Here is a 115,343-nt window from a genome sequence, read left to right on the forward strand (position 1 = left end):
ATACAGAAGCAGTGGCTCTTGGGACTCCAAATGAAGAAACAGCGTTTGTCTTGGATACTTTTGGTGTAAAAGCACCGCGTGTGGTGACATCTGCCAAAGCAGAAGGAGTTGAGCAAGTCATTTTAACAGACCATAATGAATTTCAACAATCTATTTCTGACATTGCAGAAGTAGAAGTGTATGGCGTTGTGGATCATCACCGTGTAGCGAATTTTGAAACAGCCAGCCCACTTTATATGCGTTTGGAGCCTGTTGGTTCAGCTTCTTCTATCGTTTATCGTATGTTTAAAGAATCTGGTGTAGCTGTACCAAAAGAACTTGCAGGCTTGATGCTCTCAGGTTTGATTTCAGACACGCTTCTTCTGAAATCACCAACCACTCATCCGAGTGATAAAGTGATTGCACCTGAGTTGGCAGAGCTTGCAGGAGTTGATTTGGAAAAATACGGTTTGGCTATGCTTAAAGCTGGAACGAACTTAGCAAGCAAATCTGCCGAAGAATTGATTGATATTGATGCTAAAACATTTGAATTAAACGGAAATCAAGTTCGTGTGGCACAGGTCAACACAGTTGATATTGCAGAAGTTTTAGAACGCCAAGCAGAACTGGAAGCAGCTATTGAAAAAACAAACGCAGCCAATGGTTATTCTGACTTTGTTTTAATGATTACTGACATTGTTAATTCAAACTCGGAAATCCTGGCAATCGGTCGCAATATGGACAAGGTAGAAGCAGCTTTTAACTTTGTTCTTGAAAACAACCACGCTTTCCTTGCTGGAGCTGTTTCTCGTAAGAAACAAGTCGTTCCGCAATTAACAGAAAGTTTTAATGCTTAAGAATAGAACAAAAAGGGAGTTTCGGCTCCTTTTTTGATACAATAGTTCTATGAAAACTCAAGATTTACAAAACGGGGATTTGCTTTTTGTGTCTAGTCAATCTGATATGGCAGAAGCTATTCAGCAATCAACTGGGCGGTATAACCATGTGGCAATCTTTTTTGACGGCTGGATGTACCATGCGACAAGTGAGCAAGGGGTCATAAAGCAGCCGATAGAGGTATTTTTACAGGACGATGAATGCTATGATGTCTATGTTTTCCCTGATATAGATGTGAAAGCTGTCTGGAAAAGAGCAGAACAACACCTTTACAAGCCTTATAATAATAGCTTTTATCCAAATACGACAGGTTTTTACTGTTCTGAATATATTGCGGAAATCCTCCCCATTTTTGAAACTATTGCTATGCAGTTCGGTGATGAAGATGAGGAAGTTGCTCCTTTTTGGCAGCAGTATTACAAGGAATTGGGGCTAGCTGTTCCTCTTCATCAGCCGGGAACCAATCCTAGCCAATTGGCTCAATCCGAAAAATTAGTTTACAAAGGAAGATTAGATGATTAAAGTAATCAATCCCAGTCGTTTGACACGTCAGCCCTTTTTTCATGAATTGATAAATTACTTAGATCAACATGACGATGTTACTTTGCGAGAGATAAAGCGTGAGTTTGCAAATTTTCCCAATATTGATCGCTCTATAGAGGATTATATCAAGGCAGGCTATGTGCTTCGGAAAAATAAACGCTATCATCAAAGCGTTCCTCTGTTGGAAAATGTGACGGCTTTGTCTTTGGATCAGGAAGTCTTTGTGCGAGATGACAGTCCTCTTTATCAAGAATTGCTGAATATGCGTTTTGAGACGCATTTAACCAATCAAACAAACCAAGCTATTTTAGTAGAAAAAACGGATTTTCTCAGAGAGCAGTTGACGCTTTCCAATTATTTTTACAGGCTGAAACAACAATATCCATTGATCAATCAGCAACAAAAACTCTATGATTTGGTAGGAGATGTAAATCCTGAGTATGCTTTAAAATATATGACGACCTTCCTCTTAAAATATGGTCGAAAAACTGAGCTGATGCAGAAACGGCGTGATATTTTTGTAGATGCTCTAGTGATTTTAGGTTATATTGCGCCTAACGAAGCAGGGAAATATGAATTAAAATTGGATTTTGATAAGGAAACATTGACCTTTCGTGTAAAGGAAACATTAGATAAATTATAGAATAATAAAATTTTAAGATTTTTTTGATAAATTTATAGGTATAAGAGTTAAATTTAGCAAGATTTGGTAATCACTAAATCATTTCGTTTCATGAAAGGAATATATAGTGAATCTTTTAGCAAAAATTCGGCCCTCTCAGCCGTTGAAGTATCTGAAATGGTTTGATATTGTCATCGTGACAGCTTTGCTATTTGGGCGCTTTATCTATCGCTCGACAGAGCTCTATCTTGCCAGCTTGTCTCCGTCCACTACAGCAGCAGTAGCAGATGCAACTAGTAAAACAGCAAATGACGGGGCAGCTTATGTTAGCAACCTAGAATGGCAGCTCCTTATGTTAGCTTTGACGATAGCCTACTTAGTACTTCGCCGTTTTGACTTTAAGCAGTTGCCAATTCGTTTATCGTGGTCTGTACTCTTTTGGGTTCCATTTATCTTTGCGGTTATGGGGATTCTCGCGGATACAGTGACGACCCTTAGCGGAGAATACAATTATTTTGATCCGCAATTGTGGAAATATATTGATTTGACACCTATGGCTATTCTCTATGCTTTGCTCAATGGCTTCTATGAAGAATTTTTCTTCTTAGGTTTATTGACCTCAGTAAAAGATAAATATAAGTGGTGGGTTCTTCTTTATTCGACGATTATTCGCGTTTCTTTCCATACCTATCAAGGAATGCTCTGGGCACTGACAATTGGTGTTGGCTTTGGAATTCTCTATTATTTTCTTTACAAATATAAGGTTAAAAACCTCTTACCATTCTTCCTCGTGCATGCACTTGCAGATATGTTTGGGTCAAGTCTGATGTATGTTTTGATTAGTTGGAGAAAGTAAAGTCATAAAGCAAGATTTTGATTTATGAAGAATTGTGCTCATCTCTCCTTGCTAGTATAAATTTTCTTAAATAATTAAAGGTCGAAAACGTTTGTCTCGACCTTTATTAGTTTCTATAAATATTTTTCAGCGATGGTATAATCACCTAGATAGTCTGCTTTTTCTCCGTTGATAATTTGGTAACAATCTGCGCCTTTACCAGCTAAAATGACAGCATCGCCTTCTCTGCTAGTTAAGCTAAGGGCTGTTTTAATGGCTTCTTTGCGGTCAGCAATCATATCAACATCAAAGGATATGTAAGAAGCAATTTCTTTTGCGATGGCAATTGGATCTTCGTAATTTGGATCATCTGCGGTTAAAATCACCGTTAGTTCAGGATGTTGATTCAGCAAGAGACCAAAGTCCTTGCGGCGACTCTCACCCTTATTTCCAGTTGCACCGAGCACCAAAATAATCTTACCTTTTTGATGTTTTTGAACGACCGATAGGAGATTAGCGAGACTGACACCATTGTGTGCGTAATCCACAAATACTTTGGCACCATTTTGTTGGGTCAGCACCTCCATACGTCCAGGTACACGTGTGCTTGCGATTCCCTTCTTGATGTCCGCAACGGAAGCACCCAAGCGGAGACAAGCAAGTATAGCGGCAAGCGCATTTTCTTGGTTGAAACGACCAATCAGCTGAATGTCAAATTTCTCTGCTAACTTTCCGCTGGTTTCAAAAGAGAAGGCTTGCGAGTGACGAATTTGATTGTCTGAATGCTGTCCGTAGAAATCATGCTCCATGGAAGCAACTTGCTCAGCCAAAACTTCAAAATGGTCCATTTCGCTATTGACCACCACAGCTCGGCTATTTTCCATGAGAAGCCGTTTATGATAAAAATAGTCTTCAAATGTTGGATGTTCAATTGGTCCGATGTGATCAGGACTAATATTGAGGAAAACGCCAACATCAAAGGTCAAACCATAAACCCGCTTTTTCAGATAGGCTTGACTAGAAACTTCCATGATAAGATGAGTTCGTCCATTCTCAACAGCTGTCGCCATCATTTTGAACAAATCCAAGCTTTCCGGTGTTGTCAAAGCAGATTTGAAGAAATGTTCTCCGTCCAGCGTCGTGTTCATGGTAGACAAGAGAGCTGGCTTGTGACTTTGTTGGAGGATATGATAGGCGAAATAAGCAGAAGTAGTTTTTCCTTTGGTTCCTGTAAAAGCGAGTAACTTGAGTTTATCTTGTGGATTGCCATAAAATTCCATGGCAAGAAGGCTCATGGCTTGTTTTACGTCATTGACTATGAGAGCAGGAATTCCCACTTCAAAATCCATTTCACTGATATAAAGCTGTAGACCCGCTGTCACTGCTTTTTCCAAGAATTCTTTTTTAAAATTGTCACCCTTGACAAAGAAAAGAGTGGAAGCATCCACTTCACGGCTGTCGTAGCTGATTTTTTCAAAAACAAGATCACGATAATGATAAAAATATTGTCCCTTGTCGATAATCTCGCGGAAATTGTGATCGTTTTTTAAAATGTTTAATGCGTTTTCAATTGTTATCATACTTCTATTGTAAACTTAATGGCGAGGTTTTACAAGCGGAAAGGAAAAGTTTATAATAAGATGAGACTATTTTTAGAGGTTATGTATGGACCAACAAACAACAAATCAACAAAAACAAATGCTGCTAGGAACAGCTTGGCTGACAGCTAGTAACTTTATCAGCCGCTTTTTAGGGGCAATTTATATCATTCCTTGGTATATCTGGATGGGGAAACACGGTGCAGAAGCCAATGGACTGTTTACTATGGGCTACAATATTTATGCTTGGTTTCTTCTGATTTCTACGGCAGGAGTTCCAGTTGCAGTCGCCAAGCAAGTCGCCAAGTACAATACGATTGATCAAAAAGATCATAGTTTTACTCTCATTCGTGAATTTTTGAAATTCATGCTCTTGTTGGGGGTCATTTTTGCAGTTGTGATGTATCTTTTATCGCCGTTCTTTGCGCGTGTATCAGGAGTTGGGAAAGAGCTGATTCCGGTCATGCAAAGTTTGTCGTGGGCTGTGCTAGTATTTCCAGCCATGAGTGTTATTCGTGGATTTTTCCAAGGTTTTAACAATTTAAAACCGTATGCCATGAGCCAGATTGCTGAACAAGTCATTCGTGTGATTTGGATGTTACTTGCAACATTCTTCATTATGAAATTGGGCACTAAAGATTATGTTGCTGCAGTGACCCAATCTACTTTTGCAGCCTTTGTCGGTATGTTTGCTAGTATGGCGGTTTTGGTTTATTTTCTTTGGAAAACGAATCTCTTGACATCTATCTTACACAAACCGGCTAATAGTGCTGAAATCAACAGCCGTGCTTTGCTGGTGGATACGATTCGTGAAGCCATCCCTTTTATCATCACGGGTTCTGCTATTCAGCTTTTCCAAATCATTGACCAGATGACATTTATCAATACGATGAAATGGTTCACCAATTATAGCAATTCTCAGCTGGTGGTTATGTTCAGTTATTTCTCTGCCAATCCAAATAAGATTACCATGATTTTGATTGCAGTAGCAACTTCGATTGGCGGTGTGGGGATTCCCTTGCTGACAGAAAACTATGTCAAAGGTGATTTAAAGGCGGCTGCGCGCTTAGTTCAAGATAATTTGAGTATGTTACTGCTGTTTCTTTTACCAGCAACGATTGGTTCTGTCTTAGTAGCGCGGCCATTATACACGATTTTCTACGGACGACCAGATAGTTTGGCCTTGGGGCTCTTCATTTTTGCTATGTTACAGACGATTATTCTTGGCGTCTATACTGTCTTATCGCCAATGATTCAAGCGCTGTTCCAAAATCGTAAAGCGATTATCTATTTTGGTTACGGAGTTCTTGTTAAGCTCATTTTGCAAATTCCATTTATTTATCTGTTTAGAGCCTACGGCCCCTTGCTTGCGACTACTATTGGACTTATTGTTCCAATCATTCTGATGTACCAACACATTCGTCAAGTAACTGGGCTCAATCAAACCATTCTTTTCAAACGGAGTTTGTTGATTGGAATTTTAACGGCAGTTATGGCTCTTTTGATTGCCATTGTGGAAGTCGTACTTGGCTTTGTCTTTCATCCAAGTGGACGCATTTCTAGTATGCTTTATTTGGTTATCATCGGTGGCTTGGGCATCGCTATTTATGGAGCAATGGCTTTGCGAGTCCGTTTGTTAGACCGTTTTATTGGTGAGAAAGCTCAAACCTTACGTCAAAAATTTCATATTCATTAAAAAGCCGAAAGGCTTTTTAATATTGTAGAAAATTTATAAGAATTAAGATATAATGAAATTGGTTATTGTGAGAATAAACATCTATGATTTGATAATCTTTCAAGACCTAGATATAGTTATTAACTATATCTAGGTCTTGAAAAGAACAAAACACAGTGCTTTCGTAAGATGATACAATAGAATCACTTAGAAAATATAAGAATTGCTTGATTCCGCTCTTATCTTGTGGAGGTTATTTATTATGGATAAAAAGTTACAATTAGACACTATTTTAGCTCATGCTGGTATTAAAACGGATGAAGCAACAGGTGCCTTGACAACACCTTTGCATTTTTCAACGACCTATCAGCATCCAGAATTTGGAAAATCCACTGGATATGACTATACGCGCACGAAAAACCCAACGCGAAGTAGCTTGGAAAAAACCTTAGCTGCTATTGAAAGTGCGGATTATGCGTTAGCGACCAGTTCAGGAATGAGTGCTATTGTGCTAGCCTTTAGCGTTTTTCCGATTGGGAGTAGAGTTATAGCGGTTCGTGACCTTTATGGCGGTTCTTTTCGCTGGTTTCATCAAGTGGAGCAAGAAGGGCGCTTTCACTTTACATATGCAAATACGGAAGAAGAATTGCTTGCGGCTTTAACGGAGGATATAGATGTAGTGTATCTGGAAACCCCGACCAATCCGTTAATGCTTGAGTTTGATGTTGCATTTATCGCAGAAAAAGCTCATGCAAAAGGTGCAAAGGTTATTGTAGATAATACGTTTTATACTCCAATTTATCAACGTCCTTTGGAAAATGGAGCAGATCTTGTGCTGCATTCGGCGACCAAGTATTTAGGAGGACATAATGACGTTCTGGCTGGTGCTCTTATGACGAGTGACAAAGAGCTTTATGAGAATCTATTCTACAATCTCAATACGACAGGAGCTGTTTTGTCTCCATTTGATAGTTATCTCTTGCTTCGAGGTTTGAAAACCTTGTCTCTGCGTATAGAGCGTTCAACAAAAAACGCACAAGTTGTAGCAGCTTTCTTGAAAGATTCGCCAGCAGTAAGAGAGGTTCTCTATCCGGGAAAAGGCGGCATGATTTCCTTTAAAGTCAAGGATGAAGCAGTTATTCCACATTTGTTAAACACACTAAAAGTCTTTACCTTTGCAGAAAGCTTAGGTGGTGTAGAAAGCTTGATTACCTATCCTGCGACACAAACGCATGCAGATATTCCAGCAGAAGTGCGGAAATCCTACGGTTTAACAGATGACTTGTTGCGTTTATCCATTGGAATCGAAGACAGCCAAGACTTAATCACAGATTTAAAATTTGCTTTGGAGGTATAATATGAGCAAATACAATTTTCAAACAGCACCGAATCGCTTATCTCACCACACTTATAAGTGGAAAGAGACAGAGACTGATCCTCAATTACTGCCGGCATGGATTGCAGATATGGATTTTGAGGTCATGCCGGAAGTAAAACAAGCGATTCATGACTATGCAGAGCAGTTGGTTTATGGCTATACTTATGCGAGTGATGAGTTGCTCCAAGCGGTGCTGGATTGGGAAAAGAGCGAACATCAATATTCGTTTGATAAAGAAGATATCGTTTTTGTAGAAGGTGTTGTGCCAGCTATTTCCATTGCGATTCAAGCCTTTACCAAAGAGGGAGACGCTGTTTTAATCAATTCTCCTGTTTATCCACCTTTTGCTCGTAGCGTTCGCTTAAACAATCGAAAATTGGTATCTAATTCTCTCAAAGAAGAAAATGGTTTGTTTCAAATTGATTTTGAACAATTGGAAAAGGATATTGTCGAAAATAATGTGAAATTGTACCTTCTTTGCAGTCCGCACAATCCCGGAGGACGTATCTGGGAAAGGGAGGTTTTGGAAAAAATTGGTCACCTTTGTCAAAAACACCAGGTTATCTTGGTATCAGATGAGATTCATCAAGATCTGACCTTGTTTGGTCATGAGCATGTTTCCTTTAATACCATTTCACCTGATTTTAAAGAACTTGCCATTATACTGTCCAGTGCTACCAAGACTTTTAATATTGCAGGGACCAAAAATTCCTATGCCATTATTGAAAATCCTTTATTACGTGCACAATTTCAACGACGCCAGTTGGCAAATAATCATCACGAAGTGTCAAGCCTAGGTTATATTGCGACAGAAACGGCCTATCGCTATGGAAAACCTTGGTTAGTAGCATTAAAAGATGTTTTAGAAGAAAATATTCAATTTGCGGTGGATTATTTTGCCAAAGAAGCTCCGCGGTTAAAAGTTATGAAACCACAAGGAACTTATCTAATTTGGCTTGATTTTAGCGATTATGGTTTGACAGATGATGAACTTTTTACTTTGTTGCATGACCAAGCCAAAGTCATTCTCAATCGAGGAAGTGACTATGGAAAAGAGGGGGAGTTGCATGCAAGATTAAATATTGCAACACCAAAACCCTTAGTAGAAGAGATTTGCAAGAGAATCGTGCATTGTTTGCCGCAATAAGAATGAAAAGAAATTTTCAGAAACAGCCATTTTGGGTTGACAATCGTTCTTAAGAGGAGTATAGTTAGTATGAAAAATCGGTAGGTGAGGCTACCATAGGGATACGGATGACTACCGCAAAGTAGTGGAGACACTACGCGTTGGTTAGCAGTTGAGATCGCTAAGGTTTCGACTAATGTCATTTCACTGCCCTACGGAGTTAAAGCTTGAACGGTAACACAAGACACACAGTCCTGCTATGTTTTTCATGGTAGGATTTTATTGTTTTGAACTGATTTTTTAAAGGGAAAACCGCAAGGGAAAGGAGTGAGGAATATGCCAAATGATGATCACCCGAGTCAACAGAAAACCAGTCGATTGCCATATCTGAGCATTCCTCATGCTCCCTTTGGAATCGACTCTAGCAAATGAACGACACCTGAGCAAAAAGCTGTGTGCAGTTATTTTATTGCTTGGTGCGTCTTAGATAGAGGAGAAATCAGTGAAAACAGCAAAAGAAAGATTAACAAATGCTCTTCATATGTCTGTAGGGGATACGATGACCTTTTTCAACACTTCCAGAGCAGGACTGACAGAAGAGCAGGTTGAAGAAAATCGCGACTTATATGGTGAAAATGAATTGACAAAAGGGCAAGAAGATTCAATTTTTAAAAAAATTTATGAATCCATTATCAATCCTTTTACCGTCATTCTCTTACTCATTGCATTGGTATCCTTGGTGACCAATGTTTGGCTGGCAAAGCCTGGGCAAGAAGATCCGACGACATTTATCATCATTGTTGTCCTTGTCTTGTTGTCTGGTAGTATTCGCTTTGTGCAAGAATTGCGGAGCGACAAAGCAGCCAGCAATCTTTCACGTATGATTGTCAATACAGTGACAGTCGTTCGTGAGGGAAAAGAACAGGAAATTCCAATTACAGAATTAGTAGTAGGAGACATTATTCGCTTGAGTGCAGGAGATATGTTGCCAGCAGATGTGCTAATCTTGGATTCGCGCGACTTCTTCGTGCAACAGTCAGGCTTGACAGGCGAAAGTGATGCTGTTGAAAAAATGGCGCTGGATAAATGTGAGACAAAAGAGGCAGATAGCCTGCTTGAATCTGAAGCCCTTGGCTTTATGGGAACCAATGTGATTTCTGGTCGTGCCATTGCCCTTGTTCTGGTCGTTGGAGATGATACCAAGATGGGTGCAATTGAGCAAACGCTCAATACGTATGACGAACCGACCTCTTTTGAGCGAGAAATGAACAGCATTTCATGGTTGCTCATTCGTCTCATGTTGGTACTTGTACCCGTTGTCTTTCTTATCAATGGTCTGACAGACGGAGATTGGCTGGAGGCTGGTGTATTTGCACTTAGTGTCGGTGTTGGTTTGACACCAGAAATGTTACCTATGGTCATCACTGCGAGCTTGGCTAAGGGTTCCATTCTTATGGCAAAAGAAAAAGTTGTTATCAAGAAACTTAATGCTATTCAAGATTTGGGAGCGATTGATATTCTTTGTACGGATAAAACAGGAACGCTGACACAAGATGAGATCGTTTTGGAATATCCGCTTGATATTCATGGGGAGCTTGATTTAGCCGTTCTTCGCAGAGCTTATCTTAATTCGTATTATCAAACAGGGCTAAAAAATCTGATGGATCGTGCTATTATCAATCGGACGGAAAAAGAAGCAGAAAAGCACGAAATCGTTCGTAACTTGGACCAAACTTTTAAGAAGATTGATGAATTGCCTTTTGACTTTGAGCGTCGTCGCATGAGTGTGTTGGTTCGAGATGATGAGAATGTCGTCAGCATGGTGACAAAAGGTGCTCTGGAGGAAATGCTGTCTATTTCAAATTATGTCGAAGACAAAGGGGAAATCCTTCCTTTGACAGAAGAGATTCGCCAAGAAATTTTAGCAGAAGTTGCACAGTTAAATGAACAAGGATTGCGTGTGCTGGGCGTCAGCTATCGCTCAGACTTAGATGCTGACTATGAATACACAGTAGAAGATGAGTCAGACATGATTTTGACAGGGTATCTTGCCTTTCTTGACCCGCCAAAACCTTCTGCAGCGCCTGCTATCAAGGCTTTAGCAGAATATGGTGTTGCCACCAAAATTTTGACAGGTGACAATGAAAAAGTCACAGAAGCGGTCTGTGAGAAAGTTGGGTTAGATGCAGAACATATCCTACTTGGTTCTGTGATTGAAACGATGTCGGATGACGAATTGAGCAAAGTTGTTGAAACCACAACTGTTTTTGCGAAATTATCTCCCGACCAAAAAGCGCGTATCATTTTGCAGCTGAAAGCAAATGGGCACAAGGTTGGTTATATGGGAGACGGCATCAATGATGCACCTTCTATGAAAGTAGCTGATGTAGGGATTTCAGTTGATACAGCTGTTGATATTGCGAAAGAAACAGCTGATGTTATTCTGTTAGATAAAGACTTATTGGTGCTTGAAAAAGGCTTAGTGGAAGGTCGAAAAGTCTATGCCAACATGACCAAGTACATCAAGATGACAGTCAGTTCCAACTTCGGGAATATCTTTTCCTTGTTGATTTCAAGTATTTTCCTACCATTTTTGCCTATGGCACCAATTCATCTGATTGTGTTAAATTTGGTGTATGATATTTCATGTATCGCTTTGCCATTTGACAATGTCGACCGTGAATTTTTGCAAAAACCGCGCATTTGGAGTGCCAAATCCATCACGCGCTTTATGGCTTGGATTGGTCCAATCAGTTCTATTTTTGACTGTATGACCTTCTTGATTTTGTTCTTTATCATTGCACCGATGATGACAGGTTCTGTTTATCATCATGGGATGTCTAGCGAGTTCATCACCATTTTCCAAACAGGCTGGTTTATTGAGTCCATGTGGACGCAAACCATGGTTATCTACATGCTGCGCTCACCTAAACTGCCGTTTATTCAAAGCAGGCCGGCTTTGTCCGTAGTCATGACAACCCTAGCAGCCGTGTTCTTTGTAACCTTATTACCCTACGGTCCTTTTGCTACGCTTTTAAAAGTGGCTCCATTAAACGGTACTTATTTCTTATTCTTAATCCTTGTCATGATTTTGTATATGGTAAGTGTTACGTTTGTGAAGCATCTTTATATTAAGAAATACCATGAATGGTTGTAAGCAATTGACAATCTTTGAAAAGGCTTGTTTGTCACGAGCCTTTTTTATGTTTTTTTGATATAATAAGAAGAATAAATTGAAAGAAGGAAAACCAATCATGGAAAAATTTCAAGTGATCGCACATCCGCTCATTCAGCATAAATTGTCTATCTTACGTCGTACGGATACCTCTACTAAGGCTTTTCGTGAGTTAGTAAATGAAATTGCTATGCTGATGGGCTATGAAGTTTTACGTGACTTACCATTAGAAGATGTGGAAATTGAAACGCCCATTACAAAGACGGTTCAAAAACAATTGGCTGGTAAAAAATTAGCTATTGTCCCAATTTTACGTGCAGGTATCGGTATGGTGGACGGTCTTTTGAGCCTTGTGCCAGCTGCTAAAGTCGGACATATTGGCATGTATCGCGACGAAGAAACCCTAAAACCAGTTGAGTACCTTGTGAAGTTACCAGAAGACATTAGCCAACGTCAAATCTTTGTGGTAGATCCCATGCTGGCGACAGGTGGTTCAGCTATTTTAGCCATTGATTCATTGAAAAAACGCGGAGCACACAATATTAAATTTGTCTGCCTTGTTTCAGCGCCAGAAGGTGTGAAAGCTTTACAAGAAGCTCACCCAGACGTGGAAATCTTTACAGCAGCCCTTGATGATCATTTGAATGAAAACGGCTATATCGTTCCAGGATTGGGAGATGCAGGAGATCGTCTTTTCGGTACAAAATAATGAGTTTTATGTTTGACCTTTTTTGACCAAAAGGCTATAATAGTCTCATATTTGAAAAATCTCACTAAAAATTGTTAGTCAGATTAAAATATCAGATGAAAAGGAGAATACAATGATTCCTGTAGTTATTGAACAAACAAGCCGTGGAGAACGTTCCTACGATATTTACTCACGCTTATTAAAAGATCGCATTATTATGCTGACGGGTCCTGTTGAGGACAATATGGCTAATTCCATTATTGCGCAATTACTTTTTCTTGATGCGCAGGATAATACCAAAGATATTTATCTTTACATCAATACGCCAGGCGGTTCCGTATCAGCTGGTCTAGCGATTGTTGATACCATGAACTTCATCAAATCAGATGTCCAAACAATTGTCATGGGGATGGCTGCTTCCATGGGAACCATTATTGCTTCAAGTGGTGCTAAAGGCAAGCGCTTCATGTTGCCGAATGCAGAATACCTGATTCACCAACCAATGGGCGGAACTGGTAGCGGTACGCAACAAACCGATATGGCGATTGCGGCTGAGCATTTGCTGAAAACTCGGAATAACTTGGAGAAAATCCTTGCGGATAATTCAGGGAAAACCATTAAGCAAGTACATAAAGATGCAGAACGCGATTATTGGATGAGTGCTCAAGAAACCTTGGATTATGGTTTCATTGATGAAATCATGGCAAATAATAATTTAAACTAATCATTTGTTTATTACTGTACGAAAAATGTCCTCTGATGGGCATTTTTTTGATATACTTATAAATGATAAAAATAAATTAGAAAGAAAATTCATGTTTAAAAAAGAAGAACGAACAGGTTTGATTGTGTATTTGTATTACAATCGAGATGTGAAAAAAATAGAAACTATTGGCGATATTGTCTACCATTCTAAAAAGCATCGTTACCTCCAGTTGTATATTCCGACAGAGCAAGTAGAAGAGACGATGCAAAAGTTATCTAAAGAAAAATATGTCAAACAAGTACGGGTTTGTCACATTCAAGAATTGGACACAGACTTTGTTGGAAGCTTGTTTAGAGATAAAGAAAACGTAAACATATAAAAAAATCTCATTTACCACTTGACAATTGTCAGATAATTCGATATATTCTAAACATATCATTTCGGAACGAGGAGATAAGAATATGAAGAAAAAATTTGCTCTATCATTTGTTGCCCTTGCAAGTGTTGCCCTTCTTGCCGCTTGTGGGGAAGTAAAGTCAGGTGGCTCCAATGCAACTGGTACAAAAGTTGCTGATAAGACTATTAAAATCGGATTCAACTTTGAAGAAACTGGTGCAACAGCAGCTTATGGAACAGCCGAACAAAAAGGTGCCCAACTGGCTGTTGATGAAATCAACAAAGCTGGTGGTATTGATGGCAAGAAACTTGAAGTTGTTGACAAGGATAATAAATCTGAAACAGCAGAAGCAGCTTCTGTCACGACTAACTTGGTAACCCAATCAAAAGTAAATGCAGTCGTAGGACCTGCAACTTCTGGTGCAACAGCAGCGGCAGTTCCCAATGCGACAAAAGCAGGTGTCCCTTTGATTTCACCTAGTGCGACACAAGACGGTTTGACGAAAAATCAAGAATACTTATTCATCGGAACTTTCCAGGATAGCTTTCAAGGTAAAATCATTTCTAAATATGTGACAGAAAAGTTAAAAGCGAAAAAAGTTGTGCTTTATACAGATAACTCAAGTGATTATGCCAAAGGTATCGCAAAAGCTTTCCGTAATGCCTACAAAGGTGAGATTGTTGCAGATGAAAAGTTTGTCGCTGGTGATACAGATTTTCAAGCAGCACTTACCAAGATGAAGGGAAAAGATTTTGATGCGATTATCATTCCTGGTTATTATACGGAAGCTGGTAAAATTGTCAACCAAGCGCGTGGTATGGGAATTGATAAGCCAATCGTTGGTGGTGATGGCTTTAATGGCGCAGAATTTGTCCAACAAGCGACACCAGCTAAAGCTTCAAATATCTACTATATCTCAGGCTTCTCTTCAACAGTTGATGTCTCAGATAAAGCAAAGAAATTCCTTGAAGCTTACAAAGCGAAATACAACAATGAAGAACCTTCAACATTTGCAGCGTTAGCATACGACTCTGTTTATCTTGTTGCCAATGCTGCCAAAGGTGCGAAAACATCTGTTGACATCAAAGACAACCTTGCTAAGACAAAGAATTTTGAAGGTGTAACAGGTGATACCAGCTTTGACAAAAATCATAATACTGTCAAAACAGCCTTTATGATGACCATGAACAATGGGAAGGTCACAGCAGCTGAAACGGTTAAGCCGTAATCCTTCGCAAGAAATTGCTTAAAATATATTTTATAGTGTATAAAAGAGTAACTATTTATGGTAAGCATCGTAGATAGTTACTTCTCTTTATACGGGCTAAAAGAAAAGAGGCGGGATAAAAGTCTTAGTCTTAAGAATATATTTCATTAAGGTTTGTAAGACATAGTGATTGATTGTTAGATATGTTTTAAGCTATTAAAAATCAGTCAACCGTGAAATGAGACTTAAAAGGTTTAAAGGTCTCATTTGCTCAAACTTAGAATAGATGAGTGAGAAAAATCAATTTTTTTGAAATGATGACTTGACTCGCTCTTTTTTCACGATAGATAAGAAAATGTGAACGATCACATAGTTCTTTCTTCTATACTATAATTAGAAAGTGTGGTGGCCATGCTCCAACAACTTGTTAATGGTCTAATTTTAGGGAGTGTCTATGCTTTGCTCGCTCTCGGCTATACCATGGTTTATGGGATTATCAAGCTCATCAACTTCGCTCATGGAGATATTTATATGATGGGCGCTTTTATGGGCTATTTCCTGATTAACTCTCTTCATCTTAATTTTTTCCTTGCCTTGATTTTGGCAATGATTGGGACGGCAGTTTTAGGTGTGCTGGTTGAGTTTCTGGCGTATCGTCCACTGAGAAATTCGACTCGGATTGCAGCTTTGATTACTGCGATTGGTGTTTCATTTTTCTTGGAATATGTGATGGTCTATTTTGTGGGAGCCAATACTCGTTCGTTCCCACAAGTGATTGAAACGGTTCGTTATAATTTTGGTCCGATTAGTCTCACAAATATCCAATTGATGATTTTGGTCATTTCCTTGATTTTAATGGTATTGCTGCAGGTTATCGTTCAAAAAACCAAAATGGGAAAAGCCATGCGGGCAGTTTCTGTTGATAGTGATGCAGCGCAGCTAATGGGAATCAATGTCAATCGTACAATTAGTTTCACTTTTGCTTTAGGTTCTGCTTTGGCAGGAGCAGCAGGTGTACTCATCGCGCTTTATTATAATTCCCTTGAGCCTTTGATGGGAATGACACCAGGGTTGAAATCATTTGTCGCTGCAGTACTTGGTGGGATTGGTATTATCCCCGGAGCAGCACTGGGGGGCTTTGTCATTGGTCTATTAGAAACCTTTGCGACAGCTTTTGGTATGTCAGATTTCCGCGATGCGATTGTGTACGGTATCTTAATCTTGATTTTACTTGTCCGTCCTGCAGGTATTCTTGGTAAGAATGTGAAAGAGAAGGTGTAAGCTATGAAGAAGAATGTAAAAGTAAATATTCTATGGTTTGTGCTCCTTCTTGCTGGTTACGGTTTGCTGACTCTCCTTGTCAGCGCTGGAGTTTTGAATGATTTTTACTTGCAAATCTTACAGCAAATCGGTATTAACATTATTTTAGCAGTAGGGTTGAATTTGATTGTCGGCTTTTCTGGTCAATTTTCTCTGGGGCATGCTGGCTTCATGGCAATTGGTGCTTATGCAGCTGCAATTATTGGTTCGAAATCTGCTACCTATCCTGCCTTTTTTGCGGCTATGGTGTTAGGGGCATTGATTGCAGGAGCAGTCGCTTTGATTGTCGGGATTCCTACTCTTCGTTTGAAGGGCGATTATCTAGCAATTGCCACGCTTGGGGTTTCTGAAATCATTCGGATTTTAATCATCAATGGAGGCGATTTGACCAACGGAGCCGCAGGTATCTTGGGTATTCCTGCTTTTACCAATTGGCAAATGGTGTATTTCTTTGTAGTTATCACAACTATTTTAACCATCAATTTCTTGCGCAGCCCAATTGGTCGAGCAACATTGTCGGTTCGCGAAGACGAAATTGCAGCAGAATCTGTAGGGGTTAATACCACTAAAATCAAAGTCATTGCTTTTGTTTTTGGAGCGATGACAGCTAGTATCGCGGGTTCACTCCAAGCAGGATTTATTGGCTCTGTTGTGCCGAAAGATTATACTTTTATCAATAGTATCAATGTCTTGATTATCGTGGTATTTGGTGGTCTTGGTTCTATGACTGGTACCATTGTTGCAGCGATTGTTTTGGGAATTTTAAACATGGTGCTTCAAAATGTAGCAAGCATTCGGATGATTATCTACTCTCTTGCTTTAATTTTGGTGATGATTTTCCGTCCGGGAGGACTTCTTGGCACATGGGAATTGAGCCTATCACGCTTCTTTAAAAAAGATAAGGAGGTCAACTAATGGCGCTTCTTGATGTAAAAAACTTAACAAAAAATTTCGGCGGGCTGACTGCTGTTGGCGATGTGACCTTGGAGCTGAATGAGGGCGAATTAGTCGGTCTCATTGGTCCAAACGGTGCTGGAAAAACAACTTTGTTTAACTTACTGACCGGTGTTTATGAACCAAGTGAAGGAAGCGTGACCTTGGATGGGCATTTGCTCAATGGCAAGGCACCTTATAAGATTGCTTCTTTAGGACTCAGTCGGACATTCCAAAATATTCGCTTGTTTAAAGATTTGACAGTTCTAGAGAATGTCTTGATTGCTTTTGGAAATCACCACAAAGCACATGTTTTTGCTAGCTTCTTTCGTTTGCCAGCTTTCTACAAAAATGAAGCAGAACTGCGTGAGAAAGCATTGAAATTGCTAAAAATCTTTGACCTAGACGATGAAGCAGAAACGCTTGCTAAGAATTTAGCTTACGGTCAACAACGTCGTTTGGAAATCGTGCGTGCTCTAGCAACAGAACCTAAAATTCTCTTTCTTGATGAGCCTGCTGCGGGAATGAATCCGCAAGAAACAGCAGAATTGACAGAGTTAATTCGTCGCATAAAAAATGAATTTCAAATCACAATCATGCTGATTGAGCATGACATGAGCCTAGTTATGGAAGTGACGGAACGAATTTATGTATTGGAGTATGGTCGTTTGATTGCACACGGAACTCCTGACGAGATTAAAAATGATAAGCGTGTTATTGAAGCCTATCTGGGAGGTGAAGCCTAATGTCTATGCTAAAAGTTGAAAATCTTTCCGTCCATTATGGCATGATTCAGGCTGTCCGAGATGTCAGCTTTGAAGTCAACGAGGGCGAAGTTGTTTCTCTCATCGGTGCCAATGGTGCCGGAAAAACAACGATTCTTCGAACCATTTCAGGACTGGTTCGTCCAAGTGCAGGAAAAATTGAGTTTCTAGGAAATGAAATTCAAAAAGTTCCTGCTCAGAAAATTGTAGCAGCAGGGCTTTCTCAGGTACCCGAAGGACGCCATGTTTTCTCAGGCCTGACTGTTTTGGAAAACCTAGAAATGGGTGCTTTCTTAAAAACAAATCGTGATGAAAATCAAGCGAATCTAAAAAAAGTCTTCTCACGCTTTCCGCGTTTAGAAGAACGTAAAAATCAAGATGCTGCAACTCTTTCGGGAGGTGAGCAGCAGATGCTTGCTATGGGGCGAGCTCTCATGTCTACGCCCAAACTCCTGCTTTTAGATGAGCCTTCAATGGGACTGGCTCCTCTCTTCATTCAAGAAATTTTTGATATTATTCAAGATATTCAAAAACAAGGCACAACTGTTCTATTGATTGAGCAAAATGCTAACAAAGCCCTCTCAATTGCCGACCGTGGCTATGTTTTAGAAACAGGAAATATTGTCTTGTCTGGCACAGGAAAAGAATTGCTCGCTTCCGATGAAGTCCGCAAGGCTTATCTCGGTGGGTGAAAAAAGGAGAAAGAAGTGGTTTTCTACTTCTTTTTTATTCACTAATAATATTCTTGAAAACATAGGTAAGTAGATTGAAAGCGTTTGAAATAAACTAGAAAATACAGTATAATAGAACTGAAAAATCAAAGATAAAGGAGATTCCCATGGCAGTTAAAGATTTTATGACACGAAAAGTAGTGTACATTAGTCCAGACACGACGGTAGCGCATGCGGCGGATATTATGCGGGAGCAAGGATTGCACCGGCTTCCTGTTATTGAAAATGACCAATTGGTCGGTTTGGTGACTGAAGGAACGATTGCCGAAGCAAGTCCTTCAAAAGCGACCAGCTTGTCTATCTATGAGATGAATTATTTGCTAAACAAGACCAAAATTAAAGATGTCATGATTCGTGATGTGGTGACGGTGTCACAATTTGCTAGCTTGGAAGATGCTACTTACTTGATGCTGAAAAATAAAATTGGCATTTTGCCAGTGGTGGATAACCAGCAAGTATACGGCGTCATTACAGATCGTGATGTTTTCAGAGCCTTTCTTGAAATTGCTGGCTATGGTGAAGAAGGTATTCGCGTGCGTTTCATTACAGAAGATGAAGTCGGTGTGTTGGAGAAGATAGTGCATTTGATTGTCGAAGAAAATCTCAACATCTCTAACGCTGTTAATATTCCACGCAAAGATGGCAAGGTTATCATTGAAGTTCAAATTGATGGCAATGTGGATTTGCCGGCTTTAAAAGCGAAATTTGAAGACAAAAGCATTCAGGTAGAAGACATTACCCGTACTTCAGCAAAAGCTTTATAAAATAACAAAAACGCATGAGAGCAGTCTTTTAACTGTGATCATGCGTTTTTTATAATGGGAGCAAGATTATTTCTGAATAGGTTGCTTATTGACATCTAAGGTAAAGCCTTCACCAAGGATTTCATGGGCATCTGTAATGGTAATAAAAGCATGTGGATCGACGCTATGAATAACTTTTTTCATGGATTGCATTTCGTTTCGTCCAACAACGCAGTAAATGAGTTTCAGATCATTCTCGCTGTAGTAGCCTTGTCCATTGATAAAAGTAATTCCACGACCGAGATCTTCGTCAATTTTCTTTGCTAATTCTTCTGGACGGCTAGTGATAACCATGAAGCCCTTGCCGGCATAACCGCCTTCACCAATCAAGTCAATTACTCGTGAAGCGATAAAGACAAAAATCAAGGTATAAGTCACTAAGCGAACATCTTTAAAAACAAGTATAACGAAAATAAGGACGCAGAAGTCTACAGTAAACATCAATTTTCCCATGGAGATATTCGTATACTTGTTAGCGATTCGAGCAATAATATCGGTACCGCCAGTCGTACCACCGGCATTGAAAACAATTCCTAGTCCAACGCCAGCAATAATCCCTGTCAGAAGCGTCACAATCACGAGGTCGCCTTCAAGGTTAATCACGAAAGGGATTTTTTCAAAGACCGCCAGCCAAGCAGAAACGGCAAAAGTCCCTAAGATACTAGAGTACAAAAGTCGCGATCCAAAAATTTTCCAAGCAATAATGAAAAGAGGAATGTTGATGATGAGATTCATCAGTGAAACAGGAATCTTAAAAAGATAGTATGTAATGAGGGTCACACCAGTTGCGCCTCCCTCATACAAATGATTCGGAATAATCAGATAATTGATTGCAAAAGCAAAAATTCCAGCTCCTAGAATAATCGTTAGATAGTTTTTAAACTTAGACATGCTAACCTCCTAATAATTTCTGTACACTCTATTGTATCAAATCTTGAAAACTTATGTATCATTTTGAAAAAATTTTTTTAAACTTTTTCTGGCAATGATTTTTCTGGAGTTTTTTGTTAAAATAGAAAGGAGAAAAAGGAAGAAATGAGTTAGTATGTCAAAAGGAATATTCATCTCTTTAGAGGGACCAGACGGTGCAGGAAAATCAAGTGTTTTAGAAGCCTTGATTCCCATTTTAGAAGCAAAAGGGCAGGCGTTTATCACAACGCGTGAGCCTGGTGGAGTGGCAGTAGCGGAGAAGATTCGCGATGTTGTTTTAGATCCGAAGCATACGGAAATCGATGAAAAAACGGAACTGCTCCTCTATATTGCCAGTCGCAGGCAACATTTGGTGGAATGTATTTTGCCTGCTTTAGATCGTGGTGAAATGGTGCTGGTGGATCGCTTTATTGATAGTTCGGTGGCGTATCAAGGTTTTGGTCGAGGCTTGAAGGTGGTTGATATTGATTGGCTGAATGATTTTGCGACCGACGGTTTGAAGCCAGATTTGACCCTTTATTTTGATATTGAAGCAGAGGAAGGCTTGGCTCGCATTGCTAAGAGCAAAGAGCGTGGTGCGGACCGCTTGGATCGTGAAAGTGTGGAATGGCATCGGCGCGTGCGTGAGGGGTATTTGTCTATTCTTGAAAAAGAACCAAATCGTGTGAGAAAGATTGATGCTAGTCAGCCATTAGAAAAGGTCGTTGCAGATACTTTAGCAGTATTGGCAGAACAAGTTGAGAGTTTAAGATGAAAATAGAAGAAATAGCTCAGTTGCAGCCAGTTTTGTTTGAGCGTTTTGAGCACATTTTACAGCAACATCGGCTGAATCATGCTTATCTGTTTACAGGGGCTTTCGGCAGTTTTGAAATGGCTCAATGTTTGGCACAGAGCTTGTTTTGCACCAATAAAAACGGCGTTCTTCCTTGTGGGGAATGTCGAAATTGTCGGTTGATTGAGGAAGAGGATTTTTCAGATGTGACGGTGGTTCGACCAATCAATAATATTATAAAGACAGAGCGAGTCAGAGAATTGGTACGCAATTTTTCGCAGTCTGGATTTGAGAGCAACAAGCAAGTGTTTATCATTTGTGATGCGGGCAAGATGCATGTCAATGCAGCTAATTCGCTGTTGAAGGTCATTGAAGAGCCGCAAAGTGAAGTGTATATTTTCTTGTTGACAGCGGATGAAAATCTTATTTTGTCCACGATTAAAAGCCGAGCGCAGCTATTTCATTTTCCAAAAAATCAAGCCTATTTGCTTGAAAAATTGGAGCAGGCTGGGCTGATAAAGACACAAGCAGAATTGTTAACTGCTTATAGTCAAACAGAAGAAGAAGCCCTACGTTTGGCAGCCAGCCCAGCTTTTTTTGACTTGGCAGCAGAATGTGAGCGTTTTGCATCGCTTTGTTTAAATCGAAAAGAGACCGCTTATTTGCAGGTTGCGAAGTTGGCTAGTCTGGCAGATGATAAGGAAAAGCAAGAACAGGTTTTGAAACTCTTGGAGCTTCTCTTTGCAAAAGAAATGCAAACAACGTGGGGACGCTTCTATTTAGAAGGTATATTTACAGCAAGAAAAATGTGGCAAGCCAATGTTAGTTTTCAAAATGCACTAGAATATATGGTGTTGCAAGAAAGAGAATGATGTGCTACGTTGGCACAGGGAAATGGTAGTGAGGATGAATAAAAAAGAATTATTTGATGCCCTTGATGAATTTTCTCAAAATCTGCTTGTTACTTTGGCAGAGGTAGAGGCGATTAAGAAAAATCTGAAAAGTGTGGTGGAAGAAAACGTAGCGCTTCGCTTGGAAAATGATAAATTAAGAGAGCGATTAGGTCAAGTGGAGCACGCAGCAGCACCAAAAACGAAAAGAAATCGAGATAATCTGCGCAAACTCTATGAAGATGGATTTCACGTGTGCACGGATTTTTATGGTCAACGTCGTGAAAATGATGCAGAATGTATGTTTTGTGATGAATTGCTTTTTAGGGAGTAAGCATGCAGATTCAAAAAAGTTTTAAAGGTCAGTCTCCTTATGGGAAGCTCTATCTGGTGGCTACTCCGATTGGGAATATGGACGATATGAGTATCCGTATGGTGAATACTCTGAAAGAAGTTGATTTCATTGCAGCAGAAGATACCAGAAATACTGGTCTGTTGCTCAAGCATTTTGACATTGCTACGAAGCAGATTAGCTTTCATGAGCATAATGCCAAAGAAAAAATCCCTGATTTGATTCGTTTGCTGAAAAGTGGTCAGGATATTGCGCAGGTTTCGGATGCAGGTTTGCCTAGTATTTCTGATCCAGGGCATGATTTAGTCAAGGCTGCTATTGCTGAGGAAATCGCAGTAGTGACTGTACCTGGTCCCAGCGCAGGTATTTCAGCTTTGATAGCTAGTGGTCTTGCTCCGCAACCTCATATTTTTTATGGATTTTTGCCACGCAAGGCCGGTCAGCAAAAAGAGTTTTTTTCTAATAAAAAAGCCTACCCAGAGACACAGATTTTTTACGAATCTCCTCATCGGGTTAAGGCTACTTTAGAAAATATGCTTAGTATCTATGGAAATCGCTCCGTTGTCCTGGTACGGGAATTGACTAAGATTTATGAGGAATACCAACGTGGCTTGATTTCCGAAGTGATAGACCATATTTCAGAAAATCCGCTCAAGGGTGAATGCTTGCTGATTGTAGAAGGAGCGAGCGAAGAAGTGGTTGAGCAGTCAGAAGCGGATTTGTTGGCAGAGATTGATTTTCTAGTAACAGCAGGAGCAAAGAAAAATCAAGCTATCAAAGAAGTAGCGAAAAAATACGGCTGGAATAAGAGTGAATTATATGCTCGTTATCATGAGCAAGTCAGTGAGTAAAAATGACTTTTTATAAACAAATTTATATTTCCCCTTTAGGAGAAATGTCTTTAGTTGCTGATGAGACAGGGCTGGTTGGAGTCTGGTTTCTCAAGCAGAAATATTTTGAGCGCGGTTTAGAGGAGAATTTACTCTTAGCAGAAAATGAGGTTTTAAAAGAGACGAAGAATCTGCTAGATTGCTATTTTAACGGAGATTGTCCAGACTTTTCGAGTCTTGTTTTGGCTCCTGTTGGGACGGATTTTCAACAACGGGTCTGGGCTTATCTGCAAACTATTCCTTATGGGGCAACGGTTACTTATGGTCAGATAGCAAAGGAGTTAGATGTTCGCTCGGCGCAGGCTGTTGGTGGTGCTGTGGGTAAAAATCCTTTTTCAATCATCGTTCCCTGTCATCGAGTGCTGGGAAGTCAAGGACAATTAACTGGCTATGCTGGGGGATTAGACAAGAAAATATGGCTCTTGGAGCATGAAGGCGTAGAGCTTAGCGAGAAAGCTTTAGATAAATGATACAAATGGAGAAAATGATATGTTACGATTTATTGAATATCCAAAATGTTCGACCTGTCGCAAAGCCAAGGCTGAATTAAACCGCTTGGGTTTGGACTTTGAAGCGGTGGATATTGTCAAGGAAACACCGAGTAAAGAGGAAATTTTAACTTGGATGGAAACTTCTGATTTAAACATCAAATCTTTTTTCAACACTAGCGGGCTCAAATATCGTGAGCTAGGTTTGAAAGATAAACTATCAGGATTGTCCGCCGAAGAAGCCGCAGAGCTTTTAGCAACCGATGGTATGCTCATCAAACGACCAATCTTAGAAAAAGATGGGAAAATCCTGCAAATAGGCTACCGCACAGAGTATGAAACATTAAATTTGTAAACACAAAAGAAGTGAGACGACAAAATGGATTTCTTTAAAATCGCAATTGTTGCCTCACTTCTTTTTAAGCTCTCTATTTTGGTATCATTGGTGTTCATGTTATAATGTTTTTATATACTGAGAAAATTTCTTCAAACCTTGTTAGCTTGATAGTGAGATAGAACTAAAATTTGAAAATGTTAATCGTCGGTCTCTTAATTTAATCATCCAATACAACATATCCCGCCAGATATTTTGTATAGTCTCACTTTGCAAGGTTGCTAAACAGTCTGTGTTTCAGTGAATATTAGTAAAAAACGAAAAGAGAAAAAATGGTTTTATCAAAAAAACGTGCGCGAAGGGTAATTGAGGAAATCATCGCCCTATTTCCAGATGCGAAACCTAGCTTGAATTTTACCAATCATTTTGAATTGCTGGTAGCAGTTATGCTGTCGGCTCAAACGACCGATGCAGCAGTCAACACAGTCACACCAGCCCTTTTTAAAGCCTATCCAACTCCACAGGAAATGGCGACGGCTTCAGAAAGCGAAATTGCCAGCTATATTGCTCGTCTGGGGCTTTATCGCAATAAGGCTAAGTTTTTGAAAAAATGTGCTCAGCAATTGCTGGATAACTTTGACGGTCAGGTCCCACATACACGACAGGAATTGGAAAGTCTTGCAGGTGTAGGACGTAAAACAGCCAATGTGGTCATGAGTGTTGGTTTTGGTATTCCGGCTTTTGCGGTGGATACTCATGTGGAGCGGATTTGCAAACATCATGACATTGTCAAAAAGTCGGCTACCCCTCTAGAAGTTGAACAACGCGTGATGGAAGTTCTGCCCAAAAATGAATGGCTTCCAGCTCATCAAGCTATGATTTGCTTTGGCCGTGAAATTTGCCACCCAAGAAATCCTGAATGTGACCAGTATCCACAACTGTATCATTTTGATTGAAAAAAAGAGGAGAAACCTCTTTTTTTATAACTCAATTTCCAATACAATTGGTGTGTGGTCTTGCCTTGTACCTGAGTCAATCATTTCTGACTTGGTTACTTTATCTGCAATTCGATTGCTGGTCAGCCAGTAATCAATTCTCCAGCCACTGTTATTGATTTTGCTGGTCTTGCTGCGTTGTGCCCACCAGCTATAAACATTTGGAATATCGCCGTGAATGTAACGGAAAGTATCCGTAAAACCGCGATTTAACAGATTGGTAAATCCGGATCGTTCTTCATCTGTAAATCCAGGTGAGCGACGGTTGCTAGAAGGATGAGCGAGGTCAATCTCATTGTGGGCTACATTGTAGTCCCCTGTCGCAAGGACAGGTTTTTCTATGTCTAAAGCTGTTAGATAGTCAGCATATTTTTTGTCCCAGATTTGTCGTTCTTCTAAACGTTTTAAACCATCACCTGCATTGGGAGTGTAGACTTGTGTGACAAAGAATTTTTCAAACTCAAGGGTAATAATACGCCCTTCGGCATCCATAGTAGAAGGTGCACCGATTTCTGGGAAGGTTATTTTTGGAGATAGATTCTCTTTGTATAAAAACATAGTTCCGGCATAACCTTTACGTGCAGGTTCTATAGAAGAGCGCCATGTAGTTTCATAATGTGGGAATAATTCATCCAAAACTTTTAGATGTTTTTTAGTTGGTCCGTTAGCAGATAATTTAGTTTCCTGAATGGCGATAATATCAGCGTCTAATCCTACTAAAGTCTGTAAAACAGCTTGTGACAATTGCGCGCGTGCAGAATCGCTGGTCAAAGCCGCGTTGAGAGAGTCAATATTCCAAGAAATGAGTTTCATATAGATACCTTTTCTAGATTCATTTTTTCTATTGTATCAAAAAATGACTGGCTAAGCGAGTTTGAGGTTGTAAAAAAGGATAAGTAAGGTGTATAATATTAGTCAAAGGGGATAAAAATGGGCGAATTATTATTACTATTATTATTATTGAAAGTCGTCTTATTCATATTCTTTCTTTGGTACCTTATTAAGTTACTTCGTTTGAGGGGAAAACAAACATCTTCTGAGCCATTTTGGGTACCAAAGAAAATTGGTGTTGGAATTGGGGTCAATCCAAGGAATACAGCTGGTTTTTGGGTAAGTCTGGCTGTGACACTTTCGGCCCTGATTGCTCTTTCTGCCTTGATAGTCTCTTTCTTTTTGTAGAAATCATTTGAAGGTGCAGAACCTTCTTTTTTATTTAGAAAGTTAAGTAAATATCTATTGTATTTTTTAAAAATAAAGCGTATAATTCTATTTAGAAGAATATCTAAATAGAAAGCGGAAGTGATGAAGATGTCAAAAAAGAGTAGTATCTTTGCCTTTATTGTTCCTTGCGCTAGCCATTTTACAAAAGGAAAGGAAGAGTAGACATGAGTTTTACTAATACCTTCAAGGCCCTATCTCATCCTGTGAGACGAGAGATTTTAGATTTGTTAAAAATGGGCAAGATGTCTGCTGGGGAAATAGCAGACCAGTTTGAATTGACAGGAGCTACCATTTCGCATCACCTCAATGTCTTGAAGCAGGCGGATTTGGTTGTGGAAACACGGGAGAAAAACTTTATTTACTATGAACTCAATACGTCTGTGTTGGAGGATATGATGGTGTGGTTAGCAGACTTGAAAGGAAGTAAAAGAGATGAAAATGAATAAAAAAATATTAGGACTAACAACTGTTATGATTCTGTTGCCTGTGCTTGTGGGTTGTTTCTTTTGGGATCGGCTACCAGAAACGATGGCAACGCATTTTGATTTTTCGAATCAAGTAAATGGATTCAGTAGTCGAGGGTTTACAGTTTTTGGGATTCCTAGTTTTCTGCTGCTTATACATTGGTTTTGTTTATTTGTGACTAGCAAGGATCCTAAATCTAAGAATATTAGCTTGAAAATGTGGCATCTGGTTTATTGGATTATTCCTTTGACATCTTGTTTAGTCATGACAGCTATTTACGCGCAAGCCTTGGGTTATGCAGTTAATCATGCTCTGATAAATGGTATGTTTTTAGGAGTTCTATTTATTGCTATTGGGAATTACATGCCAAAAACTCGTCGCAATTATACGGTTGGTATACGTCTCCCATGGACTTTGGATAATGATGATAATTGGATAAAGACACATCGTCTGGCTGGTAAAATTTGGGTAATTGGTGGTATTATCATTTTCTTTAATGGTCTCGTTCAGATTGCAGTTACGTTCGTGCTTGTTTTTACTCTAATCATTATGATTGTAGTGCCAATGATTTATTCTTACTGGTTATCTAAAAGGATACATTGATTCATTTGCTGTTTAGCTTGAAACTTTTTTAGTCTAATTATCGTTGTGGGAGCGGGACGACAAAATTGAACTCTTTGAGTTGCTGATTTTTGTCTCGCTCCTATTATCTTGTTAAAATACGATTTCTAGAAATATTGAAAAATTTTCTATAATAGGCCGAGAAAATAGAGGGAGAAAAAATGAAATTTTATTCTTATGATTATGTTTTGAGTCAAATCAGCCAGCAAAACTGGGTGACGATTGGACTATCTATTTTGTTGTTACTTGTGACAAGTTTTTTTGCTTTTAAGGCCTATCGAAATAAGCGCGATTCGAAATTTCGTGAATTGGCGATTATCTCCATTTTGTCTTTGATTGCTATCGTTCTGATTGGGATTAGTACTTTTCAGACCAATCAAGCCTCTAATAACCAGTTCCAAACTTCTCTTCATTTTATTGAAGTTATTTCAAAAGATTTGGGAGTAGATAGGTCAGAGGTTTATGTCAACACTTCAGCTGCGACGGATGGAGCGATTTTAAAAGTTGGAAAAGATTTTTATCGAGCTATGAGTGGCAGTGAGCCAGATAAGTATTTACTGGAAAAAATTAAATTGCATAAGACAATAGATATCAAATTAGTGGAGGTTAAAAAATGACATTGAATTTTCTTGAAATCTTGATTAAACTAGCTTTAGGGCTATTTTCACTCGTGTTTGTTATCAATGTGACAGGAAAAGGAAATCTAGCACCTAATTCCGCGATTGACCAGATTCAAAATTATGTTCTAGGTGGTATTATTGGTGGGGTGATTTATAATAGCTCTATTAACATTCTCCAGTATGCGATCATCCTCATTATGTGGACGATTTTGGTCTTGACTCTAAAATGGCTCAATAACAATGTTCGGGCAGTCAAGCATTTGATTGATGGTAAACCGACTACCCTGATTCAGCACGGGAAGTTGAGCCCTGAAGCTTGCCGCTCTGTTGGTCTTTCTGCAGCGGACGTGGCTCTGAAGTTGCGTAGTCAAGGAATTTTTCAACTAAAGCAAGTTAAACGAGCAGTCATGGAACAAAACGGTCAGCTTATTGTCGTACAGGTAGGTGAGGAAAATCCGAAATACCCCATTATCACAGACGGTGTTGTCCAGATTGATATTTTAGAGTCTATTGACAAAACAGAAGAATGGTTAATAGAGAGGCTCGCTAAGGAAGGCTATACTGATATTTCTAATATCTTCATCGCAGAATATGAAAGTGGTAACTTGAGCGTTGTGACGTATTAAGACTCTTTTCCTTTTTGAATAGATAAAAGCAAAAGAGAGAAGAAGAGCTTGCTAGGAGTTCCGCAGAAAAATGAAATCAGGATAAAGATACTGCGAAGCTTATTTGAGATAAAAAGGTGAAAAATGAAGCTGCTGTTGAAATTATAGTTTAAAAATAGATAGCATTAAAGATAGTAAAGGAATATTAAAAAATCTTTTTCTAAAACGGCACAAATATAAAAAATAAAGCCCTATCCGACTAGTCCATCCAGATAGAGCTTTTGTTTTTGAGGAAATCAGAGTTTTTGTTTGTAATTCTATTCTTGTAAGAACTGTCAACAAAAATCCTTACTGTCAGATAGAACAGTAAGAGAATTCAATCAGGGTTAGAACATTGCTGTTAGTACAGTAATAAATCCAAATACAATACCTGGAGCATTTGCAGCAGCAAGTGGTAAATCGCGTTCTTTTTTAAACAAACCATAATAAACCCAAAGGCTACAGTTAATTGCAGCTACCAAAGGTTGGATAAAGTTTCCCTTATGTCCAGCTAAATTATCCATAATTTGTGGTATATAAGATACATACATCATGACAGACATGAATGTTGCCATCCATCCTATCATTTTCATTCGTTTTTCGTCCATTTATATAATTTCTCATAAAATGTAGTGTAGAAAACTAGAATTCATTTATAACTAAATTAATGTAAAACAATTAATGCAATATCACTATTTTATACTAATCATAAAATTTAAGCAAGAATAATATACTAATAACTATGAGTGTAGCATAAATCAACTCTATTTTTTATTTAAAAAACTATGTAATATGTTATAATAAAGTGTTATCAAATATGAGGTTTCATTTGCCTTGAAAGGAAAAGCTATGACTGAAAAGAATTTTTATATTACAACGCCAATTTACTATCCAAGCGGTAAGCTCCATATTGGGAGTGCTTATACGACCATTGCTTGCGATGTCCTTGCTCGTTACAAACGTCTCATGGGTTATGATGTTTTTTATTTGACAGGGCTTGATGAGCACGGTCAAAAGATTCAGCAGAAAGCGGAAGAAGCAGGTATTACACCGCAAGCCTATGTTGACAGCATGGCAGTTGGTGTTAAGGAACTTTGGAAACTCCTTGATATTTCTTACGATAAATTTATCCGTACGACGGATGATTACCATGAAAAAGTAGTAGCAGATGTTTTTGAACGTCTTCTGGCGCAAGATGATATTTATCTAGGTAAGTATTCTGGTTGGTATTCTGTTTCGGATGAGGAATTCTTTACAGAAAGTCAGTTAGAAGAGGTCTTCCGTGATGAAAACGGCAAGGTGACAGGGGGAATTGCACCATCAGGTCACGAAGTGGAATGGGTTTCAGAAGAATCGTATTTCCTCCGTCTCAACAAATATGCTGATCGATTGGTAGCCTTCTTTAAAGCCCATCCTAACTTTATCCAACCAGATGGTCGGATGAATGAAATCATCAAAAACTTTATCGAGCCAGGCTTGGAAGATTTGGCAGTATCACGGACTTCTTTCACTTGGGGAGTGCCTGTACCGTCCAATCCAAAACACGTGGTGTATGTCTGGATTGATGCTCTGCTCAATTATGCGACAGCTCTGGGCTATGGTCAAGATGCAGATGCCAACTTTGAAAAATTCTGGAATAATGGAACAGTCTTCCACATGGTTGGAAAGGATATCTTGCGTTTCCACTCTATCTACTGGCCAATCATGCTCATGATGCTGGATATGAAATTGCCAGATCGCTTGATTGCCCATGGTTGGTTTGTCATGAAGGACGGTAAGATGTCTAAATCTAAGGGCAATGTCGTCTACCCAGAAATACTGGTGGAACGCTTTGGGCTGGATCCGCTTCGCTATTATCTCATGCGTAGCCTTCCAGTTGGTTCTGACGGGACCTTCACGCCAGAAGACTACGTGGGTCGTATCAATTATGAGCTGGCAAATGACCTTGGAAATCTCCTCAACCGTACGGTTGCTATGATTAACAAGTATTTTGGTGGTGAGATTCCTGCTTATGTGGAAAATGTGACGGACTTCGATGCTGATTTGGCAGCAGTAGTTGCTGATAATTTGGCACAATACCACAAACAAATGAATGCTGTGGATTATCCACGCGCCCTTGAAGCGGTTTGGAATATTATTTCTCGTACCAATAAATACATTGATGAGACAGCTCCGTGGGTATTGACTAAGGATGAAGCTAAACGTGATGTCTTAGCAGCGGTTATGGCGCATTTGGCAGCCAGCCTGCGCGTGGTGGCTCACCTCATTCAGCCATTTATGATGACCACATCAAATGCTATCATGGAACAGCTTGGTTTGGGGGCAGATTTCGACCTAGAAAATCTAGATTTAGCAGGACTTCCGACAGGTGTCAAAGTAGTTGCTAAAGGTACACCTATCTTCCCACGTCTAGATATGGAAGAAGAAATTGCTTATATCAAGGAGCAAATGGAAGCCAATAAGCCAGCCATTGAAAAGGAATGGGAGCCAGAAGAAGTAGAACTCAAACTCAACCGCAAGGAAATCAAGTTTGACGATTTTGACAAAGTAGAAATCCGTGTCGCAGAGGTTAAAGAAGTTTCTAAAGTTGAAGGTTCTGATAAATTGCTTCAATTCCGCTTGGATGCGGGAGACGGCGAAGATCGTCAAATTCTGTCTGGGATTGCTAAATACTATCCAAACGAGCAAGAATTGGTTGGCAAGAAAGTCCAAATCGTAGCGAACCTCAAACCACGCAAGATGATGGGACGTATCAGCCAAGGCATGATCCTCTCAGCAGAATATGGTAATCAACTAACTCTGCTCACAGTAGATCAAAATGTACCAAATGGTAGCTTGATTGGGTGAGCCCACAGGAAGATTAGAATTAAAAATGAGCCTGGGACAATAATGTCTCAGCCTCGCTTTGTTTATCGTTCCGGTCAATGGAATAAAAGAAATTGGTAGTCTATTACCTACATCAACGGCTTATCTAAGAATTGTTTCCCCACGTCTGAGGGTCGGATAATTTTCCTAAAAAGTAGTTCACTTCGTCCGAGGGTCGGATAGTCTTCCTAAAAAGTAGTTCGCTCCGTCCGAGGGTCAGATAGCCTGCCTAAAAAGTAGTTCACGTCGTCCGAGAGTCGGACAGTCTGCCTGAAAAGTGGTTCACTTCGTCTGAGGCTCGGATAGCCTGCCTGAAAAGAAGTTTGCTCCGTCTGAGGGTCGGACGAACTGCCTGAAAAATGGTTCGCTCTGTCCGAAGGTCGGACGAACTATTTGAGAAGTCGTTAAAAAAGAAGGGAGTGAGACGGAACTCCCTTTTGTAGTATAAGGTATAAGATATGATGATGTACTACTCATCTTTATTTGAAAACGAAAACCTCTCCGCCAGACTAGTCCAGCTTTCTCGTACATCGGTCATAAAGGCCATTGGACTAGGTGTTTTGAAATCATCAATCCAAGCTTGGTAACGGATTGAAATGAGGAGCCGAGTTAAGCGGTTCAGCATTTCTTTTTCTTGCTCGGTGAGGGCATGAGCATTTTGGACGATAGTTAGCACTTTCTTGATACTGTTGGGTTGGAAAAATTCATCAATGGAGGTAATTTGAGCGTCTAAAATGAGACCGAAAAAGACATCAAAGAAATCTTTGAGCTCGTCATTAGGAACAGTTTCCACCCATTCTTTTAGAGTTTTGTCTGTCTGAATGCTGTCTGGGTTGAGCGTGTCAAGTAAGACAAAGTGCTCATTTTCAATTTGCCAAGAGAAAGTGTCATGCTGGGCAATTCCACCAATGGCTACGCTTTTAACGATGTGAGCTTGTTTAGGCGTTTCCAGCATCATCCCGACGATAGAGCCTTGAGGAATGTAGCGTTTGATTTTTGAAGCAATGCTTTGATAACCCTCTGTTTCAATCACTGTATGATTCAAGCCTGGAGCGTCAAAACTATAGATTTGAGAAATTCTTGCTTGCAAGGCAGGCTCCACTTGGCTGCCAGCGTAAGTCGCTAGATTGCCACCTTTGGAATGTCCTGTCAAGATAAAGGTCGCTGTTGGAAAAGCCTGCATGACCTTTTGAACGTAGCGTACAGCAGTTTGCTGCGCAGGGACATGCTCCATATAAGTCATGTGAAAATCTTCTTTCCAACCGATAATGGAATCATCCGTTCCGCGAAAAGCAATGACGAAGGTATCCAAATCAATCTTATAAGTCATAGCAGCAAATTGTTTTTGCACATCAAGATCAATATCATTCACATAACCCAAGAGTTTGATGTTCTTATAGCGTTTGACACTTGCTGCCTGCTGCAAGAGTGCCAAGCGATGTTTGGTATTCATCATGGAATTTTCTTGAGACATATCTTGTGGCACATCAGTTAAACGGCTGGCTTTTTGCAGGTCAAGACCGTCCGTGACGATTGTGTCATAGTTTAGATACGTGATCTCGGTCAAAAGCAGCATATCCAGCTCTGTAAAGGGCTGATCGTAGATACTGTCGTATTGTACATCTTCTAAATAGTTAAAAATATTTCCCATAAAGGTTCTCTTTTCTGAAAATCTATTGTTAGTATAGCATATTTTCGCAAGTCTTTGTTATAATAGAGAAAGAAAGCGGAAATGAGGGATAGAATGCACAAGATATTATTAGTAGAAGACGATGCCGTCATTCGCCAACAAGTCAAAAAAATGCTGGAGCAATGGGGATTTGAAGTGGTTGCAGTAGAGGATTTCATGCAGGTTTTGACGATTTTTGCCAAGGAAGAACCACATCTAGTGCTAATGGATATTGGTCTCCCACTTTTTAATGGTTATCATTGGTGCCAAGAAATTCGCAAGATTTCTAAAGTGCCCATTATGTTTTTGTCATCAAGAGACCAAGCAATGGATATCGTCATGGCAATCAATATGGGTGGAGATGATTTTGTCACAAAACCATTTGACAATAATGTCCTTCTTGCTAAAGTGCAAGGATTGTTGCGGCGGTCTTATGAGTTTGGAACGGATCAAAGCTTACTGGAATATCATGGAGTTATTCTCAATCTCAAGTCCATGGATATGGTTTATGAAGGTGAAGTCATTACCTTGACCAAAAATGAATTTCATATTTTGCGCGTGCTGTTTGAGCATTCTGGCAGTATTGTCGCGCGTGATGACCTGATGAAAGAGCTCTGGAATAGTGATTTTTTCATTGATGACAATACCTTGTCGGTCAATGTGGCACGGTTGCGGAAAAAGTTAGAAGAAGCCGGTCTCAAGAATTTCATTGAAACAAAGAAAGGTATAGGCTACGGATTAACCAATGGATTATCAGAATAAGCGTCTATTTTTCAAATATTACTTCCGCTCGCGTCAATTTTTATGTTTGTTGCTACTTATTTTTTATAGTCTACTGTTTGCTTTTTCTTACCTTTTTGAAAGTGAACGTGCTGTTTTACGGTATGTCATGTTGCTCTTGCTCTTGGTTAGCTTGATAGGATTCGTCTTTGACTTTGTTAAACAATATCAAACTTTTCGTCGCGCTGTTTTATATGGAGAAAGTCAAGTAAAAACTCCCTTGGAAGCATTACTTTTCTCCAAAATCGAAACTTTAGAAAAGGACAAAAAAGAGCTGCAATTACAGCATCAAGCAAAGCAGAGTGATCTATTAGATTATTATACACTTTGGGTGCACCAGATCAAGACGCCGATTGCTGCGAGCAAGCTCTTGGTGGAGGATTTACAAGAGCAGACATTGAAAAATCAGTTAGAGCAAGAACTGTTTAAGATTGATTCTTATACAAACTTAGTCTTGCAATACCTGCGTCTGGAAAGTTTTCATGATGATTTAGTCGTGAAAAGAGAAAATATAGAAGACTTGGTCAAAGATATTGTCAAAAAGTATGCCATTTTCTTTATTCAGCAAGGCCTTCGTCTAAATTTGCATGATTTGAATCACACCATTATCACAGATAAAAAGTGGTTTCTTGTTATTTTAGAGCAAGTGCTTTCTAATAGTCTTAAATATACGAAGCAAGGAGGCATTGAGATTTTCTTTAAGGAAGATACCTTGTATATGAAGGATACTGGTTTGGGGATTCAAGATGCCGATCTTCTGCGCGTGTTTGAGCGAGGCTTTTCTGGCTACAACGGGCGCCTAACGCATCAGTCATCAGGATTGGGGCTCTATTTATCTAAGAAAATTGCGGATGAACTGGGGCATGAATTGCATTTGCAGTCGGTGGTCGGAGAAGGCACAACCGTTATGATTACTTTTAAAGAAAAGAAATTATTGTTTGAATAAATGCAATCTTACAAAATTGTAAGGTTCGCCTCTAAAAATGAAAGGTTATGTTATGGTAGCAGCCTTTCTTTTTTTGTATCATAAGATTAGAAAATGAATGATGTTTCATAGAGGAGGCAGTTATGAAAACAAAAGGATTGAACGCTTTTCAGCTCAAGCTCTTAATGGCTGTTTTAATGGTCTTTGATCACCTTGAAAAAATACCAGGCTTACTGTCAGGTGAATGGGCGAGCATTTTTCATGCTTTAACACGCTGTGTAGCAGTTTGGTTTGCTTTTGCAGCGGTAGAAGGCTTCTTATACACTCGAAGTCGTCTGCTTTACAATATGCGTCTCTTTTTCTGGTCAGCTATCATGTTTGCTGGAAATACGATTCTCAATTTGCTGTTTCAGTCTAAAGGAGTTCAGATATATAATAATATTTTCTTAACTTTGACTTGCGGTGTACTTGTCCTCAATATCTTTTTTGGCATAAACCAAACAAGCAATCCAGTTGATATTAAACGCCAGCCCATTCGCTTTATCTTAGGCATTGTTGTCTGCTTGTTGGCTGGTTTTGTGACAGAAGGTGGCATGGTCATTATTCCATTTATGCTGATTACCTATACTTGCAGGGAAAAGAAAAAACTACGAAATCTGCTGTATGGTATTTTAGCGATTGTCCTATTTTGTATGAGTATTCAGATTTACCCGACATGGAGCGACACACTGTTAATGATGTTTTATAATTCCGATTGGCTTTTTATCACAGTACTGCCTTTTATTTCACTCTATAATGGCGAGCGCGGTCCTGTGACCAAGTGGAGCAAGTATTTCTTTTATATCTTTTATCCAGCTCACTTATGGTTGATTACTTGCATTGCTTACCTCGTTCAAAAATGAGTAAATCATAGTCTTGCAGCGAGCAATTCGCTGCAAAGTAGTATCAAAAAAGGAGAACAAGATGAAATATGGTAAAATTTTATTGAAACAAGACAGTCAATTGCTTCAGCCAAACGTAAAAGATATTGGAAAAGCGCAATTTGGCTATGAAGTGAGTCAATCAGCGCAGCATTTATATTTTAGATTCTAAAAAAGGAGTAGATCATGACACTATTAGATGTACAGCACGTGAAGAAAATTTACAAAACTCGCTTTCAAGGCAATCAAGTAGAAGCGCTGAAAGATATCCATTTTACGGTGGACAAAGGTGATTATGTCGCTATCATGGGTGAGTCGGGGTCTGGGAAATCCACTCTGCTCAATATTCTTGCCATGCTAGACAAGCCAACCGAAGGACGTGTCTTTCTTAATGGCACCGACACCGCGACAATCAAAAACAGTCAGGCTTCGAGCTTCCGTCGGGAAAAATTAGGTTTCGTTTTTCAAGATTTTAACCTGTTAGACACGCTCTCGGTCAAGGACAATATTCTTTTGCCGCTCGTTTTGTCACGCCGTCCGATTACAGAAATGATGCAAAAGTTGGTTACTACTTGTAATGAACTGGGGATTAACCAATTGCAGGAAAAATTCCCCTATGAAATTTCCGGTGGTCAAAAGCAGCGGGTGGCAGTAGCGCGTGCTATTATCACCAATCCGGAAATTCTGCTGGCAGACGAGCCAACAGGGGCGCTAGACTCTAAGTCTTCTGCGGCGCTTTTAGATGTATTTGATGATATTAATGACCGCGGACAGACAATTCTCATGGTAACGCACTCGACTTCTGCAGCAAGCCGTGCTAAACGCGTACTGTTCATCAAGGACGGAATTTTGTACAATCAAATCTTCCGAGGAGATAAGACCGAGCGCCAGATGTTTCAAGAAATTTCAGATACCTTAACGGTTATGGCAAGTGAGGTGAGTGGTTATGTTCAAACTAACGAATAAATTAGCGATTTCAAACCTGATAAAAAATCGCAGTCTGTATTATCCGTTTGCTCTAGCAACGATTGTGGCAACAGCGATTTTGTATAGTTTTGTATCGCTTGCCTACAGCCCCAATCTAGAAGCCAGTTACGGTGGCTCGGCGGCTCGTATGACCCTGCAATTTGGGATTTGGGTCGTTCAGATTGCAGTTCTTATCCTTATCACCTATGCCAATAGTTTTGTCATGAAGAATCGCTCACGGGAGCTTGGTTTGTACAGTATCTTAGGAATGGAGAAGCGGCACATGCTGCTGATGACTTTCTTTGAAATGCTTTACTTTTTCTTAGTGACTGTCGGACTTGGAATTGGTTTAGGTCTTCTTTTAGACAAATTGCTTTTTGCAGTTTTGCTGGAATTCATGGGAATGAAAGTAGTGATTGCCTCAACTTTCCAATGGTCGAATATTTTCACTGTTTTAGCTAGTCTGGGTGTGGCTTTTGCGCTGATTCTCTTTTTAAACTCTACGCGTCTGCTTCGTTACAGCTCGCTTCATTTAATGAGAGAAAAGAAGGCTGGAGAGAAAAAAGGACGATTTCTTGGCTTGCAGACGCTTGTGGGTTTAGGGCTTCTGGCTGCGGCTTATTATATCGCACTTACAGTTGACAAGCCGGTGTCTGCCATTGCGACTTTCTTTATTGCAGTTCTTATGGTTATTTTTGCGACCTATCTTCTTTTTAATGCAGGGACAATCACATTATTGCAATTTTTAAAGAGAAGAAAAAAATATTACTACAAAACGCAGAATTTCATTTCTGTATCCAATTTGATTTTCCGTATGCGTAAGAATGCTGCAGGTTTAGCAACGATTTCAATCCTTTCAACCATGCTGCTAGTAACTCTAGTCGGATCTATCAATATTTATGTAGGTGGGAAAGATTATCTGACAACTTTGTATCCAAAAGATTATAATATCATGGTTACAAGCGCAAAGACGGATAAAAATGCAGCGCTTTTGCAAACAGTCAAAGAAGTAGCACGGGAAAAAGGCTTGACAGATGCCAGGTATGAAGATTATAGTTATCAATTTTCTATGATTTCGAAAATCAATGGCAATCAGCTGACTATTGCTGAAACGACGGAAGGACTAAGTGTAGAAGAAACTCAAAAGATGATTGCTCCTTTCCTTGTCATCAGCCGTCAAGAGTACGAAAAAATGACAGGGAAAAAAGTTGATTTGGCTGATAATGAAGCACTTCTATATGCAAAAAATCTTCGAATCAATCAAAAGCAAGCTCTCACCATCAATGGAAAATCGTGGAACATCAAAGAGCATCTGACGACAGATTTTGCACATGGAAAGATTGTCAATCCCTCTGGTATGGTGTCACAAAAAAACATGTATATGGTTGTCAATAATCCCAGTCAAGTCGGTCTGAAATCTTTCTATACTTACTACATCGGTATCCAATCTTCCAATAAACAGGTTGATCTCCAAGAAAGTATTTTCAATGCTCTTCAGCAACAAGGTCAGGAAAGTGGCAATATCAGTCTTTCTGAGCGTTACCGCATTGAAAAAGATTATCAAGGAGTTATTGGAACTCTTCTCTTTATCGGCATTTTTCTTTCTACGATTTTCCTACTTGGGACAGTTCTTGTGATTTATTACAAACAAATTTCAGAAGGTTATGAAGATCGTGAAGGCTTTATCGTTCTGCAAAAAGTTGGACTGGATGAAAAGCAAACGAAGGCAACAATTCGAAAGCAAATCATAACAGTTTTCTTCTTACCACTTATCTTTGCCTTTCTTCATATCGCTGTTGCTTTTCATATGTTGCAGCTGATTGTAGCTCTCTTAGGTGCAACAAATATACCATTACTCATTCAAACAACGATAACCACTTGCGGTGTTTTCCTCTTAGTTTACATCTTAGTGTTTGTAATGACCTCCAGAAGCTACCAAAAGATTGTAGCACAATAAGTATTTTGAACCATTCGTTTTTTGGCGAGTGGTTTTTATCTTGTAAATCTGACTTCTTATCTAGCTAGTAGAACCTCTTATCCAAAAGTGCGAGATTTTTTTAAAAGTGAGGAGTATGATAAGTTCGTAAAATAAATTATTGGAGGAACGTTATGTTACTAGAAACACGACATCTTAGCAAAGTCTATGATAATAAGCAAGCTGTGAATGATTTGAATCTTCAGATTGAAACAGGAAGTTTTACCGCTATTTTAGGACCAAACGGTGCTGGAAAGTCTACAACGATTCAAATGTTGACAGGACTTTTGCAGCCTACGGCAGGAGAGATACTGTATGATAACCCCATTAAATTAGGTGTTGTTTTCCAAAACAGTGTTTTAGATGATATGCTAACGGTGCAAGAAAATTTAGAAATTAGAGCAGGTCAATATAAGGATATTGATAAAGGAAAAGTGGATGGCTTAGTGAATCAATTGGGATTGCAAAATTTCTCAACGCAATTATATGGGACTTTATCAGGTGGACAAAAACGACGAGTGGATATTGCCCGTGCTCTGCTGAATAGCCCAGATATTCTCTTTCTTGATGAACCAACTACTGGTTTAGATATTCAAACTAGGAAAGCCATTTGGGAGCTGATTCACCAGTTGCAAATAAAAGAGAAGATGACGGTTATCTTAACCACTCATTATTTAGATGAAGCAGATGATGCAGATATGATTTATATTGTGGATCACGGTCAAGTGACTGCCAAAGGTTCTGCTAATCAGATTAAAGAGCAATATGCTCAGAATTTTCTCAAGGTATTCGTGACCGATACTGCTGATTTTAAAGAAATTTTGAAGGAAGAGATTCCTTTTGAGGAAGTAAGAGTGAATGAACTGTTGATTCACCCAGAAACGACAGAAAAGGCTTTAGAGATTCTAACGTGTGGTCGCTCTTTTATTCGACAATTTGAATTTCGACCAGGAACAATGGACGATGCTTTTATGGCGTTGACAGGAAGAGAGGTACGTTAAAATGATAATGATCATTAAAAGAAATTTTTTACTATATTTTCGTAATCGTAGTGGAGTGGTTTTATCCCTTCTTGGAGCCATGATTTCCTTTATATTGTACTTAGTTTTTTTGAAAGCAAATATCAAGACCTCTTGGAGTCAAGTCCCTCATACCAATCAGTTATTGGATTCGTGGTTGATTGGTGGAACGCTTGCCATTACAGGGTTAACCACAACCTTTTCGAGTTTTTCCCAACTAGCGAAAGATAGAGAAAGTAACGTAACACAAGACCTAGTTCTGACAGATTTGGGACGCTGGGGCTTGTCTATCAGTTACCTTCTGAGTACTGCCATCATTGGATTTTTGATGCAGATCATCATGTTTACTATCATGGAAGGCTACTTTATCTGGGACGATCAGATTGTCGTTGATTTGACTTTGCTTCCTCAAATCCTCCTTATTATGGTGCTCAATGCACTCTTATGTTCGATTTTCAATGGTATTCTTGTGAATCACTTCAAATCAGTAGATACGCTTGGAAAGCTAGCAACGATTATCGGAGCTGCCTCTGGTTTCTTAGTTGGAACCTATATTCCAATAGGGGTTCTTCCGTCATTTGCTCAAACGATAATGAAATGTACTCCCTCCACATATATTGCTTCTCTCTTTAGACAAGTAATGATGAAAGATAGCTTAGCTACTGCGTTTCATCATAATACAGCAGCGCAAGATTATTTTGAAAAGATGATGGGCATTCAATTAAAGTGGGAATCTCTATTGACAATGAAAGAAACATACTATATAGTTGTAGTAGTTTTAGTTGCCTTGCTTGTCATTTGGACAATCCAACAGCTTGCTACCAATCGGTGGACTAAAATTGCTTAAATTGATAGAAAGTTAGAGAAATTTTTTGCAGACTAAATTCAAAATGAATCCAACCATTCCTTCAAATGATCCACTTGTTGTGATTCAAGCGGACGAGTTAGAAGCTGAAGCCAAAGAAATTTTTGAATATTTACATCAGTACAGGTCGTCTTATGTGAATGCTATTCCCATTAAAACAGATGATAAAATTGTTATGGTAAAGACGGATCAGATTATTTTGGCAGACATCAATCAGACAACATTGATGGTGTATTGTGTGGATGGTATCTATGCGACGACCGAAACACTCACACATTTTCAAAGTCGGGTTAATCGTAAAAACTTTATTCAAATTTCAAAACACGCTGTCATCAATATTGACCATTTGTTATCATTATCGGATAGCTTTTCAGGAAATATGACGGCTAGATTGACAAACAAAATTAGGTCAAGTGTCAGTCGAAAATACGTCAGATTGTTAATGGATTATCTCGGTTTGTAGAAAGGAACAAACATGAAAAAAATTGTAGTGTCTATGCTAGAAGGTCTGCGCACTGGTTCCTTAGCTTATTTACTTGTCTTAGCTTTTCGGATCCAAGAATCCCAAGCGACAACTGCTAATATCATAAGTATCTTGATAATGAGTGCTTTGATTGGCTTATTTACTTTACTATTTGAGGTTGAAAATTTTTCTTATTTGCTACAGTTAACGATTCATTTTTTCCTAACTTTAATTGTAGTTTGTGTGATGATGATTTATAATGGCTGGGATTTCAATCTTGTGCGAGCTGAATTTTGGCTAGATTTCATTGTTATTTATATTTTAATTTGGCTATTTGTTCGCTTAGATATTTATCTAAAAACAAAGAAAATCAATGAATCACTTGTAAAATTAAGAAGAAACCGTACAAAAGAATAGCTTAGGTCTTGTAGTTATATCCAGAGGGCTGGGGACACATTTGTCCAAGCCTTTTTTCTTACAAAAATGTAAGTTTTTAAGGCTCAAATGAAAGGTTATGTTATGGCAGCTGTTTAGCGATTTTTGTATCATATAAGTGTAAAGAAAATAAAGGAGAAAGAACATGAAAACAATTTTATTAAAGCAAAAATCAATGCCAAAAACTGAAAAAATTTCCAAAAAAGAAATCGAAAAGACAAAAATCGGCTGTGCTTCTAGTCAATATTATTTCTGGCTACAATATAGTCATTGAGATACATTTTTAATATCAGTACAGCTTCAGGCAATCTTACAAAAATGTAAGATAAAAGTAAAAAATGAAAGGTTAAAGTATGGAAAGTTGCTTTTCTTTTCAGTATGATAGATATATATAAATTGTTAGGAGAAAATCATGACACTATTAGATGTACAGCACGTGAAGAAAATTTACAAAACCCGCTTTCAAGGCAACCAAGTAGAAGCACTGAAAGACATTCATTTTACAGTAGATGAGGGCGATTATGTCGCTATTATGGGGGAATCTGGCTCTGGGAAGTCCACTCTGCTCAACATTCTTGCCATGCTAGACAAGCCAACCGAAGGACGCGTCTTTCTCAATGGCATGGATACAGCGACGATTAAAAACAGTCAAGCTTCGAGCTTCCGTCGGGAAAAATTAGGTTTCGTTTTTCAAGATTTCAACCTGTTAGACACGCTTTCGGTCAAGGACAATATTCTCTTGCCGCTCGTTTTATCACGCCGTTCGATTACAGAAATGATGCAAAAGTTGGTTACTACTTGTAATGAACTGGGGATTAACCAATTGCAGGAAAAATTCCCCTATGAAATTTCCGGTGGTCAAAAGCAGCGGGTGGCAGTAGCGCGTGCTATTATCACCAATCCAGAAATTCTGCTGGCAGACGAGCCAACAGGGGCGCTCGATTCTAAGTCTTCTGCGGCGCTTTTAGATGTATTTGATGACATCAATGACCGCGGACAGACGATTCTCATGGTGACACATTCGACTTCGGCGGCAAGCCGTGCTAAGCGCGTACTGTTCATCAAGGACGGAATTTTGTACAATCAAATCTTCCGAGGCGATAAAACAGAGCGGCAGATGTTCCAAGAAATTTCAGATACCTTAACGGTCATGGCAAGCGAGGTGAGTCAAGGTGTTTAGATTAGCGGGAAAATTAGCGGTTTCTAACCTAGTGAAAAATCGTAGATTATACTATCCATTTGCGTTGGCAACTTGTTTAGTCGTCGCTATTTCATATATTTTTAATTCTTTAACGTTTAATCCCCATTTACAAAAAATGCAGGGGGCAAGTTCTATTTCATTTGTCTTGGCTCTTGGAGTGATTATTGTGACGATTGCTGCAGCGATTATCGTTTTTTATGCTAATAGCTTCGTCATGAAAAATCGCTCGAAAGAACTGGGGCTGTATGGAATGCTAGGACTTAATAAACGTCATCTCTTTACCATGGTGTTCATTGAGTTATTGATTTTAGGAGCGACGACTGTCACGATTGGTCTTGGATTTGGTATTGTATTTGATAAACTGATTTATGCCTTTTTACTGAAATTGATGGGGTTAAAAGTTGTTCTAGTATCCACGTTTCAATGGTTAGTTCTTATTTCAGTTGTTGTCATCTATGGTGTTATTTTTGCGGGCTTGGTGCTTGTCAACGGTTTGAGGATTCTACGTTTTAATGCTTTACAATTGGCCAAGGAAAAGAATAGCGGTGAAAGAAAAGGACGATTTCTTCTGATTCAAACGATTATTGGATCGATTTCTTTAGGCTATGCTTATTACCTAGCTCTGAGTGTCAAAAATCCATTGACAGCAATTGGTATATTTTTTATAGCTGTTCTCTTTGTTATTTTAGGGACTTATCTGCTGTTCAATGCAGGGATTACGGTATTTTTGCAGTTGCTCCAGAAAAATAAACGATATTACTATCAACCAAACAATATGATTTCTGTCTCTAATCTCATTTTTCGGATGAAGAAAAATGCGATTGGCTTAGCAACGATTTCGATTTTGTCAACCATGGTCTTAGTCACCTTAGCTGGTGGTATCAACATTTATGCAGGTGCTGATTATTTGAAAAAAGCGATGTATCCTCAAGACTATACTATAAAGGGAAGAGAAGTATCAGCTGCCCAATTGGAACAAGCATTAACAGAGTTTGCAAATGAAAATCATCTAAAAGTTACTAAGAAAAATGCCTATCAATATTATTCTATGGGAATTAAAAAACAAGACAGTAATCAGCTTGACATTTATCCAAAAGGAGAAACACGAGTTTCTCCACAAGCTTACATTCTTCTGTTTTCAGCTGCTGATTATCAAAAGATGACTGGCAAAACATTGGACTTAAAAGACAATGAGACAGCCATCTTTGCAAAAGGAATATCTGTAAGGCAAGATCAACCTCTTAAGCTGATTGAGCAAGAATTGACAGTGAAAGAACTTTTAAAAGATGACTTTGTTCTTGGAAATGTCGCGGATCAGTATAATATCGTTGTACCGCAGTCACTTTTTATGGTTGTTAATGATCCACAAAAGATAGTAGATGCACAAAAGGAGCACTACACAATTAATACAGAATTATATGGTGGATTGAATATTAAGGCTTCTGATAAGGCAAAAGGTGATTTGGATACAGCTTATCAAAAGAAGTTGAAACAGTTCAATACGACGCTCCCCGATAATGCCGGTGTGTATGGTTATACAAGAATCCAAGGTATGCAGGAAATCATGAGTATGTTAGGTGGCGTTTTCTTTATTGGTATTTTCCTTTCAATTGTCTTTATGCTGGGAACGGTTTTGGTAATCTACTACAAACAGATTTCAGAAGGGTATGAAGACCGAGACCGCTTTGTAATTTTACAAAAGGTAGGATTAGATGAAAAGCAGACCAAGCGCACCATTCGCAAACAAATTTTGACTGTGTTTTTCTTGCCACTCATCTTTGCCTTTGTTCACCTAGCTTTTGCTTATCATATGCTGAGCCTTATGTTGAAAGTTCTGGGGGTCTTAAATGCTGCATTGATGTTGGAAGTTACGCTTGGCGTTTGTGCTGTTTTCTTTATCGTCTATGTACTTGTCTTTCTCATCACATCACGCAGTTATCGTAGAATTGTGTCGATTTGAGTTAGCGATAGGTACGGATAATAGTGAAAAGGAGTAGGGCTATTCTTGCTCCTTTTTCAATTTATTTAACAAAAAAGAGGGACGTTTGATTCCTTTTTGATTGCTTTTATGGTAGAATAATTCAATCTAATAAATTGGAGTTTAGGATGAATATTTTTCGTAAAAAAGATGTCAGTCGAGATCGGACTGACATGCGTCGTCATTTACGGTTGCTTGATTTGATTTTGTTAGGAATCGGCGCTATGGTGGGAACGGGGATTTTCACGATTACCGGAATGGCGGCTGCAACTCTAGCTGGTCCAGCTTTGGTGATTTCGATTATTATTTCTGCTCTTTGCGTGAGTATGTCTGCTTTCTTTTATGCAGAATTTGCGTCAAGAATTCCTGCAAATGGAGGTGCTTATAGCTATCTCTATGCTGTCCTTGGTGAGTTTCCAGCTTGGATAGCAGGTTGGCTGACCATTATGGAATTTATGACGGCGGTATCTAGCGTTGCCTCTGGTTGGGCTTCCTATTTGAAAGGCTTGCTAAGCGGATTTGGTTTGAGTGTGCCAAAAGCGCTCAATGGAATCTTCAATCCGCAGGCAGGAACCTATGTAGACTTACTGCCGATTCTTGTTTTGGTATTTGTAACAGGTGTGGTTTTATTAAATTCTAAAGCAGCTCTGCGATTTAATTCTGCTTTGGTTGTCTTGAAGTTTTCGGCGCTTGCCCTTTTTATCTTTGTAGGTATTTTCTTTATTAAGCCTGAAAATTGGTCTCATTTTGCTCCGTTTGGCTTTGGTAAACTTTATGGTGGCAATGTTGGAATTATGGCTGGCGCCTCTCTGATGTTCTTTGCCTTTTTGGGTTTCGAGTCTATTTCTATGGCAGTGGACGAGATTAAGGAGCCACAAAAAAATGTTCCACGAGGGATTGTGCTGTCTTTGTCTATTGTAACGGTGCTTTATATATTGGTGACACTAGTTTTGACAGGGATTGTTCACTATAGCAAGCTAGATGTAGCAGATGCTGTCGCCTTTGCGCTTCGCAGTGTGGAGCTTAGCTGGGCGGCTAATTATGTGTCAGTGGTGGCTATTTTGACTTTGATTACCGTTTGCATTTCCATGACTTATGCTCTGTCGCGTATGATTTACAGCATTGCGCGTGACGGTTTGTTGCCAAAGTCTTTCAGGAAATTAACCGCCACTAGTCGAGTTCCGAAAAATGCAACGATTTTGGTAGGAATAGCTGCAGCAGTGTGTGCGGGGATTATTCCGCTAGCCAGTATCGCATCCTTTCTAAATATCTGCACCTTGGCTTATCTGATTTTGTTAGCAGTGGCTATTTTGAAGTTGCGCAAGGATAAAGGACTTCCTCAAGCAGGGGAGTTTAAAACTCCCTTTGTACCTCTGACGCCTGTCTTATCCATTATTATCTGCCTGTCTTTCATGAGCCAATATGGCTCTGATACTTGGCTAGCATTCGGGCTTGCCTTACTAGTTGGAACAATTATCTATTTTATCTATGGATATCAACATTCGGAAATCAATTGATAAGCTTTAATCCAGACAGCCACTTAGGCTGTTTTTTGCTATAATAGAAAGAAAAAGAGGTGCGAACATGATACGACCTGCAGAACTTTCAGACGCAGCGGCTATTCAGGAAATCAATGCAACTGCTCTCGGCTATGATTTTGGCTTGATAGAAACTCGTCAGAAACTATCAGAGCTATTGGATAGGTCTGATCATTTTATCTTGGTAGCAGAAAATGTGGCAGGAAAGATTGTCGGCTATGCCCATGCAGCTAGCTATGATTGCCTCTATTTTCCGCCTTTACTCAACCTGTTGGCATTAGCAGTTGACAAAGATTTTCAAGGTCAGGGATATGGCAAAGTGCTGATGCAGGCCGTGCGTGAAGAGGGTTCAGCTGCAGGCTATGCAGGTATTCGCATAAACTCTGGCATTTCTCGAACTGCAGCCCATGAATTTTATCGAAGACTGGGCTGTGAGGAAAAAGCTAACCAGAAACGTTTTTATTGGGAATTTTAAGAAAGGAAATCCATGAAAATTGAACCATTAAGTCAAAGCAATGCAGAAGAAATTGCGAATCATTGGCATTACGAAGGAATCTATGCTTTTTATGATATGCAAGCGGATCCTGAGGATTATGAAGAAATTTTATCTCCTGAAGCGCGTGGTAATCACTATTATCAGGTTCTCAAAAATGATGAATTATATGGCTTTTTTTGCCTTTTTCCAGTTGACAAGGACAAGCAGGAGCTAGGTTTAGGCATGAAGCCAGAGTATTGTGGTAAAGGTCAAGGGGAAGAGTTTTTACAAACCATTCTGCAGTTTATTGAAGAAAATATCTCAGTAAAAAGCCTAACTCTCTCAGTTGCAGATTTTAATCAAAGAGCTCAAAAGCTCTATCTTCGCTGTGGTTTCAACGTGATTGGGCGGCAGCCTCAGGAAAGCAATGGCGATAGTTACCTTTTTGTCAAAATGGAAAAGGAGTTGAAATGAGAGTTGCGGTTATCCAAGGAACCACTCGAAGAAATATGAATTCGTTGCTATTTGAATCTGTAAAAAAAGCAGTCCAATCGTCTGACGAAGTGCTGAATTTTGGTATTTTTGAGGAGGAGAACGAACAGTATTCTTATGTTGAGATAGCGATGACGATTAGTCTCTTAATAGAAAGTGGAGCAGTAGATTTTGTTGTAACAGGTTGTTCTTCAGGTCAAGGTATGATGCTTGCCTGTAATAGTTTACCGGGTCTTTTGTGTGGCTATATAGAGCCCCCACAAGATGCTTTCCTCTTTGGACGAATCAATGGAGGAAATGTTGCTTCCCTGCCATTAGGGTTGAATTTTGGTTGGCAAGGAGAATTGAACCTACAATATACATTGGATAAATTATTTGATGGTGAGTTTGGTATGGGCTATCCTGAAAATGAAGCGGAAAGAAAAAGGTTGGAAGCAAGTGCCCTAAAGGACCTGAATCAGTTGACGAAACGAAGTTGGGAAGAATTAGTAGAACAACTTCCAACTGATACTTTCACTAAATTGTTGCAAAGAAAGATAGTGATGAATGCTATTATAACGAATGGAACCAATGAAGAGTTCATCCGTTTTCTGAAAGCAAAAATAGGTAAAAAGTGAAATGAAAAAGCGGAGGCACTAAGTAGATGTCCCTACACATTTCATTATCTTTGCAATTTTGACTGTTTATGGTAAAAATTGAGCTTGACATTATAACGTCATTTTAAAACAAGACAAGACTGGAAATCCCAGTCTTGTCTTGTTTTATGCTAATGTTGTAATATTGACTGCTTGAAGACCGCGCTGACCTTCTTCAATGTTAAACATTACTTTGTCACCTTCATTCAGTAATTTGAATCCGTCGGATTGAATCGCTGAAAAGTGAGCAAAAACGTCTGGTCCGTTTTCTTGTGAAATAAAGCCGAAGCCTTTTTCAGCATTGAACCATTTTACTGTACCTTGTGCCATACATCTTACTTCCTTTCTCTAAAATGTTGCGTAAAAAATAGAAAAAGTAAAGATGAAAAACAAAAATACTCACTCAAAATTCATTTACTCTTGCAAGTCTAACAGAAGTAGCAGCAAAAAGCAAGGAAAAGTCGGCGATTGGCAATATATTTTGCTATACTAGTAATATGAAAAGCAGAAAGAGGTATATCATGACATTTGAAGAAATTTTACCAGGTCTGAAAGCTAAGAAGAAATACGTTCGTACTGGTTGGGGTGGGGCAGAGAACTACATCCAGCTTTTTGACAGTATTGAACAAAATGGAGTGACACTTGATGTGACTCCGTACTTTCTTATCAACGTGTCAGGCGAAGGGGAAGGCTTTTCCATGTGGAGCCCAACTCCTTGTGATGTCTTAGCAGATGACTGGGTGGAAGTTCATGACTAAGACAGTACTGGTGACGGGAGTCAGTTCAGGGATTGGACGAGCACAGGCACAGCTCTTTTTGGGAAATGGCTGGCGCGTCTATGGTGTAGACCAGTCTAAAAAACCAAACCTGACAGGAGATTTTCATTTTCTTCAACAAGATTTAACGCTGGCGCTTCAGTCAGTTTTTAACTGGTGTCCGCAGGTAGATGTCCTCTGCAATACAGTTGGAGTACTAGATGATTACAAGCCACTTCTTGAGCAATCCGCTCAGGAGATCCAAGAAATTTTCGAGATTAACTATGTAACACCAGTAGAGCTAACTCGTTATTATCTGACGCAGATGCTGAAGAAACAATCAGGCATCATTATCAATATGTGCTCTATTGCATCGAGTTTAGCTGGTGGTGGCGGGCATGCTTATACCTCTTCTAAGCATGCTTTAGCAGGATTTACCAAGCAATTAGCACTTGATTATGCTGAAGCAGGAATTCAGATTTTTGGAATTGCACCAGGAGCAGTTAAAACCAAGATGACTGCGGCAGATTTTGAACCAGGTGGCTTAGCAGATTGGGTTGCTGAAGAAACGCCGATCAAGCGCTGGTTAGATCCTCAAGAAGTGGCTGATGTCACCCTTTTTCTAGCCAGTGGCAAGGCAGCTGCTATGCAGGGCGAGATTCTCAAAATCGACGGTGGTTGGAGCTTGAAGTGAGGAAATCAAAGGTGAAAGCAATGAAGACTAAGTATTTTTACTCTTGGTCTAAAAACATGGTTGTTTACGGCTTGGATGCTGGCCTAGGAAAGCTCTTCATGAACGAATCTGAGACAGCCTGCCTATACCAATTAGGAAATTTCATCTTTCCGGCTGGTCAGGTGGATTCGGATTTTTGGCAGGATTATAGCACAAAATACAGCTTGGCTGACAAGGTCATTATCTCTGAGGAGCCCAGTTGGCAAGAGTTTCTAGATAGTCAGAGTGAGCTGGGCAAGTTTACTCGTTATGCTTTTGCGGAAAAGGTTGTCTTTGACACAGATGCTTTGGAGAAATGGCAGAGCAAGCTACCTGCAAACTACTACCTTTGTCCGATTGATACGGAGAGTTATGAGCGTTTGGCTGAGGAAGCCTAGTCTCAGGATTTGCAGGGTGATTTTTCCGATTTTGACCATTTTCAAGCGGCGGGTGGCTTTGGTTTTTTACTCTATTCAGGAGAGGAAATCATCGCTGGCGTATCGACAGGATTGGTCTATCATGGAGCTCTTGAGATTGAAATTGCTACCAAGCCAACCTACCAAAGATAGGGCTTGGTCAAAATCTTGGGTGCCCAGATGATTTTAGAAGCTCAAAGACGCTCACACTTTCCTCTCTGGGATGCGCACAATGAAGCTTCCAAGAAGGTTGCAGAAAGCTCGGGCTATCAGTGTCTAGGAGTTTATCCGGCTTATGAATGGAAAGGGACTTTTGACCAATGAAGAAAAACCAAACCTATTTCTTAAAAGACATCATTGAGGCTGTAAAATCGGAAGAGCTAGATGATGATTTCTGTTTGTATGCTAAGGAAAATGGAGAACTGAATTTTCAGGACAGCTACTTGCTTGCTGATTATCCTCAAATAGTGGATAATAGGGATGTTTACCCTAGACAGGTAAGGGAGCAAGAGATGGAGCTGATTTATTACGGTGAAGATTTTGCGGATGTTCTCTTGTCAGTTATGGAGCAGAAAGCAGAAGCGACTGATCAAGAGTGTTTACAGGCTTTGCTTTACTATTATGAGCGTGATGACTTTATGGATTATTTATGAGGAGTGTGAAAATGCGTCAAGATTTAGATAATACGTTTGATATAATAATTAAGAATGAGGAGAAATTATATAAAAATTTATATTTTGAAGGCAATGTTGAAAAAAATCCAACGTATTTTAAAGATATGAAGAAAATGTATGTAAAAGAGTGGGAAGGAATTAGGAACCCTAATAATATTTTTATTCCATTCATATTGGTAAGTATGGAATCTATTCTTAAAAAAATAATTGAAATTGATAATAATAAAAAAGTTTATCCCAAAAATATTTTGGAGAAATTGCTATCAAATGATTCCCCGTTAAAAAATATAAATTCTAAAATTGTTTATCAGATTGGTGAACAGACTTCAAAAAATTCCATGAGTATTTTAACTGAGGCAGATGCTGAAGATCTAATAAATATTGCAAAAGATTATGTTTCCCAAGAATGGGGTATCCCTAAAGAACGTCTAATAGTATCACGTTTTGATAAAAATGGCTATATCATAAACTTACGAAAAATTTTGGAGGATATACAAGAAAGATATTATTCTAAAGAGAATAAATTCGGAAATAGTTATAGAAACATAATTATGCATTCAGAACGACCGTTATTAATTGAAGATGAAAAAATATTTGCCGAAATGATTAACGATTATTGTCGTTTAATTAAATCATTTTGGAGAAATGTTACAAAATATGAGAATACACAGGAGAAATGATGACCCCAAAAGAAATGTGGCAGGCATATAAGAAAATCAATCCAGAAATTGGCGACGAGATTAATGCCTGGGCCTTCGGTACCTTGGCAGATCAGCTTGCCGACTTAGTGCTTCGTGGTGAAAAGACAGCGACGGCTTCGGCCTATGAGCTCTATAAGCTTGAAAATAAGCCCGTGCCGCAGGTAGGAACCCTTGATGTGATTTTAGACGGTCAGGATCAAGCCGTTTGTATCATCGAAATCACCAAAGTAACGGTTGTTCCTTTTAAGCAAGTCTCTGCAGAGCACGCTTTTAAAGAAGGAGAGGGTGATAAATCTTTGAATTACTGGCGGCAGGTGCATGAGGAATTCTTCACGGAATGGATGGCTGAAGCCGGCCTCTCCTTCTCAGAGGAGACAGGTGTAGTCTTAGAGGAGTTTCGTAAGGTTTATCCGCTATGAAACAAACATATATATGTGTCATGGAGAGAATCTTAACAAATGACACAAAAAGTGATATAATAAAGTAAATTTACTTTGATAAAAGGAACTATTATGACAAACTATGCAATTATTTTAGCAGCTGGAAAAGGCACTCGCATGAAATCAGATTTACCAAAAGTGCTTCACAAAGTTGCTGGAATTTCAATGTTAGAACATGTATTTAGAAGTGTTGCTGCTATCGCACCTGAAAAGACTGTGACAGTAGTTGGACATAAGGCAGAGCTGGTGGAGCAGGTATTGGCAGGGCAGACAGAGTTTGTTCGTCAAACGGAGCAATTAGGAACCGGTCATGCTGTGATGATGGCAGAGCCTGTGCTGGAAGGTTTGGCAGGGCAAACATTAGTCATTGCAGGAGACACTCCTTTAATCACAGGAGAAAGCTTGAAAAATCTGATTGATTTTCATGTCAACCACAAAAATGTTGCAACGATTTTGACAGCAGAAGCGGAAAATCCATTTGGTTATGGACGGATTGTCCGTAATCAGCAGGAAGAAGTGATCAAAATTGTGGAGCAAAAGGATGCTTCGGATTTTGAAAAGCAAATCAAAGAAATCAATACAGGAACGTATATTTTTGATAACGCTCGTCTTTTTGAAGCCCTGAAAAATATCAATACCAACAATGCGCAAGGAGAATACTACATCACAGATGTAATCGGCATTTTCCGTGAGAATGGCGAAAAAGTCGGCGCTTATACTCTGAAAGACTTTGATGAAAGTCTTGGTGTCAATGACCGCGTGGCATTGGCAACGGCAGAAAGTATTATGCGTCGTCGAATCAATCAAGCTCACATGGTGAATGGCGTTAGTTTTGTAAATCCAGAAACGACTTATATTGATGTAGACGTACAGATTGAACCAGAAGTCCAAATTGAAGCCAATGTTACCTTGAAAGGAACAACGAAAATTGGTGCAGGCAGCATTCTGACAAATGGTACGTATATTGTTGACTCTGTTATTGGTGAACAAACGGTTATTACCAATTCGATGATTGAAGAGTCTACAGTTGCAGACGGTGTAACGGTGGGACCTTACGCTCATGTTCGCCCAGATTCAAGCCTTGCTAAAAATGTACATGTTGGTAATTTCGTTGAAGTGAAAGGTTCTTCTATCGGTGAAAATACCAAAGCTGGGCATCTGACCTATATTGGTAATTCTGAAGTGGGTGCGAATGTCAATTTTGGCGCTGGAACGATTACAGTTAATTATGACGGACAGCACAAATTTAAGACCGTCATTGGGAACAATGTCTTTGTAGGTTCTAATTCAACCATTATTGCGCCGGTAGAACTTGGGGACAATTCTCTTGTAGGTGCAGGCTCAACCATTACCAAGGATGTGCCAGCTGATGCGATTGCTCTTGGTCGTGGTCGTCAGATCAATAAAGAAGAATACGCTAAACGCTTGCCGCATCATCCAGATAATAAGTAGGAATTGCTATGGATTTTGAAGAAAAAACACTAAAACGAACAGAAATTTACCAAGGTCCTATTTTTAAACTTGTAAAAGACGAAGTTCAGTTACCAGCAGGAAAAGGAACAGCTTACCGTGATTTGATTTTCCATAATGGAGCGGTGGCAGTTATCGCGCTAACACCAGAAGATAAAATAATTTTGGTTAAGCAGTATCGCAAAGCTATTGAAGCAACCTCTTATGAAATTCCAGCTGGAAAGTTAGAGGTTGGTGAAAATGCGGATCCTGAGGCTGCAGCTTTGCGTGAATTGGAAGAAGAGACCGGCTATACAGGTGAATTGGAATTGCTCTATGATTTCTATTCGGCGATTGGCTTTTGCAATGAGCGAATCAGACTTTATAGCGCTAGCCATTTAACAAAAGTTGAAAATCCTCGTCCACAAGATGAGGACGAGACCTTAGAACTCTATGAAGTGACCTTGGAAGAAGCGAAAGCTCTCCTTGCTAGTGGTGATATTTGTGATGCAAAAACCATTATTGCACTCCAATATTGGGAAATGAAAATGAATCGAAGATAGGGGAACGCTCATGGGAAGACCTTTATTAACAGATGAAATGATTGAACGGGCAAATCGTGGTGAAGATATTTCAGGTCCACCTTTGCATGATGAGGAAGAAACCAAAATTTTAAAAACGACTAGAAGTCAGTTTGGTGATTCTTCTCCAACTAGCGGTTTCAATCAAGATACGCTGCAAATTGATGTAGAACCAACGGTGACCAAAAGCCGACGCATTGAAAATGCAAAACGTGGAGTATTCCAAGCGAAATTAAACAAAATTCTATTTTGGATTGTCCTGCTTTTGATGGCTTTGATTGCTGCTATTATTTGGCTATAAAAAAGCGAGAAGCTTAGACTTTCGCTTTTTTTATGATAGAACGAGAGGAAAACATGAAAATCGGAATTATTGCGGCTATGCCTGAGGAACTAAAAATCTTAGTGGAAAACTTGGAAAATGCTGAAAAGCACTTACGTTTGGGACATGTTTATCATACGGGAAGTATCGGTTGTCATGAAGTCGTGCTGGTGGAAAGCGGGATCGGAAAGGTCATGTCTGCTATGAGCGTGGCTGTTTTGGTCAATGAGTTTAAAGTGACGGCTGTCATCAATACGGGTTCTGCTGGTGCGGTAGCCGAAGGCTTGCAAATCGGCGATGTTGTAGTGGCTGACCGGCTAGTGTACCACGATGTAGATGTAACAGCTTTTGGCTATGAATACGGACAAATGGCGCGCCAGCCACTGTATTTTGAAGCGAGCCGCTATTTGGTTTCTGAGATGAGGAAGCTTTTAGAAAAGACACATCAGACAAGTCGCGTTGGCTTGATTGCAACAGGAGACAGTTTTATTGCGGGACAAGACAAGATTCAAGCCATTAAGCAGCATTTTTCAGATGTTTTAGCAGTAGAAATGGAAGGAGCAGCCATTGCGCAAGCAACCCATTCTATCGGTCTGCCTTTTATGGTCATTCGTGCCATGAGTGATACAGCTTCTCATGACGCAAATATCAGCTTTGACGAATTTATCCATGAAGCTGGCAGGCGATCAGCTGAGACCTTGATAGCGTTTTTGAAAGAATTAATTTAAAGAATGAGTTAGCAGTTGTAGATGGAGAGCTTGGCTTTATCAGGCTTTATAGTTGGCTGTTTAACATTATGAAATAAGAATGGAACAAAATCAGCGTTTTGTCAGCAATTGATTTTGTTGTCCCAGCCCTGCAAGGTTGAGTAAGTCTGAAAAAGCTGATAGTATCAGCATTAGAAGGTATTCAACTACAGTGCATTGAGTTTTATCGAGTCTGGAATACTGTTATTCCAGACTATTTTTTCTGTCCTTGCCAATTTGACCAAGAAGATGATATAATTTTTGAAGTGCAGATTCTATCTCACGCTCAATAAATCAGAAAGTTTTATAAGAATGAGTATTTTAGAAGTGAAAAATTTGAGCCACGGTTTTGGTGACCGGGCTATTTTTGAGGATGTATCTTTCCGCTTGCTTAAGGGTGAGCATATCGGTTTAGTTGGAGCAAACGGTGAAGGGAAATCCACCTTTATGAGCATTGTAACTGGTCAATTGTTGCCAGATGAAGGCAAGGTTGAGTGGTCCAAGTATGTGACAGCTGGTTACTTGGATCAGCACGCTGTGTTGAAAGAAGGTCAATCCGTGCGTGATGTGTTGCGGACGGCTTTTGATGAACTTTTCAAGACTGAGTCTCGAATCAATGAGATATATCTAGCTATGGCAGAAGACGGAGCTGATATTGATGTCCTTATGGAAGAAGTGGGTGAATTGCAGGAGCGATTGGAAAGTCGAGACTTTTATACTTTAGATGCTAAGATTGATGAGGTAGCTCGTGCTTTAGGGGTTATGGATTACGGTATGGAAACGGATGTCACCGCTCTTTCTGGAGGTCAACGAACCAAGGTGCTCTTAGCAAAACTTCTCCTTCAAAAACCAGACATCTTGCTCTTAGATGAGCCTACCAACTATTTGGACGCAGAGCATATTGATTGGCTCAAGCGCTATCTGCAAAATTATGAAAATGCTTTCGTGCTCATTTCCCATGATATTCCTTTCTTAAACGATGTAATCAATATCGTCTACCATGTAGAAAATCAAAACTTGACCCGCTATTCTGGTGATTATTATCAATTCCAAGAAGTTTATGAGATGAAGAAATCTCAGTTGGAAGCAGCTTACGAGCGCCAGCAAAAGGAAATTGCCGATTTAAAAGACTTTGTAGCGCGCAACAAAGCTCGGGTGGCTACCCGCAATATGGCTATGTCCCGCCAGAAAAAATTAGACAAAATGGAGCTGATTGAATTGCAGGGTGAGAAGTCTAAGCCTTCCTTTGGCTTCAAAATAGCTCGTACACCAGGGCGCTTTATTTTTCAAGCAGAAGAGTTGCAAATTGGTTACGATTGTCCTTTGACAAAGCCCCTTAATCTAACCTTTGAGCGCAATCAGAAAGTTGCCATTATCGGAGCCAACGGAATCGGGAAGACAACTCTTTTAAAAAGTTTGCTTGGAATCATTCCTCCTCTTGCTGGTCAAGTAGAGCGTGGAGACTATTTGGAATTGGGCTATTTTGAGCAGGAGACAGCTGGTGGTAATCGCCAGACCCCTTTGGAAGCTGTTTGGGATGCTTTCCCGTCACTCAATCAAGCGGAAGTTCGTGCTACTCTGGCTCGTTGTGGGCTGACCTCCAAGCATATTGAAAGCCAGATTCAGGTTCTCTCAGGAGGTGAGCAGGCTAAGGTTCGACTTTGTCTCCTCATGAACCGAGAAAATAATGTCTTAGTACTGGATGAGCCTACGAATCACCTCGATGTGGATGCCAAAGATGAGCTCAAGCGCGCTCTTCAAGCATACAAAGGCAGTATTCTCATGGTCTGCCATGAGCCTGACTTCTACAAAGGATGGGTAGATCAGATTTGGGATTTTAATCAATTAACGTAGGCGTAAAGAAAACGGGGTGTAGGACAAAAATCAGTATTTCGTAAGAAATCGATTTTGTCGTCCCACCACTCCGTAAGGTTGAGTAGGGCTGTAAAAGCTGATAGCATCAGCACATTAGAGACCACTCAATGAGTTTTATTCTAGAAAGTAAACGAGTCTGGAACATTTTTGCCCAGACTCGTTTTGTGATTATTTCTTAAATGTATAGTCCTTGATGACTTCAATTTTCTCAATTTTAATTTCTTTTTTGGGTTTGTCGTTTTCGCCAGTCTCGGTAGCAGCGATTTTATCCACGACCTCCATGCCAGAAATGACTTGCCCAAAGACAGTGTAATTTCCATCTAAACTTGGATTTCCACCTTTTTTATAGGCTTCAATGATTTTTTCAGGATAAGTTGTACTAGAGAGCTGATTAGAACTGTCCTTGGTATTTTGGTTGATGAAAAATTGACTACCGTTGGAATTTGGATTGGAAGAACGAGCCATGGCTAATGCGCCACGGATATTGTAGAGATAAGACGAAATCTCTGTTTTAAAGCCACTTCCAGAGTCGATCTTAGAATTTTTGCCTTTCCAAATGGATTCACCACCAGTACCGTCTCCCTTAGGGTCTCCTGTTTGAATCATAAAGTTCTTAATGACACGGTGGAAAGTCACGCCGTTATAATAACCTTCCTTAGTATGCGTTAAGAAATTTTCAACTGCAAGTGGAGCATATTTTGGAAAAAGCTTCATAGAAATAGCACCTTCAGTTGTGGTTATTTTCACTTCCGCTTCATCGTCAGCGACCTTGTCAGACAGCTGTGGAAAGTTAGCATTTTTATCGCTCAAAGCAGCTTTTTGCTCTTCTTTTTGTTTTTCCGCTGCTCTTGAGCTGGATTCGGAAGCAAGGCTGGAGTCTACATAGTCATTTCCTCTAATAGCTCTTTGTAAGTTTGTACAGCCTGTCAAAAATAAACCAGCAGCCAGTCCTAAGATAAGTAATTTTTTCATAGATTTCCTTTCTGAATGTTGAACTATTCACATTTTACTATAAATAAAAGCCTTTTTCAAACCTTTTGAGAGTTTGTCCATGCTAACTGAAAGGCACTATCGGGCTACTTTTTTGATGTAAAGATAGTTCAATCGTTTAAAGTATGAAAACATTTTCTTATGAAAAGTTTTGTAAATTTGCTTACGAGAAAAAAATTTTTTGTGCTAAAATAGCGTTTATCAACAAAGAAATGGAGTTTTTATGCCGAAGAATTTTAAGGAATCATTATTTTTTTACAGCCCTTATGTGCAGCATGATGGTATTTGGAATGAGCATTTGGAACCTGTCCGTTGTAGGATATTTTTCATGGGCTCATCTAGCAATGGGATATGTTCCTGGATTGATTACAACTTTTCTCTTAGACCTTCTTGTGGCAGGACAAGTTGTGAAGGGAGTTGCTTTTAAATTTTTAACAGAACGCCATAAACCTTGGCAGAAGATCCTCGTTGTTTCAGGTGGTATGGTTCTGATTATGGTTTCATTGATGCCTTTTTATGGTATATTTTTTAACAGCGTACCGCTTTCACTAGCCAATTATCTAGAAACTTGGCTAACCAATTTTATTGTGGCTTTTCCCTTGAATTTTCTGATTGTTGGACCAATTTCTCGCTTTATTCTAGGTCAACTGCAACAGCAACTTTTTTAATCTTGCTGCCGATAATATCTGTCAACCAGATTATGGAACTTCTTTATGATATTTATTTAGTGGTAAAAAATTTATGTTATAATAGATTTATAAAGGAGGGATAGAGAATGGCTAAACGATTGACAAGAGATGTGCGGAATAAGAAAATTGCAGGTGTCTGTGCAGGCGTAGCAAATTATTTTGACATAGATCCTACCATTGTGCGACTGATCTGGGGAGTAGCATTTTTTGTATATGGAATCGGTCTAATCCCTTATTTGATTTTGTGGTTTGTTTTACCAGTAGATGATGGTGATGGTGATGTGATTTGGAAGTAAAGATTATTATTTAAAAGCAGGAACATTGATTTTCTGCTTTTTTCTTTCATTGGATTAGTGTCCGACTTATGGTATAATAAAAGTTATGGCAAGTAAGAAAAATAGTAAAAAAGGTCGGACAACGAGACGACCTACAAAAGCAGAGTTAGAACGGCAAAAGGCCATTCGGAGGATGTTGATAACTTTCGGAGTAGCTTTTTTGCTTCTTTTTGCAGCATTAAAATGGGGTGCCGTTGGGATCACTCTTTACAATCTCATTCGCTTATTGGTAGGAAGTTTAGCTTATGTAGTTATTATAGCCAGTCTCATTTATCTTTTCTTTTTTAAGTGGGTCAATAAGCATGAAGGGTATAAATCAGGCTTTTTCAGTATTTTTATTGGCTTGCTGCTTATGTTTCAAGCTTATTTTGTAAATGTTTTAAATTTAAAAGGACAGGTTCTAAGTACAACCTTGTCACGGATTTTAACGGATTTGACAGCTGTTAAAGTCAGTGCTTTTGCTGGTGGTGGTTTATTAGGAGCGACACTCTATACTCCTATAGCCTTTTTATTTTCAAATATTGGCACCTACTTTATCGGGCTCCTCTTAATATTGCTAGGGGCGCTACTCATCGGTCCATATTCGATTTATGATATTTTTGAAAAATTAAGTGAAACCTATCATGCTTGGAGTGAAAAGCGAGAAGCAAGGCGTCAGCAACGTTTTATCGAAAAAGAAGAAAAAGCTGCGCAAGCAGCGATGAGTGCTATTCAAGTAGAGCAAGACGAGCCACAAATTGATCCCGAAACGGGAGAAATTTTAGATGATGAGGTCTTAGCTCATACGCCGATTCAGTTTGAAGAAGCAGAACCAGAAATTTATGATTATGATGAGAGTTTGTCTGAGAAACAACACAAAGAAGAGCAGCAAGATAACACAGATGAAGATGTTGAGGTTAATTTCACCCCCAAAGAAAGTTTAGATTACAAACTTCCAACAATCAATTTGTTTGCGCCAGACAAGCCTAAAAATCAATCCAAAGAAAAGAAAATTGTTCGCGAAAATATCAAGATTTTAGAAGAAACATTTGCTAGCTTTGGCATTCGTGCTAGCGTTGAACGTGCTGAAATCGGACCGTCTGTGACTAAGTACGAGGTCAAGCCAGCTGTCGGAGTGCGGGTCAATCGCATTTCCAATCTGGCTGACGATTTAGCTCTGGCTTTGGCAGCTAAAGATGTGCGGATTGAAGCACCTATTCCGGGAAAATCTCTAGTCGGAATTGAAGTACCAAATTCCGAGATTGCAATGGTCACTTTCCGTGAACTCTGGGAGCAATCTAAGACAGATGATAAGAAATTACTCGAAATTCCTTTAGGAAAGGCTGTCAATGGCTCTGTTCGGACGTTTGATTTGGCAAAAATGCCTCATTTGCTAGTAGCAGGTTCGACTGGTTCAGGGAAATCCGTTGCAGTCAACGGTATTATTGCTAGTATTCTCATGAAAGCACGACCAGATGAAGTCAAGTTCATGATGGTCGATCCTAAAATGGTCGAATTGTCTGTCTATAATGATATTCCTCACTTACTGATCCCTGTTGTGACCAATCCTCGCAAAGCGAGTCGGGCTTTGCAAAAAGTGGTCGATGAAATGGAAAATCGCTATGAGCTCTTTTCTAAGGTTGGTGCTCGCAATATTGCAGGTTACAATGCCAAAGTAGCCGAGTACAATGCTAGTCAACCAGAATATAAACAAATTCCTCTTCCTTTGATTGTGGTTATTGTGGATGAGTTGGCAGACCTCATGATGGTAGCCAGCAAAGAAGTGGAAGACGCCATTATTCGCTTGGGACAAAAAGCTCGAGCGGCTGGTATTCACATGATTTTGGCCACTCAGCGACCGTCTGTTGATGTTATCTCTGGGCTCATCAAGGCAAATGTCCCATCGCGAATTGCTTTTGCTGTCTCTAGTGGAACTGATAGCCGAACGATTCTAGATGAAAATGGTGCAGAGAAACTCTTGGGACGTGGGGATATGCTCTTTAAGCCAATTGATGAAAATCATCCTGTTCGTCTGCAAGGATCGTTCATCTCTGATGAAGATGTGGAGCGCATTGTCACTTTTGTTAAGAATCAAGCCGAAGCAGACTATGATGATAATTTTGACCCAGGCGAAGTATCTGAGAATGACATGGATTCAGGTAGTGAGAGTGAACAAGGTGATCCACTCTTTGAAGAAGCCAAGGCTTTGGTCATAGAAACGCAAAAAGCGAGTGCTTCAATGCTCCAACGTCGATTGTCCGTCGGATTTAATCGTGCGACTCGACTGATGGAAGAGTTGGAAGCTGCAGGTGTCATCGGTCCAGCAGAAGGCACCAAGCCAAGAAAAGTTTTAATGAATAACTAAAATAGGTGCTGTTTAAAAAATGTAACATCCTTGGGAGTGGGACAAAAATCGGTAATTTCGAAGAAATTTGATTTTGTCGTCCCATCCCCGCACAGTTGAGTAGGGCTGTAAAGGTTGATTTATCAACCACATAGAACCCACTCAACCACTGCGACTTGCAAGAAACTCATAAAAATCTGACGAGGTTAAGGACTTTTGTCCCAGCCTCTTTTTCTGTAGCTGTTTTATTTTGAAAGTTTTGTAGAAAAGGTATGGAAAATCTCACATTTTTCAATTCTGTAAGTTTTCTACGGTTTAAACTCGACTTTTTTGATAAAATTAGACCATGACTTGTAAATGGAGGCTATATGTCAAAAGAGATACTTACAGGGCTTAGTCAAAAAGAAGTTAAAGCACGCGTCCAAAAAGGCTTGGTCAACGAAGTAACGGTTAGCACGGAAAAAACAACTTGGCAAATCATTCAGTCGAATGTGTTTACTTATTTTAATTTTATATTTTTTGTCCTTGCTGTGTTGCTAGTTATTGTACAATCATGGAATAATTTACTTTTTTTACCTATTGTTATTATCAATTCTTTGATTGGAATTGTTCAAGAGCTTAGAGCGCGCAAAATATTGAGCAACATGCAGTTGCTTCATCACTATACAGCGATTGTCGTGCGAGACGGTAAAGAAATCCAACTAGAGACAAAAGATTTAGTACAAGATGATATCGTTCTTTTCTCGACAGGAGATCAAATCTATGCAGACGCTAAGATTGTATCAGGTGAATTGAAAGTCAATGAATCACAGTTAACAGGAGAAGCAGATGAAATCGCAAAGCAAATAGATGATACTGTCATGTCAGGCAGTTTTGTCGTATCTGGCAAAGCCTATGCTCGCTTGGAAAAAGTAGGCGATGAATCCTACATCAATCAACTGACATTGAAAGCAAAAGAAGTCTCTGGAAAAGAAGAATCGGAAATGGTACGTTCGGTCAATAATCTGGTTAAAGTGATTGGATTTTTGATTATTCCTTTAGGGCTTCTTCTATTTTTCCAAAGTTATGTGACCAATCACGAAAGTTTTCAAGTTAGTATTGTCTCCACGGTAGGAGCTATTATCGGTATGATTCCAGAGGGGCTTTATCTTTTGATGACTCTGGCGCTGGCTTTGGGAGCAGCTAGTCTAGCAAGACAGCAGGTTTTATTAAATAGTATGAAAGGGATTGAGTCTCTTTCTCGTGTAGATGTTTTGTGTGTAGATAAGACAGGAACCATTACGGAAAATACGATGAAAGTTGCACAAGTACTCTCTGTTCAGCAAGACAATAATGCCTCACAGGAAGCTCTTAAACGATATTTGGCAGCAAGTCCAGATGAAAATGAAACGATTGTAGCAATTCGAGACTTTTTTGCTTCAGAAGTAGTAGAAAAGGCTTGGACCGTAGTGAAGGCCCTTCCGTTTAGTTCAAAGACCAAGTTTGGTGCTATTTCTTTCAAAGAAGGCAATTTTATTTTAGGTGCTCCAGAGTTTGTATTAAAAGAAAAGTTGGAAGAATATCGCAGCTATTTTCAACAATATGCAGAAAGCGGCTCACGCGTTCTTGTTTTTGCTGAATCAAAAAATCAGCCATTTACAGGTGATTTGACTCAAACAGTAGACCCCCTACTTTTCATCTTATTAGAAAATCCAATTCGAGAAAATGCAGCTGAAACCTTTTCCTATTTTGCTCTTCAAGGTGTGGAAGTCAAAGTTATCTCAGGAGATAATCCTGTAACAGTTGCTGCAGTGGCTGCCAAAGCAGAGATTCCTCATGCAGAAAATTATGTAGACGCGCAAAACTTGGATACTGATGAAAAAATCACTCAAGCAGTTGAAAAATATACGGTCTTTGGTCGAGTGACCCCTCAACAGAAACAAAAATTAGTCCAAGCACTTCAAGCTAATCAGCACAAAGTCGCCATGACAGGGGATGGTGTAAATGATATTTTAGCAATGAAGACTGCAGATTGCAGCATTGCTATGGAGTCTGGCAACAATGCTACCAAGCAGATTGCACAAGTTGTTTTGCTGGATTCTGACTTTTCGCATATGCCGCATATTGTGACAGAAGGACGTAGGGTTGTCAATAACATTCAGCGTTCCGCTAGTTTATTTCTTGTGAAAAATATTTTTTCTATTTCCCTTGCTATCTTATCTAGTTTGTTTGCTTTTACCTATCCTTTGCAGGCATCACAAGTTTCCTTGATTAGTGCGTTCACTATTGGTATACCCGGATTTATGTTAGCTTTGGAGCCTAATAAGCAGCGCATTCGAGGGCGTTTTATCAGAACGGTTTTACAGAATGCCATACCAGCAGCTTTTGTTGATTTACTAGCCGTTTTGATTGTCATGGCTTGTGGTCGGATTTTTCGATTATCCACGCAAGAAGTTGCGACATCGTCTGTTATCTTATTGGCAGTAGTTGGTTTCATTATCATCATCAAGCTTATCCATCCTCTCAATCGAATGAAAACCATTGTTGTAATCTTTAACATCATCGGCTTGGTGATTTCAGGCTTGTTATTTCACTCTATCTTTTTGTTATCTAAAATCTCACCGATTACCATTATCCTCACAGTCATTCTCTCCTTGATGTTAGAATCACTTATGAGATTGTTCCAATTCATAACAAATAAGTTATTTGCTCTATTTGATAAGTTCTCAACAAAATATTAAATATAAAAATATCGGAAGCAGATGAGTCTGTCCGATATTTTTTATTATTTTGCTAAAAATAAGCCAATCACCATGGCGAGGTAGAGAAAGAAGGTCAAAATAAAACCAGCTCGCCAGAAAAATTTAAAGAACTTAGGATAGTAAAAACTGCGTTTAACTCGAAGAAAGTAGACAGTAATGGCAATTGCTAAAGCAGAGAGAGCTAACGCCAATTCTGGCAAGAGACTGTGGTAGAAAGCTCTATCAGAGATGATATAGAATTCCAACACAAAAAGTGGAAAAGCCAGATCTGCAAAATTCAAGCCAAACCGTTTCAGGCGAAATAATTTAGTGATAATAATGGTTAAAATAATGGTTAAAAAGATAAATAAAATAGATGCGATTTTTAATAATGTCATAAGTTTATTTTACCATAAAAACTGGAGAAAGATAGAAAAATTTTTCGTGTTTTTTCTTGCAATTTAGCAGGTTTAGTGTATAATAGAAAAGTATGCATAAGCATACTTGTGGGAGGTAAAAATATTACGTTACCGCCAAAACCACAAAGGAGGATTTAAAAATGGCTAAAAAAGTCGAAAAACTTGTAAAATTGCAAATCCCTGCTGGTAAAGCTACTCCAGCTCCACCAGTTGGTCCTGCGCTTGGTCAAGCTGGTATCAACATCATGGGATTTACGAAAGAGTTCAATGCTCGCACAGCTGATCAAGCTGGCATGATTATTCCAGTTGTCATCTCTGTATACGAAGATAAATCATTTACTTTCGTAACAAAGACACCACCAGCTGCTGTTCTTTTGAAAAAAGCTGCAGGTGTTGAAAAAGGATCAGGTACACCAAACAAAACAAAAGTTGCAACAGTTACTCGTGCACAAGTACAAGAAATTGCTGAAACTAAGATGCCAGATTTGAACGCTGCAAACCTTGAGTCTGCAATGCGTATGATCGAAGGTACTGCTCGTTCTATGGGATTCACTGTTGTTGACTAATCAATAACACCCAAACCCGCAAGACTTCATCAGACGAGAAGGACGTGGGAGATGAAAATCGATTGAACCACTTACAAGGAGAATAGAAAATGGCTAAAAAAAGCAAACAACTTCGTGCTGCTCTTGAAAAAATCGACAGCACAAAAGCATACAGCGTAGAAGAAGCTGTAGCACTTGCAAAAGAAACAAACTTTGCAAAATTTGACGCAACTGTAGAAGTTGCTTATAACTTGAACATTGATGTGAAAAAAGCGGATCAACAAATCCGTGGTGCAATGGTTCTTCCAAACGGAACTGGTAAAACCCAACGTGTGCTTGTTTTTGCACGTGGTGCAAAAGCAGAAGAAGCAAAAGCTGCTGGTGCAGACTTCGTTGGTGAAGATGACCTCGTTGCAAAAATCAACGGTGGCTGGCTTGACTTTGATGTCGTAATTGCTACACCTGATATGATGGCACTTGTTGGACGTCTTGGACGTATCCTTGGACCACGTAACTTGATGCCAAACCCTAAAACTGGTACCGTAACAATGGATGTTGCTAAAGCGGTTGAAGAATCTAAAGGCGGTAAAATTACTTACCGTGCTGATCGTGCAGGGAACGTACAAGCTATCATTGGTAAAGTTTCATTTGATGCTGATAAGTTGGTTGAAAACTTCAAAGCATTCCACGATGTGATTGCAAAAGCTAAACCAGCTACAGTAAAAGGAACTTATATGACTAATCTTACTGTTACCACTACTCAAGGTGTAGGTATTAAGGTTGATGTCAACTCACTTTAATTAGAATCGAAACTCTGTCTTCGGATGGAGTTTTTCTTTTACTAAAATTAAAAGCGTTGGATTGATGAATTCATCGCTTTTTATATTTGGAATAAAATTTGCAGGGGGGATACATATTTAAAGCAAAAACCTCCTGTGTTATATTTTCTTACATATTTTTACAAAAACTATTGCATGAATTTTCGTAAAATTGTATAATATAAAATAATTATTCCTAGTGGGAGGTTTCTCATGGTAAGATACAAATCTATATTACATCAAGGAAATCAAGAATATAGCTATATTGATCTCGAAAAAGCGGCATTAGATATGGGTGGAAACTTAGACAGTCTTCCTTATTCTATTCGCATGTTATTAGAAAGTCTGTTGCGAAAAGAAGATGGTGATGCTGTAAGAAAACATCACATAGAAAATCTAATGCACTATCAAGCTGTTAAACCGAAAGGTGAAGTGCCCTTTAAACCAAGTCGTGTTATTTTACAGGACTTTACGGGAGTACCAGTTGTTGTTGACTTGGCAAGTATGCGCGATGCAGTTGTAACAAATGGAGGAGACCCAGAGCTTATCAATCCTGAAATTCCTGTGGATTTAGTCATTGACCATAGTGTGCAAGTTGATTGTTATGGCTGTGAGACTGCTTTGAAAGAAAATATAACAAAAGAATTTTCACGTAATAATGAGCGGTATGAATTTTTGAAATGGGCTGAGCAATCTTTTGATAATTATCGTGCAGTTCCACCTGCAACTGGGATTATTCACCAAGTTAATATTGAATTCCTTAGTGATGTTGTTATTGAAAAAGACGGCATGCTTTATCCAGATTCAATGTTTGGAACAGACAGTCATACAACAATGATCAATGGAATAGGGGTTCTTGGCTGGGGAGTTGGAGGAATTGAAGCAGAAGCTGCTATGTTGGGAGAAGCCTCCTATTTTCCAATTCCAGAAGTGATTGGTGTACGCTTAGTTGGGGAATTGCCCAAGATTGCAACGGCAACAGACTTAGCTTTAAAAGTAACGCAACGATTACGACAAGAAAATGTAGTTGGAAAATTTGTGGAATATTTTGGGGAAGGACTAGCAACACTTAGTTTGGCAGACCGCGCAACAGTTGCAAATATGGCGCCAGAATATGGAGCAACCTGCGGTTACTTTCCTATTGATGAAGAGACACTTCGTTATATGCGACTAACAAATCGGAAAGAAGAACATATTGTGTTAACGAAGCTCTATGCTCAAAAGAATCATCTATTTTATGATGAAAAAGTGGAGCCAATTTATTCAAAAGTTGTTGAGATTGATTTATCCACCATTGTTCCAAGTATTTCTGGTCCCAAACGGCCACAGGATTTAATTGAATTGACAAATGCTAAGCAAGAATTTCAAGCAAGTCTTATCCGAGAAGCGGGTGTTCGAGGTTTTGGTTTGCCGAGAGAGGAATTGAGGAAAACAGCGACGGCATTGTTTGACGATTATGAAGAAGAGATTAAAACGGGTCATGTCGCTATTGCAGCAATTACTAGTTGTACCAATACCTCCAACCCATATGTCTTAATGGCGGCAGGCTTAGTAGCTAAACGTGCTGTGGAAAAAGGATTGCGTGTTTCAAAAACAGTCAAAACGTCACTTGCACCAGGCAGTAAGGTTGTTACGGCTTATTTGAAGGAGAGTGGTCTCCAAGTCTATCTGGACAAATTAGGTTTTAATGTTGTTGGATATGGCTGCACCACTTGCATTGGCAATTCTGGAAATTTGTTACCAGAAGTGGCAAAAGCAATTACGGATACGGATTTACTTGCTAGCGCTGTCCTATCAGGTAATCGGAATTTTGAAGGTCGAATCAATCCTTTGGTTAAAGCAAATTTTTTAGCTAGTCCGCCACTGGTGGTCGCTTATGCTTTAGCTGGGAATACAAATATTGATTTAACAAGTGAACCGCTTGGATATGATAGGAATGGACTACCTGTTTACTTCATGGATCTTATGCCAAATCATGATTTGGTAGCAGATTATGTACAAAAATACGTTACCAGTAGTTTGTTTAAAAAAGAGTATGAGCATGTTTTTACTGATAGTGAAAAATGGAATCAAATTCCAACGAAAAAATCGAAAATCTATCACTGGAATCAAGCCTCTACTTATATACAAAATCCTCCTTACTTTGATGGCTTGGGAGATGATACAAGCATTCAACCGTTGAAAAATCTGGCTGTTTTAGCAAAATTTGGAGATACGATTACGACAGACCATATTTCTCCAGCAGGAAATATTGCTAGAAATAGTCCAGCAGCATCATATTTAGAGGAACATGGTGTAAGCTATCAAGACTTTAATTCTTATGGTAGTCGTCGCGGGAATCATGAAGTGATGATGAGAGGCACCTTTGCCAATATTCGGATAAAAAATGAACTAGCAGCTGGAAAACTTGGTGGTTATACAAAGTATAAGGGTGAACTGATGCCGATTTATGAAGCTGCTATGTGTTATAAGAAAGAAAAAGTGGATACGATTATTTTGGCAGGTCGCGATTATGGTATGGGTTCTAGTCGTGATTGGGCAGCTAAAGGAGCAAATCTTTTGGGTGTTAAAGTGGTTTTAGCTGAAAGTTTTGAAAGAATTCACCGCTCCAATTTAGTCATGATGGGCATTCTTCCTCTTCAATATTTGGACGGCGAAAATGCTCAAAATCTTGGATTAACTGGAAAAGAAACGTTTGATATTCAATTGCCGAAAGAGCCACAGGTAGGGCAAATCATAACGGTTATTGCAAAAGAAGGCGATCGAATCACACGATTTAAAGCACGTCTTCGTTTTGATGCAGACGCGGATATTCGTTATTATGAAAATGGAGGGATTTTACCAATGGTGGTTAGAAAGAAATTGCAAGAGGTGAAACAATGACACAAAGCAATGGTTTAAAAGATACGATTGCCTGTGAGACTCGTATCAGTCAGATTATAGATGATACTCTTTCTTATGCAGGCTATAATATTTCCGAATTGATGGAGAATAATGCAAGTTTTGAAGAAGTCATTTACCTACTTTGGAATTTGCATTTGCCAACTCAGATTGAATTGAAACATTTTGTGAACGATTTACGTGCCAATTATGCCATTAGTGATGCGGTGGAACAATGTATTCTCATCCAATCGCGCAAGCATCTGCATCCAATGAGTGTATTGCGTTCTACAGTTAGTCTTTTAGGAGTTTATAATATCCATGCCGAAGAGACGTCTCTAGAAGCAACTTATGAACAAAGTATTCAATTGATGGCTAAGATTCCAACGATCATTGCAACATTTACAAGGTTGAGATTGGGACAAACTCCGATTGAACCGAGAAAAGATTTAGAATTTGCAGCGAACTTTTTATATATGTTAAATGGGCAGGAACCAACAGAATTAGAAATTCAAGCTTTCAATCGTGCTCTGGTTCTTCATGCAGATCACGAGCTAAATGCTTCAACTTTTGCAGCGCGGGTATGTGCTTCCACTTTAACCGATATTTATTCTTGTGTGACGGCGGCAATCGGCGCTTTAAAAGGGTCACTTCATGGAGGAGCCAATGAATTCGTCTTTGACATGTTAAAGGAAATTAAAGCAGAGGGCGATACGAATGCATATTTGGATCGAAAATTAGCCTCACATGAAAAAATCATGGGCTTTGGTCATCGTGTTTATAAAACACAGGATCCTCGTGAAAAATATTTGCGAGAAATGGCAGAGGAATTGACAAAGGGGACAGAAAAAGAAATTTGGTACCAGATTTCAGAAGAAATCGAACGTTATATGAAGCACACCAAGCATTTAATACCGAATGTAGATTTTTACTCAGCAACGGTTTATCATGTTTTAGGTATTGACAGTAGTATCTATACATTGATTTTTGCAATGAGTCGGATGTCTGGCTGGATTGCTCACATTCAAGAGCAACGCAAAAATAATAAGCTGATTAGACCTCGCTCTCATTATGTTGGCGCTCAAAATTTACATTATATTCCTATTGGGAGGAGATAAAATGGCAGAAAGAATTCGCCTTGTGAATAAGCAGTTGCTAGTTCCTGATAATCCCGTTGTCCCTTACATCGAAGGTGATGGAATTGGGCATGACATTTGGAAAAATGCACAGTTTGTCTTGGATAAAGCAGTGGAGATAGCTTATAAAAGCAGTAGAAAGATTTTTTGGAAAGAGATATTGGCGGGAGAAAAAGCCTTTCGTTTGACAGGAGAATGGTTGCCAGAAGAGACTTTAACGACAATCAAGCATCATTTAGTTGCGATTAAAGGTCCTCTTACAACTCCTGTTGGTGGCGGCATTCGTTCTTTAAATGTTGCCTTGCGTCAAGAACTAGATCTCTACGCTTGTGTACGTCCCGTACGGTATTTTGCGGGCGTTCCTAGCCCACTACGACATCCTGAAAAGACGAATATGACAATTTTTCGTGAAAATACCGAAGATATTTATGCAGGAATCGAATGGGAAAGTGAGTCTGATGAGGCTCAAAAAGTGATACAATTTTTGCAAGAGAAAATGGGAATTGATAAAATTCGTTTTCCGAAGACAAGTGCTATTGGCATTAAACCAATTTCACGCCAAGGAAGTGAACGGTTGATTCGTGCAGCGATCCATTATGCTCTATCTGCCAATGTAAAAAACGTAACTCTGGTTCATAAAGGGAATATCCAAAAATTTACAGAAGGTGGTTTCAGAAAATGGGGCTATGAGCTTTCAGAGAAGGAGTTTGCAAAGGAATTAGCAGCTGGGAAATTGATTGTGACAGATGTGATTGCAGATAATTTTTTACAACAAATTCTATTAAATCCTGAAAAATTTCAAGTAGTAGCTTTGACAAATTTGAATGGAGATTATGTTAGTGATGCTCTGGCTGCTCAAGTTGGTGGCATTGGTATTGCTCCTGGAGCTAATATCAATTATGAAACAGGTCATGCTATTTTTGAAGCAACGCATGGAACAGCTCCTGATATCGCAAATCAAAATAAAGCAAATCCTTGTTCACTCTTGTTGTCTGCCTGCATGATGTTTGATTACATTGGGTGGTCCGAAGCTGCGCAAGTTATTATAAAAGCGATTGAAAAAGCGTTAGCACTTCAAAAGATGACAGATGATTTTGCTAGTCAGATAGAAGGTGTTCCTGCGCTTTCAACGAGTGATTTCACTCAGGTTTTATTAGATTTTTTAGCTTAGGTTCTGATTTTTACACATGAAACAAATCGTGGGACTCTATCTTCGGATGGAGTTTTTTTAAATCCTGTGAGTGTTACTTTTTTCTCGAAATTTTTATTTTTTACAGAATTTGACTATATAAAAATCTCAAAATATGGTAAAATAGTACAGATAAAATAAGGAGAATAAAAATGGTGGCCCCGAAATATAAACGTATTTTAATCAAATTATCAGGTGAAGCTCTTGCTGGTGAGAAAGGGATCGGAATTAACATTTCAACCGTTCAAAAAATGGCAGAGGAAATCAAGGAAGTACATGATTTAGGTATTGAAATCGCCCTTGTTATCGGCGGTGGAAATCTCTGGCGTGGAGAGCCTGCGGCAGAAGCAGGAATGGATCGTGTGCAGGCTGACTACACAGGAATGTTAGGAACAGTCATGAATGCCTTGGTCATGGCGGATTCACTTCAACAAGTGGGGGTGGATACGCGCGTACAAACAGCGATTGCTATGCAGCAAGTAGCAGAACCTTATATTCGTGGACGCGCTCTGCGACACTTGGAAAAAGGACGTATCGTTATTTTCGGTGCTGGAGTTGGTTCTCCCTACTTCTCAACAGATACAACAGCTGCCCTTCGCGCGGCTGAGATTGAAGCTGATGCAATTCTTATGGCAAAAAATGGTGTAGACGGCGTTTATAACGCTGATCCTAAGAAAGATAAGACTGCGGTGAAATTTGATGAATTAACTCACCGTGACGTGATTAACAAAGGTCTTCGTATCATGGATTCAACAGCTTCAACTCTTTCAATGGATAATGACATTGACCTTGTTGTCTTTAATATGAACGAACCTGGTAATATCAAACGCGTTGTCTTTGGTGAGCAAATCGGAACAACCGTTTCAAATAATGTAGATAAAGAAGAGGAATAATTTATGGCAAATGCAATTGTAGAAAAAGCGAAAGAAAGAATGACCCAATCACATCAAAGTTTAGCGCGTGAATTTGGCAGCATTCGTGCTGGTCGTGCGAACGCCAGCCTTTTGGATCGGATTTCAGTTGAGTATTATGGAGTGGAAACTCCACTCAATCAAATCGCGTCTATCACGATTCCTGAAGCGCGTGTCCTTTTGGTGACGCCGTTTGACAAATCTTCTATCAAGGATATTGAGCATGCACTCAATGCTTCTGACCTTGGTATTACTCCTGCGAGTGACGGTACAGTTATTCGTTTGGTTATTCCTGCTTTGACAGAAGAAACTCGCCGTAATCTTGCTAAGGAAGTGAAGAAAGTCGGCGAAAATGCTAAAATTGCTATTCGTAATATCCGCCGTGACGCCATGGATGAAGCTAAAAAGCAAGAAAAAGCAAAAGAAATTACTGAAGATGAATTGAAAACACTTGAAAAAGATATTCAAAAGGTGACAGATGAAGCAGTTAAGCATATTGATGAAATGACTGCCAGCAAGGAAAAAGAATTGATTGAAGTGTAAGCTTTTCTCTATATGTAGTAAAAAATAGAAAGCAAAGAGAATGGGACAGAAATCAGTCGTTTCCTAGAAACTTGATTTTGTCGTCCCATCTCCGTAAAGTCGAGTAGGGCTGTAAAAGTTGATTGATCAATGAGTTAGAGCTCACTCAGCAGTGATTGATTAGGCACTAAAGTGCCATTAATTGTGTATGGGAAACTCTAATTGACTAAAGTCAACATAGTTTCTCCAAACTACTGCGTCTTAGAATGATAACTATATAAACAAAGGAAGCTGAACACTTTTGTTCCAGCTTCTTCTTTTGAAGTGGGAAGACATGTTTCATATCTACTTCAAACGATAGAAAGATAAAAAATGAATACAAATCTTGCAACATTTATAACAGGTCTTGTAACCGATGAAAATGATCGTTTTTACTTTGTCCAAAAAGACGGGCAAACGTATGCTTTAGCTAAAGAAGAGGGTAAGCATCAGTTGGGCGAATCGGTCAAGGGCTTTGCCTACAGCGACATGAAGCAGAAACTTCGCTTGACGACTCTTGATGTAACAGCGACCCAGACGACTTTTGGCTGGGGAACAGTGACTGATGTTCGCAAGGACTTAGGTGTTTTTGTTGACACAGGACTTCCAGATAAGCAAATTGTAGTGTCTCTTGACATTTTGCCAGAAATAAAAGAACTTTGGCCTAAAAAAGGCGACTGCCTCTATATTCGTCTGGATGTAGACAAAAAAGATCGCATTTGGGGGCTTTTAGCCTACCAAGAAGATTTCCAGAAATTAGCTCGTCCAGCTTATAATAATATGCAAAATCAAAATTGGCCGGCTATTGTTTATCGTTTGAAGTTATCTGGAACCTTTGTCTATCTGCCTGAAAATAATATGCTGGGCTTTATCCACCCCAGCGAGCGTTACACAGAGCCGCGTTTAGGTCAGGTCTTGGATGCGCGTGTCATTGGTTTTAGAGAGGTGGATCGGACTTTAAACCTTTCGCTCAAACCTCGCTCTTTTGAGATGCTGGAAAATGACGCCCAGATGATTCTGACTTATCTGGAGACCAATGGCGGCTTCATGACCCTCAATGATAAGTCAGCTCCGGAGGACATCAAGGCCACTTTCGGTATTTCCAAGGGACAGTTTAAGAAAGCTCTTGGTGGACTCATGAAAGCTGGTAAGATTAAGCAGGATGTGACTGGGACGGAGTTGGTTTGAGATACTAATCTATCTTATTTTTAAGATTTTTGATAGAATAAAAGGTATGTTAGAAAAGAAACCTCATAAAAGGAGGTCATTGTGTTAGCGATTGAAGAGATTAAAACAGTAAATGTGACAAATTTACCTAATCTGACGATTTTAAGTGGTGATGATACAGGTCAATTTGAAGCAATGAAATCACAATTTTTACGCCAAATTCGATATAATGCGGCAGATTTAAATATGGCTTATTTTGATATGAAAGAAGCTGTTTATCCAGATGTGGAGATTGATTTAGTGAGTTTGCCCTTCTTTTCTGAAGAGAAGATCGTCATTTTGGATCATTTTTTGGATGTGACAACAACTAAAAAACGCTATTTGACGGATGATGAGCTAAAATCTTTTGAGCAATATTTGGAGAATCCCGCAGATACAACGAAATTAGTCATTTTTGCGGAAGGAAAGTTAGATAGCAAACGGCGAATTGTAAAGCTGCTCAAACGGGATGGCAAAATGTTTGAAGCAACTGAGCCCAAAGAACAAGAATTACGCACCTACTTTAGTAAGCAAGTTCAAGAACAGGGGTTAGAACTTCGTTCGCAAGTTTTAGAAGAATTGCTAATTAAGTCTGGTTTCGATTTTAGTGAAATCAGCAAAAACCTAGCTTTTTTAAAGGACTATAAAAAAGATGGAATCATTACAAGTGATGACATTGCTGAAGCGATTCCAAAGACTTTGCAGGACAATATTTTTGACTTGACCCAGATGATTTTGCAGCAAAAGGTAGATGCGGCAAGAAGCCTAGTGCGCGATTTGACATTGCAAGGTGAAGACGAAATCAAGCTGATTGCGATTATGCTGGGACAGTTTCGGATATTTACGCAAGTGAAAATCCTCTTTGAAAATGGACGTAACGAAAGTCAGATTGTAGCAGACTTGTCCAGTTATTTAGGACGAAAGGTAAATCCTTTTCAAATCAAATATGCCTTACGTGATGTGCGATCTTTACAGCTTGATTTTCTAAAAAAAGTACTTGCTTGCTTGATTGAAACAGATTACCAAATCAAGTCTGGAGTTTATGAGAAAAGTTACTTATTTGACTTGGCTTTGTTAAAGATTGCTACCCACAACTTATAAGCAAATAAGTTGAAAATTTTGTAGCTCTACGTTATCATTTTCATATAAACTGAAAAAGGGGAACAAACCAATGGCAATTATTTTACCTGATCTACCTTATGCTTACGACGCTTTGGAACCGTATATTGACGAAGAAACGATGCACTTGCATCATGACAAACACCACAATACTTATGTCAATAATGTAAATGCAGCTCTGGCAAAACACCCTGAAATCGGTGAGGATTTGGAGCAACTTTTGTCAGATGTGGCAACTATTCCAGCGGATATTCGTCAAGCTGTTATCAATAACGGTGGTGGTCATCTCAACCATGCTCTTTTCTGGGAATTGATGACACCAGAAAAGACAGAGCCATCAGCAGCATTAGCAGCAGACCTTGAAGCAACATTTGGTTCATTTGATGACTTCAAAGCAGCATTTACAACAGCTGCGGCAAGTCGCTTTGGTTCAGGTTGGGCTTGGCTGGTGGTCAATAATGATGGTAAATTAGAAGTGACTTCAACTGCTAATCAAGACACACCAATCTCTGAAGGGAAAACACCAATTTTAGGAATTGATGTTTGGGAACATGCTTATTATGTGAAGTACCGCAATGTTCGTCCAGATTACATCAAAGCATTCTTCTCAGTCATCAACTGGAATAAGGTTAATGAATTGTACGCAGCAGCAAAATAAGGTGTGCAATGAGATAGAAAAAACGAATCTGATAAGGTTCGTTTTTTCTGTTATAGTAAAATTACCTATAAATTTCTTCCAAATAAAACCAGATTTGTTGTTTGAGGAAATTCAGAGAATGATCGTTTGTTCTGTCAATCACGCCAAAAACGAGATAATGATTTTTAAATAATAGCTCATAATCAATATTTTCTCCGACAATAATAATTTTTCCTCTTTGTAAAATGTCTTATCATATAAGACAATCTTCTGATGAGTAAAATCCTTAAACAGTCATTCGACATTATTGAGCAGTTTATCTTTGTAGTAATGAAAGAATGATTTTTTCGCAATGACACTCGTTACTCGTCCTTGCAAACCGTACTTCAAGATTTGGCTATCTTTTTTAGGTACGGAGGCTTTTGCAGTGATTTTAAACAGATTTCCCTGTTTTGTTTCAGTAGCAGAAGTGTCAATGCTATTAATTTTACCGATAATAGTGATTGTCTGATTTCCAATTTTTTCTAAGATAAGTCGGGAAGTTTGTCCCTTTTTTAAATTGGTCATATAGGCTGAAGGCACGTAATAGGTGATAAGAACTTCTTTTGTTTTCGTGATATCTGGATAGATCTGAGCAATTTCCGTTCCTTTGGGGAGTAAAGACTTCCCTTTGAGCGCACTGCTGATATGAAGAATCCCTGTTTCGGGAGCAGTCAGTTGATTATTTTGAAGTTGAGCATTTGCTTGGTTCAATTGATTTTGCAAATCGGTAATTTGGGTCGTAAGGCTTGTTAACTGTTGGTCTGCTATTTGGATAAATTGTGTGCGAAGTACCTCAATTTTAGTCGAAAGGCTATTATCATAGGTTGTTGCAGTTCCAGTACCAGCTTTTTGAATGTTTAGATTGGCTAGGGAAGATTTGAGGTTGGATATATTCGTATTAATCTGAGATAGGTATTGATTTGTAGTTGACGGATCAGGTTTGACTTGATATTCATTTTTATATAGGTTAAAGGTTGCTTGATGAGGATTATTTTGGGGCAAATTTGAAGCGTTGCTAGAAATGGCATGATACAGTTCATGATAATCATTCATTTGTTTTGTTAATTCGTTCATTTGATCATCAATAGCAGCAATCGTATGGTTGGTTAAAGAAGCTTGTTTACTAACTTCGGAATTATTTTTTGAAATGCCGATAGTTAAATCTTCTGATTGTTTGATAAAATTGTTAAATGTGTTGGCATAGCCAAACTCATCTTTGTCTGTAAAAAGATTTGTTCCCTGCTGTAAACTGTTCTTTAATGTTTCTAATTCTGCTTTTTGGCGCTGGTAAGTGGCAAGTTGCGTTTCAATGGCTGTTTGTTGGGAAGCTTCCATATTTTTTGTATATTGAACCAACAACTCTCCTTTGGTGACGGTCTTATTTTCAGCTAAATGATTGGTCAGAACCGTATTGTCACTGGTTGACTGAATCATGGCAATGACTTTCGTTGGTGTGATTTCGCCAATGGATTTGATAGTCACTTCTTTTTGCCCGACAAAGGAAAAGAGGACAAGAAATAGAATGAAGAATGTCAAAGGCAGAATGAGAACAGTCGCAAAGTTGTGGTATCTTCGATGATAAAATTCTGCACTTTTAAACAGATTGGGATTCATAATTTACTCCTTATTTATTAAATAGATGATAATAAAAACCTTTTCTTCCTATCAATTCAGTATGAGAACCAGTTTCAATCACTTTTCCTTGGTCGAGGACAATAATCTGATTTGTACGCTTTGAAATGCTGAGACGATGAGCAACAAAAATAATGGTTTTGTCGGGTAATTTCATGAGATTATCAATGACCTTTTTCTCTGTTAAAACATCTAATCCACTCGTTGCTTCATCTAAAATGAGAATGGGAGATTTCGTCAGCAGAGCGCGTGCAAGTGCAATTCGTTGCTTTTGTCCACCAGATAATCCAGCTCCGTCAGACAATTCTGTCTGGTATCCCAGAGGCATTTGTTCAATGTCTGAGCGGATTTCTGCAATTTCACAAGCACGAAGAATGTCTGATTAAGAAACTGCTTGATTGGCTCCTAATGTGAGGTTTTCTAGAATGGATCCGCTAAAGATGTAAGCTTGCTGAGGTAGATAATTGATGTATTGACGAAGAACTTTCTTGTCAATTGTCTTGAGGTCATTTCCATTGAGGCGGATTTGCCCTTGATAAGGCTCATAAAAATGAACAATCATCTTAGCAAGTGTTGTTTTACCCGAACCACTGATGCCGACAAGACTAATTTTATCTCCCTTCTTGATAGTCAAACTAATATCTGATAAAGTATCTCGTCCAAAGCCGTATTTATAGGAAACGTTATGGAAAGTAATGTCTCCAGCTAAGAATCTTTTCTCCGTAAGGACTTGTTTGGTTTTGAATTCGGATTCTACCAGATAAACTTCATTCAGTCGATGATTGGCAACTTTAGCTGATTGCAGTTTGGTTTGAAGATTGATCATACTTTCAAGCGGACTAGTAAAGTATGAAAGGAGAGCATTGAAAGTAATCAGTTGACCAATTGAAATCTTTTGAGACATAGCCAAAGAGGCTCCGACCCAGAGAATGACCACATTCAAAATAAATTGTGCTCCTTGTTTGAGTACTGTCTGCATAATAGAATATTTACTTAATTTGAAAGTCTTATCCAGATAATCAACAAACTCGCTATCAATCTTTTGGTAACGGCTTTCTTCGCTGGTTAAAGATTTAATGGTTTCAATTCCGTTAATATCTTCGATAATGGCAGAATTTACCATAGCATTGCTTTGCATAACATCGTTGTTCATTTTTTCAAAAGGTTTCATAAAAGCAAAAATAATGAGAGCGTAGATAGGAATTGCAAGCAAGGTGAGTAAAAAGAGATTGGCATTTTGCAGTAAAAGAACACTGCCGACAATCATCACAATGGACAAATCAAGAAAGAGAGACAGGATAGTTGAAGCTAGAGCATCAATAATGGAGTTGGCATCTGTAAAACGAGAAATAATCTCCCCAGTGCGTCTCGTCGCAAAAAAGGACATTGGTAATTCAAAAATATGCCGAATATAAGACAAAATCACATCAATTGTTAATCGTTGACTGAGCACTGTTAGCAGGTAGTCTCTTGAAAAACTCATCATTTGCTGTAAGATGTAGGCAATGATAAGCCCAATTGAAATAATCCCAAGAGTTGATTTCATCTGATTTGGGATGTATTCGTCCAAAACACCTTGCAGATAATAGGAGCCCACAATGTTGATGAGAGTCACGAGCAAACTAGCTAAGACAATATAAAAAATCAAAGAACGCTGTTTAAAGATGAGTGGTAAAAAGCTAGCAAGCTCGTTCTTCTTATCCTTATGAGGTTCATAGCTAGGTTTCGGTGCGAGAAAGATAGCAACACCAGTCCAATCTTTTGCAAATTGTTTTTTGCTAATCTTAGTTATTTTGACAGTTGGATCAGGATCACCGATAAGCAAATGCTTTTTCTCGTTTTTATAAACGACATAATAGTGCTGAAGATTGCCATTTTTGTTGATATGTACGATGAAAGGATAGGGAAGCTCTTCTGTATCAAACAATGTCATGTCTGCTTGGATTGGTCGGGTTTCAAAGCCCATTTCTTTTGCTGCTTTGACAATTCCAAGTGCAGTTGTCCCTTCTTTGTTTGTCTTTGCGAGCTCTCTCAAGTGTGCTAAAGAATAATTTGAACCATAGTATTTAGCAATGGAAGCCAGAACAGCAACACCACAATCTCTAGCATCTATTTGTGGCACAAACGATTTTTTAAAATTCACTATAATGTTTTCCTTTCGTTTTGTAATGTTATTTTCTCAAAAAGCGCAAGAAAAAGAGCATTTTAATCTTAAATGGTCGTTCTGATGTCTTAAATGGTTAAAAAATACCATTCAAGATGTGAAAGCTACCATTCAGGCTTATTTTAAATTAACTAGAATTGTTACTTTATACTGTATATATACAATAAAGGAAGTTGAAAATAATTGATGATTCTGTTTATCATATCTTGTCATTTTTTCATTCTTCCTATATAATGAGGTATATAAGTTAGGAGAAGTGCGTGAGTAAAAAGACAATAATTCTTTGTTTGCTTGGTTGCTTTATGATGTGTGGTGTGTTGGTGTTAAGTGCTGTGTACTTTGGACAAGCTAGAAAGCCACATCATACAAAGGTAGCTGCAAGTTATACTGCCAGTCAAGAAAAGAAAAAAAGTCCGTCAAAAGAGTCAAAACCAGCCACTCGTGTTCCAATAAAGAGTATGGAAGAAAAGCAGAAGGACATGGAAGCTGATTTGCCTGTAATGGGAGCTTATGGTCTGTATTATGATTATGCCAATCTAAATTTAGTTCAAGTTGTACAAGCGTATCTAGATGAGATGGGAATAGATCATTCGCAGATTGCATTTTCTTATAAGGATTTAACGAGTGGACAAACCTATGCTATGAATGAAACACAGCCAATGACAGCAGGATCAACTTACAAATTGCCATTAAATATGTTGGTCGTTGATGAGGTAGAAAAGGGAAATTTATTACTTACCGAGCGATTTGATATTACACATACCCGCTATGAATATATCGGCGAACACAATAATTACGTAGCGGCATTTAATGGGACAATGAACATTCCTGAGATGCAGGAATACTCTCTTCTCTATTCTGAAAATACACCTGCTTATGCTTTAGCGGAACGCTTAGGTGGCTTGGATAAAGCCTATACGATGTATCAGCGCTATGGAAAAGGAAAGGGCGAGATTAAGACAATCAACCAACAGAATCAAACAACGACGGATTATTACATTCAAGTGTTGGACTATCTTTGGAAATATCAGGAAAAATATAAAGATATTTTGTATTATATCGGTGAGTCTTTTCCAAATGAATACTATAAACGATATGTAAGAGACATTCCAATCTACCAAAAGCCAGGTTATGTTGCAGAGGCATTAAATGTAGACGCAGTTGTGTGTGAGGAAAAGCCTTATTTGATTGCCCTTTATACAGCAGGACTGGGAGGAACGACTTCAGAGAGTGATGAAATCAGCGGTGTTGGTATTACGCAAGTTGGGCAATTGGCCTATGTCATCAATGAATGGCATCGAGTGAATATGAATTAAGATACATATATTTATGTGGCGAAGGACATGTTGTAAAAAGAACAAATTTCAGAAAAATGTAAGGGCTCTCTTTAAGATTGAAGCCCTTTTGTGTTATAATAAGAGCAGAATGTAAAAAAAGGATCACAAGGATATCATGATTAACAAAGAGCATTATCGTTACATTAGAGAACATCCTGCTTTTAAAAATTTGCCAGTTGAATATTTTGATAAAATAGCTGTTGAGATTCAATTTCGCAAAGTGCCAAAAGGGCAAATTATTTTCTTTTCTGGAGATAAGCGAGAGCGACTTTTTTTGATTTATAAGGGCTATGTTCGGATTGAGCAGTATGATCAGACAGATTCGTTTAATTACATTGATTATGTGAAAGAAAATACCATGTTTCCTTATGGTGGCATGTTTGAAGATAAAGATTATCATTATTCTGGGATTTCTGTGACGGATTTAGAATACTTTTCGATTCCTGTTGACTTGTATGAATACTATTCCAAACAAATTATAGAGCAAATGTTATTCATTACGCATAAGTTATCAAATATTTTGCGTTTCCATGAATTACGCTTGCGAAATTCCGTTTTAGCGAGTGCGACAGAGCGAGTTATCCAAGCGATTTCAATTTTATGTATTGATTTTTGTCAAGATAGAGATGATATTCCTTTTGCCCTTAGTATGAAAGAGTTAGCCAAGTTGGGGGCGACCACTCGTGAAACAGTTAATCAAGTGTTGAAAAAATTAACAGAAGAAAACATTATTCAATATAATCGAAAGAAACTCGTCTTTTTGAATAAAGAATACTTTTTAAAGTATTTTGAAGATATGTAGAAAAGAAGGACAGAATTGCAGTCCAAAAAGCAATTTTTGGTCCTTTTTTAATTTTGAAACTTAAACATTTAAAAATATCCTCAAAAACTTCATTTGTTTCTAAAAAATAATTATTCATAAAACCAATAAAATGCATAAAATATTTATAGAAAGCGTTTTATTTTGAAATAATATTAGAATTTATTTTAAAAAAAGCAAAGGATTTGGCGTTTTAAATGTATAATTGATTGTGAAAGCGCAAACAAAAGATATTACAATATAACATGTAAATAGAACTTAAGGAAACTTAAGTCACAAAGAAAAAAGAGGAGGACATAAGATGTCTACACATCCTATTCATGTTTTCTCAGAAATAGGAAAACTGAAAAAAGTTATGCTACATCGTCCTGGTAAAGAGTTGGAAAACTTGATGCCAGACCATTTGGAACGTCTACTTTTTGACGATATTCCATTTTTGGAAGATGCTCAAAAAGAACACGATGCATTCGCAGACGCTCTACGTAAAGAAGGTATTGAAGTTCTTTACCTCGAAAAATTGACTGCTGAATCATTGACTTCTCCAGAAATTCGTAACGAATTTATTGAAGAATATCTTGACGAAGCAAATATCCGCGGAGCACAAACAAAAGTTGCTATTCGCGACATTCTTCATGGTATAGAAGACAACCTTGAGTTGGTTGAAAAGACAATGGCTGGTTTCCAAAAAGCTGAACTGCCAGAAATTCCAGCAGACGCCAAAGGTTTGACGGATTTGGTAGAATCTGACTATCCATTTGCCATTGATCCAATGCCAAACCTTTACTTCACTCGTGACCCATTTGCAACAATTGGTAATGCGGTGTCATTGAACCACATGTACTCAGATACACGTAATCGTGAAACACTTTATGGTAAATACATTTTCAAATATCACCCAGTATATGGTGGCAATGTTGACTTGGTTTATAACCGTGAAGAAACAACTCGTATCGAAGGTGGAGATGAACTCGTTCTTTCTAAAGATGTCCTTGCAGTAGGTATTTCACAACGTACAGACGCAGCATCTATTGAAAAACTTTTGGTTAATATCTTCAAGAAGAATGTTGGCTTTAAGAAAGTGATTGCATTTGAATTTGCTAATAATCGTAAATTCATGCACTTAGATACAGTCTTCACAATGGTTGACTATGACAAGTTCACGATTCACCCAGAAATTGAAGGCGACCTTCGCGTTTACTCTGTTACTTATGAAAATGAAAAACTTCATATTGCAGAAGAAAAAGGCGATTTGGCTGAATTGTTAGCTAAGAATCTTGGTATTGACAAAGTTCATTTGATTCGTTGCGGTGGCGGAAATGTAGTAGCAGCTGCTCGTGAACAATGGAACGACGGTTCAAACACTCTTACAATCGCACCAGGCGTGGTAGTGGTATATGACCGTAACGTTGTTACAAATAAGATTCTTGAAGAATATGGACTTCGTTTGATTAAGATTCGCGGAAGTGAATTGGTTCGCGGTCGTGGTGGACCTCGTTGTATGTCAATGCCGTTTGAACGTGAAGAACTTTAAGATTAGAAAGAGGAAATAATAGAATGACAAACTCAGTGTTCCAAGGACGCAGCTTCTTGGCAGAAAAAGATTTTACACGTGCAGAATTAGAATATCTTATCGGTTTAGCAGCTCATTTGAAAGATTTGAAAAAGCGCAATATTGAACATCATTACTTAGCAGGTAAAAATATTGCTCTCTTGTTTGAAAAAACTTCAACTCGTACTCGTGCAGCTTTCACAACAGCAGCGATTGACCTTGGTGCTCATCCAGAATACCTAGGAGCTAACGACATCCAACTTGGCAAGAAAGAATCTACTGAAGATACTGCTAAAGTATTGGGACGTATGTTTGATGGAATTGAATTCCGCGGATTCAGCCAACGCATGGTAGAAGAATTAGCAGAATTCTCAGGTGTTCCTGTATGGAATGGTTTGACAGACGAATGGCATCCAACTCAAATGTTAGCTGACTATTTGACAGTTCAAGAAAACTTTGGTCGTTTGGAAGGCTTGACTCTTGTCTACTGTGGTGACGGACGCAATAACGTTGCAAACAGCCTTCTTGTAACAGGTGCTATCCTCGGTGTAAATGTTCATATCTTTTCTCCAAAAGAACTCTTCCCAGCTGAAGATATTGTGAAATTGGCAGAAGGATATGCGAAAGAAAGTGGCGCACATGTCTTAATTACTGACAATGCAGATGAAGCTGTTAAAGGTGCGGATGTCCTTTACACAGACGTTTGGGTATCTATGGGTGAAGAAGACAAATTTGCAGAACGTGTCGCACTTTTGAAACCTTATCAAGTAAATATGGATTTGATTAAGAAAGCTGACAATGAAGATTTGATCTTCTTGCACTGCTTACCAGCTTTCCATGATACAAATACTGTTTATGGTAAAGATGTTGCTGAAAAATTCGGCGTTGAAGAAATGGAAGTAACTGACGAAGTATTCCGCAGCAAATACGCTCGCCAATTTGACCAAGCTGAAAACCGTATGCATACTATTAAAGCAGTTATGGCAGCAACTCTTGGAAACCTTTATATTCCAAAAGTATAATTTAAAACTAAAACCGTTTACCAACAGCTATGAGGGCTGCGACTAATAGCTTTAGTCCAGTCCTCATTTTTGATAGTGCTCGTTTCAATTTTATAAATAGGGGAAAAAGGCGATAAGATAAACAACTATGATTGCCGATGCAATCACCCTCAAAGAAATGTAGTTTGAGACATTATTATTCTAACCTCGTTCTAAAGTTTGTTATAGCTCATTAAAATGAATTGAAGCACTATAAGAAGAAAACTCTAAGGAGGCTAATTATTTATGGCAAATCGGAAAATCGTTGTGGCTTTGGGAGGGAATGCCATCCTTTCATCTGATCCGTCAGCAAAAGCACAACAAGAAGCATTAGCAGAAACAGCAAGTCATCTTGTAAAATTGATTAAAAATGGTGACGACTTGATTATCACTCATGGAAATGGACCGCAAGTTGGAAATCTTTTATTGCAACATTTAGCGGCAGATTCTGAAAAAAACCCAGCGTTTCCGCTTGATTCGCTCGTTGCAATGACAGAAGGAAGTATCGGCTACTGGTTGCAAAATGCTCTTCAAAATGCTTTACGTGAAGAAGGGATTGAAAAAGAAGTGGCTTCTGTTGTGACACAAGTCGTGGTTGATAAAAACGACCCAGCTTTCACAAATTTGAGCAAACCAATCGGACCATTCTACACAGAAGAAGAAGCAAAAGTAGAAGCTGAAAAGAGTGGAGCTACTTTCAAAGAAGATGCTGGACGTGGCTGGAGAAAAGTGGTTGCTTCACCAAAACCAGTTGGAATCAAAGAAATTGAAACCATTCGTACACTCATCAATGCAGGACATGTCGTTGTGGCTGCTGGTGGTGGCGGCATTCCTGTTATCAAGGAAGACAACGGTCATCTTGCCGGCGTAGAAGCAGTAATTGACAAAGACTTTGCTTCACAATGTCTGGCTGAATTGGTCGAAGCAGATCTTTTCATTGTCTTGACAGGTGTTGACTATGTTTATGTGAACTACAATAAACCAGATCAAGCTAAGTTAGAGCGTGTTAATGTAGCTCAGCTTGAAGAATACATCAAGCAAGAACAGTTTGCACCAGGAAGTATGTTGCCTAAAGTGCAAGCAGCGATTGCCTTTGTAAATGATCGACCAGAAGGCGAAGCGGTCATTACTTCTCTTGAAAACTTAGGTGCTTTAATTGAATCTGAAAGCGGAACGATTATTGAAAAGGGATAACAGAGTGTTATCAGTTATAAGTTTAAGACTGTAATAAAACTTTTTAAAACAATGTTAGTGTTTCCTATTTTTAGATTTGCTTTCTTTTGATCTATTTTATTGTTGTGAAATGATAATTTTTTGGGAAATTACTAGTTTTTTCCAGATGAATATGTTAAAATATAGTCAAAGGAAGCGCTTTCTGAAAATGGGATTCGGTTAAATTTTTACAATTTGTTACATTTAGGAGGAAAACAAATGAGTGAAAAAGCAAAAAAAGGGTTTAAGATGCCGTCATCTTATACCGTTTTGATGATTATCATTGCCATTATGGCAGTATTGACCTGGATTATTCCAGCTGGTCAATATGATGCTGATAAGTCTGGTAATCTAATTACAGGAACCTATAAGACTGTTGCTCAAAATCCGCAAGGGATTTGGGATGTCTTAATGGCTCCAATTCGTGCTATGCTTGGGAAAGAACCAACTTCAGCAGCGATTGACGTTTCGTTCTTTATCTTGATGGTTGGTGGTTTCCTTGGAGTAGTCAACGAAACAGGTGCTCTTGATGTAGGGATTGCTTCCATCGTGAAGAAGTACAAGGGTCGCGAAAAGATGTTGATTTTAGTCTTGATGCCTTTGTTTGCTCTTGGCGGATCAACTTATGGTATGGGTGAAGAAACGATGGCTTTCTATCCACTTCTTGTGCCAGTTATGATGGCAGTAGGATTTGATAGTTTGACTGCGGTAGCTATTATCCTTCTTGGTTCTCAAATTGGATGTTTGGCTTCTACTCTAAACCCATTTGCTACAGGTATAGCTTCTGCGACAGCAGGTGTGGGTACTGGTGACGGTATCGTTCTTCGGTTAATCTTCTTTGTTGTGATGACAGCACTTGGTACGTATTTCGTTTATCGTTATGCGGATAAGATTCAAAAAGATCCTACAAAATCTTTGGTTTATAGCCATCGCGAAGAAGATTTGAAACACTTTAATGTAGATGCAGTTGCTAATGTAGAATCCACTCTTAGCAAGAAACAAAAACAAGTGTTGGTACTCTTTGTCTTGACCTTTGTTCTTATGATTATGAGTTTCATTCCATGGACAGACTTGAACGTACATGTCTTTGAAAACTTCAACAAATGGTTGGTTGGCATTCCTGTAATTGGTAAAATTGTGGGTACATCAACTTCTGCATTAGGTACTTGGTACTTCCCAGAAGGAGCAATGCTCTTTGCAGTTATGGGTATTATCATTGGTTTTGTTTACCGCATGAAAGAAGATCGCTTCATCACTGTATTTATCAATGGTGCAGCTGATTTGCTTGGTGTTGCACTTATCGTAGCTGTTGCTCGTGGTATTCAAGTTATCATGAACGATGGTATGATTACGGCTACAATCCTTCACTGGGGTGAAGTAGGACTCAAGGGTCTATCATCTCAAGTATTCATCGTATTGACTTACATTTTCTATCTGCCAATGTCATTCCTTATCCCATCAACATCTGGTCTTGCCAGTGCAACAATGGGTATCATGGCACCTCTTGGAAAATTCGTCAATGTGCAAGCAAGCTTGATTATCACTGCTTACCAATCTGCTTCTGGTCTTTTGAACCTTGTTACTCCAACATCTGGTATCGTTATGGGGGCACTTGCTCTTGGACGTATTGATTTGGGTACTTGGTGGAAATTCGTTGCAAAATTGGTTGCAGGAATCTTTGTAGTAAGTATTCTACTTCTTATTTTAGGAACGTTCTTATAATAGGAAAATAACGAGGTGTTCTTTATGAAACAATTTTTAACCGAAGAAATTAAGTCTGATTATTTAGAATCGCTGAAAACAATCGTTTCCTACCCATCAGTTCTTAATGAAGGAGAAAACGGAACACCTTTCGGACAATCTATTCAAAACGTCTTAGAAAAAATGCTAGAGATCACTAGGAGTTTAGGTTTTAAAACTTACATTGATCCTCAAGGCTATTATGGATATGCAGAAATCGGTCAGGGAGAAGAACTCCTGGCCGTTCTCTGCCATTTAGACGTTGTTCCTGCGGGAGATTTGTCTGATTGGGAAACTCCTCCATTTGAAGCGACGATAAAAGATGGTTGGATACATGGGCGTGGGGTCCAGGACGATAAAGGTCCGTCCCTAGCTGCACTTTATGCTGTCAAAGCACTGATGGATGCGGGTGTGACATTTAACAAGCGGATTCGTTTTATCTATGGTACAGACGAAGAAACGCTGTGGCGCTGTATGGCTCGTTACAATGAGCTAGAAGAAACAGCAACACTTGGTTTTGCGCCTGACTCATCTTTTCCATTAACCTATGCCGAAAAAGGATTGCTGCAAATTAAATTGCATGGTCCTGGTTCACAAGCGCTTGCTATCGAGGCAGGAGAAGCCTTTAATGTTGTACCTGCAAAAGCAAGCTATACGGGAAATTTAGCAGATTCGTTAGAAGCAGAGTTAAAAAAAGCTACATTTGAATATGAACGGTCAGGCGATACAGTCACTGTCATCGGTGTTCCTAAGCATTCAAAAGATGCGGCTGAAGGAGTGAACGCCATTGTACGTTTGACTACAGGACTAAATCCGCTTGTTCAACACTCTGCCATTCAATTTATCGCTGAAGTAGTTGGGGAAGTTGCCACAGGCAGCCGCTTGTTTGGTGAAATTTCAGATGAGCCTTCAGGAACCTTGTCCTTCAATATCTCTGGATTAACCATAAATCCAGACAAGTCTGAAATTCGGATTGACATGCGGATTCCAGTTCTTGCAGACAAAAATAAATTAGTACAAGAATTAAGCCAAATTGCTGAAAAATATCAATTGTGTTATGAAGAGTTTGACTATCTTGCACCATTATATGTGCCGCTTGATAGTGAATTGGTCAGCACGTTAATGGCTGTCTATAAAGAAAAAACCAATGATGACAGACCTGCTGTGTCCTCTGGTGGTGCTACATTTGCTCGCACCATGCCAAATTGCGTGGCCTTTGGCGCACTTTTCCCTGGTGCTTTGCAAACAGAACATCAAGCTAATGAACGAACTGTGATTGAGGATTTGTATAAAGCAATGGATATCTATGCTGAAACGATTTATCGCTTAGCTGGAAAATAGTTAGAAGAAAGTGGGAATGAGAAGAACTTGTAAATTGCACAAGAGTTTATTTTCCACCTAACTAGCAATCAATCATTGCGTCAATGTGGTTTTGATAGCGAAAAGCTGAGATTGAACAAAGGTAGTTCAATGTCATTGTAGTGGGTTGACTCTGCGAACAACAAGAGAGGATGTCTTCATTCTCTCTCTTTTGATGTTGAAAGCGATGAGAATGGGAAAAGTCTTCAAAAGTTCTTAAAACTAAATGCGTTTAGCTGAATAACCTTGATGAGGTTGTTGGAAATTGGAGTAGGGCAAGGTAAGAGTGTTGATAAACTTGATTCTATCTTTTAAAAAATTCCGAAAGACTGTCTGAAAGAGTTTCTTCAACGAGCTCGAAGAAATGCTTGGCTTGTTTCTTCTGGAAATGAAAGAGCAGGAGCTGAATAAAGCTTATAGAGCTGTCTGAATTAATCAGAATAGCAGAGTAATTTGTTGAGGATTTATACATTCGAAAAGCGAGGCGATAACACCGTTTATGATTAAGATTTCCGACTGTCCTGCTGGATAATTTAGAAACAATTCAGAATGATGAAAGCGCAAGGAAATGGCTACTTAGGCAGGGACTATACCTAAGATGCTTTTTATTGTCAGTTTAGTTGCTTTCATGATAGGTCATATAGGACATTTTTTGTGTTTAAAAAAGCTCCATAATTTCTGAAGTAGAGTGACCCCTACAGAAATTATAGAACTTTATTTTTTTCATATAATCTATAGATATTTCTTATGCTTTTGGTCTTTCAGCATACATATTCTACATAAAAAAGATTTTTTGTAAACGTTGTGTAACCGCTTGCAATTTCTGTGTTGAAAGGATATACTTAAGACGAAATGTTGGTATTACGGTTCAATTTGTTTATGCTAAGATATTCTTAGTTTTGTTTATAGTCAAAAAGGAGATAGACTATGAAGAAAATTTTACTAAAACTGATGTTCGGTGTTATGTTGCTGTCCTTATTACCTATTCAGGTAGCACAGGCCTGCTCCGGTTTCATTGTAGGTAAGGGACTAACCGCAGATGGTTCTACTCTCTATGGTCGTACGGAAGATTATCCTTATCCGCCAGATGGAGGTAAACATAATCAGAACTATGTTGTTGTGCCAGCTGCAACTTATAAAGAAGGCGATAAGATCGAAGATGAGTCAAATGGATTTACTTATCCACATTTGGCCAATGAGATGAAATATACAGCAACCTATGATGCAGCGCGTGGAGACGGTAGCAACGGTAATTTTGGAGCTCATGGTTTTAATGAAGTTGGTGTATCAATGACAGGAACCGTTTCTGCGACACCAAATGACAAGGTCTTGAAGGCTGACCCGCTTGTGAAAGACGGGCTGCCTGAAGCATCGATGATTGATTTAGTTTTACCTCGTGCTAAAACAGCTCGGGAAGGAATTGAAATTGTCGCTAAGGCTATCGAAGAAAAAGGCTCTGCTGAAGGCAATATCATCATGGTTGCTGACCAAAAAGAGCTCTGGTATATGGAGATACTATCTGGTCATCAATATGTTGCTATTAAATTCCCAGAAGACAAATATGCTGTTTTCGCGAATACTTATTATCTTGGCAATGTTGATTTTAATGATAGGGAAAACGTCATTGCCTCTAAAGGGGTGGAGGAAGTAGCGAAAAAAGCAGACCATTATAAGACGGATAAAGACGGTAAATTCCATATTGCTAAATCTTATGGACCTGATGAATATGCAGAACGTAACCGTTCTCGGACTTTTGCTGGTATCAAATGGATGGATCCAAATTCTCCAGTTACTTATAAAGATGAAACCTATGATTTACTTCGTACTCCAAGTAATCCAAGTAAAAAATATACTGTTCAGGATGTCATTGGGGAACAACGGAATCGTTTTGAACACCTGCCTCAATTTAAGGCAGATGATTTGGTAGAAGTTGGCAAGAAAAAAGACGAAAATGTTTACAAATATGCCCTAGGTAACGAAAATGTTATTGATGCTCATATTTATCAAATTACATCTAAGCTTCCAAGTGAATTTGGGGGTATTGTTTGGTTAGGTCTTGCCCAAAGTCGAAATACACCGTATGTGCCATTCTATGGTAACGTTGAAGATACCTATGAAGCCTTTAAACCACGATCAGATAAATATGATGGTAAATCTTGGTATTGGTCTGTTTGGCATATTGACCAAATGGTGATGAAGTATCCGGAAATCTTTGGCACTAGCATCCAAGAAAAATGGAAAACAATGGAAGATCAGTGGGTTAAAGACCAGGCTGAAAGGGATGCAAAATATGAGGCATATACAGCTGAACAAGCTAAAGCTGCTGGACCTGAAGTGACAAAAGAAGCTCTTGAACGCTCTGAAAAAATCTTTAAAGAAATCAAATCCGTTGAAAAGGAAATGGAAGAAAAAATTAAAGAGAAAAAAGGCAAAGATGCTGATCTTGTTTACACTGGTTATAACAAAGCAAACCTACTGGCAAAATATGAAAAAAACAAAAAAGATGCTGGAACAACAAAATCAGAATCGAAGAAGACTGATTCCAATCAACTTGGTTTCATGCTAATCATAGCACTAGTTGTGATTATTCCTGGATTTATCGCTTTCAAACGATTAAATAAGAAAAAAGAAGATTAAAAAGCATGGCTCTTTGTCAACTGTAGTGGGTTGATGTCAGCTAACATCGCGAGAGGACGAGATTCGTTCTCTCTCTTTTGATGTTTAAGGTGATGAGAATGCGTTTCTTAAAGTTGTCAAAGCTCCGAAAGCCAAAAGAATAACTCTATAATCTCTGAAGCAGAGTTCACCCACTACAGAAATTATAGAACCACAAAATTCCAGCCTTAGCTTTTTAATCTTTACTAAAGAAGAACGGGGGTGCAAATTGTTTTAATTTGTTAAAACAGTCTTGCGCTTTTTGATTGTCCTCGCAGATAATCAAGCAAACATCGTCACCACAGACTGTTGCAACAATTTCGGAAAATTCTAGAGCATCTAAGATAGAGCCGAATGATTGTGCCAAACCAGGGAGTGTTTTCATGACGACTTGGTTTTGAACGGGACGCAGCATAATCAAGGCATCTTCCATATAGAGGCGCAGCCGTTTTTCCCAGCGTGAAGGTGCCATGCTATTGATAATGTAATAAGAAATATCTGCTTCGTGTACTTTTACTAAGTTCAAAGCTTTAATGTCTCGAGAAAGTGTGGATTGCGTCACTGTAACGCCATTTGCTGAAAGCAAATCTTGTAATTCCTGTTGTGTGTGAATTTTTTTCTCTAGGACAAGCGAGCGAATGAGTCGATGACGACTTTCAATTTTATTCATATTTCACCTATTATTTTATAAACATGGCATCGCCAAAACTGAAAAAGCGATATTTTTCATCAATGGCATGCTGATAAGCAGAGAGCACTAATTCTCTGCCCGCAAATGCTGAGACGAGCATGACAAGAGTGGACTTAGGTAAGTGGAAATTGGTAGAAAAGGCGTCCACCACTTTCCAATCATAACCTGGTTTGATAAAGATATTGGTCCAGCCGGAGTCAGCTTTGATTTCCCCATTAAATTTTGAACCGATTGTCTCCAGTGTACGGATAGAAGTTGTTCCAACTGCAACGACACGATGTCCACTAGCTTTAACTTGTCGAAGCGTGTTAGCTGCCTCTTCAGACAATGTATAGAATTCTGAGTGCATCTCGTGTTCGTCTACATTATCTACAGAGACAGGACGAAAGGTTCCTAGCCCGACATGAAGCGTCAGATAGACTAATTTCACACCTTTGGCTTCAATCTGAACCAGCAGCTCTTTGGTAAAATGAAGCCCGGCAGTAGGAGCAGCAGCTGAGCCATTTTCTTTAGCATAAACAGTCTGATAGCGCTCACGGTCTTTTAGCTTTTCATGAATATAAGGCGGTAATGGCATTTCGCCCAGACTTTCAAGCACTTCCAAGAAAATCCCTTGGTAATGGAAACGTACAGTTCGTCCACCGTGTTCTAATTCTTCTAAGACAGTTGCAGTCAATCGTCCATCGCCAAAAGAAATAGCAGCTCCGACTTTTAAGCGCTTGGCTGGCTTCGCTAGCACTTCCCAATCATCCCCTGCGATGTTTTTCAACAGTAGTAATTCAACATGTCCGCCTGTTTCAGGTTTTTCACCATGAAGGCGTGCTGGTAAGACGCGCGTATCATTCATAACCAAAGCGTCTCCGGGATTTAATTGGTCGATAATGGCATCAAAGTGAGTATCTTCCATTTGACCAGTTTCGTGATTGACTACTAAAAGGCGAGAAGCATCTCGCTTTTCTAAAGGTGTTTGTGCGATTAACTCTTCTGGTAAATGAAAGTCAAAATCAGCAGTATTCATACATTCTCCTTAAGCTGTAAATAAAATCCATAATGAATAACAAGAAGCAACAAGTGGCAGGCACATGAGTAAAATACCTAAAATCAGTAAGGTATAATGCCACATTCGCTTGGTTTTGAGAAGGAGTGCAGTTATGACAAAAGCAACTCCTAACAAAAATAAACAGAATAAATAGACTAACATTCTTCTATTATAACACGATTTTTCTTGCAAACAAGCTCGTATTCTTTAAAAAGGAATAAATTCTCTTGACAAAAATTGGTCTATACCATATAATGTAATTAAATAAGGAAAAGGAGTTTAGCGATGAGAATTATTCAAGTGGAAAATCAAGTAGACGGTGGTAGAGTAGCTTTTGAATTATTAAAAGAAAAATTAGCGACAGGAGCTAAAACGTTAGGTTTAGCGACGGGGAGCAGTCCTTTAAGTTTTTACGAGCAAATTGTTGAAAGTGATCTTGACTTGACAGATTTAACAAGTGTGAATTTGGACGAGTACATCGGGCTAAGTGTAGAAAATCCTCAGTCATATCGCTATTTCATGCAGGAGCATTTGTTTGATAAAAAACCATTTAAGGAAAGCTTCTTGCCAAATGGTGTTGCAGAAAATGCGGAAGCAGAAATCAAACGCTACAATCACGTTCTGGCAGAGAATCCTGTTGATTTGCAAATTTTAGGAATTGGCACAAATGGTCATATTGGTTTTAATGAGCCGGGAACGAGTTTTGACAGTACGGTTCATGTAGTGGATTTGGAGCAATCAACCATTGAAGCCAATGCTCGTTTCTTTGACAAGATAGAAGATGTGCCAACTCAAGCTTACTCAATGGGGATTCGGAATATTCTTGATGCAAAATCTATTATTTTATTTGCTTATGGTGCTTCAAAAGCAAAAGCGATTGCAGGAACCGTGGAAGGACCGATTACAGAAGAACTACCAGGAAGCGTCCTTCAAAAACATGAAGATGTTGTCATTATCGCAGATAAAGAAGCTTTAAGTATTTTGAAAAAATAAGCATCTATTTCCTATCTAATTTTTAGGTAGGTTTTTTGACATTTTGGAAAAAGTTCGTTATCTTATGAATAAAGTATGTTATACTAGAAGATAAGTGAAAACTTAGGAGGATTCTAGTGAAAAAGCTGTTAGCTATTATTTGTCTTTTTGTGTTGTATGTGGGAGTAACTGCTGCTCGCGCAGATGAGTTGGTTGATATGGCACAAAAAATGTATCCAAACGAGAAGATCAATCCAATCAATCGACCTAAATCGTCCTTGATTGTAGATGCTAATACGGGAAACATTCTTTGGCAAGACAATATTGATGAAGTTCGTGATCCTGCCAGTATGAGCAAATTGATGACCTTGTATTTAGTTTTTGAAGCAATTCAGCAAGGAAAGTTGAGCGAAAATACAGTTATCAAAGCAACACCACGTGATGAAGCAATTGCCAAAATTTACGAAATTTCCAACAATAAAATTGTGGCAGGAGTAGATTATACTGTTTCTGAATTGATTACGATGACAGCTGTTCCATCTTCAAATGCGACAACTGTCATGTTAGCCAATTATTTATCTAACAATGATCCAGATACATTTTTGGATATGATGAATGCCAAGGCAAAAGAATTGGGTATGACCAATACAAAATGGTTCAATGCTAGCGGAGCTGCAGCTGTTTCTTTCAAAGGCTTGTATACTCCACAACGGTATGATAACAACGCAGCTAATCAGACAACAGCGCGCGATTTAGCCATTTTAGGATACCATTTCGTCAAGAATTATCCAAATATTTTAAATTACACCAATAAACCAGTCGTAACGGTGAAAAAGGGAACGCCGTATGAAGAAACCTTTGAAACCTATAATTACTCACTTCCCGGTGCCAAATATGGCATCGAAGGCGTCGAAGGTTTAAAGACGGGGTCAAGTCCACGAGGAGCTTTTAATTACATCGCAACGATTAAACGAGGTAATCAGCGTTTGATTAGTGTTGTCATGGGAGTTGGAAATTGGGCTGATCAAGATGGAGAATATTATCGTCACCCATTTGGGAATGCTTTGATCGAAAAAGCCTATGCTGATTATGAATATAAAAAAGTTTTTAATGCTGGTGAGCGAAAAATCAATGGAAAGACCTATAAATTATCAAAAGATTTCTATGCCACAGTGAAAAAAGGAACTGCAGCAAAAACGGTTGTGGAAAATGGAGTATTGAAAAACGAGAATGGTTTGGAACAACTTTCTTCGCTCATTTCGAACGGAGAACATGTTACAGAAAAAGGAAGAACAACTAAAAACAGTACAGCTAAATCAACTGTAAAAACTACAACAGCAAAATCTAGCGGAAAAAGTTTGAAGCAACTCTTCTTAGATTATCACATTCTGGTCGCAGTTCCGTTGCTCATTCTTTTGCTCATTGTCGTTTTTGAAGCAACGAAACGTAAGCAAAGAAGAAAACAGCGTACAACTAACGATACACAGCTATCTCGTCGTCAGAAACGTTAATCACTCATTGCAGAATAGAAAGCTCGATTGATTTATCCAATCGGGCTTTGTCACCTTTTTAGGGAGAAGGAAAATCATGTTTAGGAAATTTCAGAATAGCTATTTCGCTTATTTTTTAATGTATAATTTTTATTTTTTATCGTACTCATTGTTTTCAACTTTAATTTCTGTTTATATGTTGGATAAGGGGTACTCAGCTAGTCAAGTTTCATTTGTTGTTTCTGCTTCGTTCTTTTCTTCTATGATTGTGCAGCCTATTATGGGTGTTTTTAATGATATGATTGGCATTAAAAAAGTAACCATTTATAGTTTCCTTCTGATTATTGTGGGGGCAATCTTTTTTATGCAAGCCAATAATCTTTTACTGCTGACGATTTGGTATAGTGCTGTTTTAATGTTGGTAAATGGTGTTAACCCTGTTATGGATGTGCTGGCGGCTCAAAGTCCTTATACTTATGGGAAAATCCGTATCTGGGGCACTTTTGGTTATGCAATGGGTTCGCAATTGGCAGGCTTGATTTATAAATTCATCTCTCCTCAAGCAATTTTCATTGTGTTTATCGGCATGATGTGTGTGAGCATTTTTGGAGTGCTAGGGATTGATCCGAAACACGATCAACCTCGCAAAAAGACTAAACAAACGAAAAATGATTCCTATATTGGACAGATTTTTAAAAATAAAACATATTTGTTTTACCTCGTTATTGTAGCGCTCTATTCTGGAGTGGGAAATACAGGGCATACTTATATTCCTTCTATGTTAGAGCACAGCGGTTTAAGTGTCAATATGGCAACAACTGTGGTAGCTATTTCTGTGATTTGTGAGTCGCCCTTGATTTTCTTTTCTTATCTTTTTATGGATAAGATTCCAATTAAAAAATTGCTCTACATTCCTTTGGGAATTTTGCTTTTACAGTATGTAATTTATGGGTTGGATTTGGGGCTTACCTCCAAGATTCTCTTGACTTTGATGTCCAAGCACGCCACAGGCATGTTGCTGATTATGGTGACTTTGAAGATTGTTGCTAACTTAGTAGATGAGAAATATCTGGTGACAGCCATTGCACTTGTTCAAACAGCCCGAAATTTGGGAACCATTCTTATCCAAAATATTGCAGGCGATTTGATAGACCAGTCTGGCTATGAAATGATGAGCTTTTTCTTAGCTGGTGTTATGATTGCTGTTATTATTCTTGTGGCGTTTTTAAAAATTCCAGAGCGAAAGAATCAAAACTTATTTGGCTAAAGCAAGAGACGTGTAAAAAAGCTGGGACGAAAGCCTCCAGCTTCATGGCATATTGTATAATAAAGCAATGACAAATTAGTTGCCGGATAAGGCTCATGAAGCGAGTCTTAACGTTGTTTGCTTTTTAAGCTCGAAAAAGCACTTTTGACAAAAACGTCGTTTGCGTCATTCTTCACTTTGACAGTCTAAGAGATTATTAAGTAACTTTACGGGTGAGACAGAATTAAAAATTTTCAAATCTTAGTTCTGTTTTACTCTTTTTATTTTACTCGTTTGTTTTTTTCCTAAATAGAAAGAGGCACACACAGGCAATCAGGCTGATACATCCATAAACGACTAAAAACGAAAGTGCAATATTAAAAGGCTTGATACCAAATAGAAAAAGTCCTGTTTTTAAAACATCGTCTATAAAACCAGCAAAGATAAAAGTAGAAACTTTCTTTTGCTGAAAGAAAAGAGGTAAGCTAAAAGGAAAAGTAAAGAGGGAGAGAGAAAGCGGGCGTGAATCAATGGGCAAAAAGTATACTAAAAAGGCTATTATCGAACAAGTTATAGCAATAATAGGTATATAACTCAAAGATTTTTTGTAAACATTGAAGAAATTTGTAATCATAGCTGAATGAGACGCCCTTTCTTGGATAGAGAAACATGATGTAGATTTTATATTCTTTTTCTTCATTATAGAAATAAATGGGTAGAAAAGCAGGCGCTTTCACAAACTTTGAATCTATTTCTATCATTTTTCCACATTATTGTGGCAAAAATATGAATTTTAAAAGCGTTTTCTTAGGAGTATAATAAAAATATCAAAATCAGGAGGATTTTAGACATGTCAACATTTAAAGACGGATTTCTCTGGGGCGGAGCTGTTGCAGCTCATCAACTAGAAGGTGGTTGGCAAGAAGGCGGCAAGGGCGTTAGCGTAGCTGATGTGATGACGGCGGCCTGCCACGGTGTTCCGCGTGAAATTACAGCAGGAGTGTTGCCAGACAAATACTACCCAAATCATGAAGCAATTGATTTTTATCATCGTTATAAGGGAGACATTGCTCTCTTTGCGGAAATGGGCTTCAAGTGCTTCCGAACTTCTATCGCTTGGACGCGGATTTTTCCTAAGGGAGACGAAGAAGAGCCCAATGAAGCTGGTTTGCAGTTCTATGATGATCTTTTTGATGAATGCCTCAAATATGGGATTGAACCGGTCATTACTCTATCTCACTTTGAAATGCCTTATCATTTGGTAACCGAGTATGGTGGTTGGAAGAACCGCAAGGTTATTGATTTCTTTGTCCGCTTTGCGGAAGTCGTCTTCAAGCGCTATAAGGACAAGGTCAAATACTGGATGACCTTCAATGAAATCAACAATCAAGCCAACTACCAAGAAGATTTTGCTCCTTTCACCAATTCTGGTATTGTTTACAAGGAGGGAGATGACCGGGAGGCCATCATGTATCAGGCAGCTCACTACGAATTGGTGGCTTCTGCACGAGCAGTTAAAATCGGTCATGAGATCAATCCCGACTTCCAAATTGGCTGTATGATTGCCATGTGTCCGATTTATCCAGCCACCTGCAATCCTAAGGACGTCCTCATGGCTATGAAAGCCATGCAAAAGCGTTATTATTTTGCAGATGTCCATGTTTTCGGTCTCTATCCAGAACATATTCTTAAATATTGGGAAAGAAAAGGTATAAAGGTTGATTTTACCGAGCAAGATCAAGAGGATTTGCTGGCTGGAACTGTTGATTACATTGGCTTTAGCTACTATATGTCCTTTGCTATTGATTCTCATCGGGGAAACAATCCCTACTTTGATTATGTGGAAACCGAAGATTTGGTCAAGAATACTTATGTTCAGGCTTCAGAATGGGACTGGCAGATTGACCCAGAAGGTCTGCGCTATGCTCTCAACTGGTTCACCGATCATTATCACCTGCCGCTCTTTATCGTAGAAAATGGTTTTGGTGCCATTGACAAAGTGGAAGCAGACGGTATGGTGCATGATGATTACCGGATTGACTATTTGGGCGCCCATATACAGGAAATGAAAAAGGCTGTGGTAGAAGACGGGGTTGACCTCATGGGTTATACACCTTGGGGCTGTATCGACTTGGTGTCTGCAGGTACCGGTGAAATGCGCAAACGTTACGGTTTCATCTATGTAGACAAGGACGATGAGGGAAATGGAACCTATGAGCGTTCGCCTAAGAAATCTTTTGCTTGGTATAAGGAAGTGATAGCTTCAAATGGAGCAGCAGTAGACTAAATCGGAGATTATCATGAGTAAAAGAATAACCTATGTCATCAAATTTTCTAAAGGAGTCGCTGTGCCAGACTTGGCTGCCAATCCAGCTATCACCCAGCATTTAACCATTAAGTTGAAAAATGCAGACGGTTTTGTCGTAGACAGTGACATCAATGATGTGAAGATTCAAGAGTTGATAATGTCTGCTTACGGTTTGGAAAAGAAAGATGTTCTGGTTTTATCCAAATTTCCGGGGCTGACAAATCTTTTTTAGACTGCGTAGATAATAAAAGAGCGAGGTTAGATTTTCCTAGTCTCGTTTTTATGAAAGGGGAACATATATGATTGGAAGTATAGCAGCGATATTAACTACTTTTGCCTTTTTACCGCAGGTCATTAAAGTCATCAAAACCAAAGACACAGAGTCTATTGCGCTTGGCATGTATCTGATGCAAGTTGTTGGTATTGCTTTGTGGCTGTTCCATGGTCTGGTGATTGACGATCTGCCTTTGATTATGGCAAATAGCGTGTCTTTGGTTTTATCAGGAACCATTCTCTATTATAAATTAAAATATAAGTAAAAAAGTAACTAAGGAAATATTTCCGTTTCACTACGGAAAAAAATAAGATGGAAGTTGTAATCGTTTTCATCTATAATGAGTTTATAAAATAAATTTTATTTATAAGGAGAAAATCTTATGTCTAAAGCATTGATTATCTGTGCAGCAGGTATGTCATCTTCTTTGATGGCAAAGAAAACAACGGAATTTTTAAAGGGTAAGGGGCATGATATTGAAGTAGATGCTGTTAGTGCGACAGAAGGCGGCAAAGCGATTGCTGCTGCCGAATATGACCTCTATCTCATCAGCCCGCAAACAAAGATGTATTTTAAACAATTTGAAGAAGCAGGTGCAAAGGTTGGAAAGCCTATTGTACAAATTCCACCACAAGCTTATATTCCAATTCCAATGGGAATTGAAAAAATGGCAAATCTTATCTTGGAAAAGATTTAAAGTTTCAGCGCAAAAAAGGATAAAATAGTTCTTACAGACAGATGTGGAAGGAGAACTGTATTGCTACATCAGAAAGAAAAATTGATTCTGCAATCCTTATTGGAGAACAAAAATCACTATATGACGAGTAAGGAGTTAGCCAGTCAGCTGTCTTGCTCTGATCGTACGATAAGAACTTATCTGAAATCCTTGATGGACTGGAATCCTCATGAAACAGGCTGGAAAATTATTGCCAAGCAAGGTTATGGCTATAAATTAGAACTGCAAGATAAAGCCCTTTGTCAAGATTTTATACAGGCTGAACTATTGACCGAGGTAAATGCTGCTAAGACTGAAAATATAGAAGATCGCTACAATTACATTTTAAACAAATTGCTTTTTGAGCAAGAGAAGCTTTATTTTGACAATTTGGCAGAAGAATTATTTGTCAGTCGGTCAACCTTGTCAGCGGATTTTAAGAAAATCAGAAAAGACTTGGCAAAGTATGACTTACAAATCGAAAGTAAAGCCAATCGAGGTGTTTATGTAAAGGGAAGTGAGCGCAACAAGCGTCGATTTATCATGGATTATTTTTTCCGTGATAATTTCTTTCAAAGTTTGCATAATTACATCACGATTGAAGTTCCTGGTCGGCAAATCAGTTTAGAAGAATTGACGATTATTGTGCTAGATGAATGCCGCGAAAGTTACTTAAAGTTGTCAGATTTTGTCATTCAAAACTTGGTGATTCACATCGCTCTTTCTTTTAAACGAATTGCAGAAGGTTTTCAAATCAATCAAATTGAAAATTGGAATCAAGAAAATTATCTGGCAGAGCGAAAAATTGCGGAGAAAATTTTACATAGAGTGTATCTGGCGACAGGCCTGGAATTTCCAAAGGAGGAAGTGGACTATATCACCTTGCACTTGATTTCTAAAGCTTCTTGCCAAGATAATCAATATGCAAAGAAGGATATAAACCAAGAAATCCGCAGGCAGTTACTAGAAGCATTAGAGCAGGTCGAGCATGTCAAGGATTATCAATTTCAACATGACTTCCAGTTAGTTGAGGGAGTTGTCACGCATTTAGTTACCTTACTTGTACGTTTGCAAAATCATGTAGTGCTGGAAAATCCTCTTTTAAAGGACATTCAGCAGCAGTATTCATCTATTTTAGCGATGACAAGAGAGCTCTTGCAGGCCATGCCGATTTTTTCTAAGGAAAACTTGTCTGATGATGAAATTTCCTACATCGCCCTGCATTTCATGGCCGCCTTGGAGCGGTTAAAGGAAAAGCAAAAGTTTAATATCTTGGTGATTTGTGCAACGGGCTACGGATCAGCGCAAATGCTGAAAAATCGCATTGAGAATGAGCTGGGTAACTTAGTCCACATTGTGGATGTGATTGGCTATTATGAGTTGAGTGATGAACGTCTGAAAAATATTGATTTTATCATTTCATCTATTGATTTATCCAATCTGGTCTTCAGTGTTCCTGTTTTTACAGTCAGCATCTTTTTAAATTCAGAGGAGCTAAAAGAGATAAAACATAAAATGGCTCAGCTGAAACCTGTAGAAAGTTCTTTGATACCAGAAACAGCAGTAATGGTGGATCAAAATGAAGAAAAAATCTTTGATGACTATTTCTCCTCCGCTTGTTTTGTTCTTACTCAAGATGCGACAAAAGAGGTCATCTTACAAGAGTTACTGAGCCAAATGGGACAAGGTGAAGAGCAGGATTTTGTTTCTTGTATGCAGGATTTAATGGAGCAGCGTGAAAAAATGAGCTCGGTTATTTTCTCAGAACAAATCGCAGTGCCGCATCCGATTAAACCGATTGCTAAACATCATAAAATTGGTGTCGCTATTGTAAAAAACGGTCTTCAGTGGAACGAAGAAAATCCTCATATTCGGCTCATCTTTCTTCCATCGCCAGCTATCTATGGGAATGAAGGAATGGCGACGTTGGCATCTAAGATTGTGGATTTGTTAGAGCAGCCTGACTTGCAAAAACAGATCTTGGATTGTCAGTCATTTGCAGAGTTTAAACAGTTATTTTTAAAAATAAAGTAAAGGAGATTGTCTATGAATCAGGAAGAATTACAGGTGGCCGCTTTTGAAATTATCTTGCACAGTGGTTCAGCAAGGACAACGGTTCACGAAGCTTTCGCCGATATGCGAGAAGGACATTATGATGAAGCGGCTGAAAAGTTAGAAGCTGCCAATACAGAGCTATTGGAAGCACATCATGCACAAACAAACTTGCTGCAAGAATACGCAAGTGGAACAGAAATCAAAATTGAAATCATTATGGTGCATGCTCAGGATCATTTGATGACAACCATGACCTTGCGTGAAGTGGCGCTTGAAATGCTCAGTCTTTATCGAAAGATTGAAAAGTAAAAAAAGGAATGAAAGGGGAAAACATGACTGAAAAAGAGAAACAAGAACTAGAAGCAAGACGAAAAGAAACAGCAATTAAAAATATGTACTATACACGCTACTTTTCAGTTCGTTATGTAACAGCCTTTTTCTTCTTTGCCAATCTGTATTGGATGCTCATGTTGTATCTTTCTAATGCTGGCTTAGTTTTGCTGTTGCCTTTGTTGCTAACGATTCTTGCAGCGTTAGCAATGTGGGAACAAACACGAATGTACACCGTTCATCAAAAAGAAGCGACATTAACGCGGTTCTTTTACAATGTTTCTGCCTTAGCAAATGTTTTGCTACTGCTGCTTGTTTTTGCGGGACAGTATCATTTTCTCTTTCCATTTTTTTCGATTAGTACAACCACTGTAACCGTTTTAACGGTTGTACTTTCATTGGGGCTACTTTTAGCCATTCTCATGCTAAGAAAATTAAGTCGAATTCATCACCATACAGACAAGCAATATAAGCGCATTCAAGAATATATTGCAACTGTTCAACGTTAGTTTAGAAACCATATTTCAAACATCATAGGAGGATATATTATGAATAAATTGTTTGAATTTCTAGAAAAGTACCTCATGGGACCAATGGGGAAAGTCTCTACTTGGCGTCCTGTTCGTGCTATTGTTGCTGCCGGGATGGCCAGCATTCCCTTTACAATCGTAGGGTCTGCCTTCTTGGTTCTTAGTGTTATACCGCAGGCCTTTAATCTTCAATTTATTGTTGATTTGTGGGCAAATTCATTTGATAAGATTCAAGCTCTCTACTTGCTAGCTTATAAGTGTACAATGGGGATTTTGTCTCTCTACTTTGCCATTGTTATTGGATATGAATACACAAAAATTTATGTCGAAGAAGAAGGGCTCAATCTCAATCCACTAAATGGTGGTCTGTTAGCGGTATTTGCTTACTTTTTGACCATTCCTGAATTAACTTATTCAAAAGGAGTGATTTCAGCTGTTACAGGAAAAACAACAATTGGTGGCTGGACTGTTGGCGGAGATAGTTTGACACGTCTGTCTACATCAGGTATGTTTACTGCGATTCTGATGTCCATTCTCGCTGTACAACTATATCGCCTTTGTGTGAAGAAGAATTGGGTCATCAAGATGCCCGAAGCTGTTCCAGAAGGAGTTGCTCGTTCATTTACAGCTCTCATTCCAGGATTTGTCATTGCATTTGCAGTACTTGTCATTAACGGTATCTTTATCCTATTTGGTACAGATATTTATAAAGTTATTGCAATTCCGTTTGCCTTTGTTAGTCATATCACTAACACATGGCTAGGTATAGTTGTGATTTACTTACTGGTTCATGCTCTTTGGATTGTTGGTATTCACGGTGCGAATATCGTTATGGGACTGGTTAACCCAATCCTGCTTGCTAATATGGCGCAAAACGTTGATGGCAAATTCATTGCTTATGCAGGTGAATTTACCAACTCTTATGTAACGATCGGTGGTTCTGGTGCGACTTTACTGCTTTGCTTCTACATCGCTTTCCGTGCAAAATCAGATCAGCTGCGCATGCTGGGCAAAGCTTCAATGGGGCCAGCTATTTTCAACATCAACGAACCCCTTATCTTTGGTCTACCAATTGTGTATAATCCAATGTTAACCATTCCGTTTATTTTGGCTCCAATCGTCTCTGCTTCCATTGGTTACTGGTCTGTTCAACTTGGACTAGCTGGTAAAGCAATTGCCCAAACACCATGGCCAACACCTATTGGTATTGGAGCTTACGTTGGTTCAGGTGGTAATATTGGTGCCTTTGTAGTTGCACTTATCTGTGCTCTGGCTGCCTTTGTAATTTGGTATCCATTTATTAAGATGTATGATACTAAGTTGTACAAAGAAGAAATGAATAGTGCTGAAGCGATTCAATAAATTTGTTTCCCCTTATAAAAGATTTGAGAAACTTTTTCGGAAGTTTCTCTTTTTTGCGAATAATTTCAGTAAAAGGGGAAAATAATCTATGTTAATGGCTTGTCAGGAAAACGGAAAAATGCTAAATGCTGTGGAAGATAGGGTAAATCCGCTGGATAGATTTTTCTGTCCGGCTTGTCAGGAAGCAGTGCGATTTAAGAATGGCAAGGTGATGCGACCGCATTTTGCTCATATTTCCTTGAAAAACTGCCATTTTTCTACGGAAAATGAAAGTGCAGAACACCTAAATCTGAAAGCTGCTTTGTTTACTTGGGCTAGAAAGTCTAGTCATGCGATTCAAGTAGAAGCTTATTTACCAGAATTGCAGCAAATTGCAGATTTGTTAGTTGAAAAACAAATTGCACTTGAAGTTCAATGCAGTTCGCTTAGTCCAAAGCGCTTAAAAGAGCGTACAGACAGTTATCGTCAGTATGGCTATCGCGTTCTTTGGCTCTTGGGAAAGAAACTTTGGCTGAAAAATGCCTTGACCAATTTGCAAAAGGATTTTCTCTATTTTAGTCAAAATATGGGCTTTCATCTGTGGGAATTGGACGAACAAAAACAGCTTTTGAGGCTTAAATACTTGATTCATGAAGATTTGCATGGCAAGGCGCAGTATAAGGAAAAAATTTTTACTTTTGGCAAAGGAAATCTTTTAGACATCTTTCGTCAGCCATTCTGCAAGCAGGAGATGACGAGTTTTCTGGCAAAAGAAGATAAAAATATTTGCCGTTATGTGCGTCAGCAGCTCTACTATCAGCAGCCCAAATGGATGAAATGGCAAGCAGAATTGTACCAAGCGGGTGATAATTTATTAACCAAAACAGCTAATGACTTTTATCCGCAGGTTCAACCTGTTCGTTCCAGCTCTTTCTGCCAGATTTTTCAAGATCTCACACCTTATTACCAGCAATTTTCAGCTTATTATGAAAAAAATAAAAATCTCCAAATTCTCTATCCCCCAGCTTTTTATGCAAAGATTTTTGGCAATATTTATGATAGAATAGGAAGGACGGAGGAAATTTTATGGCAAAACAAAGAAATGAAATTGAAGAAAAATACACTTGGGACCTAACAACGATTTTCCCAACAGATGAAGCTTTTGAGGCAGAGTTAAGTCAAGTTTCAAAAGAATTAAAAGGAGCCAGCAGCTTAGCAGGTCATCTTTTGGATTCGGCTGATAGCCTTTTAAAAACAACAGAAATCCAATTGGACTTAATGCGTCGCATAGAAAAGCTCTATTCCTATGCTCACATGAAAAATGACCAAGATACGCGCGTGGCAAAATACCAAGAATACCAAGCCAAGGGTATGGCTATTTATAGTGAATTCGGACAGGCCTTTGCTTTCTATGAACCAGAATTTATGGCAATCACAGACGAGCAATATCAGACTTTCTTAACTGAAAAGCCTGAATTGCAAATCTATCAGCACTTCTTTGATAAGCTACTGCAAAAGAAACCTCATATCCTTTCTCAGCGTGAGGAAGAATTGTTGGCAGGTGCTAGTGAAATTTTTAGTGCTGCGGGTGATACTTTTGGAATCTTGGACAATGCCGATATTGTCTTTCCAACCGTACACGACGAAGAAGGAAATGAAGTGCAATTGACGCACGGAAATTACATCAGTCTAGTGGAGTCGAAAAATCGTACAGTCCGCAAGGAAGCTTATGAAGCGCTTTACAGCGTCTATGAGCAATACCAACACACTTATGCTAAGACACTCCAAACGAATGTTAAAGTTCATAATTACAATGCCAAAGTTCGTAATTTTTCTTCTGCGCGTGAAGCTGCCTTGTCTGCTAACTTTATTCCAGAAAGTGTTTATGATAGCTTAGTGTCTGCGGTCAACAAACATTTGCCACTCTTACATCGCTATATTGCGCTACGTGCAAAGATTTTAGGTCTTTCTGATTTGAAAATGTACGACCTCTATACACCATTGTCAGAAGCAGATTACAAATTTACTTATGAGGAAGCCTTGACGAAAGCAGAAGAAGTCTTAGCTATCCTTGGAGAAGATTATCTAAGTCGAGTAAAAGAAGCCTTTTCAGATCGTTGGATTGATGTTTATGAAAACCAAGGCAAGCGCTCTGGGGCTTATTCTGGTGGTTCTTACGATACCAATGCTTTTATGTTGCTCAACTGGCAAGATACGTTGGACAATCTTTTTACGCTGGTTCATGAAACTGGTCACAGCATGCATTCCAGCTACACTCGTGAAAATCAGCCGTACGTTTACGGAGATTATTCTATTTTCTTAGCTGAGATTGCTTCTACGACCAACGAAAATATCCTTACGGAGAAATTATTGGAAGAAGTAGATGACGATCAAACCCGCTTTGCGATTCTGAATCATTTCTTGGACGGTTTCCGTGGAACTGTTTTCCGCCAAACTCAATTTGCCGAGTTTGAACATGCCATTCACAAAGCTGACCAAGAAGGTCAAGTCTTGACGAGTGAATTTTTGAATGATTTGTACGCAGATTTGAATGAAAAATATTATGGTTTGACGAAAGAGGACAACCCACAAATTCAATACGAATGGGCACGGATTCCGCATTTCTACTATGATTACTATGTTTTCCAATACTCAACCGGTTTCTCAGCTGCTTCTGCCTTAGCTGATAAGATTGTTAACGGAACGCAAGAAGATAAAGAGAAGTATCTCAACTACTTGAAAGCAGGAAATTCTGATTATCCGCTAAATGTCATTAAAAAAGCTGGTGTTGATATGGAAAAAGAAGACTATCTCAATGCTGCCTTTGCAGTCTTTGAGCGTCGTCTTGATGAATTTGAAGCACTTGTAGAAAAGTTAGGATTGGCATAAAATGGTCGAATCCTATAGTAAAAATGCTAATCACAATATGCGTCGTCCCGTTGTCAAAAAAGAAATCGTCGATTTTATGCGGACACGGCAAAAACAAGTTTCGGGCTCTTTAAAAGAGCTCGAAACTTTTGCTCATGCAGAAAATATTCCCATTATTCCTCATGAAACAGTTGCCTATTTTCGTTTTCTATTAGAAACTTTACAGCCAGAAAAGATTTTGGAAATTGGAACAGCCATTGGCTTTTCAGCTCTTTTAATGGCAGAACATGCACCGCAGGCTCAAATTACAACGATTGATCGCAATCCAGAAATGATTGCTTTTGCTAAAGCGAACTTTGCTAAGTTTGATAAGCGCAAGCAAATTACATTGCTAGAAGGTGACGCAATGGATATTCTTCCTAGTTTGAAAGATTGCTATGACTTTGTCTTTATGGACTCTGCTAAGTCCAAATACGTTGTCTTTCTGCCGGAAGTTCTGAAGCGCCTCGCTTCAGGAGGGATTATCATCATAGATGATGTTTTTCAGGGTGGTGATATAGTGAAAGACATTAAGGAAGTGCGTAGAGGTCAACGAACGATTTATCGAGGGTTGCACCAATTATTTGATAAAACACTAGATCAACCTGACTTGACTACAACCTTGCTACCACTTGGCGACGGTATTCTGATGATTAGAAAAGAATGAGATTCTTGATATTTTCCTAAACTTTCACAGTTTTTAGGAAAATTTAAGATATTAAATCTATTTTATGGTACAATAAGAAAGTGAATTAAAAAAAGGAGTTTTCATAATGAAGAAAAAAATTCTAGCAGGAGCTATTACGCTTTTGTCAGTTGTAACATTAGCGGCGTGCTCGCAAGCTGGTGGTAAAGATATTATCACAATGAAAGGAAATACAATCACTGTCAATGATTTCTATAACAAAGTAAAAAATAATGCGGCCGCTCAACAAGTACTTCTCAATATGACCATTCAAGAAGTTTTTGAAAAGAGCTATGGTAAACATGTTACAGAAAAAGAAGTCAATGAAACGTTCAATAAGAGTAAGAGCACTTACGGAACTGCTTTCCAACAAGTATTGGCAAGAGCAGGATTGACGGAAGATACTTATCGTGAACAAATCAGAACCAATAAATTGGTCGAATATGCTGTCAAAAAAGCAGCTGAAAAAGAATTGACAGATGCAAATTATAAAAAAGCATACGAATCTTATACACCAGAAGTGACTGCTCAAATCATCAAAGTGGATAACCAAGACAAAGCAAAAGAAATATTGGAGAAAGCAAAAGCCGAAGGTGCTGATTTCGGACAGATTGCCAAAGAAAATTCTACAGATAAGAAGACAAAAGATAAGGGTGGCGAAGTGAAGTTTGACTCGGCTTCAACAGATGTTCCAGATGCTGTTAAAAAGGCTGCTTTTGCTCTTGAAGCAAACGGTATTTCGGATGTTATCACCGTTAAATCATCAACCTATTCTTCAAGTTATTACATTGTGAAACTAAATAGTAAGTCTGAAAAATCAGCGAATTGGAAAGACTATAAGAAACAACTGAAAAATGTTATCTTGACACAAAAGCAAAATGATCGAACCTTTATCCAAAAAATTGTTGCCAAAGAATTACAAGCAGCCAATATTAAAGTGAAAGATCAAGCTTTCCAAAGTCTATTCTCACAATATGTCAAGTCAGATAGCAAATCAACATCTAGTTCGTCATCTTCATCAAAATAAGTTGACGAAAAGCTCATAAGTGAGTATAATAGGACTATTGAGAATTGATTTTTGACCTCTTAGCCCAGAGAATTGGCGGTGCTGCAAGCCATGTAAGAACAAAAATCATGCTACTCAAAGAAAAAAATTGCATACATAATGAGAATGACAAGTTCATTGAATGAAGGTGGTACCGCGGTTTTTCGCCCTTCGTCTAGTGGACTTGTCTTTTTGCGAGGGATCGTCATGAAGACCTATCTTGTAAAACAAAAATTTCGCTTTGGTGGTGAGAAGTTTGACATCAAAGACGATCGTGGAAACATTGATTATCAAGTAGAGGGGAGCTTTTTAAAAATTCCCAAAACCTTTACGATTTATGATGACAAGGGTGAAGTAGTCAGCCAAATTCAAAAGACTGTGCTAACAGTCTTACCTCAATTTGAAATTCAATTGCGCAATGGTTCGAGTTTTTATATCCGTAAAAAATTCACTTTTTTACGAGATAAATATGAATTTGACAACCTAGGTCTGCGCATCGAAGGGAATATCTGGGATTTGGAATTTCGTCTGCTGGATGCGCAGGGACAAGTGATTGCAGAGATTTCGAAAGAACTCTTACACCTGATGTCCACTTATCAAGTTGTGGTTTATGAAGATGCCTATGCTGATTTAGTCATCTCTTTGTGTGTGGCTATTGACTATGTAGAAGCTTTTGAAAGTAGTTCTTAAAACTCACATGGGCAATAGAAAAATCAGTTTGAGAAATGTTTTAAGGAGAAGAAAATGAAACAATTATCAAGTGCTCAAGTACGCCAAATGTGGCTAGATTTTTGGGCTTCAAAAGGTCATGCTGTCGAACCGTCTGTTAGTCTAGTACCAGTCAATGACCCGACCTTGCTGTGGATTAATTCTGGGGTTGCAACGTTAAAGAAGTATTTTGATGGGACTATTATTCCAGAAAATCCACGGATTACCAATGCGCAGAAAGCGATTCGGACGAACGATATTGAAAATGTCGGAAAAACAGCGCGGCACCATACCATGTTTGAAATGTTAGGAAATTTTTCTATTGGTGATTATTTCCGTGATGAAGCGATTGAATGGGCTTTTGAGCTCTTGACTAGTCCTGACTGGTTTGATTTTCCAAAAGACAAGCTCTACATGACTTACTATCCAGATGATCATGATTCTTATAATCGTTGGATTTCAGTTGGTGTCGATCCAAGTCATTTGATTCCAATTGAGGACAATTTCTGGGAAATTGGGGCAGGACCTTCTGGACCCGATACAGAAATTTTCTTTGACCGTGGAGAAGCATTTGATCCTGAACATCAAGGACTTCGTTTACTTGCAGAAGATATTGAAAATGATCGTTACATTGAAATTTGGAATATTGTTTTGTCTCAATTCAATGCTGATCCAGCTGTTCCACGAAGTGAATACAAGGAGTTGCCTCACAAAAATATTGATACAGGTGCAGGCTTAGAGCGTTTAGTGGCTGTCATCCAAGGGGCAAAAACAAATTTTGAAACAGACCTCTTTATGCCAATTATCCGCGAAGTAGAAAAATTATCCGGTAAGAATTATAATCCAGACGGAGATAATATGAGCTTCAAGGTCATTGCAGACCATATCCGTTCGTTGTCATTTGCTATTGGGGATGGTGCTCTTCCAGGAAATGAAGGACGTGGCTATGTTTTGCGCCGCTTGCTCCGTCGTGCTTCGATGCATGGTCAAAAATTAGGAATCAATGATCCTTTCCTTTATAAACTTGTTCCAACTGTTGGAAAAATTATGGAAAGCTATTATCCAGAAGTGCTTGAAAAGCAAGATTTTATCGAAAAAATCATCAAAAGTGAAGAAGAGTCCTTTGCTCGCACGCTTCATTCAGGTCAACACTTTGCACAAAGCATTGTAGAAGAGTTAAAGGCAAAAGGACAGTCTGTTATTTCAGGAACGGATGTCTTTAAACTGTATGATACTTATGGTTTCCCAGTAGAGTTGACTGAAGAAATTGCCGAAGAAGCTGGTATGACAGTAGACCGCGAAGGCTTTGAAGTTGCTATGAAAGAACAGCAAGAACGCGCACGGGCTAGTGTTGTTAAAGGTGGATCTATGGGCATGCAAAATGAAACCTTGCAAAACATTACAGCTGAAAGCCACTTTAACTATGAAAAAGAGGCTTTATCTGCGAAGTTGGTTGCGATTGTGGCAGCTGACGAAGAAGTTGAAGAAGTTTCAACTGGGAAGGCTCACCTTGTTTTTTCAGAGACACCATTTTATGCTGAAATGGGGGGACAAGTGGCAGACCATGGACACATTTTTGACTCTGAAGGTCAACTCATTGCCCAAGTTGTAGATGTTCAAAAAGCGCCAAATGGACAACCGCTCCATACGGTAGAAGTGGTAGCACCACTCACGCTAAACCAAGAATATAAGCTTGAAATTGACCACAATCGTCGTCACCGTGTTATGAAAAATCACACAGCGACACACTTACTTCATGCGGCTCTTCACAATGTTTTAGGTAAACACGCAACGCAAGCAGGCTCTCTTAATGAAGTAGAATTTCTTCGCTTTGACTTCACTCATTTCCAAGCAGTTACAGCAGAAGAACTACGTCGCATTGAGCAAGAAGTCAATGAAAAAATCTGGGAAGCCATTGACATCAAAACGATTGAAACAGACATTGATACGGCTAAAGAAATGGGAGCAATGGCTCTCTTCGGTGAAAAATACGGCAAAGAAGTTCGTGTGGTGACAATTGGAGATTATTCTATTGAGCTGTGTGGTGGTACTCACATGAAGAATACTTCTGAAATTGGTCTTTTCAAGATTGTCAAGGAAGAAGGAATTGGCTCAGGAACTCGTCGTATCCTCGCTGTGACAAGCAAAGAAGCATTTGAAGCTTACCGTGAGGAAGAAGATGCTTTGAAAGATATCGCAACAACTTTGAAAGTTCCGCAAATGAAAGAAGTTTCGCGTAAAGTTGAGGCTTTGCAAGAACAACTTCGTCAATTGCAAAAAGAAAATGCTGAACTGAAAGAAAAAGCAGCAGCCGCTGCTTCAGGTGAAGTCTTCAAGAATGTTCAGAAAGCTAATGGACACAGCTTTATTGCCAGCCAAGTTTCTGTATCTGACGCAGGTGCTCTACGTACATTTGCAGACACTTGGAAACAAAAAGACTATTCAGATGTCCTTGTCCTTGTGGCAGCTATTGGTGAGAAAGTGAATGTCCTTGTAGCTAGCAAAACAAAAGATATTCACGCTGGCAATTTAATCAAGGAACTTGCTCCAATCGTAAATGGTCGTGGTGGTGGTAAACCAGATATGGCTATGGCTGGAGGAAGCAACCAAGCAGCTATTCAAGAATTACTTGCAGCTGTTCCTGAAAAATTATAATGTCATATTACTTTAAGCGAGATAGATCTGTGCTTGGCTCTACAAGGATTTCAAAAAATAAAATCTAAGAGAGTTGCATAAAAAAACGAACAGTTTCGATATTCTGTTAGTCAGAACATCGGAATTATTCGTTTTTTTATTTGTACGATTAGGCCATAGTGTTTTATAAAGATTTTTTGACTGAAAAAGATAGTTATTCCAATTTCCTTACGATTCACTTATATTTTTGATAGTTACAATTTTATAAAAATATGGTAAAATGGTTTTGAAGATAAAACGCTTTCATACAGCTAATCGTGTTGCGATAAAAAGACAGATATTGCTAGTTAGCGTATGATTTTTTGTAAAAATTCACAAATTTATGACAAAGGAGATGATGTCGTTTAGTAGTACAGTTTAAGGTAGCGGGAACATGTTTTTTAAAGAGAGAAAGGAGATTCTTATGGGACTCATTAAAGCAGGAATTGGTGCCGTAGGCGGCGTATTGGCTGATCAATGGAAAGAATTCTTTTACTGTGATGCCATGGACAAGTCTGTCATGGTGGTCAAAGGACAAAAGCAAGTATCTGGACGTTCATCCAACACGAAAGGTAACGACAACATTATTTCGAATGGTTCTGGAATTGCTGTTGCAGACGGTCAGTGTATGATGATTGTCGAGCAGGGAAAAATTGTTGAAGTCTGTGCCGAGCCTGGTCAATTCACTTATGACACGTCTAGCGAGCCTAGTATTTTTACAGGTAATTTAGGCAATTCCATTAAGGAAACTTTTAAACAAATTGGAAAACGTTTCACTTATGGTGGTGATACAGGCAAAGATCAACGTGTTTACTATTTCAATACAAAAGAGCTGATTGATAATAAGTTTGGCACACCAAACCCAATTCCATTTCGTGTGGTGGATTCAAAAATCGGCTTAGATGTGGATGTTTCTGTCCGTTGCTCTGGTGTTTATTCTTATAAGATTGCAGACCCACTTCTTTTCTATACCAATGTCTGTGGCAATGTGGAAAAAGAATATTTGCGTGAAGAGTTAGAATCACAACTGAAAACAGAATTTATCAGTGCTCTTCAACCAGCATTCGCTGCATTGTCTGATTTAGAATTGCGACCAAATCAAATTGTTAGCCATAATACAGAACTCGAAAATGCCATGAATGAAGCGCTCTCTAGCAAATGGGGAGAACTGCGTGGCTTGAAAGTCATTAGTGTAGCTCTTGGTTCAGTAACTCTTCCAGACGAAGATGCTGAAATGATTAAGCAGGCTCAACGTGTGGCTATTATGAAGGATCCAACCATGGCAGCGGCTACCTTAGTTGGTGCGCAAGCAGATGCTATGAAAGCAGCGGCTGAAAATCCAGGTGGTGCGATGACTGGCTTTATGGGAGTAGGAATGGCAGCGGGCGCAGGCGGTATGAATGCCCAAAATCTTTTTGCGATGGGACAAGAGCAGGCTGCTAGTCAGCAAACGCAAACAGCGAGTGCAGCCTCTCAAACCCAAACTACTACGGATAAATGGACTTGTCCAAATGGACATGAAGCTTCAGGTAAATTCTGTCCTGAATGCGGTTCACCAAAACCTGTGAGTGACAGCTGGACTTGTACTTGTGGGACTGTCAATAATGGTAAATTCTGTTCAAACTGTGGTCAACCGAAACCAGAAACCCGCCGTCAATACCGTTGCAGCAATTGTGGCTGGCAACCAGAAGATGCTTATAATCCACCTAAATTCTGCCCTGAATGTGGCAATATCTTTGATGAAAATGACCTTGTTTAAAACTTTTCTAACTATCTCATAGTTCGATGACAGTAGAAAGGAGATCATCATGGCTGATTTACAAGAATATAAATGTCCAAATTGTGGTGGTGCTCTTGAATTTAATAGTTCAATTCAGAAAATGAAGTGTCCTTATTGTGATTCCGAATTGGATATGTCAAGTTTGAAGGAATTGGATGAACAATTAAAAACCCAGACCGATGAAAATATGACCTGGAGTACGCAAGCTGGTGGTGAATGGGATACAGGCGAGATTGATCAACTGTCAGTTTATGTCTGTAAATCTTGTGGTGGTGAAATTGTTGCTGACGAGTCAACAGCAGCCACTTCCTGTCCATTCTGCGATAATCCTGTCGTTATGATGGGACGTTTTGCTGGTGATTTAAAGCCAGATTATGTGATTCCATTCAAATTAGATAAAAAGGCAGCAAAGGCGAGTCTGAATAAGCATCTCATGGGGAAACGTCTCTTGCCAAAAGTTTTTAAAGACCAAAATCATATTGATGAAGTAAAGGGGGTTTATGTTCCATTCTGGCTTTTTGACACAGAAGCAGATGCGGATGTTCATTATAAAGCAAGCAGGATTAGAACATGGAGTGATAGTGAGTATGACTATACCGAAACAAGCTATTTTTCAGTTATTCGTTCCGGTCAGTTAGCGTTTGAACATATCCCAGTAGACGGTTCAAGTAAATTGGATGATCAATTAATGGAATCCATTGAACCCTTTGATTTTTCAGAAGCTGTTGATTTTCAGACAGCTTACCTAGCAGGATACCTAGCAGATAAATATGATGTCGGAGCCGAGGAGAGCATTACTCATGCTAACAACCGTGTCAAGCAAAGCACGGAGGAAGCCTTTGAAGACACAGTTACGGGGTTTTCTACTGTTACCCCAGAATCTTCGAATATCCGCTTGATAAATGGTTCAACTAAGTATGTTCTCTATCCAGTTTGGCTCTTAAATACGACTTGGAAGGGCAAAAAGTTTGTCTTTGCGATGAATGGTCAGACTGGTAAATTCGTCGGAGATTTGCCCTTAGACAAGCAAGCTTATAGACGTTGGCTAATTGGACTGGGCGTGGCGGCAAGTTTAGTTAGTTATGCGGCTGTATGGATGATTCACTTACTGTAAGAAGGGAGGATAAGATTATGTTGAAGAAATTCATAATTTTACTGACAACTCTTCTTCTCTCCTTTCTCATGATTGGGACTGTCTGTGCAGAAGAAACCAGCTATATTCGTGATGAAGTCTCAGCCTTTTCAAGCAAGGAAATAACAGAGATTAACAAAGCGGCTAAAGCTATTGAAGAACAATATCATTTTAAAGTTTACTTTTTGGCAGCAAAATCAGTAGGTGAAGGTGGTATTTTGGCCTATGCTGAAAAGGTTTATCAAGAATCTGCAGGCACAGCTGAAGGTATTCTCCTTGCTGTTGATAAAGAAAAAAATGAATGGATCCTATATTATGCTGGAAACGCTAAAGAAAAGCTAGGCGCAAAGAGTGATGACATACTTTGGCAAGCTTTTGATAGTGGGAAAAACAACTATAGTGGTGTTCGATATTATCTCAATAAGGTAGTCAAATTGCTAGATACATCAGCTAATAAATTACTTGTAGATGATGCTGATTTGCTGAAGCCAAAGCAAGAAAAAGCCCTGTTAGCAAAGCTCAAAGATATTAGCAAACGCCAAAAATGTGATGTCGTTGTTGTGACCGTCAAGAGTCTGGAAGGAAAGAGCGCCCAAGACTTCGCAGATGACTACTTCGACTACAATGGCTACGGTCAAGGAAAAAATCACGATGGGGTGCTTTTCGTAGTCAGCATGGAAGATCGGAAGTGGCATATTTCAACGACAGGATACGGCATTACTGCTTTTACAGATGCTGGCTTAGACTACCTGTCAAAGCAGTTCTTACCTGATTTAAAAGATGGTGACTACAATGCTGCTTTTACAACCTACGCTGAGCAGTGTGATGATTTCCTCACTCAAGCACGAAAAGGACAGCCTTATGATGTAAAAAATCTCCCTAAGGAGCCCTTAAGCTGGTACTGGATTCCAGGAGCATTGGCTATC

The 115,343-nt window shown here is 38.9% G+C and carries 111 protein-coding genes, 3 pseudogenes and 1 riboswitch (2 of these 115 only partly in view); of the genes and pseudogenes, 100 read left to right on the top strand and 14 right to left on the bottom strand.

All coding sequences use genetic code 11. The features are described from left to right. The 4 genes from EL087_RS02145 to EL087_RS02160 all read left to right on the top strand — a co-directional run. Positions 1–836, top strand: partial view of a manganese-dependent inorganic pyrophosphatase gene (locus EL087_RS02145; RefSeq protein ID WP_003025664.1) — the 3' portion only. Its footprint begins 100 nt before the window's first position; the window shows 836 of its 936 coding nt (coding positions 101–936); its start codon lies beyond the left edge, outside the window; the stop codon is at positions 834–836. A gap of 49 nt (positions 837–885) precedes the next feature. Then, positions 886–1,398 (top strand): YiiX/YebB-like N1pC/P60 family cysteine hydrolase, encoded by a 513-nt coding sequence (locus EL087_RS02150; protein WP_126406589.1) that lies wholly within the window; start codon positions 886–888, stop codon positions 1,396–1,398. Beyond that, on the top strand, positions 1,391–2,062 hold the full coding sequence (locus EL087_RS02155) for a DUF1803 domain-containing protein (protein WP_126406592.1): 672 nt from the start codon (positions 1,391–1,393) through the stop codon (positions 2,060–2,062). Before EL087_RS02150 ends, EL087_RS02155 begins: the two co-directional genes overlap by 8 nt. A gap of 106 nt (positions 2,063–2,168) precedes the next feature. Beyond that, a complete protein-coding gene (locus EL087_RS02160) occupies positions 2,169–2,897 on the top strand; it encodes a CPBP family intramembrane glutamic endopeptidase (protein ID WP_126406595.1) in 729 nt (242 codons plus the stop codon). A gap of 113 nt (positions 2,898–3,010) precedes the next feature. Here the strand turns inward: EL087_RS02160 and EL087_RS02165 are convergent, their stop codons facing one another. Then, a complete protein-coding gene (locus tag EL087_RS02165; RefSeq protein WP_126406597.1) occupies positions 3,011–4,456 on the bottom strand; it encodes a UDP-N-acetylmuramoyl-L-alanyl-D-glutamate--L-lysine ligase in 1,446 nt (481 codons plus the stop codon). 85 nt (positions 4,457–4,541) lie between these two features. Between EL087_RS02165 and EL087_RS02170 the strand changes: the two genes are divergently transcribed. The 13 genes from EL087_RS02170 (at position 4,542) to EL087_RS02235 (ending at position 19,338) form a co-directional block, all read left to right on the top strand. Further along, positions 4,542–6,170 carry a putative polysaccharide biosynthesis protein gene (locus tag EL087_RS02170; RefSeq protein ID WP_126406600.1) on the top strand — a complete coding sequence of 543 codons (1,629 nt, stop codon included), beginning with the start codon at positions 4,542–4,544 and terminating at the stop codon, positions 6,168–6,170. Positions 6,171–6,411: 241 nt separating this feature from the next. Next, complete coding sequence (locus EL087_RS02175) at positions 6,412–7,506, top strand: cystathionine gamma-synthase (protein WP_126406603.1); 1,095 nt, start codon at positions 6,412–6,414, stop codon at positions 7,504–7,506. Position 7,507: 1 nt separating this feature from the next. Then, a complete protein-coding gene (locus tag EL087_RS02180; protein ID WP_126406607.1) occupies positions 7,508–8,674 on the top strand; it encodes a MalY/PatB family protein in 1,167 nt (388 codons plus the stop codon). A gap of 69 nt (positions 8,675–8,743) precedes the next feature. Then, positions 8,744–8,896, top strand: a riboswitch (M-box (ykoK) riboswitch). 259 nt (positions 8,897–9,155) lie between these two features. Further along, positions 9,156–11,810, top strand: coding sequence for a magnesium-translocating P-type ATPase (mgtA, locus tag EL087_RS02185; RefSeq protein ID WP_126406610.1), 2,655 nt, complete (start codon positions 9,156–9,158; stop codon positions 11,808–11,810). Between the two features lie 97 nt (positions 11,811–11,907). Beyond that, on the top strand, positions 11,908–12,537 hold the full coding sequence (gene upp, locus EL087_RS02195; RefSeq protein WP_003025639.1) for a uracil phosphoribosyltransferase: 630 nt from the start codon (positions 11,908–11,910) through the stop codon (positions 12,535–12,537). A gap of 88 nt (positions 12,538–12,625) precedes the next feature. Further along, entirely contained in the window at positions 12,626–13,240 is a 615-nt protein-coding gene (locus tag EL087_RS02200; RefSeq protein WP_223349572.1) for an ATP-dependent Clp protease proteolytic subunit, read from the top strand. A 91-nt stretch (positions 13,241–13,331) separates the two neighbouring features. Then, the gene (locus EL087_RS02205) at positions 13,332–13,601 is read left to right on the top strand and encodes a YlbG family protein (protein WP_106082941.1); all 270 of its coding nucleotides are present in this window, start codon (positions 13,332–13,334) and stop codon (positions 13,599–13,601) included. Between the two features lie 82 nt (positions 13,602–13,683). Continuing rightward, positions 13,684–14,847: an ABC transporter substrate-binding protein gene (locus tag EL087_RS02210; protein ID WP_003043531.1), complete on the top strand. Its 1,164-nt coding sequence runs from the start codon at positions 13,684–13,686 to the stop codon at positions 14,845–14,847. A 390-nt stretch (positions 14,848–15,237) separates the two neighbouring features. Next, complete coding sequence (locus EL087_RS02215) at positions 15,238–16,107, top strand: branched-chain amino acid ABC transporter permease (RefSeq protein ID WP_003028330.1); 870 nt, start codon at positions 15,238–15,240, stop codon at positions 16,105–16,107. Between the two features lie 3 nt (positions 16,108–16,110). Then, positions 16,111–17,061, top strand: a complete 951-nt coding sequence (locus EL087_RS02220; protein ID WP_049512492.1) for a branched-chain amino acid ABC transporter permease — start codon at positions 16,111–16,113, stop codon at positions 17,059–17,061. Continuing rightward, on the top strand, positions 17,061–17,825 hold the full coding sequence (locus EL087_RS02225) for an ABC transporter ATP-binding protein (protein WP_003043153.1): 765 nt from the start codon (positions 17,061–17,063) through the stop codon (positions 17,823–17,825). The genes EL087_RS02220 and EL087_RS02225 overlap by 1 nt, the downstream gene beginning before the upstream one ends. Then, positions 17,825–18,535 carry an ABC transporter ATP-binding protein gene (locus EL087_RS02230; RefSeq protein WP_003043423.1) on the top strand — a complete coding sequence of 237 codons (711 nt, stop codon included), beginning with the start codon at positions 17,825–17,827 and terminating at the stop codon, positions 18,533–18,535. Before EL087_RS02225 ends, EL087_RS02230 begins: the two co-directional genes overlap by 1 nt. Before the next feature lie 146 nt (positions 18,536–18,681). Beyond that, positions 18,682–19,338: a CBS domain-containing protein gene (locus EL087_RS02235; RefSeq protein WP_003028326.1), complete on the top strand. Its 657-nt coding sequence runs from the start codon at positions 18,682–18,684 to the stop codon at positions 19,336–19,338. A 66-nt stretch (positions 19,339–19,404) separates the two neighbouring features. Here EL087_RS02235 and EL087_RS02240 read toward each other — a convergent pair whose 3' ends face one another. Beyond that, a complete protein-coding gene (locus EL087_RS02240; protein ID WP_003043582.1) occupies positions 19,405–20,268 on the bottom strand; it encodes a YitT family protein in 864 nt (287 codons plus the stop codon). Positions 20,269–20,422: 154 nt separating this feature from the next. On the opposite strand from EL087_RS02240, the gene tmk reads away from it, so the two are divergent. The 7 genes from tmk (at position 20,423) to nth (ending at position 24,989) form a co-directional block, all read left to right on the top strand. Then, positions 20,423–21,061, top strand: a complete 639-nt coding sequence (tmk, locus tag EL087_RS02245; RefSeq protein WP_003043572.1) for a dTMP kinase — start codon at positions 20,423–20,425, stop codon at positions 21,059–21,061. Continuing rightward, positions 21,058–21,951: a DNA polymerase III subunit delta' gene (locus EL087_RS02250; protein WP_003043175.1), complete on the top strand. Its 894-nt coding sequence runs from the start codon at positions 21,058–21,060 to the stop codon at positions 21,949–21,951. Before tmk ends, EL087_RS02250 begins: the two co-directional genes overlap by 4 nt. A 34-nt stretch (positions 21,952–21,985) precedes the next feature. Continuing rightward, a complete protein-coding gene (yabA, locus tag EL087_RS02255) occupies positions 21,986–22,303 on the top strand; it encodes a DNA replication initiation control protein YabA (protein ID WP_003043534.1) in 318 nt (105 codons plus the stop codon). A gap of 2 nt (positions 22,304–22,305) precedes the next feature. Beyond that, the gene (gene rsmI, locus EL087_RS02260; RefSeq protein WP_003028320.1) at positions 22,306–23,172 is read left to right on the top strand and encodes a 16S rRNA (cytidine(1402)-2'-O)-methyltransferase; all 867 of its coding nucleotides are present in this window, start codon (positions 22,306–22,308) and stop codon (positions 23,170–23,172) included. Positions 23,173–23,174: 2 nt separating this feature from the next. Next, positions 23,175–23,681, top strand: a complete 507-nt coding sequence (locus EL087_RS02265) for a methylated-DNA--[protein]-cysteine S-methyltransferase (RefSeq protein ID WP_126406613.1) — start codon at positions 23,175–23,177, stop codon at positions 23,679–23,681. 19 nt (positions 23,682–23,700) lie between these two features. Next, complete coding sequence (locus tag EL087_RS02270; RefSeq protein WP_126406616.1) at positions 23,701–24,054, top strand: arsenate reductase family protein; 354 nt, start codon at positions 23,701–23,703, stop codon at positions 24,052–24,054. A gap of 311 nt (positions 24,055–24,365) precedes the next feature. Next, the gene (gene nth / locus EL087_RS02275; protein ID WP_126406619.1) at positions 24,366–24,989 is read left to right on the top strand and encodes an endonuclease III; all 624 of its coding nucleotides are present in this window, start codon (positions 24,366–24,368) and stop codon (positions 24,987–24,989) included. Positions 24,990–25,013: 24 nt separating this feature from the next. On the opposite strand, the gene EL087_RS02280 is transcribed toward nth, so the two are convergent. Beyond that, positions 25,014–25,841, bottom strand: a complete 828-nt coding sequence (locus EL087_RS02280) for an exodeoxyribonuclease III (protein ID WP_024052028.1) — start codon at positions 25,839–25,841, stop codon at positions 25,014–25,016. Positions 25,842–25,958: 117 nt separating this feature from the next. On the opposite strand from EL087_RS02280, the gene EL087_RS02285 reads away from it, so the two are divergent. The 5 genes from EL087_RS02285 to EL087_RS02305 all read left to right on the top strand — a co-directional run bounded on the left by EL087_RS02285 (position 25,959) and on the right by EL087_RS02305 (position 28,581). Then, the gene (locus EL087_RS02285; RefSeq protein ID WP_037567425.1) at positions 25,959–26,207 is read left to right on the top strand and encodes a hypothetical protein; all 249 of its coding nucleotides are present in this window, start codon (positions 25,959–25,961) and stop codon (positions 26,205–26,207) included. 206 nt (positions 26,208–26,413) lie between these two features. Beyond that, positions 26,414–26,695 carry an autorepressor SdpR family transcription factor gene (locus tag EL087_RS02290; protein ID WP_003028314.1) on the top strand — a complete coding sequence of 94 codons (282 nt, stop codon included), beginning with the start codon at positions 26,414–26,416 and terminating at the stop codon, positions 26,693–26,695. Next, positions 26,682–27,317 carry an SdpI family protein gene (locus tag EL087_RS02295; protein ID WP_126406622.1) on the top strand — a complete coding sequence of 212 codons (636 nt, stop codon included), beginning with the start codon at positions 26,682–26,684 and terminating at the stop codon, positions 27,315–27,317. Before EL087_RS02290 ends, EL087_RS02295 begins: the two co-directional genes overlap by 14 nt. Before the next feature lie 179 nt (positions 27,318–27,496). Next, on the top strand, positions 27,497–27,952 hold the full coding sequence (locus EL087_RS02300) for a DUF3290 family protein (protein ID WP_126406625.1): 456 nt from the start codon (positions 27,497–27,499) through the stop codon (positions 27,950–27,952). Then, on the top strand, positions 27,949–28,581 hold the full coding sequence (locus tag EL087_RS02305) for a DUF421 domain-containing protein (protein WP_126406628.1): 633 nt from the start codon (positions 27,949–27,951) through the stop codon (positions 28,579–28,581). The genes EL087_RS02300 and EL087_RS02305 overlap by 4 nt, the downstream gene beginning before the upstream one ends. Before the next feature lie 365 nt (positions 28,582–28,946). Here EL087_RS02305 and EL087_RS02310 read toward each other — a convergent pair whose 3' ends face one another. Further along, positions 28,947–29,207, bottom strand: a complete 261-nt coding sequence (locus EL087_RS02310; RefSeq protein ID WP_003028309.1) for a SemiSWEET family transporter — start codon at positions 29,205–29,207, stop codon at positions 28,947–28,949. Positions 29,208–29,448: 241 nt separating this feature from the next. Here EL087_RS02310 and metG point away from each other — a divergent pair, with 241 nt between their 5' ends. Next, a complete protein-coding gene (gene metG, locus EL087_RS02315; protein WP_126406632.1) occupies positions 29,449–31,446 on the top strand; it encodes a methionine--tRNA ligase in 1,998 nt (665 codons plus the stop codon). Between the two features lie 487 nt (positions 31,447–31,933). On the opposite strand, the gene EL087_RS02320 is transcribed toward metG, so the two are convergent. After that, the gene (locus EL087_RS02320; protein ID WP_126406635.1) at positions 31,934–33,115 is read right to left on the bottom strand and encodes a DUF2974 domain-containing protein; all 1,182 of its coding nucleotides are present in this window, start codon (positions 33,113–33,115) and stop codon (positions 31,934–31,936) included. A 93-nt stretch (positions 33,116–33,208) separates the two neighbouring features. On the opposite strand from EL087_RS02320, the gene EL087_RS02325 reads away from it, so the two are divergent. From EL087_RS02325 to EL087_RS02395, 17 genes are all read left to right on the top strand, one after another. Beyond that, complete coding sequence (locus tag EL087_RS02325) at positions 33,209–33,895, top strand: response regulator transcription factor (RefSeq protein WP_126406637.1); 687 nt, start codon at positions 33,209–33,211, stop codon at positions 33,893–33,895. After that, positions 33,879–34,859, top strand: coding sequence for a sensor histidine kinase (locus tag EL087_RS02330; protein WP_126406639.1), 981 nt, complete (start codon positions 33,879–33,881; stop codon positions 34,857–34,859). Before EL087_RS02325 ends, EL087_RS02330 begins: the two co-directional genes overlap by 17 nt. Before the next feature lie 122 nt (positions 34,860–34,981). Next, entirely contained in the window at positions 34,982–35,740 is a 759-nt protein-coding gene (locus tag EL087_RS02335; RefSeq protein ID WP_126406641.1) for a TraX family protein, read from the top strand. A 61-nt stretch (positions 35,741–35,801) separates the two neighbouring features. Beyond that, a complete protein-coding gene (locus EL087_RS09460) occupies positions 35,802–35,930 on the top strand; it encodes a hypothetical protein (protein ID WP_260452362.1) in 129 nt (42 codons plus the stop codon). A gap of 14 nt (positions 35,931–35,944) precedes the next feature. Then, entirely contained in the window at positions 35,945–36,724 is a 780-nt protein-coding gene (locus tag EL087_RS02340; protein WP_106082959.1) for an ABC transporter ATP-binding protein, read from the top strand. After that, a complete protein-coding gene (locus tag EL087_RS02345) occupies positions 36,705–38,681 on the top strand; it encodes an FtsX-like permease family protein (protein WP_126406643.1) in 1,977 nt (658 codons plus the stop codon). The genes EL087_RS02340 and EL087_RS02345 overlap by 20 nt, the downstream gene beginning before the upstream one ends. Positions 38,682–38,833: 152 nt before the next feature. After that, positions 38,834–39,700 (top strand): ABC transporter ATP-binding protein, encoded by an 867-nt coding sequence (locus EL087_RS02350; protein WP_126406645.1) that lies wholly within the window; start codon positions 38,834–38,836, stop codon positions 39,698–39,700. Position 39,701: 1 nt separating this feature from the next. After that, positions 39,702–40,565, top strand: a complete 864-nt coding sequence (locus EL087_RS02355; protein ID WP_126406647.1) for an ABC transporter permease — start codon at positions 39,702–39,704, stop codon at positions 40,563–40,565. A gap of 25 nt (positions 40,566–40,590) precedes the next feature. Then, positions 40,591–41,046 carry a LytTR family DNA-binding domain-containing protein gene (locus EL087_RS02360; protein WP_185952262.1) on the top strand — a complete coding sequence of 152 codons (456 nt, stop codon included), beginning with the start codon at positions 40,591–40,593 and terminating at the stop codon, positions 41,044–41,046. Between the two features lie 12 nt (positions 41,047–41,058). Further along, on the top strand, positions 41,059–41,463 hold the full coding sequence (locus EL087_RS02365) for a DUF3021 domain-containing protein (RefSeq protein ID WP_003030740.1): 405 nt from the start codon (positions 41,059–41,061) through the stop codon (positions 41,461–41,463). A gap of 163 nt (positions 41,464–41,626) precedes the next feature. Next, entirely contained in the window at positions 41,627–41,755 is a 129-nt protein-coding gene (locus EL087_RS09465; protein ID WP_003030748.1) for a hypothetical protein, read from the top strand. 138 nt (positions 41,756–41,893) lie between these two features. After that, positions 41,894–42,661, top strand: coding sequence for an ABC transporter ATP-binding protein (locus tag EL087_RS02370; RefSeq protein ID WP_126406651.1), 768 nt, complete (start codon positions 41,894–41,896; stop codon positions 42,659–42,661). Continuing rightward, a complete protein-coding gene (locus tag EL087_RS02375) occupies positions 42,654–44,642 on the top strand; it encodes an ABC transporter permease (protein WP_126406653.1) in 1,989 nt (662 codons plus the stop codon). Before EL087_RS02370 ends, EL087_RS02375 begins: the two co-directional genes overlap by 8 nt. Positions 44,643–44,788: 146 nt before the next feature. Then, on the top strand, positions 44,789–46,177 hold the full coding sequence (locus tag EL087_RS02380) for an APC family permease (RefSeq protein ID WP_126406655.1): 1,389 nt from the start codon (positions 44,789–44,791) through the stop codon (positions 46,175–46,177). 67 nt (positions 46,178–46,244) lie between these two features. Then, a complete protein-coding gene (locus EL087_RS02385) occupies positions 46,245–46,673 on the top strand; it encodes a GNAT family N-acetyltransferase (protein ID WP_126406657.1) in 429 nt (142 codons plus the stop codon). A gap of 12 nt (positions 46,674–46,685) precedes the next feature. Then, the gene (locus EL087_RS02390) at positions 46,686–47,147 is read left to right on the top strand and encodes a GNAT family N-acetyltransferase (RefSeq protein WP_126406659.1); all 462 of its coding nucleotides are present in this window, start codon (positions 46,686–46,688) and stop codon (positions 47,145–47,147) included. Next, a complete protein-coding gene (locus EL087_RS02395) occupies positions 47,144–47,782 on the top strand; it encodes an RpiB/LacA/LacB family sugar-phosphate isomerase (RefSeq protein WP_126406661.1) in 639 nt (212 codons plus the stop codon). The genes EL087_RS02390 and EL087_RS02395 overlap by 4 nt, the downstream gene beginning before the upstream one ends. 144 nt (positions 47,783–47,926) lie before the next feature. Here the strand turns inward: EL087_RS02395 and EL087_RS02400 are convergent, their stop codons facing one another. Further along, a complete protein-coding gene (locus EL087_RS02400) occupies positions 47,927–48,130 on the bottom strand; it encodes a cold-shock protein (RefSeq protein WP_126406663.1) in 204 nt (67 codons plus the stop codon). 191 nt (positions 48,131–48,321) lie between these two features. On the opposite strand from EL087_RS02400, the gene EL087_RS02405 reads away from it, so the two are divergent. The 11 genes and pseudogenes from EL087_RS02405 to EL087_RS02455 all read left to right on the top strand — a co-directional run bounded on the left by EL087_RS02405 (position 48,322) and on the right by EL087_RS02455 (position 56,447). Continuing rightward, a complete protein-coding gene (locus EL087_RS02405) occupies positions 48,322–48,558 on the top strand; it encodes a DUF2829 domain-containing protein (protein ID WP_003028259.1) in 237 nt (78 codons plus the stop codon). Continuing rightward, complete coding sequence (locus EL087_RS02410; protein ID WP_126406665.1) at positions 48,551–49,249, top strand: 3-oxoacyl-ACP reductase; 699 nt, start codon at positions 48,551–48,553, stop codon at positions 49,247–49,249. Before EL087_RS02405 ends, EL087_RS02410 begins: the two co-directional genes overlap by 8 nt. A 20-nt stretch (positions 49,250–49,269) precedes the next feature. Beyond that, a pseudogene (locus EL087_RS02415) lies at positions 49,270–50,007 on the top strand (GNAT family N-acetyltransferase). Next, positions 50,004–50,336 (top strand): DUF7716 domain-containing protein, encoded by a 333-nt coding sequence (locus EL087_RS02420; RefSeq protein WP_003028249.1) that lies wholly within the window; start codon positions 50,004–50,006, stop codon positions 50,334–50,336. The pseudogene EL087_RS02415 and the gene EL087_RS02420 overlap by 4 nt, the downstream one beginning before the upstream one ends. Positions 50,337–50,347: 11 nt before the next feature. Further along, complete coding sequence (locus tag EL087_RS02425) at positions 50,348–51,037, top strand: hypothetical protein (protein WP_126406666.1); 690 nt, start codon at positions 50,348–50,350, stop codon at positions 51,035–51,037. Next, on the top strand, positions 51,037–51,477 hold the full coding sequence (locus tag EL087_RS02430; RefSeq protein WP_022525192.1) for an ASCH domain-containing protein: 441 nt from the start codon (positions 51,037–51,039) through the stop codon (positions 51,475–51,477). Before EL087_RS02425 ends, EL087_RS02430 begins: the two co-directional genes overlap by 1 nt. A gap of 93 nt (positions 51,478–51,570) precedes the next feature. After that, the gene (gene glmU / locus EL087_RS02435; RefSeq protein WP_126406667.1) at positions 51,571–52,950 is read left to right on the top strand and encodes a bifunctional UDP-N-acetylglucosamine diphosphorylase/glucosamine-1-phosphate N-acetyltransferase GlmU; all 1,380 of its coding nucleotides are present in this window, start codon (positions 51,571–51,573) and stop codon (positions 52,948–52,950) included. A gap of 8 nt (positions 52,951–52,958) precedes the next feature. Next, complete coding sequence (locus tag EL087_RS02440) at positions 52,959–53,510, top strand: NUDIX hydrolase (protein ID WP_126406668.1); 552 nt, start codon at positions 52,959–52,961, stop codon at positions 53,508–53,510. A gap of 10 nt (positions 53,511–53,520) precedes the next feature. After that, positions 53,521–53,829: a cell wall synthase accessory phosphoprotein MacP gene (gene macP / locus EL087_RS02445; protein ID WP_003028238.1), complete on the top strand. Its 309-nt coding sequence runs from the start codon at positions 53,521–53,523 to the stop codon at positions 53,827–53,829. A 53-nt stretch (positions 53,830–53,882) separates the two neighbouring features. Then, positions 53,883–54,575: a 5'-methylthioadenosine/adenosylhomocysteine nucleosidase gene (locus tag EL087_RS02450; protein ID WP_022525193.1), complete on the top strand. Its 693-nt coding sequence runs from the start codon at positions 53,883–53,885 to the stop codon at positions 54,573–54,575. Positions 54,576–54,905: 330 nt separating this feature from the next. After that, positions 54,906–56,447 carry an ABC-F family ATP-binding cassette domain-containing protein gene (locus EL087_RS02455; protein WP_070671117.1) on the top strand — a complete coding sequence of 514 codons (1,542 nt, stop codon included), beginning with the start codon at positions 54,906–54,908 and terminating at the stop codon, positions 56,445–56,447. Positions 56,448–56,636: 189 nt separating this feature from the next. Here EL087_RS02455 and EL087_RS02460 read toward each other — a convergent pair whose 3' ends face one another. After that, on the bottom strand, positions 56,637–57,440 hold the full coding sequence (locus EL087_RS02460) for a peptidylprolyl isomerase (RefSeq protein ID WP_003028228.1): 804 nt from the start codon (positions 57,438–57,440) through the stop codon (positions 56,637–56,639). 143 nt (positions 57,441–57,583) lie between these two features. Between EL087_RS02460 and EL087_RS02465 the strand changes: the two genes are divergently transcribed. From EL087_RS02465 to EL087_RS02480, 4 genes are all read left to right on the top strand, one after another. Next, the gene (locus EL087_RS02465) at positions 57,584–58,126 is read left to right on the top strand and encodes a DUF2798 domain-containing protein (protein WP_313769824.1); all 543 of its coding nucleotides are present in this window, start codon (positions 57,584–57,586) and stop codon (positions 58,124–58,126) included. A 107-nt stretch (positions 58,127–58,233) separates the two neighbouring features. After that, positions 58,234–58,443 carry a PspC domain-containing protein gene (locus tag EL087_RS02470; RefSeq protein ID WP_003040327.1) on the top strand — a complete coding sequence of 70 codons (210 nt, stop codon included), beginning with the start codon at positions 58,234–58,236 and terminating at the stop codon, positions 58,441–58,443. Between the two features lie 85 nt (positions 58,444–58,528). After that, complete coding sequence (locus tag EL087_RS02475; RefSeq protein ID WP_126406670.1) at positions 58,529–60,826, top strand: DNA translocase FtsK; 2,298 nt, start codon at positions 58,529–58,531, stop codon at positions 60,824–60,826. Positions 60,827–61,173: 347 nt separating this feature from the next. Then, entirely contained in the window at positions 61,174–63,525 is a 2,352-nt protein-coding gene (locus tag EL087_RS02480; protein WP_126406672.1) for an HAD-IC family P-type ATPase, read from the top strand. 44 nt (positions 63,526–63,569) lie between these two features. Here the strand turns inward: EL087_RS02480 and EL087_RS02485 are convergent, their stop codons facing one another. Further along, positions 63,570–63,923 carry a DUF3397 family protein gene (locus EL087_RS02485; RefSeq protein WP_049533623.1) on the bottom strand — a complete coding sequence of 118 codons (354 nt, stop codon included), beginning with the start codon at positions 63,921–63,923 and terminating at the stop codon, positions 63,570–63,572. Between the two features lie 161 nt (positions 63,924–64,084). Between EL087_RS02485 and rplK the strand changes: the two genes are divergently transcribed. The 10 genes from rplK (at position 64,085) to EL087_RS02535 (ending at position 74,967) form a co-directional block, all read left to right on the top strand. After that, entirely contained in the window at positions 64,085–64,510 is a 426-nt protein-coding gene (gene rplK, locus EL087_RS02490; RefSeq protein ID WP_003025466.1) for a 50S ribosomal protein L11, read from the top strand. An 89-nt stretch (positions 64,511–64,599) separates the two neighbouring features. Beyond that, the gene (rplA, locus tag EL087_RS02495; protein WP_126406674.1) at positions 64,600–65,289 is read left to right on the top strand and encodes a 50S ribosomal protein L1; all 690 of its coding nucleotides are present in this window, start codon (positions 64,600–64,602) and stop codon (positions 65,287–65,289) included. Positions 65,290–65,520: 231 nt separating this feature from the next. Then, positions 65,521–68,190 carry an aconitate hydratase AcnA gene (gene acnA / locus EL087_RS02500; protein ID WP_126406676.1) on the top strand — a complete coding sequence of 890 codons (2,670 nt, stop codon included), beginning with the start codon at positions 65,521–65,523 and terminating at the stop codon, positions 68,188–68,190. Further along, positions 68,187–69,305, top strand: coding sequence for a citrate synthase (locus tag EL087_RS02505; RefSeq protein ID WP_126406678.1), 1,119 nt, complete (start codon positions 68,187–68,189; stop codon positions 69,303–69,305). Before acnA ends, EL087_RS02505 begins: the two co-directional genes overlap by 4 nt. Then, on the top strand, positions 69,292–70,494 hold the full coding sequence (gene icd / locus EL087_RS02510; RefSeq protein WP_182465776.1) for an NADP-dependent isocitrate dehydrogenase: 1,203 nt from the start codon (positions 69,292–69,294) through the stop codon (positions 70,492–70,494). The genes EL087_RS02505 and icd overlap by 14 nt, the downstream gene beginning before the upstream one ends. A 170-nt stretch (positions 70,495–70,664) precedes the next feature. Beyond that, complete coding sequence (gene pyrH / locus EL087_RS02515) at positions 70,665–71,405, top strand: UMP kinase (RefSeq protein WP_003028206.1); 741 nt, start codon at positions 70,665–70,667, stop codon at positions 71,403–71,405. A gap of 3 nt (positions 71,406–71,408) precedes the next feature. Continuing rightward, a complete protein-coding gene (gene frr / locus EL087_RS02520) occupies positions 71,409–71,966 on the top strand; it encodes a ribosome recycling factor (RefSeq protein WP_003028205.1) in 558 nt (185 codons plus the stop codon). 351 nt (positions 71,967–72,317) lie between these two features. Then, positions 72,318–73,172, top strand: coding sequence for an RNA-binding virulence regulatory protein CvfB (gene cvfB / locus EL087_RS02525; RefSeq protein ID WP_003028203.1), 855 nt, complete (start codon positions 72,318–72,320; stop codon positions 73,170–73,172). Between the two features lie 81 nt (positions 73,173–73,253). After that, entirely contained in the window at positions 73,254–74,291 is a 1,038-nt protein-coding gene (gene holA, locus EL087_RS02530; RefSeq protein ID WP_003040195.1) for a DNA polymerase III subunit delta, read from the top strand. Between the two features lie 70 nt (positions 74,292–74,361). Continuing rightward, complete coding sequence (locus EL087_RS02535; protein WP_003040044.1) at positions 74,362–74,967, top strand: superoxide dismutase; 606 nt, start codon at positions 74,362–74,364, stop codon at positions 74,965–74,967. 273 nt (positions 74,968–75,240) lie between these two features. On the opposite strand, the gene EL087_RS02540 is transcribed toward EL087_RS02535, so the two are convergent. Both EL087_RS02540 and EL087_RS02545 read right to left on the bottom strand, forming a co-directional pair. Then, a complete protein-coding gene (locus EL087_RS02540) occupies positions 75,241–76,602 on the bottom strand; it encodes a bacteriocin secretion accessory protein (protein ID WP_003040004.1) in 1,362 nt (453 codons plus the stop codon). A gap of 10 nt (positions 76,603–76,612) precedes the next feature. Next, positions 76,613–78,763, bottom strand: a pseudogene (locus tag EL087_RS02545) (peptide cleavage/export ABC transporter). 281 nt (positions 78,764–79,044) lie between these two features. Between EL087_RS02545 and EL087_RS02550 the strand changes: the two are divergent. The 7 genes from EL087_RS02550 (at position 79,045) to EL087_RS02580 (ending at position 87,823) form a co-directional block, all read left to right on the top strand. Further along, entirely contained in the window at positions 79,045–80,100 is a 1,056-nt protein-coding gene (locus EL087_RS02550; RefSeq protein ID WP_126406680.1) for a serine hydrolase, read from the top strand. 136 nt (positions 80,101–80,236) lie between these two features. Continuing rightward, positions 80,237–80,923 (top strand): Crp/Fnr family transcriptional regulator, encoded by a 687-nt coding sequence (locus EL087_RS02555; RefSeq protein ID WP_003025412.1) that lies wholly within the window; start codon positions 80,237–80,239, stop codon positions 80,921–80,923. 319 nt (positions 80,924–81,242) lie between these two features. After that, complete coding sequence (arcA, locus tag EL087_RS02560) at positions 81,243–82,472, top strand: arginine deiminase (RefSeq protein ID WP_003037515.1); 1,230 nt, start codon at positions 81,243–81,245, stop codon at positions 82,470–82,472. 23 nt (positions 82,473–82,495) lie between these two features. Continuing rightward, positions 82,496–83,512, top strand: a complete 1,017-nt coding sequence (argF, locus tag EL087_RS02565; RefSeq protein WP_003028184.1) for an ornithine carbamoyltransferase — start codon at positions 82,496–82,498, stop codon at positions 83,510–83,512. Positions 83,513–83,776: 264 nt separating this feature from the next. Then, entirely contained in the window at positions 83,777–84,724 is a 948-nt protein-coding gene (gene arcC / locus EL087_RS02570; RefSeq protein ID WP_126406682.1) for a carbamate kinase, read from the top strand. Between the two features lie 237 nt (positions 84,725–84,961). After that, entirely contained in the window at positions 84,962–86,464 is a 1,503-nt protein-coding gene (locus EL087_RS02575) for a YfcC family protein (protein ID WP_126406685.1), read from the top strand. A 24-nt stretch (positions 86,465–86,488) separates the two neighbouring features. Then, positions 86,489–87,823, top strand: a complete 1,335-nt coding sequence (locus tag EL087_RS02580; protein ID WP_003028178.1) for a dipeptidase — start codon at positions 86,489–86,491, stop codon at positions 87,821–87,823. A 132-nt stretch (positions 87,824–87,955) separates the two neighbouring features. Here the strand turns inward: EL087_RS02580 and EL087_RS09315 are convergent. Next, a pseudogene (locus EL087_RS09315) lies at positions 87,956–88,374 on the bottom strand (ISL3 family transposase); the annotation flags it as partial. A 394-nt stretch (positions 88,375–88,768) separates the two neighbouring features. Here EL087_RS09315 and EL087_RS02585 point away from each other — a divergent pair. Beyond that, complete coding sequence (locus EL087_RS02585; protein ID WP_126406687.1) at positions 88,769–90,478, top strand: C69 family dipeptidase; 1,710 nt, start codon at positions 88,769–88,771, stop codon at positions 90,476–90,478. Positions 90,479–90,692: 214 nt separating this feature from the next. Here the strand turns inward: EL087_RS02585 and EL087_RS02590 are convergent, their stop codons facing one another. Beyond that, positions 90,693–91,166 (bottom strand): arginine repressor, encoded by a 474-nt coding sequence (locus EL087_RS02590; RefSeq protein WP_003028172.1) that lies wholly within the window; start codon positions 91,164–91,166, stop codon positions 90,693–90,695. A 10-nt stretch (positions 91,167–91,176) separates the two neighbouring features. Then, positions 91,177–92,205 (bottom strand): tRNA preQ1(34) S-adenosylmethionine ribosyltransferase-isomerase QueA, encoded by a 1,029-nt coding sequence (gene queA, locus EL087_RS02595; RefSeq protein WP_126406689.1) that lies wholly within the window; start codon positions 92,203–92,205, stop codon positions 91,177–91,179. A gap of 306 nt (positions 92,206–92,511) precedes the next feature. Here queA and EL087_RS02600 point away from each other — a divergent pair, with 306 nt between their 5' ends. The 3 genes from EL087_RS02600 (at position 92,512) to EL087_RS02610 (ending at position 95,955) form a co-directional block, all read left to right on the top strand. After that, the gene (locus EL087_RS02600) at positions 92,512–93,219 is read left to right on the top strand and encodes a glucosamine-6-phosphate deaminase (RefSeq protein WP_126406691.1); all 708 of its coding nucleotides are present in this window, start codon (positions 92,512–92,514) and stop codon (positions 93,217–93,219) included. Positions 93,220–93,335: 116 nt separating this feature from the next. After that, the gene (locus EL087_RS02605) at positions 93,336–94,709 is read left to right on the top strand and encodes a DUF1958 domain-containing protein (RefSeq protein ID WP_003040253.1); all 1,374 of its coding nucleotides are present in this window, start codon (positions 93,336–93,338) and stop codon (positions 94,707–94,709) included. A gap of 76 nt (positions 94,710–94,785) precedes the next feature. Continuing rightward, a complete protein-coding gene (locus tag EL087_RS02610) occupies positions 94,786–95,955 on the top strand; it encodes an MFS transporter (protein ID WP_037566874.1) in 1,170 nt (389 codons plus the stop codon). Between the two features lie 265 nt (positions 95,956–96,220). Here EL087_RS02610 and EL087_RS02615 read toward each other — a convergent pair whose 3' ends face one another. Beyond that, entirely contained in the window at positions 96,221–96,634 is a 414-nt protein-coding gene (locus tag EL087_RS02615) for a hypothetical protein (protein ID WP_126406693.1), read from the bottom strand. A gap of 150 nt (positions 96,635–96,784) precedes the next feature. Between EL087_RS02615 and EL087_RS02620 the strand changes: the two genes are divergently transcribed. The 17 genes from EL087_RS02620 to EL087_RS02700 form a co-directional block, all read left to right on the top strand. Beyond that, positions 96,785–98,221, top strand: coding sequence for a 6-phospho-beta-glucosidase (locus EL087_RS02620; protein ID WP_126406695.1), 1,437 nt, complete (start codon positions 96,785–96,787; stop codon positions 98,219–98,221). 13 nt (positions 98,222–98,234) lie between these two features. Then, the gene (locus tag EL087_RS02625) at positions 98,235–98,474 is read left to right on the top strand and encodes a hypothetical protein (RefSeq protein ID WP_003040324.1); all 240 of its coding nucleotides are present in this window, start codon (positions 98,235–98,237) and stop codon (positions 98,472–98,474) included. Positions 98,475–98,541: 67 nt separating this feature from the next. After that, positions 98,542–98,781, top strand: a complete 240-nt coding sequence (locus tag EL087_RS02630; RefSeq protein ID WP_070671149.1) for a SemiSWEET transporter — start codon at positions 98,542–98,544, stop codon at positions 98,779–98,781. A gap of 117 nt (positions 98,782–98,898) precedes the next feature. Further along, the gene (locus EL087_RS02635) at positions 98,899–99,213 is read left to right on the top strand and encodes a PTS cellobiose transporter subunit IIB (RefSeq protein ID WP_003040185.1); all 315 of its coding nucleotides are present in this window, start codon (positions 98,899–98,901) and stop codon (positions 99,211–99,213) included. A 60-nt stretch (positions 99,214–99,273) separates the two neighbouring features. Beyond that, a complete protein-coding gene (locus EL087_RS02640; RefSeq protein WP_126406697.1) occupies positions 99,274–101,265 on the top strand; it encodes a BglG family transcription antiterminator in 1,992 nt (663 codons plus the stop codon). Between the two features lie 12 nt (positions 101,266–101,277). Next, positions 101,278–101,595 (top strand): PTS cellobiose transporter subunit IIA, encoded by a 318-nt coding sequence (locus tag EL087_RS02645; RefSeq protein ID WP_126406699.1) that lies wholly within the window; start codon positions 101,278–101,280, stop codon positions 101,593–101,595. A gap of 23 nt (positions 101,596–101,618) precedes the next feature. Then, positions 101,619–102,125 carry a hypothetical protein gene (locus tag EL087_RS02650; RefSeq protein ID WP_070671153.1) on the top strand — a complete coding sequence of 169 codons (507 nt, stop codon included), beginning with the start codon at positions 101,619–101,621 and terminating at the stop codon, positions 102,123–102,125. Between the two features lie 39 nt (positions 102,126–102,164). After that, positions 102,165–103,508 (top strand): PTS cellobiose transporter subunit IIC, encoded by a 1,344-nt coding sequence (celB, locus tag EL087_RS02655; protein ID WP_126406703.1) that lies wholly within the window; start codon positions 102,165–102,167, stop codon positions 103,506–103,508. An 88-nt stretch (positions 103,509–103,596) separates the two neighbouring features. Further along, positions 103,597–104,622 carry a competence protein CoiA gene (locus EL087_RS02660; RefSeq protein WP_126406705.1) on the top strand — a complete coding sequence of 342 codons (1,026 nt, stop codon included), beginning with the start codon at positions 103,597–103,599 and terminating at the stop codon, positions 104,620–104,622. Next, positions 104,574–106,376 (top strand): oligoendopeptidase F, encoded by a 1,803-nt coding sequence (pepF, locus tag EL087_RS02665; protein WP_003040270.1) that lies wholly within the window; start codon positions 104,574–104,576, stop codon positions 106,374–106,376. Before EL087_RS02660 ends, pepF begins: the two co-directional genes overlap by 49 nt. A 1-nt stretch (position 106,377) precedes the next feature. Further along, positions 106,378–107,061 carry an O-methyltransferase gene (locus EL087_RS02670; RefSeq protein ID WP_003040265.1) on the top strand — a complete coding sequence of 228 codons (684 nt, stop codon included), beginning with the start codon at positions 106,378–106,380 and terminating at the stop codon, positions 107,059–107,061. 106 nt (positions 107,062–107,167) lie between these two features. After that, entirely contained in the window at positions 107,168–108,106 is a 939-nt protein-coding gene (gene prsA, locus EL087_RS02675) for a peptidylprolyl isomerase PrsA (protein WP_059220537.1), read from the top strand. 138 nt (positions 108,107–108,244) lie between these two features. Further along, positions 108,245–108,814, top strand: a complete 570-nt coding sequence (locus EL087_RS02680; RefSeq protein WP_164558124.1) for an LURP-one-related/scramblase family protein — start codon at positions 108,245–108,247, stop codon at positions 108,812–108,814. Between the two features lie 54 nt (positions 108,815–108,868). Further along, the gene (gene alaS / locus EL087_RS02685) at positions 108,869–111,487 is read left to right on the top strand and encodes an alanine--tRNA ligase (RefSeq protein WP_126406707.1); all 2,619 of its coding nucleotides are present in this window, start codon (positions 108,869–108,871) and stop codon (positions 111,485–111,487) included. Positions 111,488–111,929: 442 nt separating this feature from the next. Continuing rightward, positions 111,930–113,264, top strand: a complete 1,335-nt coding sequence (locus EL087_RS02690; RefSeq protein WP_003040177.1) for an SPFH domain-containing protein — start codon at positions 111,930–111,932, stop codon at positions 113,262–113,264. Between the two features lie 49 nt (positions 113,265–113,313). After that, positions 113,314–114,399, top strand: coding sequence for a hypothetical protein (locus tag EL087_RS02695; protein WP_059220544.1), 1,086 nt, complete (start codon positions 113,314–113,316; stop codon positions 114,397–114,399). Between the two features lie 17 nt (positions 114,400–114,416). Beyond that, a protein-coding gene (locus EL087_RS02700; protein ID WP_022525364.1) for a TPM domain-containing protein crosses the window boundary here: on the top strand, positions 114,417–115,343 show its 5' portion. 252 nt of this gene lie beyond the right edge of the window; only the first 927 of its 1,179 coding nucleotides appear in the window; its start codon is at positions 114,417–114,419; its stop codon lies beyond the right edge, outside the window.

Source organism: Streptococcus milleri, from assembly GCF_900636525.1.
Taxonomy (GTDB): Bacteria; Bacillota; Bacilli; order Lactobacillales; family Streptococcaceae; genus Streptococcus; species Streptococcus hominis.

Coding starts and splice junctions, on each gene's coding strand:
- EL087_RS02350 (WP_126406645.1), top strand. CDS start 38,834: ATGTTACTAGAAACACGACATCTTAGCAAAGTCTATGATAATAAGCAA.
- EL087_RS02440 (WP_126406668.1), top strand. CDS start 52,959: ATGGATTTTGAAGAAAAAACACTAAAACGAACAGAAATTTACCAAGGT.
- EL087_RS02380 (WP_126406655.1), top strand. CDS start 44,789: ATGAATATTTTTCGTAAAAAAGATGTCAGTCGAGATCGGACTGACATG.
- EL087_RS02385 (WP_126406657.1), top strand. CDS start 46,245: ATGATACGACCTGCAGAACTTTCAGACGCAGCGGCTATTCAGGAAATC.
- EL087_RS02505 (WP_126406678.1), top strand. CDS start 68,187: ATGACACAAAGCAATGGTTTAAAAGATACGATTGCCTGTGAGACTCGT.
- EL087_RS02210 (WP_003043531.1), top strand. CDS start 13,684: ATGAAGAAAAAATTTGCTCTATCATTTGTTGCCCTTGCAAGTGTTGCC.
- rplK (WP_003025466.1), top strand. CDS start 64,085: ATGGCTAAAAAAGTCGAAAAACTTGTAAAATTGCAAATCCCTGCTGGT.
- EL087_RS02620 (WP_126406695.1), top strand. CDS start 96,785: ATGTCAACATTTAAAGACGGATTTCTCTGGGGCGGAGCTGTTGCAGCT.
- EL087_RS02540 (WP_003040004.1), bottom strand. CDS start 76,602: ATGAATCCCAATCTGTTTAAAAGTGCAGAATTTTATCATCGAAGATAC.
- EL087_RS09465 (WP_003030748.1), top strand. CDS start 41,627: ATGAAAACAATTTTATTAAAGCAAAAATCAATGCCAAAAACTGAAAAA.
- glmU (WP_126406667.1), top strand. CDS start 51,571: ATGACAAACTATGCAATTATTTTAGCAGCTGGAAAAGGCACTCGCATG.
- EL087_RS02400 (WP_126406663.1), bottom strand. CDS start 48,130: ATGGCACAAGGTACAGTAAAATGGTTCAATGCTGAAAAAGGCTTCGGC.
- EL087_RS02330 (WP_126406639.1), top strand. CDS start 33,879: ATGGATTATCAGAATAAGCGTCTATTTTTCAAATATTACTTCCGCTCG.
- yabA (WP_003043534.1), top strand. CDS start 21,986: ATGAATAAAAAAGAATTATTTGATGCCCTTGATGAATTTTCTCAAAAT.
- EL087_RS02280 (WP_024052028.1), bottom strand. CDS start 25,841: ATGAAACTCATTTCTTGGAATATTGACTCTCTCAACGCGGCTTTGACC.
- nth (WP_126406619.1), top strand. CDS start 24,366: ATGGTTTTATCAAAAAAACGTGCGCGAAGGGTAATTGAGGAAATCATC.
- EL087_RS02535 (WP_003040044.1), top strand. CDS start 74,362: ATGGCAATTATTTTACCTGATCTACCTTATGCTTACGACGCTTTGGAA.
- EL087_RS02320 (WP_126406635.1), bottom strand. CDS start 33,115: ATGGGAAATATTTTTAACTATTTAGAAGATGTACAATACGACAGTATC.
- EL087_RS02370 (WP_126406651.1), top strand. CDS start 41,894: ATGACACTATTAGATGTACAGCACGTGAAGAAAATTTACAAAACCCGC.
- arcA (WP_003037515.1), top strand. CDS start 81,243: ATGTCTACACATCCTATTCATGTTTTCTCAGAAATAGGAAAACTGAAA.
- alaS (WP_126406707.1), top strand. CDS start 108,869: ATGAAACAATTATCAAGTGCTCAAGTACGCCAAATGTGGCTAGATTTT.
- EL087_RS02470 (WP_003040327.1), top strand. CDS start 58,234: ATGGCTAAACGATTGACAAGAGATGTGCGGAATAAGAAAATTGCAGGT.
- EL087_RS02690 (WP_003040177.1), top strand. CDS start 111,930: ATGGGACTCATTAAAGCAGGAATTGGTGCCGTAGGCGGCGTATTGGCT.
- EL087_RS02480 (WP_126406672.1), top strand. CDS start 61,174: ATGTCAAAAGAGATACTTACAGGGCTTAGTCAAAAAGAAGTTAAAGCA.
- EL087_RS02465 (WP_313769824.1), top strand. CDS start 57,584: ATGAAAACATTTTCTTATGAAAAGTTTTGTAAATTTGCTTACGAGAAA.
- EL087_RS02265 (WP_126406613.1), top strand. CDS start 23,175: ATGACTTTTTATAAACAAATTTATATTTCCCCTTTAGGAGAAATGTCT.
- EL087_RS02410 (WP_126406665.1), top strand. CDS start 48,551: ATGACTAAGACAGTACTGGTGACGGGAGTCAGTTCAGGGATTGGACGA.
- upp (WP_003025639.1), top strand. CDS start 11,908: ATGGAAAAATTTCAAGTGATCGCACATCCGCTCATTCAGCATAAATTG.
- metG (WP_126406632.1), top strand. CDS start 29,449: ATGACTGAAAAGAATTTTTATATTACAACGCCAATTTACTATCCAAGC.
- EL087_RS02180 (WP_126406607.1), top strand. CDS start 7,508: ATGAGCAAATACAATTTTCAAACAGCACCGAATCGCTTATCTCACCAC.
- EL087_RS02420 (WP_003028249.1), top strand. CDS start 50,004: ATGAAGAAAAACCAAACCTATTTCTTAAAAGACATCATTGAGGCTGTA.
- tmk (WP_003043572.1), top strand. CDS start 20,423: ATGTCAAAAGGAATATTCATCTCTTTAGAGGGACCAGACGGTGCAGGA.
- EL087_RS02225 (WP_003043153.1), top strand. CDS start 17,061: ATGGCGCTTCTTGATGTAAAAAACTTAACAAAAAATTTCGGCGGGCTG.
- EL087_RS02630 (WP_070671149.1), top strand. CDS start 98,542: ATGATTGGAAGTATAGCAGCGATATTAACTACTTTTGCCTTTTTACCG.
- EL087_RS02205 (WP_106082941.1), top strand. CDS start 13,332: ATGTTTAAAAAAGAAGAACGAACAGGTTTGATTGTGTATTTGTATTAC.
- rsmI (WP_003028320.1), top strand. CDS start 22,306: ATGCAGATTCAAAAAAGTTTTAAAGGTCAGTCTCCTTATGGGAAGCTC.
- EL087_RS09460 (WP_260452362.1), top strand. CDS start 35,802: ATGAAATATGGTAAAATTTTATTGAAACAAGACAGTCAATTGCTTCAG.
- celB (WP_126406703.1), top strand. CDS start 102,165: ATGAATAAATTGTTTGAATTTCTAGAAAAGTACCTCATGGGACCAATG.
- EL087_RS02340 (WP_106082959.1), top strand. CDS start 35,945: ATGACACTATTAGATGTACAGCACGTGAAGAAAATTTACAAAACTCGC.
- EL087_RS02635 (WP_003040185.1), top strand. CDS start 98,899: ATGTCTAAAGCATTGATTATCTGTGCAGCAGGTATGTCATCTTCTTTG.
- acnA (WP_126406676.1), top strand. CDS start 65,521: ATGGTAAGATACAAATCTATATTACATCAAGGAAATCAAGAATATAGC.
- EL087_RS02585 (WP_126406687.1), top strand. CDS start 88,769: ATGAAGAAAATTTTACTAAAACTGATGTTCGGTGTTATGTTGCTGTCC.
- EL087_RS02335 (WP_126406641.1), top strand. CDS start 34,982: ATGAAAACAAAAGGATTGAACGCTTTTCAGCTCAAGCTCTTAATGGCT.
- EL087_RS02625 (WP_003040324.1), top strand. CDS start 98,235: ATGAGTAAAAGAATAACCTATGTCATCAAATTTTCTAAAGGAGTCGCT.
- EL087_RS02365 (WP_003030740.1), top strand. CDS start 41,059: ATGAAAAAAATTGTAGTGTCTATGCTAGAAGGTCTGCGCACTGGTTCC.
- EL087_RS02175 (WP_126406603.1), top strand. CDS start 6,412: ATGGATAAAAAGTTACAATTAGACACTATTTTAGCTCATGCTGGTATT.
- EL087_RS02660 (WP_126406705.1), top strand. CDS start 103,597: ATGTTAATGGCTTGTCAGGAAAACGGAAAAATGCTAAATGCTGTGGAA.
- EL087_RS02300 (WP_126406625.1), top strand. CDS start 27,497: ATGAAATTTTATTCTTATGATTATGTTTTGAGTCAAATCAGCCAGCAA.
- cvfB (WP_003028203.1), top strand. CDS start 72,318: ATGAATACAAATCTTGCAACATTTATAACAGGTCTTGTAACCGATGAA.
- EL087_RS02670 (WP_003040265.1), top strand. CDS start 106,378: ATGGTCGAATCCTATAGTAAAAATGCTAATCACAATATGCGTCGTCCC.
- EL087_RS02575 (WP_126406685.1), top strand. CDS start 84,962: ATGAGTGAAAAAGCAAAAAAAGGGTTTAAGATGCCGTCATCTTATACC.
- EL087_RS02590 (WP_003028172.1), bottom strand. CDS start 91,166: ATGAATAAAATTGAAAGTCGTCATCGACTCATTCGCTCGCTTGTCCTA.
- EL087_RS02390 (WP_126406659.1), top strand. CDS start 46,686: ATGAAAATTGAACCATTAAGTCAAAGCAATGCAGAAGAAATTGCGAAT.
- argF (WP_003028184.1), top strand. CDS start 82,496: ATGACAAACTCAGTGTTCCAAGGACGCAGCTTCTTGGCAGAAAAAGAT.
- pyrH (WP_003028206.1), top strand. CDS start 70,665: ATGGTGGCCCCGAAATATAAACGTATTTTAATCAAATTATCAGGTGAA.
- EL087_RS02285 (WP_037567425.1), top strand. CDS start 25,959: ATGGGCGAATTATTATTACTATTATTATTATTGAAAGTCGTCTTATTC.
- EL087_RS02475 (WP_126406670.1), top strand. CDS start 58,529: ATGGCAAGTAAGAAAAATAGTAAAAAAGGTCGGACAACGAGACGACCT.
- EL087_RS02645 (WP_126406699.1), top strand. CDS start 101,278: ATGAATCAGGAAGAATTACAGGTGGCCGCTTTTGAAATTATCTTGCAC.
- EL087_RS02310 (WP_003028309.1), bottom strand. CDS start 29,207: ATGGACGAAAAACGAATGAAAATGATAGGATGGATGGCAACATTCATG.
- EL087_RS02150 (WP_126406589.1), top strand. CDS start 886: ATGAAAACTCAAGATTTACAAAACGGGGATTTGCTTTTTGTGTCTAGT.
- EL087_RS02270 (WP_126406616.1), top strand. CDS start 23,701: ATGTTACGATTTATTGAATATCCAAAATGTTCGACCTGTCGCAAAGCC.
- EL087_RS02425 (WP_126406666.1), top strand. CDS start 50,348: ATGCGTCAAGATTTAGATAATACGTTTGATATAATAATTAAGAATGAG.
- arcC (WP_126406682.1), top strand. CDS start 83,777: ATGGCAAATCGGAAAATCGTTGTGGCTTTGGGAGGGAATGCCATCCTT.
- EL087_RS02235 (WP_003028326.1), top strand. CDS start 18,682: ATGGCAGTTAAAGATTTTATGACACGAAAAGTAGTGTACATTAGTCCA.
- rplA (WP_126406674.1), top strand. CDS start 64,600: ATGGCTAAAAAAAGCAAACAACTTCGTGCTGCTCTTGAAAAAATCGAC.
- EL087_RS02650 (WP_070671153.1), top strand. CDS start 101,619: ATGACTGAAAAAGAGAAACAAGAACTAGAAGCAAGACGAAAAGAAACA.
- EL087_RS02345 (WP_126406643.1), top strand. CDS start 36,705: ATGTTCAAACTAACGAATAAATTAGCGATTTCAAACCTGATAAAAAAT.
- EL087_RS02395 (WP_126406661.1), top strand. CDS start 47,144: ATGAGAGTTGCGGTTATCCAAGGAACCACTCGAAGAAATATGAATTCG.
- EL087_RS02295 (WP_126406622.1), top strand. CDS start 26,682: ATGAAAATGAATAAAAAAATATTAGGACTAACAACTGTTATGATTCTG.
- EL087_RS02555 (WP_003025412.1), top strand. CDS start 80,237: ATGATTAACAAAGAGCATTATCGTTACATTAGAGAACATCCTGCTTTT.
- EL087_RS02615 (WP_126406693.1), bottom strand. CDS start 96,634: ATGAAGAAAAAGAATATAAAATCTACATCATGTTTCTCTATCCAAGAA.
- EL087_RS02155 (WP_126406592.1), top strand. CDS start 1,391: ATGATTAAAGTAATCAATCCCAGTCGTTTGACACGTCAGCCCTTTTTT.
- EL087_RS02240 (WP_003043582.1), bottom strand. CDS start 20,268: ATGTCTAAGTTTAAAAACTATCTAACGATTATTCTAGGAGCTGGAATT.
- EL087_RS02220 (WP_049512492.1), top strand. CDS start 16,111: ATGAAGAAGAATGTAAAAGTAAATATTCTATGGTTTGTGCTCCTTCTT.
- EL087_RS02325 (WP_126406637.1), top strand. CDS start 33,209: ATGCACAAGATATTATTAGTAGAAGACGATGCCGTCATTCGCCAACAA.
- prsA (WP_059220537.1), top strand. CDS start 107,168: ATGAAGAAAAAAATTCTAGCAGGAGCTATTACGCTTTTGTCAGTTGTA.
- EL087_RS02405 (WP_003028259.1), top strand. CDS start 48,322: ATGACATTTGAAGAAATTTTACCAGGTCTGAAAGCTAAGAAGAAATAC.
- frr (WP_003028205.1), top strand. CDS start 71,409: ATGGCAAATGCAATTGTAGAAAAAGCGAAAGAAAGAATGACCCAATCA.
- EL087_RS02485 (WP_049533623.1), bottom strand. CDS start 63,923: ATGACATTATTAAAAATCGCATCTATTTTATTTATCTTTTTAACCATT.
- EL087_RS02580 (WP_003028178.1), top strand. CDS start 86,489: ATGAAACAATTTTTAACCGAAGAAATTAAGTCTGATTATTTAGAATCG.
- EL087_RS02455 (WP_070671117.1), top strand. CDS start 54,906: ATGAGTATTTTAGAAGTGAAAAATTTGAGCCACGGTTTTGGTGACCGG.
- EL087_RS02250 (WP_003043175.1), top strand. CDS start 21,058: ATGAAAATAGAAGAAATAGCTCAGTTGCAGCCAGTTTTGTTTGAGCGT.
- EL087_RS02215 (WP_003028330.1), top strand. CDS start 15,238: ATGCTCCAACAACTTGTTAATGGTCTAATTTTAGGGAGTGTCTATGCT.
- EL087_RS02165 (WP_126406597.1), bottom strand. CDS start 4,456: ATGATAACAATTGAAAACGCATTAAACATTTTAAAAAACGATCACAAT.
- EL087_RS02305 (WP_126406628.1), top strand. CDS start 27,949: ATGACATTGAATTTTCTTGAAATCTTGATTAAACTAGCTTTAGGGCTA.
- EL087_RS02450 (WP_022525193.1), top strand. CDS start 53,883: ATGAAAATCGGAATTATTGCGGCTATGCCTGAGGAACTAAAAATCTTA.
- EL087_RS02695 (WP_059220544.1), top strand. CDS start 113,314: ATGGCTGATTTACAAGAATATAAATGTCCAAATTGTGGTGGTGCTCTT.
- EL087_RS02680 (WP_164558124.1), top strand. CDS start 108,245: ATGAGAATGACAAGTTCATTGAATGAAGGTGGTACCGCGGTTTTTCGC.
- pepF (WP_003040270.1), top strand. CDS start 104,574: ATGGCAAAACAAAGAAATGAAATTGAAGAAAAATACACTTGGGACCTA.
- EL087_RS02430 (WP_022525192.1), top strand. CDS start 51,037: ATGACCCCAAAAGAAATGTGGCAGGCATATAAGAAAATCAATCCAGAA.
- EL087_RS02230 (WP_003043423.1), top strand. CDS start 17,825: ATGTCTATGCTAAAAGTTGAAAATCTTTCCGTCCATTATGGCATGATT.
- EL087_RS02290 (WP_003028314.1), top strand. CDS start 26,414: ATGAGTTTTACTAATACCTTCAAGGCCCTATCTCATCCTGTGAGACGA.
- EL087_RS02170 (WP_126406600.1), top strand. CDS start 4,542: ATGGACCAACAAACAACAAATCAACAAAAACAAATGCTGCTAGGAACA.
- macP (WP_003028238.1), top strand. CDS start 53,521: ATGGGAAGACCTTTATTAACAGATGAAATGATTGAACGGGCAAATCGT.
- EL087_RS02355 (WP_126406647.1), top strand. CDS start 39,702: ATGATAATGATCATTAAAAGAAATTTTTTACTATATTTTCGTAATCGT.
- EL087_RS02600 (WP_126406691.1), top strand. CDS start 92,512: ATGAGAATTATTCAAGTGGAAAATCAAGTAGACGGTGGTAGAGTAGCT.
- queA (WP_126406689.1), bottom strand. CDS start 92,205: ATGAATACTGCTGATTTTGACTTTCATTTACCAGAAGAGTTAATCGCA.
- EL087_RS02610 (WP_037566874.1), top strand. CDS start 94,786: ATGTTTAGGAAATTTCAGAATAGCTATTTCGCTTATTTTTTAATGTAT.
- EL087_RS02460 (WP_003028228.1), bottom strand. CDS start 57,440: ATGAAAAAATTACTTATCTTAGGACTGGCTGCTGGTTTATTTTTGACA.